This window comes from Martinezella sp. CNPSo 3959 (genome assembly GCF_057784355.1).
Genome location: NZ_JBXSOV010000003.1, coordinates 284,588 through 369,535 on the forward strand (window position 1 = coordinate 284,588; position 84,948 = coordinate 369,535).

Annotated in this window: 67 protein-coding genes and 11 pseudogenes (1 of these 78 running past the window's edge); 29 read left to right on the plus strand and 49 right to left on the minus strand. The window is 58.9% G+C overall.

The window, feature by feature from the left end; translation table 11 throughout:
• The 3 genes and pseudogenes from AC13RE_RS12035 to AC13RE_RS12045 all read right to left on the minus strand — a co-directional run.
• Positions 1 to 461, minus strand: partial view of an ABC transporter ATP-binding protein gene (locus AC13RE_RS12035; RefSeq protein ID WP_488563092.1) — the 5' portion only. Its footprint begins 358 nt before the window's first position; the window shows 461 of its 819 coding nt (coding positions 1-461); the start codon lies at positions 459 to 461; its stop codon lies off the left edge, out of view.
• A 5-nt stretch (positions 462 to 466) separates the two neighbouring features.
• Positions 467 to 1,501, minus strand: coding sequence for an ABC transporter substrate-binding protein (locus AC13RE_RS12040; protein WP_488484638.1), 1,035 nt, complete (start codon positions 1,499 to 1,501; stop codon positions 467 to 469).
• Between the two features lie 272 nt (positions 1,502 to 1,773).
• Positions 1,774 to 1,842: pseudogene (locus tag AC13RE_RS12045) on the minus strand (exonuclease); the annotation flags it as partial.
• On the opposite strand from AC13RE_RS12045, the pseudogene AC13RE_RS12050 reads away from it, so the two are divergent.
• From AC13RE_RS12050 to AC13RE_RS12070, 5 genes and pseudogenes are all read left to right on the plus strand, one after another.
• A pseudogene (locus AC13RE_RS12050) lies at positions 1,829 to 2,199 on the plus strand (GSU2403 family nucleotidyltransferase fold protein); the annotation flags it as partial. The pseudogenes AC13RE_RS12045 and AC13RE_RS12050 sit on opposite strands and share 14 nt — an antisense overlap.
• Positions 2,200 to 2,215: 16 nt before the next feature.
• Positions 2,216 to 3,343, plus strand: a complete 1,128-nt coding sequence (locus tag AC13RE_RS12055; RefSeq protein WP_488563093.1) for a flavin-containing monooxygenase — start codon at positions 2,216 to 2,218, stop codon at positions 3,341 to 3,343.
• A 224-nt stretch (positions 3,344 to 3,567) separates the two neighbouring features.
• Positions 3,568 to 3,894 (plus strand): hypothetical protein, encoded by a 327-nt coding sequence (locus tag AC13RE_RS12060; RefSeq protein WP_488563094.1) that lies wholly within the window; start codon positions 3,568 to 3,570, stop codon positions 3,892 to 3,894.
• A gap of 183 nt (positions 3,895 to 4,077) precedes the next feature.
• Complete coding sequence (locus tag AC13RE_RS12065; RefSeq protein ID WP_488563095.1) at positions 4,078 to 4,290, plus strand: hypothetical protein; 213 nt, start codon at positions 4,078 to 4,080, stop codon at positions 4,288 to 4,290.
• A 781-nt stretch (positions 4,291 to 5,071) separates the two neighbouring features.
• A pseudogene (locus AC13RE_RS12070) lies at positions 5,072 to 5,308 on the plus strand (transposase domain-containing protein); the annotation flags it as partial.
• A gap of 184 nt (positions 5,309 to 5,492) precedes the next feature.
• Here the strand turns inward: AC13RE_RS12070 and AC13RE_RS12075 are convergent.
• From AC13RE_RS12075 to AC13RE_RS12085, 3 genes are all read right to left on the minus strand, one after another.
• On the minus strand, positions 5,493 to 6,269 hold the full coding sequence (locus AC13RE_RS12075; RefSeq protein ID WP_488563096.1) for a molybdopterin-dependent oxidoreductase: 777 nt from the start codon (positions 6,267 to 6,269) through the stop codon (positions 5,493 to 5,495).
• Positions 6,266 to 7,126 (minus strand): cytochrome b/b6 domain-containing protein, encoded by an 861-nt coding sequence (locus AC13RE_RS12080; RefSeq protein ID WP_488563097.1) that lies wholly within the window; start codon positions 7,124 to 7,126, stop codon positions 6,266 to 6,268. Before AC13RE_RS12080 ends, AC13RE_RS12075 begins: the two co-directional genes overlap by 4 nt.
• 128 nt (positions 7,127 to 7,254) lie before the next feature.
• Positions 7,255 to 7,866 (minus strand): hypothetical protein, encoded by a 612-nt coding sequence (locus tag AC13RE_RS12085; RefSeq protein ID WP_488484646.1) that lies wholly within the window; start codon positions 7,864 to 7,866, stop codon positions 7,255 to 7,257.
• Positions 7,867 to 8,126: 260 nt separating this feature from the next.
• On the opposite strand from AC13RE_RS12085, the gene AC13RE_RS12090 reads away from it, so the two are divergent.
• The 3 genes from AC13RE_RS12090 (at position 8,127) to AC13RE_RS12100 (ending at position 10,460) form a co-directional block, all read left to right on the plus strand.
• Positions 8,127 to 8,684, plus strand: a complete 558-nt coding sequence (locus AC13RE_RS12090) for a sigma-70 family RNA polymerase sigma factor (protein ID WP_488484647.1) — start codon at positions 8,127 to 8,129, stop codon at positions 8,682 to 8,684.
• On the plus strand, positions 8,671 to 9,312 hold the full coding sequence (locus tag AC13RE_RS12095) for an NrsF family protein (RefSeq protein ID WP_488563098.1): 642 nt from the start codon (positions 8,671 to 8,673) through the stop codon (positions 9,310 to 9,312). Before AC13RE_RS12090 ends, AC13RE_RS12095 begins: the two co-directional genes overlap by 14 nt.
• Positions 9,313 to 9,479: 167 nt before the next feature.
• A complete protein-coding gene (locus tag AC13RE_RS12100; protein WP_488563099.1) occupies positions 9,480 to 10,460 on the plus strand; it encodes an SDR family oxidoreductase in 981 nt (326 codons plus the stop codon).
• Between the two features lie 337 nt (positions 10,461 to 10,797).
• On the opposite strand, the gene AC13RE_RS12105 is transcribed toward AC13RE_RS12100, so the two are convergent.
• The 18 genes from AC13RE_RS12105 to AC13RE_RS12190 all read right to left on the minus strand — a co-directional run bounded on the left by AC13RE_RS12105 (position 10,798) and on the right by AC13RE_RS12190 (position 29,477).
• Positions 10,798 to 11,421, minus strand: coding sequence for a DUF1684 domain-containing protein (locus AC13RE_RS12105; protein WP_488563100.1), 624 nt, complete (start codon positions 11,419 to 11,421; stop codon positions 10,798 to 10,800).
• 25 nt (positions 11,422 to 11,446) lie between these two features.
• On the minus strand, positions 11,447 to 11,644 hold the full coding sequence (locus AC13RE_RS12110; RefSeq protein ID WP_488563101.1) for a hypothetical protein: 198 nt from the start codon (positions 11,642 to 11,644) through the stop codon (positions 11,447 to 11,449).
• Between the two features lie 198 nt (positions 11,645 to 11,842).
• Positions 11,843 to 12,484: a dihydroxyacetone kinase subunit DhaL gene (dhaL, locus tag AC13RE_RS12115; RefSeq protein ID WP_488563102.1), complete on the minus strand. Its 642-nt coding sequence runs from the start codon at positions 12,482 to 12,484 to the stop codon at positions 11,843 to 11,845.
• A 58-nt stretch (positions 12,485 to 12,542) separates the two neighbouring features.
• Positions 12,543 to 14,642 carry a bifunctional sugar-binding transcriptional regulator/dihydroxyacetone kinase subunit DhaK gene (locus tag AC13RE_RS12120; RefSeq protein WP_488563103.1) on the minus strand — a complete coding sequence of 700 codons (2,100 nt, stop codon included), beginning with the start codon at positions 14,640 to 14,642 and terminating at the stop codon, positions 12,543 to 12,545.
• A gap of 149 nt (positions 14,643 to 14,791) precedes the next feature.
• The gene (gene dhaL / locus AC13RE_RS12125) at positions 14,792 to 15,439 is read right to left on the minus strand and encodes a dihydroxyacetone kinase subunit DhaL (protein WP_488563104.1); all 648 of its coding nucleotides are present in this window, start codon (positions 15,437 to 15,439) and stop codon (positions 14,792 to 14,794) included.
• 12 nt (positions 15,440 to 15,451) lie between these two features.
• Positions 15,452 to 16,444, minus strand: a complete 993-nt coding sequence (locus AC13RE_RS12130; RefSeq protein WP_488563105.1) for a dihydroxyacetone kinase subunit DhaK — start codon at positions 16,442 to 16,444, stop codon at positions 15,452 to 15,454.
• A 32-nt stretch (positions 16,445 to 16,476) separates the two neighbouring features.
• Complete coding sequence (locus AC13RE_RS12135) at positions 16,477 to 17,250, minus strand: SDR family oxidoreductase (protein WP_488563106.1); 774 nt, start codon at positions 17,248 to 17,250, stop codon at positions 16,477 to 16,479.
• Positions 17,251 to 17,310: 60 nt separating this feature from the next.
• The gene (locus tag AC13RE_RS12140; RefSeq protein ID WP_488563107.1) at positions 17,311 to 18,297 is read right to left on the minus strand and encodes a substrate-binding domain-containing protein; all 987 of its coding nucleotides are present in this window, start codon (positions 18,295 to 18,297) and stop codon (positions 17,311 to 17,313) included.
• Positions 18,298 to 18,382: 85 nt separating this feature from the next.
• Positions 18,383 to 19,387 (minus strand): ABC transporter permease subunit, encoded by a 1,005-nt coding sequence (locus tag AC13RE_RS12145; protein ID WP_132721842.1) that lies wholly within the window; start codon positions 19,385 to 19,387, stop codon positions 18,383 to 18,385.
• A 56-nt stretch (positions 19,388 to 19,443) separates the two neighbouring features.
• Entirely contained in the window at positions 19,444 to 20,922 is a 1,479-nt protein-coding gene (locus AC13RE_RS12150; protein ID WP_488563108.1) for a sugar ABC transporter ATP-binding protein, read from the minus strand.
• Between the two features lie 195 nt (positions 20,923 to 21,117).
• Positions 21,118 to 21,300: a hypothetical protein gene (locus AC13RE_RS12155; protein ID WP_488563156.1), complete on the minus strand. Its 183-nt coding sequence runs from the start codon at positions 21,298 to 21,300 to the stop codon at positions 21,118 to 21,120.
• Positions 21,301 to 21,581: 281 nt separating this feature from the next.
• On the minus strand, positions 21,582 to 22,007 hold the full coding sequence (locus AC13RE_RS12160) for a PIN domain-containing protein (protein ID WP_488563109.1): 426 nt from the start codon (positions 22,005 to 22,007) through the stop codon (positions 21,582 to 21,584).
• Entirely contained in the window at positions 22,007 to 22,261 is a 255-nt protein-coding gene (locus AC13RE_RS12165) for a type II toxin-antitoxin system Phd/YefM family antitoxin (protein ID WP_132721836.1), read from the minus strand. Before AC13RE_RS12165 ends, AC13RE_RS12160 begins: the two co-directional genes overlap by 1 nt.
• A 159-nt stretch (positions 22,262 to 22,420) precedes the next feature.
• Complete coding sequence (locus AC13RE_RS12170) at positions 22,421 to 23,158, minus strand: carbohydrate ABC transporter permease (protein WP_488563152.1); 738 nt, start codon at positions 23,156 to 23,158, stop codon at positions 22,421 to 22,423.
• 140 nt (positions 23,159 to 23,298) lie between these two features.
• Complete coding sequence (locus AC13RE_RS12175; protein WP_488563110.1) at positions 23,299 to 24,192, minus strand: carbohydrate ABC transporter permease; 894 nt, start codon at positions 24,190 to 24,192, stop codon at positions 23,299 to 23,301.
• Positions 24,193 to 24,258: 66 nt separating this feature from the next.
• Positions 24,259 to 25,518, minus strand: a complete 1,260-nt coding sequence (locus tag AC13RE_RS12180; protein WP_488563111.1) for an extracellular solute-binding protein — start codon at positions 25,516 to 25,518, stop codon at positions 24,259 to 24,261.
• 73 nt (positions 25,519 to 25,591) lie between these two features.
• Complete coding sequence (locus AC13RE_RS12185; RefSeq protein WP_488563112.1) at positions 25,592 to 26,686, minus strand: ABC transporter ATP-binding protein; 1,095 nt, start codon at positions 26,684 to 26,686, stop codon at positions 25,592 to 25,594.
• Between the two features lie 46 nt (positions 26,687 to 26,732).
• Complete coding sequence (locus tag AC13RE_RS12190; protein ID WP_488563113.1) at positions 26,733 to 29,477, minus strand: glycoside hydrolase family 2 protein; 2,745 nt, start codon at positions 29,475 to 29,477, stop codon at positions 26,733 to 26,735.
• Positions 29,478 to 29,656: 179 nt separating this feature from the next.
• Between AC13RE_RS12190 and AC13RE_RS12195 the strand changes: the two genes are divergently transcribed.
• Complete coding sequence (locus AC13RE_RS12195; protein WP_488563114.1) at positions 29,657 to 30,652, plus strand: LacI family DNA-binding transcriptional regulator; 996 nt, start codon at positions 29,657 to 29,659, stop codon at positions 30,650 to 30,652.
• Positions 30,653 to 31,168: 516 nt separating this feature from the next.
• Here AC13RE_RS12195 and AC13RE_RS12200 read toward each other — a convergent pair.
• From AC13RE_RS12200 to AC13RE_RS12210, 3 genes and pseudogenes are all read right to left on the minus strand, one after another.
• Positions 31,169 to 31,480, minus strand: a pseudogene (locus tag AC13RE_RS12200) (nucleotidyl transferase AbiEii/AbiGii toxin family protein); the annotation flags it as partial.
• Positions 31,470 to 32,057: a DUF6088 family protein gene (locus tag AC13RE_RS12205; RefSeq protein ID WP_488563115.1), complete on the minus strand. Its 588-nt coding sequence runs from the start codon at positions 32,055 to 32,057 to the stop codon at positions 31,470 to 31,472. The pseudogene AC13RE_RS12200 and the gene AC13RE_RS12205, both read right to left, overlap by 11 nt.
• Positions 32,058 to 32,454: 397 nt before the next feature.
• On the minus strand, positions 32,455 to 33,108 hold the full coding sequence (locus AC13RE_RS12210) for an alpha/beta hydrolase family protein (protein WP_488563116.1): 654 nt from the start codon (positions 33,106 to 33,108) through the stop codon (positions 32,455 to 32,457).
• 194 nt (positions 33,109 to 33,302) lie between these two features.
• Here AC13RE_RS12210 and AC13RE_RS12215 point away from each other — a divergent pair, with 194 nt between their 5' ends.
• Positions 33,303 to 33,533: a hypothetical protein gene (locus tag AC13RE_RS12215; RefSeq protein WP_488563117.1), complete on the plus strand. Its 231-nt coding sequence runs from the start codon at positions 33,303 to 33,305 to the stop codon at positions 33,531 to 33,533.
• A gap of 141 nt (positions 33,534 to 33,674) precedes the next feature.
• Positions 33,675 to 34,001: a hypothetical protein gene (locus tag AC13RE_RS12220; protein WP_488563118.1), complete on the plus strand. Its 327-nt coding sequence runs from the start codon at positions 33,675 to 33,677 to the stop codon at positions 33,999 to 34,001.
• Positions 34,002 to 34,078: 77 nt separating this feature from the next.
• Here the strand turns inward: AC13RE_RS12220 and AC13RE_RS12225 are convergent, their stop codons facing one another.
• Entirely contained in the window at positions 34,079 to 34,342 is a 264-nt protein-coding gene (locus tag AC13RE_RS12225; protein ID WP_488563119.1) for a hypothetical protein, read from the minus strand.
• Between the two features lie 264 nt (positions 34,343 to 34,606).
• On the opposite strand from AC13RE_RS12225, the pseudogene ligD reads away from it, so the two are divergent.
• The 3 genes and pseudogenes from ligD to AC13RE_RS12240 all read left to right on the plus strand — a co-directional run.
• Positions 34,607 to 34,897, plus strand: a pseudogene (gene ligD / locus AC13RE_RS12230) (non-homologous end-joining DNA ligase LigD); the annotation flags it as partial.
• A gap of 60 nt (positions 34,898 to 34,957) precedes the next feature.
• Positions 34,958 to 35,872 carry a hypothetical protein gene (locus AC13RE_RS12235; RefSeq protein ID WP_488563120.1) on the plus strand — a complete coding sequence of 305 codons (915 nt, stop codon included), beginning with the start codon at positions 34,958 to 34,960 and terminating at the stop codon, positions 35,870 to 35,872.
• Positions 35,847 to 36,172, plus strand: a pseudogene (locus tag AC13RE_RS12240) (DUF4334 domain-containing protein). Before AC13RE_RS12235 ends, AC13RE_RS12240 begins: the two are co-directional and overlap by 26 nt.
• Positions 36,173 to 36,394: 222 nt before the next feature.
• On the opposite strand, the gene AC13RE_RS12245 reads toward AC13RE_RS12240, so the two are convergent.
• Positions 36,395 to 36,691, minus strand: a complete 297-nt coding sequence (locus AC13RE_RS12245; protein ID WP_488563121.1) for a PRC-barrel domain-containing protein — start codon at positions 36,689 to 36,691, stop codon at positions 36,395 to 36,397.
• A 211-nt stretch (positions 36,692 to 36,902) separates the two neighbouring features.
• Here AC13RE_RS12245 and AC13RE_RS12250 point away from each other — a divergent pair, with 211 nt between their 5' ends.
• Entirely contained in the window at positions 36,903 to 37,454 is a 552-nt protein-coding gene (locus AC13RE_RS12250; protein WP_488563122.1) for a hypothetical protein, read from the plus strand.
• A 177-nt stretch (positions 37,455 to 37,631) separates the two neighbouring features.
• Here the strand turns inward: AC13RE_RS12250 and AC13RE_RS12255 are convergent, their stop codons facing one another.
• From AC13RE_RS12255 to AC13RE_RS12265, 3 genes and pseudogenes are all read right to left on the minus strand, one after another.
• Entirely contained in the window at positions 37,632 to 38,471 is an 840-nt protein-coding gene (locus tag AC13RE_RS12255) for a cyclic nucleotide-binding domain-containing protein (protein WP_488563123.1), read from the minus strand.
• Positions 38,472 to 38,525: 54 nt separating this feature from the next.
• Positions 38,526 to 38,600, minus strand: a pseudogene (locus AC13RE_RS12260) (hypothetical protein); the annotation flags it as partial.
• Positions 38,601 to 39,006: 406 nt separating this feature from the next.
• Positions 39,007 to 39,312, minus strand: a pseudogene (locus tag AC13RE_RS12265) (hypothetical protein); the annotation flags it as partial.
• A 405-nt stretch (positions 39,313 to 39,717) separates the two neighbouring features.
• On the opposite strand from AC13RE_RS12265, the gene AC13RE_RS12270 reads away from it, so the two are divergent.
• From AC13RE_RS12270 to AC13RE_RS12290, 5 genes are all read left to right on the plus strand, one after another.
• On the plus strand, positions 39,718 to 40,401 hold the full coding sequence (locus AC13RE_RS12270) for an invasion associated locus B family protein (protein WP_488563124.1): 684 nt from the start codon (positions 39,718 to 39,720) through the stop codon (positions 40,399 to 40,401).
• A 13-nt stretch (positions 40,402 to 40,414) separates the two neighbouring features.
• Positions 40,415 to 42,145: a ShlB/FhaC/HecB family hemolysin secretion/activation protein gene (locus tag AC13RE_RS12275; protein WP_488563125.1), complete on the plus strand. Its 1,731-nt coding sequence runs from the start codon at positions 40,415 to 40,417 to the stop codon at positions 42,143 to 42,145.
• Position 42,146: 1 nt separating this feature from the next.
• A complete protein-coding gene (locus AC13RE_RS12280; RefSeq protein ID WP_488563126.1) occupies positions 42,147 to 42,749 on the plus strand; it encodes a hypothetical protein in 603 nt (200 codons plus the stop codon).
• Between the two features lie 120 nt (positions 42,750 to 42,869).
• Positions 42,870 to 57,572 carry a hemagglutinin repeat-containing protein gene (locus tag AC13RE_RS12285; protein ID WP_488563127.1) on the plus strand — a complete coding sequence of 4,901 codons (14,703 nt, stop codon included), beginning with the start codon at positions 42,870 to 42,872 and terminating at the stop codon, positions 57,570 to 57,572.
• Positions 57,572 to 57,772 carry a DUF4926 domain-containing protein gene (locus tag AC13RE_RS12290; RefSeq protein ID WP_488563128.1) on the plus strand — a complete coding sequence of 67 codons (201 nt, stop codon included), beginning with the start codon at positions 57,572 to 57,574 and terminating at the stop codon, positions 57,770 to 57,772. Before AC13RE_RS12285 ends, AC13RE_RS12290 begins: the two co-directional genes overlap by 1 nt.
• A 431-nt stretch (positions 57,773 to 58,203) precedes the next feature.
• Here AC13RE_RS12290 and AC13RE_RS12295 read toward each other — a convergent pair.
• From AC13RE_RS12295 to AC13RE_RS12305, 3 genes and pseudogenes are all read right to left on the minus strand, one after another.
• A pseudogene (locus AC13RE_RS12295) lies at positions 58,204 to 58,915 on the minus strand (IS6 family transposase).
• 36 nt (positions 58,916 to 58,951) lie between these two features.
• A complete protein-coding gene (locus AC13RE_RS12300; RefSeq protein WP_488563157.1) occupies positions 58,952 to 59,104 on the minus strand; it encodes a hypothetical protein in 153 nt (50 codons plus the stop codon).
• Positions 59,105 to 59,142: 38 nt separating this feature from the next.
• Complete coding sequence (locus tag AC13RE_RS12305) at positions 59,143 to 60,306, minus strand: M20 aminoacylase family protein (protein WP_488563129.1); 1,164 nt, start codon at positions 60,304 to 60,306, stop codon at positions 59,143 to 59,145.
• A gap of 625 nt (positions 60,307 to 60,931) precedes the next feature.
• Between AC13RE_RS12305 and AC13RE_RS12310 the strand changes: the two genes are divergently transcribed.
• The 3 genes from AC13RE_RS12310 (at position 60,932) to AC13RE_RS12320 (ending at position 64,635) form a co-directional block, all read left to right on the plus strand.
• Complete coding sequence (locus AC13RE_RS12310) at positions 60,932 to 62,638, plus strand: peptide ABC transporter substrate-binding protein (protein ID WP_488563130.1); 1,707 nt, start codon at positions 60,932 to 60,934, stop codon at positions 62,636 to 62,638.
• A 70-nt stretch (positions 62,639 to 62,708) separates the two neighbouring features.
• Positions 62,709 to 63,719: an ABC transporter permease gene (locus AC13RE_RS12315; protein ID WP_488563131.1), complete on the plus strand. Its 1,011-nt coding sequence runs from the start codon at positions 62,709 to 62,711 to the stop codon at positions 63,717 to 63,719.
• Positions 63,712 to 64,635 carry an ABC transporter permease gene (locus tag AC13RE_RS12320; RefSeq protein ID WP_488563132.1) on the plus strand — a complete coding sequence of 308 codons (924 nt, stop codon included), beginning with the start codon at positions 63,712 to 63,714 and terminating at the stop codon, positions 64,633 to 64,635. Before AC13RE_RS12315 ends, AC13RE_RS12320 begins: the two co-directional genes overlap by 8 nt.
• Positions 64,636 to 65,019: 384 nt before the next feature.
• Here AC13RE_RS12320 and AC13RE_RS12325 read toward each other — a convergent pair whose 3' ends face one another.
• The 9 genes from AC13RE_RS12325 to AC13RE_RS12365 all read right to left on the minus strand — a co-directional run bounded on the left by AC13RE_RS12325 (position 65,020) and on the right by AC13RE_RS12365 (position 74,810).
• The gene (locus tag AC13RE_RS12325) at positions 65,020 to 65,301 is read right to left on the minus strand and encodes a hypothetical protein (protein WP_132720955.1); all 282 of its coding nucleotides are present in this window, start codon (positions 65,299 to 65,301) and stop codon (positions 65,020 to 65,022) included.
• 67 nt (positions 65,302 to 65,368) lie between these two features.
• Positions 65,369 to 65,749, minus strand: a complete 381-nt coding sequence (locus AC13RE_RS12330; RefSeq protein WP_132720956.1) for a DUF3597 domain-containing protein — start codon at positions 65,747 to 65,749, stop codon at positions 65,369 to 65,371.
• Between the two features lie 153 nt (positions 65,750 to 65,902).
• On the minus strand, positions 65,903 to 66,166 hold the full coding sequence (locus AC13RE_RS12335; RefSeq protein ID WP_132720957.1) for a GlsB/YeaQ/YmgE family stress response membrane protein: 264 nt from the start codon (positions 66,164 to 66,166) through the stop codon (positions 65,903 to 65,905).
• Between the two features lie 478 nt (positions 66,167 to 66,644).
• Positions 66,645 to 68,597: a beta-galactosidase gene (locus AC13RE_RS12340; RefSeq protein WP_488563133.1), complete on the minus strand. Its 1,953-nt coding sequence runs from the start codon at positions 68,595 to 68,597 to the stop codon at positions 66,645 to 66,647.
• A complete protein-coding gene (locus tag AC13RE_RS12345) occupies positions 68,597 to 69,688 on the minus strand; it encodes a sn-glycerol-3-phosphate ABC transporter ATP-binding protein UgpC (protein ID WP_132720959.1) in 1,092 nt (363 codons plus the stop codon). The genes AC13RE_RS12340 and AC13RE_RS12345 overlap by 1 nt, the downstream gene beginning before the upstream one ends.
• Before the next feature lie 5 nt (positions 69,689 to 69,693).
• Positions 69,694 to 71,784 (minus strand): alpha-galactosidase, encoded by a 2,091-nt coding sequence (locus tag AC13RE_RS12350; RefSeq protein ID WP_488563134.1) that lies wholly within the window; start codon positions 71,782 to 71,784, stop codon positions 69,694 to 69,696.
• Complete coding sequence (locus tag AC13RE_RS12355; RefSeq protein ID WP_132720961.1) at positions 71,781 to 72,632, minus strand: carbohydrate ABC transporter permease; 852 nt, start codon at positions 72,630 to 72,632, stop codon at positions 71,781 to 71,783. The genes AC13RE_RS12350 and AC13RE_RS12355 overlap by 4 nt, the downstream gene beginning before the upstream one ends.
• Complete coding sequence (locus AC13RE_RS12360) at positions 72,632 to 73,450, minus strand: carbohydrate ABC transporter permease (protein WP_488563153.1); 819 nt, start codon at positions 73,448 to 73,450, stop codon at positions 72,632 to 72,634. The genes AC13RE_RS12355 and AC13RE_RS12360 overlap by 1 nt, the downstream gene beginning before the upstream one ends.
• A gap of 169 nt (positions 73,451 to 73,619) precedes the next feature.
• Complete coding sequence (locus tag AC13RE_RS12365) at positions 73,620 to 74,810, minus strand: ABC transporter substrate-binding protein (protein WP_488563154.1); 1,191 nt, start codon at positions 74,808 to 74,810, stop codon at positions 73,620 to 73,622.
• A 201-nt stretch (positions 74,811 to 75,011) separates the two neighbouring features.
• On the opposite strand from AC13RE_RS12365, the gene AC13RE_RS12370 reads away from it, so the two are divergent.
• Both AC13RE_RS12370 and AC13RE_RS12375 read left to right on the plus strand, forming a co-directional pair.
• The gene (locus tag AC13RE_RS12370) at positions 75,012 to 75,917 is read left to right on the plus strand and encodes a helix-turn-helix domain-containing protein (RefSeq protein WP_132720964.1); all 906 of its coding nucleotides are present in this window, start codon (positions 75,012 to 75,014) and stop codon (positions 75,915 to 75,917) included.
• 181 nt (positions 75,918 to 76,098) lie between these two features.
• Positions 76,099 to 76,249 (plus strand): annotated as a pseudogene (locus AC13RE_RS12375) (IS6 family transposase); the annotation flags it as partial.
• Between the two features lie 504 nt (positions 76,250 to 76,753).
• Here AC13RE_RS12375 and AC13RE_RS12380 read toward each other — a convergent pair.
• The 4 genes and pseudogenes from AC13RE_RS12380 to AC13RE_RS12395 all read right to left on the minus strand — a co-directional run bounded on the left by AC13RE_RS12380 (position 76,754) and on the right by AC13RE_RS12395 (position 80,286).
• A pseudogene (locus AC13RE_RS12380) lies at positions 76,754 to 77,402 on the minus strand (IS6 family transposase).
• A 178-nt stretch (positions 77,403 to 77,580) separates the two neighbouring features.
• Positions 77,581 to 78,585, minus strand: a complete 1,005-nt coding sequence (locus AC13RE_RS12385) for an ABC transporter substrate-binding protein (protein ID WP_488482202.1) — start codon at positions 78,583 to 78,585, stop codon at positions 77,581 to 77,583.
• A gap of 41 nt (positions 78,586 to 78,626) precedes the next feature.
• The gene (locus AC13RE_RS12390) at positions 78,627 to 79,493 is read right to left on the minus strand and encodes an ABC transporter permease (protein ID WP_132720966.1); all 867 of its coding nucleotides are present in this window, start codon (positions 79,491 to 79,493) and stop codon (positions 78,627 to 78,629) included.
• A gap of 13 nt (positions 79,494 to 79,506) precedes the next feature.
• Complete coding sequence (locus tag AC13RE_RS12395) at positions 79,507 to 80,286, minus strand: ABC transporter ATP-binding protein (protein WP_488563135.1); 780 nt, start codon at positions 80,284 to 80,286, stop codon at positions 79,507 to 79,509.
• Positions 80,287 to 80,385: 99 nt separating this feature from the next.
• On the opposite strand from AC13RE_RS12395, the gene AC13RE_RS12400 reads away from it, so the two are divergent.
• Positions 80,386 to 81,051 (plus strand): response regulator transcription factor, encoded by a 666-nt coding sequence (locus AC13RE_RS12400; protein WP_132720968.1) that lies wholly within the window; start codon positions 80,386 to 80,388, stop codon positions 81,049 to 81,051.
• Positions 81,044 to 82,408, plus strand: a complete 1,365-nt coding sequence (locus AC13RE_RS12405) for a sensor histidine kinase (RefSeq protein ID WP_488563136.1) — start codon at positions 81,044 to 81,046, stop codon at positions 82,406 to 82,408. Before AC13RE_RS12400 ends, AC13RE_RS12405 begins: the two co-directional genes overlap by 8 nt.
• 190 nt (positions 82,409 to 82,598) lie before the next feature.
• Here the strand turns inward: AC13RE_RS12405 and AC13RE_RS12410 are convergent, their stop codons facing one another.
• A complete protein-coding gene (locus tag AC13RE_RS12410) occupies positions 82,599 to 83,267 on the minus strand; it encodes a GntR family transcriptional regulator (RefSeq protein ID WP_132720970.1) in 669 nt (222 codons plus the stop codon).
• A 110-nt stretch (positions 83,268 to 83,377) separates the two neighbouring features.
• Here AC13RE_RS12410 and AC13RE_RS12415 point away from each other — a divergent pair, with 110 nt between their 5' ends.
• Together AC13RE_RS12415 and AC13RE_RS12420 are read left to right on the plus strand one after the other, a co-directional pair.
• On the plus strand, positions 83,378 to 84,025 hold the full coding sequence (locus AC13RE_RS12415) for a GntR family transcriptional regulator (RefSeq protein WP_488482206.1): 648 nt from the start codon (positions 83,378 to 83,380) through the stop codon (positions 84,023 to 84,025).
• Between the two features lie 106 nt (positions 84,026 to 84,131).
• Positions 84,132 to 84,948: ABC transporter substrate-binding protein (locus AC13RE_RS12420; RefSeq protein WP_488563137.1), on the plus strand; the 817-nt coding region annotated here is incomplete at its 3' end.

Here is an 84,948-nt window from a genome sequence, read left to right on the forward strand (position 1 = left end):
TCGTGCGGCAGGGCATTTTCGCGACCCTTGAGGCCGACGAGGGCGAGCAGCTCCATGGGATCGGCGTAGGAGCTCTTGTCGTGCCTGCCGACTTCCAGCGGCAGGCGGACATTGTCGATGACGCTCCGCCACGGTAAAAGCGTCGCTTCCTGGAAAACGAAGGCAAAATCGCGACCCTGACGTGCCTCTCGTGGTGGCCGGCCGAACACCGAAACCGAACCGTCGCTGATGTCAACGAGATCGGCAATACAGCGCAGCAAGGTCGACTTGCCGCAGCCGGATGGCCCGAGCATGGTGACGAACGACCCCTCCGGAATATCGACGGACACCTTGGAAAGTGCGGTGAACTCGTTGCCCTTGTCGCCGAAGCGAATGTCGAGATCGCGAATGGAAACCGCAAGCCTTGTCGTTTCGGCTGCTGGTAGCGGATGTGGCTGCTTGATGGTGGCGGCGCTCATCATGACATTCACCCGATCTGCTTGCGGATATCGGTCGTCGCGTCGAGGATCGCCATGGTGGCGACGTCGTCGACGGTCGGTATGGCGCCGGCAAACTGCTTGAGATCGGCATAGGCCTTGATCTGGGCCGCCCAATTGTCCTTGTTCATGGCGCCCCAGCCGGTCTGCTTGGTGCTGTCGCCGAAGGAGAAATCGATGACCGGGTGGACGGCCTCGAGCTCGCTGGCCTTGTCGAGGTTGGGATAGGCATCGACCAGCATGTCGACCGCTTCTTCCGGATGGTCGCGCACATAACCCCAGCCCTTGGCGGCGGCCGTGGTGAAGCGCACCAGCACGTCGGAATGTTTGTCGAGCTGTTCATCGGTCGTATAATAGACGTTGGCGTAGAGCTGCAGACCGGCATCCCACAACATCATGTCGACGCGGTCGTCTCCGAGCACCTTCAACGCATTCGTGTTCGTCACCCAACCGGTGACGGCATCGGCCTGCCCGGTCATCAGTTGGTTCATGTCGGAGCCCATGTTGACCATCTTCACCTTGTCCTCCGGAATGCCGTTCTGGGCGAGGAGGGCGCGCAGCAGGATGAAGGCTGTCGGCTGGGTGGCAATCGTCTTGCCGATCATGTCCTTCGGTTCGCGGATCGGCGCCTTCTTCAGCGAGAAATAGGTAAAGGGGTGCTTGCGATAACCAGCCAGAAACGCCTTGACCGGCATGCCGGCCGAGCGCGCGAGCATGACCGACGGGCTGGAGGAAATCTGCCCGATGGTGGATTGTCCGGCCGCAACGCCGGCAACGCCATCGACATTCGGACCGCCCGGCACAATGGTGAGGTTAATGCCCTGTTCGGTAAAGAAGCCCTTCTTTTGCGCAGCAACTTCGCCGATCAGGCCGTTGGAGGCGAGCCAACCGAGCTGCATGCGGACCTCCGCGACATCGGCCGCTTTGCCAGCCCGGATGCCGATGAAAGTCTGCGTCGCGGCGACGCCCCCGACCAAAGCAGCATTGGACAGGAAACGACGGCGATTCATCATGAATTGAGACATGCTGATAGTTCCCCTGTTGATTGAGCGATCGGACTTTTCGTCTCGTTATCCACCAATGGCAGGAATGATGGGGGAATTCAGTGTTCTAATAAAGAACAATTATGCGCACTATTGATTGCCAAAAAGGCAACGGCACCTAGGTTCGTCGCAGTTGACGCGGGGGGATATCTACCGGTCGTGGGCGCACGGCGGAGATGCCGTATCAATCAGCACTGAACATTGACCCCACCGGATGCGGACGAAAACTTCGACTACCCCGTCAAGCCGATTGGAGGCAACTCATCCTCCAGCCCGATTTTTACCGTGCCGATCTGGGCAATCACCGGATCGGGATCCGCGGCTTCGTCGGCCTTTCAGAATGCCGAGGGTTATAGGGTTGAGTTCCTGACGTCGAACCGTGGTTCAGACGACTATATCGACCAGCCGGCAACGATGCCCGCCTGGGTGGCGCCAGCTCGGATCCACTCCACTCTCTCGACTTCCTCATAAGGGAGCCCGTCAGGACAATGTTGCTCCACCGAAGCGGAGTCCCAGTTGTCGTTCCTGGCCGGCCCGAGTATACGGTCCACAAGCTCATAGTCGCCAGCCGCAAACACACTGATGGACAGGAGGCAGCAAAGCGAGAGAAGAACCTTCGTCAAGCCGCGCTGCTCTTTGAAGTCCTGCAGCAGCCAAGGCGATCTGCTGACTTGGCGCTTACTCGAGGAATTGCACATGACTGACGAGGAGACAGTCATAATTGGTGCAGGCCCGGCCGGATTGGCATGCGCCGCGGCTCTTCGTGCGAGGGGCTGCCGTTCCATCATCCTTGAAGCGACAAGCAAAATTGGCGCGTCGTGGCGGCGGCACTACGATCGTCTTCACCTCCATACCGACAAACGTCACTCAGCGCTTCCGGGAAGACCGATGGCCGCTGGCTTCCCGAGATATCCGTCGCGACTGCAGGTCATCGACTACCTCGAAAGCTATGAGCGGGAAAACAACCTTCGAATTCTCACCGACAAGACTGTCGTGCGCGTAGCCAAAAAGACGGATTGGAGTGTCGAGACCACCGACGGCGATGTATTCGAGGCGAGAGCCGTCGTAATCGCGACCGGTCTCTCGAGGACTCCCCTCAGACCGCATTGGGCCGGTCAGAACAATTTTCCAGGAAATATCATTCACTCTTCCGAATACCGGAATGCTTCTGCCCTCGACGCAGGTCGAATCCTGGTCGTCGGCTTCGGAAACTCGGCAGGAGAGATTGCACTGGAATGTGCCGAAGCGGGTCTTGATGTCGCCATGTCGGTCCGCGGTCCGGTCAATGTCGTACCGAGAGAGATTTTTGGCCTGCCAAGTGCGACGATCGCCATCGCTCAACAACACTTTCCGCACAGAATGGTCGACGCGGTAAACGCGCCTATTCTGCATTTACGCTACCCCGATATCGAGGAACTCGGTCTCAAGCGCTCCCGGCAAGGTCCTCTGACCACGATGATAGAGCAAGGCCGGACTCCCCTGATCGACATCGGTACCATCGCGAAGATCAGGGATGGTCGGATCAAGGTGTACCCTGGTATCGAAATGTCGGACGGTGCGAGCGTGTTCTTCGTCAATGATCGATCCGCTGACTTCGATGCGATTGTGCTGGCGACCGGCTATAGGCCATCTCTCGAAACATTTCTGCCGGATTTGGCGGACCGGTTTTCGAATGCCGGGAAGCCGGCAAGGGACGAACTTCAGCCGGGAAATGACGGTCTATACTTCTGCGGCTTCAATCCAGCCACCACCGGCCTGCTTCGCCAGATTGGCATCGAGGCATTGCAAATCGCAAGGTCGATCGCGACAACGGTCCACGTGTAAGGTGTTTCATCTGGGTGGAGTTAAAGTGGCGCAAACTAATAAGTTGTCGCCGCTCCGCGGTCCCGGCCGGGACACCCCAAAAACTCCATTTAAATGCTTGGCAATGCCCTTTTGATCGCTTCCCAAAAATGACGACAGCACCGGTTAGGATGTGAAGAGGTTTTGGAAGATACCCGGCCATTAGGCGAGTAGGGCGGAACATTATTCCGCTTTGCCAGTTGATCATGAGGGCAATTAAGGAGGATACGCAAATGCGAAAGATAATTGTTGCCTGTGCGGCCATCGTCATCGGTGCTGGTTTGCCTGCGGCTGCGGTTGCAGAAGAGGTCATCGTCGATGGGCCTTCATATGATCAAGGCTATCGTCATCATCGCCATCACCATCCATATGTTGCGTTAACCGACCGGGGCATTGCCATTGGATCAGATCGCGATCGTGATCGTGACCGTTACGATCGCTATAATGATCGCGGCGGATGCATGACAAGGACCGTCACTCGCACCGATGAAAACGGTGATCAGATCACGAAAACCATCCGGCGCTGCGATTAGCAGCGCCGATACGCTCTCTCCCCACTCGCATCTATCCTTATCCCGTCCGCGAGTGAGACGGTCGTTGATTAGACTTCCGACTGAACCTCTTAGTTGCACAATGGGCTGGCGAAATTCTTTCGCCGCGATCCAGACGGCAATCAAACCATTTGAAACAGTCCCTCAACTTGATGGGAGAGTACTGTGCCAAAGACTGCAAGAATTCCTGACGTTGCCCCGCATGACGATCACGTCGTGACCGCGAAAGAAGCGCTCGAGGTTTCCTTTCTTAAACTGGAGCAGGAGGTGGAGGTTCGCCTGGTCGCCGCGGCTCTGCGTGCGGGTTGGTCAGCGGATGAGGCGTTGGATGCCATCGATCAGCTCCGGACCGAAGGCGGTGGACGGCGGGCGAATTGAGGTGCGTGCCTGCAGGGCTCGCTTCCAGCGGCAGTCAGGATCCCCAGGTCTTGCCTCCGGATGCCTTTCAATAATTTTTTCCCGCGCTAGGGATAGCCATGAATGTTGATCTGCGCCCGAAGAAGCCTGGAAAGAGGCAATCGAACCACATCCATCGATTTCAGGAGATGGGCCGCGTGAGGTCAGGTATTGCAGCTTTCGGAGCAACGCCGCCGGTTCGATGGAGAAGCGGCGGGCGATAAGTTGAATATCCGCGGCGCTGATCAGCGTCTTCTCAAGGCGAAGCAATTTGGATCTGAAGAAGAGCTGCTACGGGCTGCTCGCAGCGTCACGTCCGAGCAGAGACTTCTACGCCCTAGAGTTCTGCTCCTGAAACTCTTCAATCTCCGTCCAAATGCGCTCGCGGTCCGTTATGGCTATTTCCGCCGCCTGCGGCGGTCGTCGGCGCCAGTCGGCCAAGCAGTGGCTGCTGCAGGGCGGAGCCGAGCGACCACGTCAGGCCGGCCGCGCAGAGGATCAGTGCGGTCCAGACAGCATAGCCTTGTTCAACGGAAGAAGCCTCTGAAGACAGGGCTGGCGGCACGATGACGAAACCCAGCCCGATGATGGCCGAAACAATCCCAGGATCAGCGCCCGCGATGGCAGTGTCCTGTTCATGATGCTCGCCGCAACCGTTCCGTTTCCAACGCTCAACGTCAACAAGAAGCACAGCTATAGGATTCGAGGAATGGCCGCTGCCCGATACGAGTATCTTATAACAGCGGGATTCTTGTATCAGAAGGATGGGCCTCTGCCTTTCCCCACCGAAGGCTGCATCGAGATCGACAACAATACTGTTGAGAGAACCATCCGGCCAATAGCGCGGAACTGCAAGAATGCTCTGTTCACCGGACTTGATGCCGGCGTAGAGAACTGGGCGACTATCGCGTCGCTCATCGAAACCTGTAAGCTCAATGCTATCGATCTGTTTTCGTATTTGAGTAGCACGCTGACCGCCATCATCAACGGGCACAAATAGAGCGGGATTGAAGAGCTTCTACTATGGAATTAATGGCGACGGACTAACGACTGAAGTCGGCAGTCGGCCCAAAGCGGACGATGGCCCTGATGTAGTGCAGAAATCTTGCGTGCGTGAGGTACGCCTATGCCACCGATATCGTTTACGGTCGACGCGGCCAATTATTGACGTCTGGCACGACATCTCAGATGCCGGCATACCATTCGTAGCCACGATCTTCCCAGAACCCGCCGTTACCACCCCAGAGATCATTGAACCGGTCACGGATTTCGATGCGCATGACGTATTTGGCGTGTTTGTAGCCAAGATGACGCTCGACGCGCAGGCGCAAGGGAGCGCCGTGTTCGACTTCCAGATCCTTGCCGTTGAGCGAATAGGCGAGGATTGTCTGCGGATGAAAGGCGTCGATCAGGTCAATACTCTCATAATAGCGGCCGCTGCCATCGAGCGTCTGTTCCAGTTCATCTGCACAATAGAAGACGGCGTAGCGAGCGCCTGGCTTCAAACCGGCAGTCTGCAGGATCAACCCGAGAGGAACGCCCTGCCATTTACCGATGGCGCTCCAGCCTTCGACGCAGTCGTGGCGGGTGATCTGGGTGCGAGAAGGCAGCTTCTTCAGATCAGCCAATGAAAATTCCATCGGCCTATTGACCATGCCGTCGATCTTGAGCCGCCAGTCGGCAAATTGGGTTTCGACCATCCGAACATATTCGGCGCTGTTTGGCTGAATTGATCCATTCGGATGAAAGCTCGGCGAAATGTCCGCGTCGGTATATTCTCGAGCAAGCGTCTGCGGCGAAACGATAAGCCGCTGTGTGCCCATGGTCAGCCGCTCCGCCAGCGCAAGCACCTGCTGCACATGTTGGTTCTGAGAAATGTCATCGCATCCGGTCAGGCCCACGGCGCCCAGACTGGCGGCCGAGCCGATGAGAAAACGGCGGCGGGTAAAGATGGAGCTCATCGGTCGGTCTCCTGGTTGATGATAGTGTAGCGGCCGGTCACCATCGAACGTATGTTGTTCCAAAGGCCGGAGAGAATGACCATCGCGATATGCACGACGACGAAGGCCACCAGGCTCCAGGCGGTGATGAAATGAATGGAGCGGGCCGATTGGCGACCACCGAAAACATCGAGCAGGAAGGGGTAACCGGCATCTATCGCGGGTGACATGGTCAATCCCGAACCGATCATCAGCGGTAGCAGGATGAAGATAACGACAAGATAGGTCAGCTTCTGCAACGCATTGTAGTGCCGCGCCTTTTCGCCCTTCGGGAAGCGTAACCGGGCATGATCTTTGATTTCATGCCAGATGTTTCCGGGTGCGATATCTCGAGCCGTCGGCGCGAGATTGCGGCGGAAATGACCGCCGATCAGGCCGTAGGCCATGTAAACGAGCCCATTGATGACAAACAGCCAAGCGAAGAAGAAATGCCAACGCCGGCCGGCCGCAAGATCCTGGTAGCTGGGTATCGTCGCCCAGGCCGGGAATGCGCGCGGCATCATTTCACCGTTGGCCGTGGAAGCACCGAATATGCCGGTGGTCGTCATCGAGAGACGGCCGATGCGCACTATTCCGGTGATATTATCGCCATCCTGATTGCTGGCGATTTCGAACCACGATGGATCTTCAACCGCTCCGTAATTTCCCCAATGCAATTGTGGATCGGCATTGAAGATCTGCATGCCACTCATCAGCAGCAAGGTCAGACACAGCACATTGATCCAGTGCGTTATCCGCGTAAGAGCCGAATGACGGCGAACGAAGATCTTGGCCGGGGGAGATGGCGGCGCGGTGCCGATCTGCTCGATGCTTGCCATAAATAATTCTCCTGACGTGCCGCCGGAGGGCGGTGTCCGAAATCATATGCTGCGACGCTATCGCCGCTCATTGAGCTGCCCGGATGCGATCGGCAACCGGGCAGTCCCGTGATGTCGGCATGGATGCGTCACATTGGCGGGATGACGCCATTTATGCCGACCACGACACGGTCGGATTCAACCGTGTTGTCTCCAGCGGTCGTGCCGTTGATAATGACCCCTGCGCCGGGTTTGATGTCGTCCTTCGTCGCGTTGCCAAAGGTGACGACCGGCGTGCCCGGCGGGATCGAGATCTTCTTCTCGCCGCCCTTGTAGGTGAGCGACAGGGTGGGGCCGTTGACCGAGGTGACGGCACTGGCAACAGTCGCATTCGTCATCGAGCTCTTCGGCTTCAGATCCCAGCCGTAGTCACCCTCGCCGGTGCCTTTCATCGCGGCCGGGAAGATCAGTACCTCGAGCGCCCCGTTGATGCCGCTGTCGGTCGGAACGGACGCAATGCCGACGAAATCGCCAGGCTTGATGTCTTTCACGGAGGCGTTGACGATGCCGTTGACGGCCCAGCCGGATTTCAGCTTGATCGTCACGTCCTTGCCTTCGCGCGATTTGACCATCAGCGTATCGCCGCTGAGGCTTTCCACGACGCCGCGAACGCGTGCCTTGTCGGCAGCCTGTGCGGATAGTGTGGTCACGGCTCCCAGCGCCAGCACCATACCCATGATCTTCAACTTCGTGAGCGACATACTGCTCTCCATATCTTGCATCTTTTCGATATGATGCCCATCCGGCTATCTGGAGCAGGTAGGGCGATCGCTTTGGAAACGGGGCAAGGTGCTTATCGCATCCTGTCGGCAACAGCAGATTGTCCCTCAATTCCGCTCCCTCATTCGGAGCCCGTGCGAATGCGTTACAGCGATCACGCCGTTGTGATCACAAGCCAGGCGACAAAAAATCGGGTTCAGGATGTAACAAGTAGCGCTCGTCAACGAATGACTGTCGGTGGATGACGAAATCGGTGTCGGAACAGGTCCTGAAAGGCTTGATGCTTCTATCGCTTGACGGCGATGAAGCTGCATACAGACGCTTGCTCGTTATTTTGCGAGATCTGCTTTTGACCTTTTATCGGCGGAGGCTTGGGTCTAATGCCGACCGCGACGCTGAGGATCTGGTCCAGGAGGTGCTTTTGGCGGTGCATAGCCGGCGCATTACCTATGATCGGGAACGGCCGTTTACCGCGTGGTTTTTCCAAATCGCGAAATACAAGTTGATTGATCATTTCAGGGCAAATGGCAGCAAAAGGGGCGTCGAAATAGCATTGGGAGACGAGATCGCGGCTGAATTTCGAGAGGAGGCGCTGTTTGCTCACCTCGACATTGACCGTCTTCTCGATCAATTGCCTGCCAAACAGAGGGAGCTTGTGCGGCAGGTAAAGATTGCCGGAAAGAGCACCGCTGAAGCCGCGATCGAGAGCGGGCAGTCTGAAGCAATGGTTCGTGTCAGCATTCATCGCGGGATGCGCGCGATTGGACGCAAGCTGGGTTTTGCCAATGACGAAAAATGATGAATTCATCGAGGCTCTAGTAAGCGATCTCACCCCGGTTCGCCGTCATGCGCTGCGAATGCGGCTTGCGCTTACAATTACTGTCGGCGTGATCGGCGCGGCTGTTGCGCTGCTGATATCGCTCAGCTTTCGCCCGCATCTGCACCACGTGACGGCGGCGGCATTTTGGGTGAAGTTTTTATATACTGCTGTGTTGATGAGCGCGACGATCGTGGCCCTTGACCGGGTTGCGCGCCCAGGCGGGGCGATCAGTAGTATGGTTCGGGTTCTGGTCGTGGCATTCAGCATCGTCGTGCTTTTGGCCGTCGCTCAACTCACGCTGTCGCCGGTTTCATCCTATCCGGGTTTGATCATCGGATATTCGGCGTCCTTTTGCCCGTTCCTGATCGTGGCTTTCGGCATTCCTGCTTTCTGTGCCAACATGTGGTTTCTCAGGCGGGCAGCCCCCACGCGCCCGGCACTTGCCGGTTTCGTTGCAGGCGCTTGCGCGGGGGGCGTCGGCGGCTGGGTATATTCCTGGGCTTGTGTCGAAAACGGTATCCCATTCATCGCGATATGGTACACGCTTGGCATCTTGCTGAGCGGGCTGGTCGGAAGCCTGGTCGGCAAATTCAGTCTGCGTTGGTAGCTTCGTTTTTGACCTGCCGAGGCGCAGGCATGCAGCCGATCTGAAGCCTTTCCCGTTTTTTTGATGGTGGTCGTCATCGTGAGGATGATCGGCGGGAGACGATCGGGCATTTTCGCGGTATGACTGGTAATCATTGATCCTACCAATCACACACCGAGGTCCTTCACATGGCTTTGAACGTGCTTTTCATTGGCGGTACCGGCCAAATCTCATACCCCTGCGTCGAGCGTGCTGTTGGCGAGGGACATCGCGTCAGTGTCTACAATCGCGGCCTGAGGGGAGACCCGTTGCCTGCGGGTGTGACTTCGATCACCGGCGAACTCGGATCGGCTGCCTATGCCGATCTCGCCAGGGCCAACTATGACGTCATATGCCAGTTCATCGCGTTCACGCCGGATCAGATTGCACGAGACATCGAGGTGTTTGCTGGCAACTGCGGCCAGTACATCTTCATCTCTTCGGCTTCGGTCTACGAGAAGCCGGCACGCCACTATATCATCACCGAAAAAACGCCGGCCATCAATCCTTACTGGCCCTACAGCCAGGCAAAGATCGCCTGCGAGGAGCTGCTGATGGCATCAAAGGGGCTGGCCTGGACGATCGTCCGTCCCAGTCACACCGTGCGCACCGGCCTGCCGATCATGATAGGTGACAGCGACATAATGGCGAGGCGCATGCTGGATGGCGAGCCCACGATCGTCGCGGGTGATGGCCACACGCCGTGGACACTGACGCGCTCGGTCGATTTCGCAGTGCCTTTCGTCGCGCTTTTCGGCAAGCAGACAGCCCTGACTGAAATCTTCCACATCACCTCCGATCGCGCCCATACATGGGATGACATTCAGAAGGTGATCGCCAGATTGCTGGGTGTCGAGGCGAAAATCGTCCACGTGCCAACGGATACGCTCATCAAGTATAATCCGGATTGGGTGGGGCCCCTGGTCGGCGACAAGGCCTGGACCGCGATCTTCGACAATTCGAAGGTCAAGCGCGTTGCCAGTGACTTCACCTGCGCCGAGAACCTGGACGAAATCCTGGCCGAACCGATCATGCATTTGAAGCATCGCCTCTCCAAAAATCGTCCCCCAAGGGGTGAGCTCGATGCTCTGATCGATAGGATTTGCGCAGCGCAAAACGCTTTGGGATAGGACAGGTATCTCTGACGAGCCCGCCCGCAATCGAATTACCTATACCGGATTTTATCATGCAATTGCATGGCATTGGCTATGAAGGGCGTTTCCGAAATCCCCCGCGCCTCCTGCCGCCGATGCGTCGCATCGCGCTTTGTCCAACGCGACCGTCGCATGATCTGGACAGTCCGCTCGCGCGCTGCCGCCTTTGCGGCACGACAACAGAGGCCTCGACCGAGGCCATCTGCCAGTCCGGCAACACTATCCACGGCGACCCTCGCCTTAACTATCCAGGGCAGGCCAGGTCTCCCGTTGATACGATCCCCGCCGGCCTTAGCGCTGCAACACTGAAGAATCACACTTTCGAGATCGGATGGCGTTCTCCGGCTCTGACCGCACCCTTCAATCGATTTCCCGATGGCGCCAATGGGCAGACATATCGTGAAGAATACGCGCATGAAGGAAAGTAGGAGAAGTTGAAATCAAGGACCAACGTACCGTCTGCGCCGACAACTCCCAGATCCGCTCCTTTGATAGTGTCGAGAAGATATCGCCCGCCGCCATATGTTTCGGTCCCGGACGTCGCGTCAACAAAGGGCAGGAACACACCACCGCCGTACCCCTCGATCCAGTAAAGCGTCAGTTCGCCACCCAATTTGGTCTCAAGACCCGCGGTACGGGCGAACGAATGCATCGATAGGTCGCCATCCGCTCCAGTTGCAACGGTCATCTGTTCCGACGTGACCGGCTCAAGCCGTACGGTTAAGCGCAACGAAGGATCATAGGGAAATGTTGTCGGGCCTTCGAACACCTGCCGCTCTGCTGCCTCGATCGGTGACTGAGGATGATCGCGAAACAGGGATGCGCGCGTGTCACACCAGAGGTGCCAGGCAGCAGCGACGTCCGAGCTGGAGCGTATCATGTAATAAAGGTCGGCGATCCTGCGCCGCCATTCCCAAAGTTGTTCGTCTTCTGTCATGTAATATCCTCACTTTTCGTAAACTTTACGAACCACGATTCTTGAGGTCCAATAACAAAGTCGGCAAGAGCTCGGAGACGGTCGGATGGATGGGCAAGGCCCAGCGAAACGTGTCGATCGTCTGGCAGGCATGCATCATATCGAGGACACCGTGGATGGCTTCGCCCCCACCGGCGCCGAGGATTGCTGCGCCCAAAATCTGCCGAGTGTCAGCGGAACCCATTCCTTTCGAGAATCTCACATCAACAGCCTCGTCTCAAATTAAGTGCCGTGCTATCTTATTGAAAATGTTCAAGTGAGAGCCTCGCGGTTAACTCCAAGACGACACCTTCTTGGCTTCCCGCCGAACGACGTAGCAGGCATTCGCGGTCGACCTCGAAAGATCGACCACCGACATCGCGTCGGTGATCCGCGACATACGTCAATGGACAAATGCCTGCATCATTGCCTTCAGGATCAGCACGGCCGAGGCCGCGCCCGGGTCCATGTGCCCGAGCGATCGTTCGCCGAGCTTTGCGGCGCGTCCGCGCGTGGCGACCATCGAGCGGGTTGCATAGGCGCCTGCCTCCCCCGCAGCCACGGCATCGGCCCATATGTCTGAAATGCTTCGGCCCTGCTGTTGGGCTGTAGCGGCGGCTTCCGCTGCAGGGATCCAGACATCGAGCATGGTCTTGTCGCCGCGTTGCCCGCGGCCGCGCTTTCGTATGCCGCTCGCTATAGCGTCGATCATGGCGACCTGCCCGGTTGCGTCAAGGCAAGGCTCGGCCTCCAGCGCGGCGGCAACGCTTTGGAAGGCGGTTGCATAGAGCGGTCCAGTCGATGCTCCGACCGCATCGAGAAAGGCGGATGCGGCCAATCTCATGACCTCTGCAGCGGAGAGATTGTCGAGGTCCGCCCTTCCGAGTTCGTTGACCACAGCCGCGAAGCCCAGCGACATTGTGATCCCATGATCGGCATCGCCGATCGCGCCATCGAGTTCTGTCAGGTGGTCCCGTTCTCCGGCAATGGCGGAGGATATCCGATTGAACATCAAATGGAGCGTCCGCGCCGCGTTTCCCCGCATATGGTCTCCTCCCATTTCCCCACCTCAATCCTGCGATCTCAGCCGCTCGATCTTATCCTTAAGTGATTGTCAGAACGGACGTCTCGCAAGGGTGGTGCAAGAGTTCGGTCAATTCGCTATCCAGCGCCAGGATCGAGATGGATGCGCCAACCATGTCCAGCGAGGTGCAATAGTGGCCAACCCAGTTCGCCTCGATCACGATGCCCTTGGCGCTCAATCTCTGCTCGACACGCCGGAAAAGAATGTAGAGTTCCATCAGCGGTGTGGCTCCGAACGAATTCACGAGGACGGCGACGCGGCCGCCTTCGCCGACCTTCATCTCCAGGAAGATGCGGTCCATCACCCGGTCCACGATGTCGTCGGCCATCATCATCCGTTCCCGGATGACGCCGGGTTCGCCGTGAATGCCCATGCCGAACTCGATATCGTCGGGGCCGATTTCGAAGTTGGGGCGCCGCGTCTGCGGCATTGAGCCCGGCTCGAGCGCCACACCCACGGTATAAGTCCGCTCGTTCGCCTTGCGGGCGGCTGCTTCACACTGGTCCAGCGACAGCCCCCGATCGCAGGCCGCGCCGGCGATCTTGAAGACGAAGAAGTTGCCTGCGACGCCGCGCCGTCCGTCGCGATCCTCGGGCGGCGACGAGGCGATATCGTCGGTGGTGAGGATCGTGCGCACGGGTATGCCCTGCTCCTCCGCCATTTCCGCCGCCATCTCGAAATTCATGACGTCGCCGGCATAATTGCCATAGATGAAGAGCACGCCGGCCCCGCTGGAGGCGGCCTGCGCACATTTCAGGATCGGTGCGGGCGGTGGCGAGGAGAAGACATTGCCGATCGCAACCGCATCGACGAGCCCCTTGCCCACATAGCCGAGGAAGCAGGGTTCATGACCGCTGCCGCCGCCGACGACCAGACCCACCTTGCCCGGCCTCGGCCCGACCTTGGCCCTCAGCGCGCGGTTCGTTCGATCGATCGGCGCCAGATATTTCCGATGCGCCCGAACGACGCCGTCGAGCATCTCTTCCACCGCATGGTCGGGGTCGTTCAAGAATTTCTTGATATAGGTGCGGGCGGCGCTGCGCGGTTGGGCCACATTGCCCTCGTCCCGAAGCCGCTGCGGTGCCCGCTGGTTGACCTCGATGACGCCATCGGCGTTCAAGATACCGCGCCCGGTCGCCGCGTCCGTGATCAGCACGCTGACATAGCCGCCGCGAAGGGCGGCAAGGATCGCCGGCACCTTGTCGAAGCCGCCAGCCGCGGCGATCCGCACATCGACATTCTTCAGCATCTCCAACGAAATGCCGATGGTCCGGTCTTCGAGCGGGCCGACGATCGGACGGCCCTGCCCATCGATGAAGCGGCCGGAGATGACGCCGACAGCGCCCTTCGCCAGATATTCCTGCAGGGTGACGGATTCGAAGAAGCCGCTGGTGTGAATGGTCGAATTCGGGCGCAGGGAGGCAATGCCGAAGATCGCCTTGTTCGCGCCGACGAGCTGCTGAAACTGATCGCTGATCAGGGGCTCTTGTAGCAAGGCATCGCGCACAGCGCTCGTCGAGACGATGGCCGGCGCGGATATGCCGATCAGCCTGCCGTTGACGGCCTCTGCGACCGCGGCGGCGCACAGTTCCGGCGTATAGGCGAAAGTCGCCCGCGTTCCGCCGGTAGCCTGAACGACGGTGACGTCCTGCAGGTCGCGGACGGAAGCGCGTTCGCCGATCGCAAGCACGGTCCGCCCCCAGGATACCGCGATCGTGTCGCCCGACTTGATCAGCCGCTGCAGTGCCTGCGCGCCTGCGACGCCGATCCGGTCGATGAGTGGGCGCGCCGTGTCGTCGCTCGGTACGACAAGACAGTCGTCCAGGCCGAAATGGCGCTTGAGTTCCTGCGCGACGGTCAGGGAGGCGAGGCGGGCGGGCTCGATGGCGATGTTGACGATGCCGCGCGCTCTGGCATCGGCTAGATAGGTATTCACTGTGGCGCGCGAGATGCCCATTACATCGGCGATATCGCCTTGGGTCATGTCCTCTTCATAATAGAGCCAGCAAGCCCAGACATAGGGGTCATCGCCATAACGAAGTGGCATGCGGTCAGGCGTCGGCGCCGCCTCCGTCTTTGCTGCCCCGCTCTTGCGAGCCTGTTGTGACTTTGTCGCCATGCGTCTGAACCGAACTCCCGCTCAAAGGATCGCGAAGATGCAGTCAATGCCGCTGCATTGCAACGCCATTTTCGGTCGCGGTCCGGTGCGATCCGCTTTCCCTCCGGCGGATCGTATCATCCCGAGGATCGTTCGACAGGCGTCAGGCCTCAGCTTTCCTGGAGCCGGGCGGTGACGCCGAGCGCGAGTTCCTTGAGGATCAGCGCGCAGGAGGTTGCTCCGGCGTCGAGAATGCCGAGTGAACGCTCGCCGAGACGGCTGGCACGCCCGATCTTCGCCACGAGATTGATGGTGGAGTCACGACCTTTTTCCGCTGCCTCGATCAGCGCGGCCAATGCATAGGAAAAGGACTTTCCGGCGCCGTTGGCGGCATCGAAGGCTTCAATCGCCGGAACCAGCGTGTCGAGCAGCGTTTTGTCGCCGACCTTGGCGGAGCCGATCGACTGGATGCCTTCGAGGCCGGCATGCAACATCTGGCTGAAGCTAGCCGCGTTGATATCGGTCTTGCCTTCTAGCCTTTCGGCGAATTCGGTGAACATGACGCCGTAGAGTGGACCCATCGAGCCGCCGATTTCGGTCATCAGCAGCGTGCCGAGCGTGTCGAGTGCCTCGCTGAGCGAAGCGTCCTTGCCCGTCAGCCGCTCCACGGCCATGCCGAAGCCCTTGGCCATGTTGACGCCGTGGTCGCCGTCGCCGATCTTGCCGTCGATCTCGCTCAGATAGGCGCGGTTTTCGATGATGCGGTCTGCGATCGAAAGGACGATGGCGCCTGCGGAAGAATTCTTGAATGTCTGCATGGCCATCAATCCTCAGAGCAACATGGTGCAGGACGCTTCGAGATCGAGAAGCGGCTTGAGCTCGTCATCGAGAGCGAGAACGGTCAGCGTCGCGCCGACCATTTCCAGCGAGGTGAAGTAGTTGCCGATATAGGTCTTGTGGATCTTGAGACCGCGGCCGGTGATCTCGGATTCGATGGTGTCGTTCAGGATATAGAGTTCGTTGAGCGGTGTGGCGCCGAGACCGGAAACGAGGACGGCGACCTCCGTGCCGGCGGGCAGATCATGATCGTCGAGCACGATCCGGCACATGTCCTTGGCGACCTCTTCGGCCGTCTTCAGTGGCTCGACGCGAACGCCCGGCTCACCGTGGTGGCCGATGCCGACCTCCATCGTGCCCGGTTCGATCTGGAAGTTCGGATGACCGACGGCCGGAAGCGTGCATGGCCCGAGGCCGACACCGATCGAGCGGCAATTGTCGATCGCCTTCTGCGCCACGGTCTGCACCTCCTGCAGCGTGCCGCCGAGTGTCGCCCTCGCGCTGCCGATCTTCCACATGAAGATTTCACCCGCGACACCGCGGCGCTTTTCGCGCTCGCTTGCCGGCGCCGAGCAGACATCGTCATTGGCAACGACGGTCAGAACCTCGATGCCTTCCTTGGCGGCAAGCTTGGTCGCCATTTTGACGTTCATGTTGTCGCCGGCATAATTGCCATAGAGGCAGACGACGCCCGCGCCGCCATTGGCTTCCTTCATGGCGTCGAAGAAGCTTTTCGCGGTCGGCGAGGAGAAGAGTTCGCCGACGGCGACGGCATCCAGCATGTTCTTCCCCGTATAACCGATGAAGGCAGGCTCGTGGCCGGAGCCGCCGCCGGTGACGATACCGACCTTGCCGCTGACGGGCGCATGCTTGGCAACGATGACGCGCGGGTTTTGGGCAAGGCGTACGATATCCGAATGGGCCTTGACGAAGCCTTTGACTGTATCCTCGACGACGAGATCGGGATTGTTGACGAACCGCTGCATGAGGTCTCCTGGAAATGGCCGAGCGTTTGAGCTCAGAGAATGGTGTAGCCGCCGTCGATCAGCAGATCGGCGCCGTTGATCATGTTCGCGCCGGCCGAAGCGAGGAAAACGGCGGCGGCGGCGATTTCTTCCGGATAGGCGAAACGGCCGGTGGGAATGCGCTTCTTGGCGGCTTCGCCCTTCTCTCCGGCCCAGGCCTTCTTGCCGAGCTCCGTCAGCACGACGGTCGGTGAAATAGTGTTGACGCAGATACCGTGCTTGCCCCACTCGGCGGCAAAGGTCTTCGACATGCCGATGACGCCGAATTTGGAGGCGCAATAGGCGACATGCTCCTCGATGGCGACCGTACCGGCCTGCGAGGCCAGATTGATGATCTTGCCGCCCTTGCCGGCGGCGATCATGGTGCGGCCCACCGCCTGGGTGACGAGGAAGCTGCCCTTGAGATTGATATTGATCGTCTTGTCCCAGTAGTCGAGCGCCAGATCCTCAGCCGGGGCGAGGAAGACGACGCCGGCGCTGTTGACTGCGATATCGATGCCGCCGAAGGCTGCGACGACGTCAGCGACCGCCTGAGTAACCGATGTCGGCTGCGACACATCGCAGACGAAAGACTTGGCGCCATTGCCGAGCGCTTTAGCCTTGGATTCGGCGATCTCAGCATTGATGTCGAGCACGGCAACCGTGGCGCCCTTTGCGGTCAGCGCATCGCTGATGGCCGAGCCGATGCCGGAGGCGGCGCCCGTTACCAGCGCGATCTTGCCGGTGAGCGGAAAGTTGAGGTCGATCGTGGGAGCGGTATCGGTCATGGTTCAAGCCCTAATGTTCGAGGTCGGGGCGGCGATCCGCCGCCCCTCATTTTCATCGTCTTACTTGCGGGATTCCAGCAGCTTATCGGCATTGTCCTTGGTGACGGGGGTCCACGGAACGAGATAGGTCTTGTCGGTACCTTCGCCCCACTTCATGTCCGGATACTGCTTCCATATCTGCGACTGCGGCTGGTAGTCCTTGTCGACGGCCTTGATGGCGATATCGAACGCGCCCTGGGCCTGCGCGTTGGCATCCTGCAGGATCGACGCCATCTCGCCGCGCTTGACGGCATTGATCGCATCGGTCACGCCGTCAACGCCGGCGATGGCGAAGTCGCTGACCTTCAGGTTGGCGGCCTTGATCGCTTCGATTGCGCCGAGCGCCATTTCGTCGTTCTGGCCGATGACGCCGTTGATCTGGCCCGGGTGGGCCGTCAGCCAGTTTTCCATCAACGTCTGGGCTTCGGCGCGCGACCAGTTCGCCGTCTGCATTTCAAGCACCTTCACATCCGGGCAAGCCTTGAGTGCCTTCTGGTTGCCTTCTAGGCGCTGAATCTGGCCGGATTGGCCGATTGGGCCTTCGAGGATGACGACGTTGCCCTTGCAGCCCATCTTGTCGAGGACCGACTTGGCTTCCAGTTCGCCGGCTTCGACGTCGTTGGAGCCGACATAGGACGTCAGCAGGTCGGAGTTGACACGAGCGTTCGAGCCGACAACCGGAATGCCGGCATCATGCGCGGCCTGGACAGCAGCGGCGCCGGCCTCGACATCCATCGGGACAAAGATGATGGCGTCAAACTTCTGGGTGATCATGGTGTTGAACTGTTCCTGCTGGACGAGCGCGTCGTAGCGGCCGTCGAAGACAGTCAGGTCCACCATGCCGCTCTTGACGGCCGGATGCTGCTTCAGCGCGGCCGACCAGATCTGCATGAATTCGGCATTCAGGCCATAGGTAGTGGCGCCGATTTTCAGCTTCTTGTCCGCTGCAAGCGCGGGGGAAGCTGCGATGACGGCGGTCGCTAGAAGCCCAAGCAATAATTTCTTCATTTCGTTCTCCTCCATAGGAATGTTCGGCCGTCGCATCGACGCGCCGTAGGCGCTCGGATCATGATTGCAATCCGAATTGGTTGGGTCACTGCCCCTGATTTCGCTTCTGATCCAGCATGACGGCGCCGACGATGAGCGCGCCCTTGATGACCTGCTGGTAGTAGGATTCGATGCCCATGAGATCGAGGCCGTTGTTCATGACGCCGATGATCAGCGCTCCGATCAGAGTGCCGGTCACCCGGCCAACGCCGCCCGAAAGGCTCGTGCCGCCGATGACGACCGCGGCGATCGCATCAAGCTCGTAGGCAATGCCGGCCTGCGGCAGCGCGGAGCCGGTGCGGGCCGAGAGCATCATGCCCGCAAGACCGGCGAGAACGCCCGAGATGCAATAGACGAGGAAGCGGATACGGGTGACGTCGATGCCCGAGGTCTTGGCCGCATGCGGGTTTCCACCGACGGCGTAGATATAGCGACCGAAGCGTGTTCGGTTCAAAATCCACCAGGAAATGATGAAGACGATGGCGAGCAGAACGACCGGCATCGGCACACCGCCGATATTGCCCGTTCCAAGCCAGCGAAATGCGGGCGTCAGGGCGGGAACCGGCTTGCCGCCGCCATAAATCAGCGTCAGGCCGCGAGCAGCCGAGAGCATGCCGAGCGTCGCGACGAAGGCGGGGACGGCGAAGCGCGATACGATGAAGCCGACGACGGCGCCGCAGGCAAGACCGACCAGGAGACCTACGATGATGCCCAGGCCGGCCGGATAGGGAGCGCCGTGGAAACCAGCGGTCGCCGAGGTCGTCACCAGGCTGGCGCTGACGATGCCGGCCAGCGCCACGACGGAGCCGACCGAAAGATCGATGCCGCGCGTCAGGATGACGAAGGTCATGCCGATCGCCAGCACGCCGTTGATCGAGGTCTGTAGAAGCACGTTCGAAATATTGCCTGCCGTCAGGAAGTATTCGTTGGAAAACGACAGGATGACAGACAGGATCAGGAACGCGAAAAAGATGCCGTATTCCTGAACAAGCAGCCTGCGGCGATCCGAATTGAGAAAGCCGGTCGCCGGCTTATTTTCTGTAAGGGACACTGTTCTGAACCTCTTCCCAGGCGATCGATGATGTTTTGGGGGCGCAGTCGGCTTTGTCAGGTCGACAGGTGCACGAGCACCTGTGCATCGGTGTCGGCGCGGGCGTGGATACCGGCGGATTTACCGTTGCGCATGACGAGAATGCGGTCGGACATGCCGAGCACTTCGTCGATTTCCGACGAAATCATTGCGACCGTACCGCCCGCGGCGGCGAACTCGCACATGACACGATAGATCTCCCGCTTGGCGCCGACATCGACGCCGCGCGTCGGCTCATCCAGCAGCAGGATCTTCGGATTTCGCAGGAACCACTTTCCGAGAACAACCTTCTGCTGGTTCCCACCCGACAGGCCCGAGACGAGCATGGTGTCCTGCGCGGCCTTTATGGCGAAGCGCGACGTCATCTCCTGGCTCGCGGCCTTTTCGTGGCGGCGGCGCATGACAAAGTTCGGGCTGAGCTCCGGGAGGCTTGCAAGCGCGATGTTTCCGCGCACGCTGTCGCTAAGATTGAGGCCGGTCACCTTCCGGTCTTCGGTTACGAACGCGATGCCGTGCTTCATCGCGTCGGCCGGCTTGGAGATGGTGATCGGCTCGCCGTGCAGCTTGATCTCGCCCTTCTCGATCTTGTCGAGGCCGAAGATGCAGTTGAAGATTTCGGTACGGCCCGAGCCCATCAGCCCGTAGATGCCGAAAATCTCACCCTGCTTGACCTCGAAGGAGATGTCCTCGACCTTGCCGGGCGCCGTCAGATTGGTCACTTCGAGGCCGACGATGTCGGTCGGAACATTGGTTTTGACATATTCCTCGCCGAGCTCGCGGCCGACGATCATCTTGATCAGGCTCGGGCGATCGACGTCGGCCAGATTGCCGCTGCCGATATAGCTGCCATCACGGAAGACGGTGTAGGAATCGGCGATCTGGAAGATTTCTGACAGGCGATGCGAGACGTAGACGACGCCCTTGCCGGTCGCCTTCAGCCGCTCGATCGTCTTGAAGAGCTGCTGCGCTTCTTTCTCGCCGATCGCCGATGTCGGCTCGTCCATGAAGATAACTTCAGCGTCATGGCTGAGCGCCTTGGCGATCTCGACGAGCTGCATCTGCGCCACGGAGAGATGCATCATGTATTGATTGGCGCGGATCTTGAATTCCAACTGATCCAGCAGGCGCTGAGCATTCTGGTTCATCGTCTTGAAGTCGATGCCGCCGAACCGCGTCGACGGCTCGCGTCCAAGGTAGATGTTCTCGGCGACCGTCATATGCGGGATCGGGCTCAGTTCCTGCTCGATGATCGCGATTCCCGATGCCAACGCATCGGCGGGGCTCGAGAAATCGACCTCCCGCCCGCGCCGGCGGATGGATCCCGCGTCGCGCTTGTGGATGCCCATCAAGATTTTCAGGAACGTGGACTTTCCGGCGCCGTTGCCGCCGCAGAGCGCGTGCACCGAACCGGCGCGAAGCCGAAAGCAGCCTTCTCGGAGCGCGGCCACGCCGCCAAAGGACTTCTTCAGCCCTTGCACCTCAAGCAACTCATCCATTTGCAATCCTCCCGCAACCGGCCCGCCGTTTCTCCAGCCGACGAACCGATCATGCCGAGCCTCATCTGAGCTCGTTTTTTTACAGTTGTCAGATAATGTCCGACAAATGTCAAGTCTATGACTGCAGTCTGCTGTTGCCGGGCACACGGCGAGTGTTTTGGTGCGGCACAGAAAGTTGCAAGTCTAGAAAGGAAACTATTTTTGGTTGTGGAAAAGGAATGCCCCGCGCGACAGCGGTGCGTACGACCGCCTCCACAATTTATTACTGAGGTCGAGAAGTTCGGCAGCCTGGACAACGCTCAGGCGTTCGTCATGGATCTTCTGGATGACTTCGAGGCGATGCAACTCTTTCGGCGACGTGGTGATCAAACCAAACATGACGACTCCGACCGCTCATGGTCTCGACCAGGCTGAAGGTCGTCATCCTTGCTCCCAAGGTTGGCATTGACCGGAACATCGAGAGGCGAGACTGTTGCATTTCTATCCGGCCATCACCGTCGCAGCCATATTCAGCTTTGACAGCATGTAGTCGCAAAGTTGAAGTGTCCTGATGGCGGTTCCTCCGCTTGGCGATCGCTCGCTGCAGCTCGCCCCAGCCGCAGTCTTGCCGTTGCGGCTGGAAAACCGGTCGAGATGCAGTCAGATGATGCAGACGATTTCTATGCCGGCATATCCCAAGGATTCACGAGCGCGATACCCATGCCCTCGAAATTCTTGATATTGCGCGTGACCAGCGTCATCCGACGGGTGAAGGCTGTCGCCGCAATATAGGCGTCATTGATCGGCTTGGGATTTGGCACGTGCCATTTCGCCGCCTGAGCAGCCGCCGCCTCGTCCAGAGGCAGGATGCGGCCGGAAAACGCCGTGAGAACGGCATGTTCTAGCCAGTTGCGCAGCACCTTTCCGGCGGCGGCATCGTTATGCTCCATCAACCGAACGCCAATCTCCAGTTCGTGCAGGACAACGGAGGAAATGAAGGTCTCGGCCGGATCGACGGTTTCGTTCCAGACCATGACGTTGGGATCAGCCTTGCCGCTCGCGACCTTGCGCAGCTCGGACACGACATTAGTATCGAGCAACAGCATCAGGCCAGATCAACCGGCTGGGCACGTTCCGTGCGCTGCGGGAGCGGCAAGTCAACGTCTTCCGCCCCCGGCGCTGCCAACATGTCGCCAAGCGTTCGCATTTTGCCTGTAAGCCGCTTGTACTCATCGAACGACAAAAGGACATGCGCAGGCCGGCCCCTGTCCGTGATAATGACAGGCCCGTCCTTGGTGGCGCGCTTTGCGCGCCCAAGGTCCTGATTAAGTTCTCGTCCTGAAAGCGTGGTGACGGTCATGGCGCACCTCCGAGGATTGTGGTTACGTAACCACGTTTAACCCGCATAGACCGGAATTGCAAGATGCAGCGGCTCGCCGGGTAGCGTTCGTACGCGGACTTGGACCGTCGATGGCGCCAGCGCGACGTGAAACGAGCACGGCGCGATCCGGAGAAGAGACTATCCCTTTATTCCGGCTGAAAGCATGATGGCGCGCGTGATTTGCTTCTGGAAGACAAGGTAGAGAATGGCGACAGGAAGACCGGCGAGGACCGCGGCGGCCATGTCCTTGGCGAAACGTACGCCGAAAACATCCTTAACCTGAGTAATCCCGACGGGAATGGTGATCGTGCTGTCCGACGTCGCGACCAGGAATGGCCACAGGAAATTGTTCCAAGCCGCGATGAAGGTGGTTATGCCGAGCGCGGTAATAACGCCCCAGTTCATCGGCACATAGATTTTCCAGAGCGTTCTCAAGTGCCCGGCATTGTCGAGCATCGCCGCCTCGCGGAACTCCTTCGGAATCTGGTCGAAGAATTGCTTGAGGATGATGATGACCGATGGCACCACGAGCTGCGGCAGCACGATGCCGCCCCAGCTGTTGATGAGCCCGAACGTGTTCATCAGCACGAAATGGTTGATGACGAGCGCCTCCGCCGGCACCATTACCGAGGCAATCAGCGCCCCATAGATCACGCGGCGGCCGGGAAACTGGATTTGGCTGAGCGCATAGGCGCAGCCGACGCTCATTGCAAGCACCAGCGCCGCGATAATCGCGGAGGTGCCGACAGAATTTATATACCATTGCACTATGCTCGATCGCTCGATCACATAGCGATACGGCTCAAGCGTCGGTGCCTTCGGGAAAAGCCCGGGCGAGCGGCTTACCACCTCGGTGTCCGATTTGATCGACGTCATGACCGCCCAGTAGAGCGGAAAGAACCAGATGAGAGCGCCGAACGCCGTAAGGGCGGTCAACGCCCGCCCGCTCCAGCCTCGGGAGGCGACATGGCTCTTTGCCACGGTCAATTCCGTTTGCGCGCCTGTGGTGAGAAGGCTCATTTTTTGCCTCGCGCCCGCAGGAACTGATATTGGAGGACCGACGCTATGAGAATGATGATGAACAGGATGGTCGCCACGGCCGCACCCTCGCCACCTTTGTTCTGCTTGAAGGCCAGATCGTAGATGACGGTCATGACCACCGTTTGCGCATCCGCCGGTGTATGGGCGAAATAGCCGAGGAGATAGGGCTGCGCGAAAATCTTGAACTGCGCAATCAGCTGCAGCGTCAACACCAGGGCCGTGACCGGCCAGATCAGCGGCCAGGTTATTCTCGAAAACACCCGCCAGCGGTTGGCATTGTCGAGCGCCGCTGCCTCGTACACGTCAGGTGAGATGCTGCGCAGCGCCGCAAGGAACAGCAGAATGTTGAAGCCAATGGTCCACCAGATCGTGACCACTGCAACTGACGGCATGAAATAGGTTGGCGAACGCAACACCGGAAGTGGCCGCCCGTCGGTAAACAGCCCAATGACAATCTGGATGACGCCGTATTGCATGTTTGCGATCCAGGTCCAGATCTGCGTCACCACCGACACAGGCAGGATCGACGGCAGGAAAAAGCAGGCGAGAACCAGCATCTGTATGCGCCCGCTCAGGCGATTGATGCCCATGGCGATGAACAGCGCGAGAAACGTGCCGGGGACCACGGTCAGGAGGATGAAATAGAGCGTATTCAGAAGCGCCTTCTGAAATTGGGGGGAGGAGAGCTGGCGCGCATAATTGTCGAGACCAACCCATTCGCCGGGTCCGATCAGCGGCGCATTGGTCAAGCTCATCGCAACCATCCGCCATGTCGGGTAGGCGAAGATCACCAGAAAGGCGATAACCGCCGGTGCGACCAGCAGTGCTGCAATCACGTTATCCTGCTTGCTGTCGTTGACTGCGGCCATCCGTCACCTCGCTCGCTAATGCAGCCCCGGGGACAGAGAGGAGCCCCGGAGCTGTTGAAGAAAACGTCACTGAGAGTTCATGTGATCGCGAAACTTCTCGAGCGTTTCCTTCACATCGCCTTCGCCGTTCAGCGGCCCCGACGCCATGTTCTGCCAATCGTCGTCGAATTTCGATGCCGCACCCGTAAGCGGCGTCTTCGGCATGTAGAAGGCGTTGAGCGCCATGGAGGCATAGTTCGCCTGCGGCTTCAGCGCCTTGTAGGCGGCCGAAGTGCTAACCGGCAGATAGGCCGGGATATGACCAGCGGCCGCCCATTCTAGCGAGTTTACATTCATCCAGCGGATGACTTCGAGAACTGCGGCGCGTTTTTCCGAGGTCATGGTCTTGCCGACATTGTTGGGGATCACGAAGGAATGAGAGTCAGACCAGTTGGCGGGCTTGCCCATCCAGGCCGGAATGTTGACCATGCCGTAATCGAAACCGTTGCCCTTGGCGACTTCCGTTTCCATGGTCGGCAGTTCCCAATTGCCGTTGAGGAAGAAGGCGGATTGTCCGGCAAGAAAAGTGGGGGTAATGGTCTCGGTGTCGATATAGGGTTGCGCCCAGCCTTGCTTCACCCAGTCGGCAACTTCGTTGTAAGCTTTTTCCATCTTGTCGAAATTGTCGCCCTGCAGGAACTTGCCGTCGGTGGTCAGTTGGCCACCCTCCTGGCCGAACAGGGTATAGATATCGCGCAGATCGCCGTTAGACGAGGAGATGACGACGCCGTTCTTGCCTGCGTCCTTCGCTTTGGCCAGAACCGCACGCCAGCCTTCCAGCGTGTCGATGCCGGTCGGCTTGCCGTCGTTGCTCAGCACACCCAACTCCTTCAGTATAGTCTTGTTGTAGTAGAGCACTTCTCCGTGCACATCGAAGGGGACGGCATAGCGGACGTTATCGACCGTCGAGGCGGCGATTGCATTCTGCGGATAGTCGCCGTCCTTCAGCCCGACGGCATTGAGTTCCTTCGGATCGATCGGCGAGATAGTCTTGGCCGCGACCGCGCCTGCCAGGCGTGACAGGTGGTAGGTCGCGATGTCCGGCCCCTGGCCGACGGCGGCGGATGTCTGCAGCTTGGTGTAGTAGGGGATACCCCATTCGAGCGTCGTGCCCGTGATCTGGATCTTGTCCTTATGCTCATTGTTGAAGCGCTGGATCAGCGCCTTCATTCGCACGCCATCACCTCCGGACAGAAAGTCCCACCAGACGACATTTTCGACTGCGAATGCCGGAAAGGCTGCCATCAGGGCTAACGCCGCGATCGATGTTCTCAACAGGTTGCGCATTTTCACTCCTCCAGGTGATCGGTTTCCTCCCGGGCCGCCCGCAACGAGGTGGCCTTCATGCAGTGCTCCGCCGCTAGTGAGCCGCGTGATATCCCTTGCCTCTTTCATCGAAGAACATCGCCTGCGACCCATCGGCATCAAAAGCGATTTCGTCGCCCCCGCGCGCCCTCGTGATTGGCGCGTCGACGCCTATGATCTGAGTCCCATCGGCAAGCCTGGCGTGAACGAGTGAGCGGTCTCCCATCCGCTCGACATTGACAACCATGCCTCTGACCGTGCCCTGCGCTGAGACATTCAAATTCTCAGGTCGCAGTCCGAGCGCAAGACCGTCTTGCGGCAAGCTGTCGAAGGCCACTGCGGTTTCAAGTTTTACTCCGTCGGTGATCGTGGCAATCGTGTCCTTGGAGCCGCGTTCGATATGCCCGACAGGCAGAAAATTCATTGCCGGCGAGCCGACGAATTGCGCGACATAACGGCTGCTCGGCCGAGCGTAGATATCCATGGGCGTGCCGACCTGCTCGATCTTGCCTTTGTTCAGAAGGACGATCCGCGTAGCCAGCGTCATCGCCTCGACCTGATCATGCGTGACGAACACCATCGTTGCACCAAGGCGTTCGTGAAGCTGCGACAGCTCAAGGCGCGTCCGCGTCCGCAGCCCTGCATCGAGATTCGACAAGGGCTCGTCGAACAGGAAGACTTTCGGCTCGCGTACGATCGCCCGACCGATCGCAACACGCTGGCGCTGGCCGCCGGAGAGCTCTGCCGGTTTGCGCTCCAGAAGATGATCCATCTCCAACATTCTGGCTGCGGTAGAGATTCGCGCCGCGATCTCAGCCTTCGGCGTGCCGACATTAACGAGGCCAAAGGCCAGATTTTCACGCACGCTCATATGGGGATAGAGGGCATAGGACTGGAAAACCATGGACACGTCGCGCTGGCCGGGCGCCAGCTGATCTACCCGGCGACCGCCGATCCAGATCTCACCACCGGAGACCGTTTCCAGCCCGGCGATCATCCGAAGCAGCGTCGATTTGCCCGAGCCTGACGCGCCAAGAAAGACGACGAATTCGCCACTCTCTATGCCGAGCGAGATATGGTCGAGCACGTCAACGGCTCCAAAGCTTTTGGAGACACCACGGATACTGACGCCTGAATCTGTCCTTACCACTCAAACTCCTCCCGGTCACGCGCGGCTGTTCAGGTCTTGCAACCGTCTAGGCGGCAGCCGTTTCGATAATGCAGTCAAGCAATGTTGCCGCAACTGGATCGAGTCCCGCGGGCTCGCGCATCAGGCCGAAGGTCGTCGCCACGATATGGCCGGCACCGAGCTGCCGCTCGGCGATGGTCGCACACGGCTTATGGACCCAACCGACCATCGTGCCGGCATGGACCAATCCATCGAAATGAATGGGACGAAAGCCGGTAATGACGCGATTTGGATTGACGCCGACAAACGAAAGATCGGTCAGAGGGCCGCCCGGTAGACGCTCGAACGCTCCGGAGCGCTTCACCCAGCTGAAGCCGGTAACCCAGTTGCCTTTCCAGATCGTGCCGTTACGCTCCGTGACGCGCATCTGCGGCATTGGTTGGCCACGATCGCCGCCGGTAGGATAATTCCAGTTCGGCTGGTCGCTGCGCAAATTACCGAAGGGCAGGGGCGCCGTATCGGCCAACGACACATAGCGAGCGCCGTGCTCCAGAGCATCGATATCGGCCTGGCCGAGCGAGGACGCGACACAAACGACGGCTTTCTCAGCGCTGACCACGTCATAGCCGAGTGCTGTCAGGTAGCGCGCGATGTCCGGTTCTACCGAGGAGACGGCAAGTGCGGGTTTGCGGCGTGCCGCATAGACACTCACATCGAGGCTATTACGGGCAGTTTCGCGGCCGCCCGCAGTCAGCGTGAACCGAACGGTCACCCGTTTGCCGGCCATTTCCTCGGTAAATGTCAGGGCAAGCGCCGAGATCTGAGATACCGAGGTCGCCTCCAGCGGCTGGACTGCAATTTTGCCGCCTAAGGAGCCATCGATGCTCCAGGTCAATTCGGCCGACGTCGGTATCGCCTGGCCGCCGGTTGAAATTTCGAACTCGACGTTGGCTGTATCACCGGCCCAGACCGCATAGCGCTGCATGCGCGGTACAATGACCACATCGCAATTTATCTCATGGAAGCGGTTGTGATAGGCGCGCGTGTTGCGCTCCATATCCATGAGGCCATTGGCTTCCCAATGCAGGTCCGTCAGCTCTGTGATGACGTAACCCTGGATGGAGGCATGACGGCGCATTTCTTCGATTTCGAATTTAAGCGCGTTGAATTGATGCCACTGCGCATCTTCGATGAAAGAGTTGAAGGACGGAAAGACCTTATCGAACTGATAGGTCCGAAAGCGCTGCTGGACGCCGTGCGGGTAAGTTGCGCCCTCGCTGTCCCACTCCAGGCCATTGATGAACCAGAAAGGCTCCTTGCCGTCCTGCAGCAGTTTCTCGGGGTGGGGGAGGCCCCAGACGCCGAACTCCGAAACGACAAGCGGTTCGTCGCCGCGTCGTTTCGCATCGCCGTTCGGTGAATAGGACCAGTCGGGACGCTTGGCGAAGCCCGAAACCCACTCGGCCCATTCACGCGCCATTTCCGGCACCGAGGCATAATAATGAAAGTCGTCGATATCGGAGACGACATGAAAATTGGGAATGCAGGCTGAGTTGTCCACGACCAGTCGGGCAGGATCCTTCGCCTTCAGCCAATGGTAGGCTTTGTCGAGCCATGCGCGCTGATCTGCGCTCTCGACAAGCCGGGTTCCCCAGTCTTCGTTGATGATGGTCCATATGACGATGGACGGATGATTGCCGTCGCGTCGAAGAATCCCTTCCATCGTGTCGAGCAGACGCTTGGCCGATTTCTCCGTAAAGGTCTGAATGTTGGGGATTTCTGTCCAAACGAGCAGGCCGAAGCGATCCGCCACATCATAGTAGCGAGGATCCGGCACCTTGATATGGCAGCGCAGGAGGTTGAGGCCAAGCTCCTTCGATTTGCGCGCCTGATCCTCGAGGAATTCCAGCGACGGCGTCGTATAGATGCCCGCGGGATAATAATCCTGATCTAGCGCACCTCTCATGTAGAACGGCTGTCCGTTCAGGAAGAACTTTCCTTCCTTGGCCTCAAAGGTGCGGAAGCCGAAAGTCTGTTCCACCGCGTCTGTGATGACGCTGTCCTCGGTCAACTCCAAGACGGCACGATAGAGAGCGGGGTCGTCGAGAGACCAGGCCTCGACTGTATCGACCTTTAAGGCAGTCGACGCTGCTTCCGCGTTCTCAAGCGCGAGCTCTTTCGATGCCGCGACCGCACCATTCCGATCAATAATCCTGACACTCAAGGTGCCGCTGAAGGCAGCAGCCAGTTCGACATCGACGGCAACCGCACCGGTGGCTAGATCGGCGTGAATGGCTTGATGCGCAATATGCGCCTCGTTGCGGCATTCGAGCCAAACCGATTGCCAGATGCCACCGAGCATGCCGTACCAGCTCTGCTTGCCATGCGGAATTTCGTCGAACGGAAAATCCGGGAATGCCTGGGCATCGGCACTGGGCAGCGTCACCTTCACATCAAGCCGCAGCTCGCCGGCTAGCAGATCGGCGGGTATGGCGAATTCGAACGGAAGATAGCCGCCTTCGTGAGAGCCGAGGTGGTGGCCGTTCACGGACACTTCGGCAAAATAATTCACTGCCCCGAAATGCACGATCACCTGACGATGAAGCCACTCCTGCGGGACGCTGAGCTTGCGCGAATAAACCGCCATGCCCGCGGCATTGCGCATATCCGGAAAATGCGCCTGCCAGGGGGCCGGCACCGCAATGGTCGTCGGCTGCTGTCCGTCCAGCTGGAAATCCCAGGCTCCGTCGAGAGACAGGCGTGCGCGGGACCCGGATTGAGTGTCGGCGAAACGGCGGGAGGCGATAGTCATGGGCCGCAAGCTTTTCAGTTGGAATTAGTCACAAAATAAGTTACAAACAAGTTTCGTAACTTAAAAATATAACTTCCGCAAGACGCGCCGCTTCACATTTTCCATCAGATTTTCTAACGTGCGTGGCAGTTGACCGAGAAAGAATCCGCTTGAACGATAAGACAAAGAAACGCCCGACAATGTCCGACATCGCCTCCAAAGTCGGTGTTTCGCATGCGACGGTTTCGCTGGTGTTGAATGAGGCGCCGGGCAAACGGGTGTCGGAAAGTGTGCGCTCGCGTGTGTTGGCGGTGGCCGAAGAGCTTGGTTATCAGAAGACCGAGCCTGCCAATAATCCGATCGGCGGGATCATCGTTCTCCTGATCGACGATCTCACGGCGTCGCAACATGCCGCACCCTTGATAGAAGGCGTTCGCGTTGCGGCGGAAGAGCAGGGCCTGGCAGCCCTCACCGTCGTCACCGGCGGGCAGGTGGAGTTTGCAGAATCCATCCTTGATTATCTCGGCCGGCGCCAGATCGTCGGGGTGGTCTATGCGACGCTTATCACCCAGCTGGTGCCGGTGCTGCCCTCGAAGCTCGGTAACTATCCGACCGTGCTTTTGAACTGCCATCAGCAGCGGGCGGAGTTTTCCTCCATCATTCCGGGCGATTATTCTGGCGGGTTTTCCGCAACTGAGGCGTTGATCAAGGCTGGGCATCGGCGTATTGCCATGATCGACGCAGGCAGGCAGCGATTGGAAGCGGCGCGGGATCGTTTGAGTGGTTACCGGCAGGCCCTGACCACCTACGATATCGCCGTCGATCCGGAGTTGGTGCTTTCTGAAGCCTGGTCGCTCGATCTCGGGCGCGACAAGATGCTGCAACTGCTCGACCTGCCATCGCCGCCGACGGCGGTCTTCTGCTTTTCAGACCGGGTGGCGATGGGCGCCTATGATGCGATTAGGATGCGTGGTCTGAAAATTCCTGACGACATTTCCGTCGTCGGTTTCGATGATGAAAGCTTCGCTCGAAAAATTCTGCCGCCCCTTACCACACTAAAATTGCCGCACGAGGACATGGGCCGATGGGCGGTAGCGGAGCTTCTCGAAAAAGTGGCAAAACCCAAGAAGCCGCCGGTGCGGCTGAAGATGGAATGTCAGTTGATCCGGCGTGGTTCAATTGCTCCACCACGTTAAGAGGCGTGTGGACAGATCGCAATCTGCTGGCCGCAAGGTCTGTCATCGTCGTCTCGCGGTGGGAGCCGCGATTGAAGCCCGAGCTTCCGCCCAGTGCCTCGTTTGCTTAATCCATCAGATGCGGGAAATCCGCACTTCACTCAGGGCAGAGGTCCAGATAATTCATTGAGAGGTCAATAGGCACCAAGGGGGACGCCGTCCATTAGCTCTATTTAATGTTATAAATGTCAAAGCTGATTAGAGACGCGACGTTGCCAGCCAGTTAGAAACGCGACACTGGCACTGATGATCAGCCCCCGATCCGACCGGCAGTCCGGGTTGCAAGGAGGAGCGGGGGCGGGTGAGAGATCGCCCCTTCGGCTTTAGCTTTAAGACCATGCATACCATCGCTTATTCCGCTGCCTCCATCCGAGCCAGGGCCTTCTGCCTTCTCGCAATGACTTCCGGATCGTTCATGAAATCCGTATCGCGCTCGATGCCTTTGATGCCGTCAATCGTGATCGTCTCGGCTAACCAGTCATAGAAGGCTTTGCGACCTTCGCGATGTGCGGGCTTGGCATGATTCGGGCCTGTCTTGACGCCCATCGCCTCGGGAGGCTCGATGCGGATATCGATGTCCTCGGAGAATCGGTTGATGATGCGGTAGCCCTTTGAGAGTGAGGTGCCGCCCTTCAGCTGGAAGGCCATGCCCAACTGCTGCAGGCCGTACAGGCAGTGCATGATCCAGTAGTCTTTCTCGACAAGCACTGGCTGCACCTTCATCTTCTCGGCGACGATGCGCAGCAGTGCCCCAAAATCCTTGTGGTTATGCAGGAAATCAGTTGGCATGCGCGTCCGCTACGAGGCCGTTGAAGAATTTGCGAGTGCGCACCATGCCGTATTCCTTGGCGGCACGGGTGAGGGCGCGGCGATCACCTTGTAGGGCACGTTCTTTTACGCGGGCCAGTACCTGTTCACGGTCTTCGGCCAGATGGTCGAGATTGTTGACCAGGTCGACCAGCAGGAACTCTTTGGTCAGAGTTTTGGGGAAGGCCGGCTTCTTACGAAACTCGAATTCCCGACCGCCCAGCGTGAAGTGGCCATGGCGCTTATGGTTGTAGACGACGGTCTTGTTATAAAGTTGCGTCGCTCCGACACCCAGGCTGTTATAGGCGTTAGGCGAGGTGACGAGATAACGGTCATCCTTCAGAAAGGCTTCGACGAGAGCAGCATCTTCCGCCGGCGCCTTGCCGAACGCGGTCTGCTTCGGCCGATGATAGACGCCGGTCGATAGTTTGGTCAGGTACCCCTCCGCCAGCAGCTGCTGCAGGTGTCGGTCGACCGACGACGACCATTGGGCGAGGTCCTCTCGACGGTAGACCTTGCCGGACCGCAGATGCTTTTTCAGTTCCTGTAACTTCGTCATGGGATAGCTCCTGCACTCATTATAGCGACATATAGGCGTACATGCAATTTTTTCCAAATTTCATGCAAAATGATGCGTGTCTTGGAGGCCTAAAGAGCTGATATAATGAAGTTATCTAGCACATTCTTTCCGAGGATATCGCCTACTGGGATGATGTAAATTCGGAGACAGCCTCACCTTCTGCAAGGTCATGGACGGCGGCGACTACATGCCGTGCCGTGTCAAGCTCATGTATTGGCCCGCATGGAGTAAAAGAAGCTCGAAGGCAAACTCTGATTTGCTAGTTTTCCTGGGGTGTTTTTGGTTCATATCCCTTCACATCATGCGCTTTTGGCTGAGCCCACAGCTTAACGAAAAGACTTCAGCCCGCCGGCCTCGAGGATTAACAGTGCACGCTTCACTGCGGCTCCCGCTTTCCCAATGCCGCCGCCCATGTTGTGACGTGATCGGCGACGGTGGTAAAATGATCGGCAATCGTGAGACCGGAGACGGCCTTTCTCGGCCGAAAGTCGTGATCTCCATCCTCTAGCCAGAGAATTTCGATCATTTTAGAAAGCTTGTAGCTAGAGACCTCCTCTCGTGACCCGAACAAATCGCGCGTGCCCTGGCAGATGAGGGTAGGTATCTTAATTTCCGCGAGATGGTCGGTCCGCAAACTGTCCGGTTTTCCGATGGGGTGGAACGGGTAACCCAGGCAGAGTAGTCCAGAGATCTTTCCCATGCTGTGGAGATCATCCGCGATCATGCTGGCAACGCGACCGCCCATGGACTTCCCAGCGATCACGAGTGTTCCTTGCGGACTGAGTTTGTCGATCACGGCTTCATATTCCTGCTTCAGGAGTTCGGCGCGTGGGGGCGGCGAGCGCTGTCCGGTGGAGCGCCGCGCTGACATGTAATCGAACTCGAACCGGACGACCCGCAGGCCCTGATCGGCAAATGCGGATGACATGTTTTCCATCCACGTCGTGTCCATTGCACCGCCCGCACCATGAGCGAGAACGATCGTGATCTTGGCGTCTTCAGGGCCGGTGACGAGAAAGTCGTGTGGCATTCGGGTTCTCTTGGTTCGAGGCACCACTGTCATAGCAATGCGGAAGCCGCTGCAGATGAGCCGGTCGCGATCTACACACCGACAGCAACAACGATCATCCGTAGCCCGTGGCATCGATTTGTCGTCGATGCGATTACATGCCGGGCCTAAACTGTCTGCTACGCCGACACGAGCTAAGAAAGGGATGAATCAACATGGATGATCCAATTCGGAAGGTAATACAGGCCGGGATTATCGGCGTCTGTTTCTCTGACCCGGCAACTGGCGCGAAGTTGAGCCGTTTGGAGCTTCGGCAAGGCGTCGACACGCGCAGAGCATTCGAAATCGGTGACGGTACGCTCATATACAATCGAGAACACGTGAAGGCTCTGACGTTTGCTGGCGTGAAAGATGCATTGCTGGCTATTGCCGAAAATACGCCTTAACCAAAGTCGGTCAGATCATATCGGCGCATCCTGAAGGTGAACTAGAGTTCGGCATATTGTCGAAGCTGCTCGCTGGCATTCGCCCCCAAATCGAGGATATCATGGCTGCCAAGCATTTCGCCGAGCAAGGGAAGAGCCATTATGGGCGGTATCAATATTCATTGTCCACCGTTCGTCGGACGCGACAAATCCGGGACGCCGTTTGAGGCCGTGTTGGCTGAGATTTCGGAAGGGGCCGGACCTGAAGTCGAGAGTATTGTTCGAGCAATTAATGAGGCGCTTGAGATAGCGAGCGATCACATTCTCATTGCGCCAGCCGATGCGGCCAAGCTTTTAGATCCCTTGCGAGTTTGGATAGAACGCATGCCAAACGACCCTCGACCGCTCTTCAGCGAATGCGCAGAGGACCTGTTGAAAGCCTGTCGCGCAGCCGCCTCGAATGGTGGGTCAGTCGCGCTGGTGTGGTGATGCGTTGTTCTGCGCGGCACGCTCAATCGCGGTGCCCCTTCGGTAGTCCTCCCGAAAGCACTTTTTGTGCTCTGCGCCTACGACGCTTCACCTGCGGAACGCACCGAGACCTTTGCCAACTCCACAGCATCCCGAGAGAGCCACTGGTGGGCCGAAATTGCAGCCTGAAGCTCCGGAAGCGTGCGGTTGCCTTCCCTGAACAAAGTGACAACGGTGGCGGCCGCGATTTCGTACTCGGGGGCGGCACGGTCGATACCAGTTGAAGTTCGCCACTCTTCGAGTGCCTGGCTGATAATGTCGAGTTCAACGGAGCCGAACGTCGCATTCACAAAGTCTCTCATTGTCTCTCCCAAAAACAAGCGGCAGGGAGATGGGAGCCGTCGTGGCCAATGTCAAAGGGATAGCGACAGCAGAACGGCTGTAATCAAATATTTACCATGACTTGCGAGCTTTGCTACGCCACGCCGTTGAATACCCGGCAATCGGGCAGGAGTTGGTTTTGCGTCACCTGCCCAGCAGGCCTGATTGTTTTCAAAGCCCGGACGCCTGCTGCTGGCGTCGGCGCGTCTCTAACCAGCTTTGACAAGTGCAATCAGTGGTTACCTATGGCGCGCGACAATCCCGATCACTACCTCATCAAGATGACCAAGAGCCTTCGGGGTGGCCGGATCTTCCTCGATTATCTCCGCAACGATCGCATGGCGATCGCCGTCGCACCGCTTTCACCGAGGGCTCGTCCTGGCGCCACCGTCTCGATGCTGATCACCTGGACGCAGGTAAAGGCCGATCTCGACCCGAAGCGGTTTACGATCCGGACGGTGCCGGCACTGCTTGCCAAGAGCTCGTCCTGGCAGGATTATTGTGACGGCGAGCGGCCGCTTGAGCAGGCGATTTAGCGCCTCAGGAAATCAAAGCGTGCGGCGTGACCTCGCGAAGCCATCTTCAGGCGATGTCATATGGACGAAGCAACAAAAGACAGGGCCGAACCACGCCCGCGCGAAGGGGCAACCACCGACTTGCCGCATGATCGGATAACGGTGGAACGCTTTCGCCAGGCGTTCCCGCGCGCGCGGTGGAACGACAGGCTCAATGCCTGGTTCGTGCCCGGCCGCACCGCCCAAAAGCGTATCGGCCGCTGGTTCGCAGAGATCGAGGCCGAGGCAGACAGGTTCGCCGACGAGAAGGGCAGGGATGCTTATACCTTTGAGCCAATTGAAAGCCCGTATCTGGAGGCGGCGTCCGCGGCTTTCCAGATTACGACACCTTACTCACGGGCCGTTATTGACGAAATCCGCGAGATTCCGCATGCCCGCTGGGATGCCGACCGCCGCCTCTGGACGGTACCATACCGCTCGTTTGCAGACCTGCGACAGCGTTGGCCGTTCATAGAGGCAGCCGCCCAGCGCAGCGAGCCGGCCGCACGGCGCGCAAGGCGTGAGGCGATCAAAGGGACGGAGGAAGAAGAGGCGTCCAAGGGCAGGATGCGGGAGCGCCGGCGCACGCGATATCCGGTTCTCGCCGACGATCCGCCGCCCTTCGATCGCGCGATCGGCACGCATATCGGGGTCGTTTTCTTTACCAGGACAGAGGGTGAACTCGCGGATCCCGCAGCAGTCACCGCCTTCTACTTTGCTGCGGCGGATGGCGAGGATTATGTCTGGGCATCGTGGCGGCGCGGCACGCTGGAAAAACTAGTGGCGACGTGGCCGGCGCGTGCGCCTCCGGAGCAAAGCGAGCGCGATCGCGGCTGGTGGATACCGACGCTGGAAGAGCTGCGCATCGCCCGGCGCGAGGCGAGATCCAGGCGGCGGGCCAAAGAGCGCAAGGAAAAGGACAAGCCTTCCAGTGAAAGACCAGCGGACAGCGTTTGAGGAATTCCGCCACTTGCCGCCGATCGCGCCCCGCGAACTCGTCGGCTTATGGGAAGGGCGCGGCATATGGCGGCAAGCCTGTTTTCTTATCTTCTGCGCCGGCTTCGCGCGAACGAGCCGGTCGCAACCCTGAAAACCCTGCCGTTTGACGGTGTCGAAAGCGCCGCTATGGTCTATGACCGTCAACCGATCGTCGATTATTTTCGCCGGCTCGATGAGCTGAGGCTCGTGGGCGCGATGACGATCAGGGGCGACCAGCGGATCTATTTCTTCGAGCTTCAGCGCGTCGACGAGCCTTGAAAACCGCATCACCTGTCGTCCACCACTGGTCTTGATGATCTCCTTCGCGCGCAGCCTGTTTGCCGCGCGCGGTCGTCTCAGTGGAACAAGGCGCTCCACACATGGTTGAGCGCCCCGTCAATCTAGTCGGTTGGTCTGTTACTCATGTCGAACACTGCGGCATTGTCCTGCACCTCCGGTAACGAAGGGGGCCGCTGCGCACGAAAGCTCCCCCTGTAGTGTTTAATCGCGATGCTCGGGCATTGCCTTCAGCTGGTCCTTTGTCCACGAAGTCACACCATGGATCTCGCCGCTTTCGTCGCGCATGAAATCGAGATCGGTCACTCGAACGGATACCGGCTTTGCACCGATACCAAGGAATCCGCCAACATCGATCACGACGCTGCTGCCGGTGCCCGCTCCATGCACGTGATCAACCGTGCCAACCTTGGAGTCATCGGCATCATAGATCGACGCGCCTTCCAGATTGGCTTGAGTGAGTTCTTCTTCGGTCAGTCGTATATGGTTGCTGTGATCCATGAGTTATTCCTCCTTTAGTTTCGGATGTAATGTCGATTAGCGAAGTAGTCGGCCTTGCGTTCCTGTGTCCCGTGTACCTGCATTGATCACGTGGCTTGATCTTTCTTTTCCGTTCATCAAAAGAACGAACGGCGATGCGAATGCTTTGTTCCGGGGTCACAACTTTAGAGATCGATCCTTATGGCCGGCGTCTTCCAGCGTGTCGGCCGGAATGAAACAGCAAGAGAAATTGGCGGATCATGAAGCCGACGCCGCCGTTATTGAGCCAGTGACCCCGAGCCAGCTCGTTCGTTTGATCGAGCTTATCCACGACGGGGACGATGCGGGTCTGATCGACAGCTCTAACGAACCGTCCCAGTGCCTTTTGCTGCCGGTCCCGATACCGTGGAGCGTAATGTCCTTGAGCATCAGCGGTGTGGCAGGCGTTGGGGGCCGGGAAGGCAGCCACCCTTCACCTTCATCAACCTTGAACGCCTTTTCGCTCGGCGAGCAAGACATCACCACCAATCTGCTGACAAGAGCTGGCTTCAGCGTGATTACTTTCTGTGACGCAAGCGACCCGGTCTATTATGGCAGGGACACGACCGCCGCGCTGGAATGGATCTGCGGCTTCGCCAACGTGAAGCAGGCCTTGGTCGAGAAAAGCATTCCCGATCGCTCGCGGGCGCTCAAATCGCTGAGCGAGGTCGTCGTTCAACACGACAGCGGCGAGGGAATCTGGTTCGGAGCTCGCGCGTGGCTGGTATCGGCGCGAAAGCCGTGACGGCGCCAATTGTCGGATGAGCTCGCCAACGGCAACCGTTCAAGCCCGAACACGTCAAAATCAGGTCGAAGCTTTGCCCGCCTGGCTTGGCGAGTTGCAACAGGCGGGCGCGATCCACAGCTCGGATATCGCGCTGCCCGGTTGGTATTTAGCCACGCTGAGAGAGCAAATTCTAACTTAAATCTGAAACAGATGCCTGATCCGGTTTGCCAGAGATTCCGCGTGATTGTCGTTCGACGCATGCCCTGCACTAATTCTTGCCTGCTCGTTTTCTAGTCTGCGAGACAGCAGCACGCCTAATTCCGCGGCGAGTGCGGGCCTGTCCCGCATGACGTTCGCAAGGCACTCGTGCCCGATCTCATAAACCACCGCAAAGGTAAGCGCCGTTATCGTCCCGACTTGGTCGGATCCCGTCAGGACACCCGCTTCGGCGAAGCAATCGCCCGGTGCCAAGCGCCCGAGTTCGGTGTCGTTTCCGTTGTCGCGTCTCGAAACCAGAAGCACTCCGCTGCGGATCGCGATCAGAGAAGAAAGCTTTGCGCCCTGTTCCGCTATCACCGATCCCTTGGCATATGTCTTGCGCACCATGCTGTGCGATAGCGCCTCCTTTTCGTCTTCGGTAAGCGTTGAGAACAAAGGAATGGAATTGAGCAACCGCCACGCAGATGTGGGGTGCTGTCCGATGGGCGCTTCAGCGACGCGATCCGGCGATACAACAGCCTGTCCGTCGGCCCCCGCGAAAGGCAAGGAGGCGGCGCGACAATGACGGTAGGCAAGATCGTAGATCTCGTTCTTCGCCCCTGTGGCCAGAGAGCGATCCGCCACCCGGAATGATAAGTCGACGGAGATCGCTCCGCTTTCCGGTCCCGAGATCGCGACCGATGGGGCAGGGAATTTCAGTATCGAATTGCTGCTGAGTAGTACCGTTCGCATGATCTCTTCCACCGCCGCTGGCGACTTCGTGGCCGCGACTCTGAGTGACAAAGAGATGCCATGCGTTTCGTCGGGGGTACTCATGTTGGTCAGCCGCGTCTTTGCAAGCGCGCTGTTGGGAATGACGATGAGGTCGTTCGTGCCCTTGAGAAGATGGGTCGCTCGCCAATTTGTCTCGACAACACGACCCTCGACGCCATCACCGATCTCGATCCAGTCTCCGACGGAATAAGGTCGTCAAAGATTCAGCGCAATCCCGGAGAAGACGTCGTTCACACATTGAAAAACCTCCTTTATATCGCGGGTCAACAACATGTTTCCGTTGACCACTCCCTTGGTGGCGGCAACTGAGAGGTACTTGGGGCGGAAATAGGCCACCTTCGCACCCAAGTTGGCGGGCCATCTCGTTTATCGGAACTTTCGCCGCCACCAAGTGATGCGGGCATCGGTGAGGGTGATCTGCGTATAGCATCGAGACATGCCAAAATTTCCAACATAAGCCATTGAAATTATTTGAATATCTCACTTGAGAATAGGTCGAAGATATTTAGCCGGATAAAAATTAGATAAGCAAAATGATGACACTCAGCCACTTAGTGCCCAGCGCTTGGTTCACCGCTCACAAGCTCATAACTCGGTACAGAATGACCCGTCCGGTCGGCATGATTTGCGAAAGGAAATCAAAGTCCCGCACATTACCGGTTAGCACGCTCGCGCCTAGCTGCCGCGCTTGCAGAAAAACAAGGGCGTCATTGACGAAACGCCTCTCATGCCCTTTCCCTTTAGGAAGGTTGCTCAACCGAAACAGCAGCCCCGCCAGCACACCTGCCTGTCCCCACATGGCTGTCTCCGGAGCATGAAGACGGTGCTCAGGGACGTCGTCTACAGTCTCGGCGATCGTTTCGAGAACCGCTTTCGTGGTGGCACCTAATATTCTACCGGGATGTGCTGATCAAAAAAGGCCCTACCACGCCAAAACGCAAAAACAGAGAGTACCGGCTCGTTCATTCTCTGCGTATCGCAATCGCCACCAGATCGTAGCGACAATCGAGAGATTTCAATCCTGAATAGTTTTTCTTCCCCAAGAAACGTTGATGCTTCAAAGAAATAACCGCTTTTGTTGCACAACCGCCACTCTGCTCCGGAAACGTGCGCGAATTGGTGCGCTGCGCCCGCTACTTTATGATGCATAGATTAGAATTCTGCTATGTAGCGCCTTAGCCGATGACCGGCTGCACCGCGTACCACGTGCTGTTTCATCAATTTATGAGTCGATCGAAGGACAAGGCCTTTGTCCTGCTGGATCGCTGTTGCTTTCAGGAAGGTTTGCATGACGTTTTCGGCGCTGGCAAAGACATATGCCATCAAGTCCTTGGCATCCGTAATCATCGCCTCATCGGCACTCTATGCATTGCCGGGTTTTGCACAGGAGCAGCCTGCGCCAGCCGCAAATGCACCTGCCAATGCAGGCGCCGTGCAAAGTCCAGCTCCAGCGGCAAATGCCCAACAGCAACCCGCTCCGCAGGCTCGGGTGCAGAAGTTTGACGACTGGTACTATCGCTGCGTCGACGGCAAGGCGGCGGACGGTTCGGCGGCGACGAACTGCGAAGTCGCGCAGATTGCGACGGTCAAGCAGGGCGATCAGGATGTGAACGTCTTGACGCTGGCGGTTGCCAAGGTGGCGGCTCCTACCGCAACGGACAAGAAGGTGGCCAAGCAGCCTGCCAGTGAACTGGTGCTGACGACGCTCGTACCGCTTAATATGTACATTCCCGCCGGGCTTAGCATCGATGTGGCAGACAAACCTGTCGTCCAGTTGGCCTACCGCAACTGCAATCAGGCCGGCTGCTGGGCACAGCAGAAGCTGGACGCCAAGATGGTGTCGGCTCTTTCCAAGGCGGCGGATGGCACCGGCCATGTGCAGATGATGAATGGCCAGAAGGTCAACATCAAGTTCTCGCTGAAGGGATTGTCGGCGGCGCTCGATGCGCTGCAGAAGGCCGCTTCGAACTGACCGGGGCGGATCTATGACGTCAATCTCGCGCGCGGCGACCGCGATAGGCGGGCTTTTGGCAGCGGCTCTGGCGGCTTCGGCCGCGGCCGCGCAGACGCCGAACGACGATTTCGCGCGCCGGCAGGCACAGGAAGCCGAGCAGCAGCGGCTGCAGAGCTTGGGCCAGATGACGCCGAAGCCTTCTCCGGCCGAAGTTCAGCAGCCTGCGGCTGCTGGCGGCGGCAAGTCCGGCCCGTGCTTTGCCATCACCCATATCGAGGTCGAGGGCGTCAGGCAGTTTTCGGCTGCTTCCATCGACAAGGTTACCTCTGCTTATGAGAACCGTTGCGTCGGTGTCGGCGAGATTAACGCTCTCCTGCGCGACCTGACGCATCTCTACCTCGACAAGGGGTTTGTCAGCTCCCGCGTCTATGTGCCGGCGCAGGATATCGCCAAGACCAAGGTGCTGCGCCTCGTTGCCGTCGAAGGCACGCTTGCCGACATCTACATCAACGGCAAACCGGCGCCTGGCTCCGGCGTGATCGCCACGGCCTTTCCCGGTACGAAGGGTAAGATCACCAATCTGCGCGATATCGAGCAGGGCCTCGATCAGATCAATCGCCTGACCTCCAACAATGCCAAGACGGCGATGCTGCCCGGCAAGACGGACGGCACTTCCATCCTCAATATCGAGAACAAGCCCAGCCACCCCTGGCATCTGTCATTCGGCAATAGCAATCTTGGCCAGGAGCAGACCGGTTATTCCAAAAGCTCGGCCTCCATCGGCTACGACAATATTTTCGGCATCAACGATCAGTGGAATTTCGGCTACGAGCATACCGGCCCGGATTATCCCTGGCGCAATGACGGCCACGGCAAGAGCAATAGCTATTCCGGCAATGTCAGCGTACCCTATGGCTATTGGACCTTTTCCGCCAATGGCTCCTGGTATGAGTACAACAGCTCGGTTCCGGGCAATTTCGGGCCGCTCGATACGTCGGGCGACAGCAAGCAGGTCGGTGTCGGCGCCGATCGCGTGATCTTTCGCGACAAGGATTCGATCACGACCTTCAACAGCGGCCTGACCTACAAGGAAACCAACAATTTCCTGCTCGGCAACAGGATCGAGGTCGGCAGTCGCAAATACACGGTCGGCGATCTCGGTATCTCGCATTCGCGCCGCATGCTGGGCGGCCTCTGGGTGTTCGATCTCTCCTATAGTCAGGGGCTCAACCTCTTTGACGCTGTCGCTCCCGGCGATGCCGGCGCAGGTAACGCCGATCCCCGCTTTTCGAAGTTCACGAGCACGATCACTCTGACGCGGCCCTTCGAAGTGGCGGATCAGCATTTCGAGATCAATTCGATCGTCACCGGGCAATATTCCCCCGACAATCTGTTCGGGGCCGAGCAGATCTCGGCTGGGGGCTATTCCTCGGTGCGCGGCACCCGCGAGACCATGCTCTTCGGCAATAACGGCTTCTTTGTCCGCAACGATCTTGTCTGGCGGACGCAGCCCTTTGCCGACAATGCCCAGCTTGCGAAGATCCTTGGAGAATTCAGGCCCTATGTCGGTCTCGACTACGGGCGGATCGCCCGCCAGGCCCGCTACCAGATTGCAGGCGGCGACATGCTCGGCTGGACGGTCGGCGCCAAGCTCGCCGGCGGCAATGTCAATTTCGATATGGGTTATTCCGATATTCTCGGCGGCACGGTCGATCGCCGTGACTCCGGGCTCTTGTTTGTCAGTACGTCAGTGAGGTGGTGAAATGGGTGAGCAGATGAAGGAAAGTAGCAAAAAATTGCATCGCGGCGTGACCAGAGCTCTGCTTGCCGCCGCGCTTGTGGGTTCGACCGTCGTGGCCGGATGCACCACACAAGATCCACGCCTCACCGCAGCACTTAGCACAGCCAGTATAGCTGATGTCCGCATAGAATCGGCGCCCGATCTGAGGATGGGATCACCTCTATTGAACGGTGACACGCGGGAATCTCAGGTAGCACTTGTGTCGCGTGTCCTGCAGCAAAGACTTGCAAAAGATCTGAAGGGCTATCCAGGGGGTAATATTCCCGCGCGGTTGATTGTTACCCTTCACGATCTGGATGTGGCGTCGGCTCCTGGCAGAATTATCGCAGGTAACAATAGCTTTATCGATGGAACCGTCCGCCTCGAGGACATGCGCACAGGAAAACTGATCGCGCAGGCTCAGGAGATCCGCGCCAACGACATGACGGTCCGCGGGGACGGGTTAGCGCTTATTCCCGCGATGGTCATCAATGCGGCCGTCACCCCCAATCAGACCGCAGTCGCGACCCAACTGGCCGAAACGTTCATGAAGCAGGTAAAGACGTGGCTAACGCCACGAAAGTAGTCGATCGAAAATCCGAAGCGGGCAGAAAGCGTTTAACGGGGCAGGGCGATGACCGGGGCGTCAGCACGAGTTTCAAATCGCGAAAATGGCAAGGTAAGTGTCAGGGGCCTGGGCAGCGCCATGCGTCAATTGTCTGCGACACTTCTGAGCGCCCTGCTTGTCTTCCAACCTATGTTGGCCAACGCGCAATCCGTTTCCGCGGCAGGATCGGTGCCCACAGTCAATCAGCCGGGCGTAGGGGCTGCCCCGAACGGCGTGCCGCTGATCGATATCGTCACGCCGAACGCCACCGGCCTCTCGCACAACAAGTACGACAACTTCAACGTCGGCACCCAGGGCCTGATCCTCAACAACTTCAAAGGTGAAGTCGGCACGTCGAACTTGGGCGGCGCGACACCCGGCAACCCGAACCTCAACGGCTCCGGCCCCGCTTCCGTCATTCTCAACGAAGTTACATCAGGCAATCGCTCGGCCCTGAATGGCCCGACTGAAGTGTTTGGCGGCAGAGCTGACGTCATCATCGCGAATCCGAATGGGATCACATGCGCCGGCTGCGGCTTCATCAACACGCCAAGAGCGACGCTGACGACCGGCGTGCCGAATATCGGCTCCGACGGCAGCTTGACAGGATTCACCGTCAATGGCGGTGATGTCACCTTCGAAGGGGCAGGCGGCAATTTCGCGGCTGCGCCGGGCGCTGTCGATCTGTTCGACGTCGTCTCCCGCCAGATCCATGTCAACGCGCCGATCTACGGCAAGACCGTGCGCCTGACTGGTGGTGCCAGCCAATACAACTATGCCACCGGCGAGGCGACGGCGCTGACCGCCACCTCGGGCACGCCGGAATATGCGATCGACGGCACGGCGCTCGGCGCCATGCAGGCCGACCGCATCAAGGTCGTCGTCACGGAAAAGGGTGCCGGCGTCAGGATGAGCGGCGATATGGCCGCCAATGCCGGCGAACTGTCACTGTCGGCCGACGGCAAGATCTCGATCGGCAATGCGTCCGCACGCGATGGCGTGACCATTACCTCGAAACAGAAGGTCGCAGCCGCCAAGGTCACATCGAGGCAGAAGGTTGCGATCCGTGCCGACCAGGGCATTACCCTGCAATCGGTTGCAGCGGATAGCGATATCGTGCTTGCAAACGGCGCCGGCCTGCTCAGTGTATCGGGTGACGTCAACAGCGGCGCGACCGTGCAGATGAGTTCGGGTGGCGGGATTGCTGCCGGCAGCGTCGCCGCTGGGAATGGTGCAGCAACGCTTTCCGCAACCTCCGGCGATATCGCGATTGCCGGTGGTGCCAGTAGCACGGGTGACCTTACTCTGACCGCGACGGCCGGCTCAATCTCGGCCGCTTCGCTGCAGAGCTACAACAATCTCGCTCTTACCGCAGGTAATAGTCTTGCCGTTTCCGGCAACGTCCTGGCGCAGGGCAATGTCAGCGCCACTGCCCGGTCAATCTCCACCGGCATGGTTGTTTCCGGCATCAATATTGCCGCCACCAGTGCCGATCCTGGCGGTAATGTCATTCTTGGCTCGGCAGGCAACTTAAGCCTGACAGCAACCGGCGGCAATATCGCTACTGGCAATCTGCAGTCGGCTGGAAGCCTCAACACCAGTGCGACCGGCAATATCACGGCGGGGAATATTCAATCAGCCGGCAATCTTACCGCGATCGCAACCTCGCTCACGGCCGCTAACGTTACCTCGCATGGCGGGCTCACCGTTAACGCTGCGATGAACGCGAGCGGTCAGATTCTTGGAGCGGGCGACATCCGGATCTCCGGGGCTGGCATTCAGGCGACCGCTATCGCGTCCGGCGTCGACTTTGCCTCAACCAACGCCGCTGGTGGCAACATCGTCCTAGGTTCGGCCGGCGCACTCGATCTGACAGCTGCCGCCGGCACCATCACGGTCGGCACGTTACTGTCGGCCGGCGATCTGACCGCCCAGGCTTCCTTGCTGCAGTCTAACAACCTCACCAGTCACGGCAACGTCCGTATTGACGGCGGCATGCGCGTCACCAACCAATTGCTCGGAGCCAGAGATATCACCATCAATGGCAACGCCAATGGTGTCAGCGCCGGTCTGCTTGCGTCTGGGGTCAATTTTGCCGCGACCAAGGCCGCCGGCGGCAATATCGTGCTGGCGGGTAGCGGTGATCTGACGATCAATAACAGTGCTGGCGTCATCCAGGCAGGAACCGTGCTGGCAGCCGGAGCGATCAACGCCACCGGTCAGACCATCACTGCCGATGCGATTACCGGCGGCAAGAGCGTCACGCTTTCGGGCGCTACGAGTGCGACGGCCGGAAGCGGCGGGGTGAAGATTACCGGCCAGGTGCTCGGCGGCGGCAATGTCGGCATCGCCGGTTCCAGCATCTCGGCTGATGCCATCGTCTCCGGTGTCGACATCGCCGCCACCAATACGGCGGGTGGGCGCATCACCCTTGGCCCGACGGCCACGGGAACTGGCAATCTGTCGTTGACGACCGCAGGCGCGATCAGCGCCGGAACGCTGTTGTCTGCAGGCGATCTCATCGCGAACGGCGCATCGATATCCGCAGGCAATATCTCGGCGCATCGCGACATGACGCTTGGCGGCGTGATCAGCGTCAGTGGCCAAATCCTGGGTGCCGGTAACGTGCTGATCTCAGGTCAAAGTTTGTCGGTTCAGACGCTTGTCTCCGGCATCGACTTCGATGCCACCAATGCCGCCGGCGGCAATATCACGCTCGGCCCAATTGGTGATCTAAAGGTATCGGTCAATGGCGCCGTCACGGCGCCCACGATCCAAGCCGCGGGCGTAATTGATGTCAGCGGCGCGTCCGTCACAGCAGATTCGATCACCGGCCACGAGAACATCACCCTTGCCGGTGCCACCACTGTCCATAATCAGCTTCTTGGGGGAAGCAGCGTCAGCATCTCCGGACCAAGCATAAAGGCAGGCAGCATCGTTTCCGGTGTCGACTTTGCCAGGACGGCGGGCGCTAATGGCAACATCGTACTCGCCAGCAGCGGCGACCTGACGCTTGCGGCGGCAAACGCACTCAACGTCGGCTCGCTCCTGTCGGCCGGCGGTCTCGGTGTGACCGCTTCGAGCCTCACCGCGAACAGCGTGAGCGCCCATGGCGATATGATGCTCGGTGGCGCAATCAACGTAACGCAGCAGATTCTTGGATCCGGGAATGTGCTGATCAGCGGCCAAAGCTTGTCGACGCAGACCGTGGTGGCTGGCATCGACTTTGGCGCTACCAACACCGCCGGTGGCAATATCGTGCTTGGCCAGGCCGGCGATCTAAAGGTCACGGTCAATGGCGCCGTTACGGCACCAACCATGCAGGCCGCGGGCGTGATCGATGTTAGTGGCACCTCCATTGCTGCCGATGGGATCACGGGCCACAAGAACATCACCCTTTCCGGCGCGACCGCCGTCAACAACCAAGTCCTTGGCGGTAGCAAAGTCGCCATCTCCGGGCCGACCATCAAGGCTGGCGCGATTATCTCTGGCGTCGATTTTGCCGCTACCGCCGCCGCCAATGGGCATATCGTTCAGACCGCAAGCGGTGATCTGACCCTTGGCTCAAGCGGCGCAATCGACGCCGGAACATTACTATCGGCGAGCGATCTCATTGCGAACGGCGCAACGATAAGGGCTGGCAATATTTCCGCCCATCACGACATGACGCTTGGCGGCGTGATCAGCGTCAGTGGCCAGATCCTGGGCGCCGGTAACGTATCGATCAACGGCCCGAGTCTGTCCGCCCAGAGTCTCGTTGCTGGCCTGGATTTCGATGCCACCAATGCAGCCGGCGGCAATATCGTTTTCGGTCAAACCGGCGATCTGAAGGTCGCAGCAAGCGGCTTTGTGACAGTGCCGACGGTTCAAGCTGCTGGCATCATCGATATTCACGCAGCAACGGTCACCAGCGACGCGATTACCGGTCATAAGGACATCACCGTTTCGGCCGTGAGCGGTCCCGTTAACGTGACCAACCAGGTGCTGGGCGGCGGCAGCATCAGTCTCGCGGGTTCTGCCATCAAGGCCAGCGGCATTGTCTCCGGCGTCGATTTCACAAGGACGGCTGCCGCCAATGGACATATCGTCCAAACGGCGAGCGGCGATATCTCATTGACGTCGCCGGGCGCCATCAGTGCTGGCACACTGCTCTCAGCTGGCAATCTGAACACCTCCGGTTCGACGGTCGCCGCTGACGGCATCACGGCGCATGGCGACGTGATGCTCGGCGGCGCGATCAGCGTGACAGATCAGATCCTGGGTTCCGGCAACGTATCGATCACCGGGCAGAGCCTTTCCGCCCAAACCATCGTGGCTGGTATCGACCTCGATGCGACCAACAGGGCAGGAGGCAATATTGTCCTTGGCCAGTCTGGCAATCTCGCGATTTCGGTCGGCGGTACTGTGGTGGCGCCGACCATGCAAGCCGCCGGCAGCATCAATGCCAGCGGGGCGATCATCAATGCCAACGCCGTCACCGGCCATGGCAACATCACTTTGTCCGGCTCAACCACCGTCACCAGTCAAGTCCTTGGCGGTGGTAACATCGCCATCTCTGGTCCAGGCATCAAGGTCGGCACAGTGGTTTCCGGTGTCGATTTCGCCAGAACTGCAGCCGCCAACGGCAATATCGTTCAGACGGCAAGCGGCGACTTGACGCTTGCGTCGACCGGCTCGATCGATGCCGGCACATTGCTGTCGGCCGGTGCATTCTCGGCCAAAGGCATTACCGTAACCGCCGATGCAGTCACGGCGCACGGTGATATCACGCTTAAGGGCACCGGTACGGCGACCACGAGCGCCGGTGTGAACATTGCTGGCCAGATCCTTGGCTCCGGCAATGTGCTGATCTCGGGCCAGAGTCTGTCGGCACAGACCATCATTGCAGGTATCGATTTCGATGCGACCAATAGGGTAGGTGGTAACATCGCCCTCGGTCAAAGCGGCGATTTGACTGTGAATGTTAACGGGGCCGTTACGGCTCCGACCATACAGGCTGCGGGCAGCATCGACATCAGTGGTGCATCCGTCACTGCAGCTTCAATCACCGGACATAAGGATGTCATTCTTTCGGGAACGGCCGTCGGCGGTGTGAACGTTACCAATCAGGTGCTTGGCGGCGGTAACGTCGGCATCTCTGGCTCGAGCGTCCGAGCTGGGACGGTCGTTTCGGGTGTCGACTTCGCTGCTACTTCAGCCAACGGCGGAAACATCGTCCAAACGACGAGTGGCGACATTTTCTTGACGTCTTCGGGCGACCTCAGCGGTGGAACGTTGCTATCGGCCGGCAATCTCAATGCGTCCGGCTCGACCATCGGCGCTGATAGCGTAACGGCGCATGGCGCTGTGACGCTCAATGGTGCGATCAGCGTCACAAACCAGATCCTCGGATCCGGCAGCGTTTCGATCACGGGCCAAAGCCTGTCCGCCCAAACGATCGTTTCCGGCATCGATTTCGACGCCACTAATGCCGCCAGCGGCAATATCGTCCTTAGCCAGGCTGGTGATTTGACCGTCTCGGTAAATGGCGCCGTTGCCACGTCGACCATACAGGCAGCGGGCGCCATCGACCTCAGCGGCACGTTCGTCGCCGCAGCTTCGATCACTGGCCACAAGGACGTAACGCTGTCCGGAACGGCCGCCGGAGGCGTGAGCGTTGTCAATCAGCTGCTCGGTGGGGGTAAAGTGGGCATCTCCGGCTCAAGCATCCAAACTGGGGCTATCGTCTCGGGCGTCGATTTCGCAGCGACGGCTGCCGCCAATGGGAACATCGTCCAGACGACAAGCGGCAACCTGACGCTCGCTTCGACCGGTTCTATCAAGACCGGCACACTGCTCTCGGCCGGCAGTTTTTCGGCCAGCGGTGCGACCGTGACTGCGGATGCTGTTACAGCGCATGGCGATATCACGCTTAATGGCGTCACCAGCATCGCCGGCCAGGTTCTCGGCGCTGGCAACGTGCTGATCACGGGTCAGAGTCTGTCCGCCCAATCTGTCGTCGCGGGTATCGACTTCGACGCGACCAGCAGGGCAGGCGGCAATATCGTCCTCGGTCGAGCCGGGGATCTTACCGCCCGGCTCAATGGCGGATTGTCTGCATCGACAATGCAGGCCGGCGGTGCCATCAACGTCAACGCCGCTACTGTGGCGGCCGATACCGTCACCGGCCACAAGGATATCGCGCTTGCCGGTACGACGACCGTCAACGGACAAGTCCTTGCCGGTGGAAGCATCAGCCTCTCAGGTCCGAGCATCGCAGCCGGGGCAATCGTCTCCGGTGTCGATTTCGACGGAACGGCTGCCGCCAACGGCAACATCGTTCAGACTTCGAGTGGTGATGTGTCGCTGGCTTCGAGCGGTAATCTCACGATCGGCACGCTGTTGTCCGCGGGCAATTTGACTGCGCAAGCGAGCGATCTGAGCGCGAGCAGCATCATAAGCCACGGCGCAACCGATCTGGCGGCCAGCGGTCGCCTCGACGTCAGTGGCCAGGTCCTATCGGCCGGCAATCTCTCGATCGATGGCGCCAGCCTCAACGCCGGACTTCTGGTCTCCGGCGTGGATTTTGCGGCGACCGTAGCCAACGGCGGCAACATCGTGCTTGGAGAGGCCGGTAAGACGGACCTCACCGCATCCGGCAATGCCACGGCCGGCACGATCTTGTCGGCGGGCGATATCACGGCAAAGACGGCCAACCTCCAGGCGGGTAGCGTCACAAGCCACGGCAATGTCGGCATCATCGGTAACGTCGATGTCAGCAACCAAATCCTGGCCGCGGGCGACCTCACCATGAATGGTGGCAGCATCAGCGCGCCAACCCTGATCTCGGGCATCGACTTTGCCGCCACCAATGCCGCCGGCGGCAACATCGTACTGGCATCGTCTGGCAGCACCAGCCTGACGGCCGCCGGCAATATCACGGCTGGCACGATCCTTTCTGCCGGTGGCTTCATGGCGAATGCGGCTGATGTCATTGCCGACAGCATCACAGCTCATGGCAACGCTGGCATTGTCGGGAATGTCGATATCAGCAACCAGATCATTGCTGCCGGCAATCTCACGGTTAGCGGCGGTCACATCAACGCGCCGACGCTGATCTCCGGCATCGACTTTGCTGCGACCAATGCCCGCGGCGGCGGTATAGTGCTCGGAACTGCCGGCGATATGAATCTGACCGCGTCTGCGGGCATCACCGCGCAGACCATGCTGTCTGCCGGCGCTATCAATGCCAGTGGGTCTGCGATCGTGGCCAATACCATGACCGGGCATGGCGACATTACCCTTGCTGGCAGCAACAGCGTCAATGTCTCGGGCCAGCTCCTCAGCGCCGGCGACGTCTTGCTCTCCGGTTCGACTGTCCAACTCGGTCAGGCAGTTACCGGCGTCGATTTCGCTGCCACTGCGCGATCGTCAAACGGCGCCATCGCTCTCGGATCAAGGGGCGATCTGACTATTAACGCCGCAAGTGCGTCAGCTAGCATGCTGATCGTCGCAGGCAACCTCAATGTGGCGGCGAGTGCCTTTACGGGCGGCAACATCACGGGCCACGGCGCGGTGGCGATCGGTTCGGCCACCAGCCCTGGCGCGGTCAGGATCAACGGCCAGCTCCTGGGCGCTAGCAACGTCTCGGTGACTGGATCTGCCGTCAGCGGCAACGTCATCGCGGCCGGGGTCGATTTTGCGGCGATGGACCAATCGGGAGCCGGCAATGTCATCCTCGGCCAGGGCGGCAATCTCACGCTCGCGAGCACAGCTGGCGATATCTCTTTCAACAGCCTGCTTGCTGCCGGGGCGATTACGGCCAACGCGGCGAACAATATCAGCGCCAATGCCGTCGCCCATGGCGATCTGTCGTTCACAGCGGGCAACGCCATCACGCTCAACGGCCAATCGCTTGCAAGCCGCAACGCCAATCTGTCCGCCAGATCGATGACGATCGATACACTGGTCTCAGGCGTCGATTTCGCCGCCACCAATGCTGCGGCCGGCGGCAGTCTGATGCTGCGTCGCGCCGGTGCGATGACGCTCGCCGCCTCAAGCGGCAGCATCAGCGCCAATTCTCTGCTCTCGGGCGGCAATCTTGCCGCTACGGCGACGCAGAACATCGGTTACAACAGCCTGCAGAGCTTAGGCGACGCTGCGCTTACAAGCCCTGGCGCCATTGCTTATACCAGCACCACCCGCGTTGGAGGCAGCCTGACACTCAATACCGGAGCGCTGGATCTCTCCGGCAGTAGGGGCAGCCGCATTGCCGCCGGTGGCTCGCTAATCGTCAACGCTTCATCCGCCAATCTCTCGGGAAGCAATCTCGTCTTCGGCGGACTGACCCTCAATCTCTCCGGCGGTGCCGATCTTTCCAATGCACAGGTCAGCACCGTCGCCAATGCCGGCGGTTCCGGTGACATCACCATTTCCGCCGCAGGCCTTGCCACCACTGCCAACACATCGCTGCTTGCGGCGCATGACCTGACGCTCAACCTGCCGTCGCTCGGCAACACCGGTCAGCTTGCCGCCGGCAACAATCTGACCTTCAACGTCGCTGGCGACTTCTACAACAGCCCGTCCGGCCTCGTATTTGCGGGCAATAGTGCCAACCTCTTTGTCGGCGGCACGCTCACCAATGACCAGGGCGCTATCCTGTCCGGCAACGGCCTTGCCATAGCAGGGGTCGGTGGCGGTCAACGTAACGGCGCCGTGGTCAACTCTGCCGGTCTCATTCAGTCCGGCGGTTCCATGTCGATTCTGACCAATGGTCTGAGCAACGTCACGACCTCGGCGCCGGCAATCCAGCGCAATGTGCAGATTTCCAATGCCATTCTCAGCGCCTATGACGTGATCACCAGGACTTACCGCTGCGCGACCCGCTGCAACGGCTCGGGCGATCATGACCCTCCGACATATACATGGGTACAAGCAGTCGATCATCTGGTCAGCCAGATCGTTTCGCAGGATCAGTTGATCAGCGGCGCCGGCGCCTCTGCACAGATCCGCGCTGGTGGAGATCTGACCATCAATGCGATCAATCTCTGGAATGGCTACAGCTCGATCAAGTCCGATGGCAACATGCTGCTTACCGTTGCGGGCACGCTCACCAACGACGGCGCGACGCTGAACCGTGTCACCCAGACGATCTGCGACAGCAGTACTCCATGCCAATATTACCCAGACGTCGTCTCCTCCGACCCGACGCAAGGCGGGCTGGATTGCAGCGGCCCCAATCGGCCATGCATCGGCAGCAGTGACCCTGCACTCGCCTATTCGCCGAATCCCAATGGCACGCGCGATCCGTCACGCGATCTGAACCCCGGCACCACGGTCGGCGTGCAGGTAATCGGCGCTATTTCCGGTGTGATCCAGGCGCGCGGCGCCCTTGCCATCAATGGCGGCGGTGCCGTCAACAACGTCGCCTCCAATGGTTCCATCGCCGGTCAGGTTGCGATCGACGCTCCGGCGACTGCGAACAATCCGCTCGGCGCCCTCAACAGCATGACCGCCGGCGGGGCCTTGTTCAACGTCAGTGCGGCGCTTTCGAACGTCGCAGCCAACGGCGGCGCCAACGCGGGCAGCGGTCCGGCGCTTACTGGGAGCGGTCCGACGATCGGTTCGGGACCGACGATCGGCGGTGGCAATCTGCGAGCCAGCGGCGGCACTTCGATCAACAACGGCACTTTGACGGCAAATAGCGACGTCGCGGTGAGCAACCGTCGCGTGACCGCCACCGACGGTCCTTTGGTCAGCGGCGGCAACATGGCCGTGGCCAACGGTGTTGCGGTCAGCAGCACTGCCGTGACAACGACGGCTGGTACATCGATAGGCAATACTGGCGTGACCGCAGCGGCAGGACCCGCAATCAGCGGCAACACCCTGACGGCTGCTGGCGCTTCGGTCAGTCCGAACAGCCTCATGGGCAAGCTCACCGCCGCGATCGGCAATAGCGGTAATCTCACTCAGATCCTGCAGACAAACGGCACGCAGCTCGCAGCTCTCGCCAAGCCGCAGTCCGGCGGGGTCGGCGGCACGGTTCCAGGCCAGGTCTTCCTCTTCGAGACGCGGGCGGCCTTCCTTGACGTCTCCAAGTTCTACGGTTCGGCCTATTTCATAGACCGGATCGGATATACGCCCGAGACCAAGGTTCCCTTCCTCGGCGATGCCTACTTCGACAATCAGCTCATCGACGAGCAGATGCGGCAACTGGTCGGCAATGGTCTTGGCGCGGGATCCTTCGTTCCCGGCGATAACGCCACCGACCAGATGAAAGCATTGCTCGACAACGGCGTTGCCTATGCCGAGGCGAAGGGGCTTGGCCTCGGCCAGGCGTTGACGCCACAGCAGGCCGCGTCGCTGACGCAGTCTATGGTGATCTACCAGACCGAGATCGTCGATGGAGCGCCGGTGCTGGTGCCGGTCGTCTATCTCTCGGCCGCCGATCGCGCCAAAACCACGTCCGCGGCCATAATCGCCGGCAATACGGTCAGCATCGATGCCAGCTCAGTCGACAATTCCGGCGCGATTGCCGCAGCCGACGGCATGACCATCAATGCGGGCAGCATCAAGGCCAATGGCGGCGCCTTCCTCGCCGGCGGCAATATGAATCTCAATTCCGAAAACGGCATCACTCTTGCCGCCCAGACCATGAATATCGGCGGGCAGACCGTGGTTGCCGCCAATGGCGGCATCACGGCCGGCGGCAACCTGAAGATGGATGCCGGCGCGGGCAGCCTGACACTGAGCGGCACCAAGGTTGCCGCCAGTGGCAGCGCCCAACTTTCCGGCCAGACCGTCACGCTCGGCGCCGTCAAGCAGGACAATGGCGGCGTCCAGACACTGGTCGGCACCACCGTAACCACTGGTGGCAATCTCAGCATTGCCGGCACCAACGGCGTCAACATCATCGCCAGCTCCGCCAAGGTCGGTGGCGATCTTTCCGTTCTCTCCTCCAGCGGTTCGGTCAGCATCATTTCCGCCGGCGTCGACAATACCGTTCTCGGCAAGGACCGCCTGAACCTTTCGCAGGGCGGCACCATCACGACCACGACCAGTCAGATCCAGCAGGGCTCGTCGCTCATCGCCGGCGGCGCCATGCTGGTATCGGGCAACCAAGGCGTACTGATCGGCGGCTCGTCGCTCACGGCCGGTGGCAATCTCGGCATCGTCTCGACGAATGGCAATATCGCGATCACGGCCTCGCAGGATCAGACGACCAGCCAATCGAAGACAATCGCCGGTGCTGCCAACGGCTATAAGGGCGGCCAATCGTCCTCGACCGCGGTTACGAGCAACGGTTCGTCGATCATCTCGCAGAATGGCAACGTCACCGTCCAGGCTGATAAGGGCAACATCAGCGTCATTGGCTCCGATGTCAATGCCAAGGGCGGCACCGCCAACCTCGCCGCCAAGGGTGACATCACCATTGGTGAAGCGACTGACAGTGCATCCTCTTCCAGCAAGTCCGGCTCGAAGAAGGCAAGCGAAGCGACGACCACCGCGAACGGTTCGTCGATCTTAGGCCAGACCGGCATCGGCATCGCCTCCAGCGGTGGCAACGTTACGATCTCGGCCTCCGACGTCACGGCTGGTGATGCGACCCATACCGCGAACGCCAATGTCCAGGCGGCCAACAACGTCGTCATTGCCTCCGGTAAGGACACGAAGGAAACGACCTCCGACAGCAAGTCCAGTGGGTTCCTCTCGTCGTCGAAGACCCATACCCATACCTACGACGAGAATACGGTCGGTTCCTCGATTTCCGCATCCGGCAATATCACCGTCAACGCCGGTGGCGAGGCTGTCGTATCGGGTTCGGAAATGGCAGCGGGCAATGATCTCAGCCTCTCCGGTTCCACCGTCACCGTCATGGGGGCTCAGGAGGAACACGAGAGCGATAAGCAGACCAAGAAGTCGGGCATCGGCGTCGGTTCCGGCGGTGGGTTTATCTCGATCTATGGCAGCCATGACAAGACGATCAGCGAAAGTTCGAGCGACAATATCGGCTCGACGCTGTCTGCCGCCAATGGCAATATTACGCTCAATGCCACTAAGGGCGACCTTAATATAATCGGTTCGTCGATCTCGGCGACAAACGGTGATGTCACGGGTAAGGCAACCGGCGATATCAACATCCTGCCGGGCCATGAGAGCGACGACACCTCGAAGAGCGACAAGCGATCCGGCTTCGGTATCCAGGTCTCGACTAACGGCGGCGGCGCCTCGATCGGCATCGGTGTCGGGCGCTTTACCGATCAAGTCAACCAGAGTGCCGATACCAATGCGGTATCCACCATCAAGGCGGGCGGAGACATCACGCTTAAGGCCGGCGACACCTTCAACGATCAGGCGGGACAGATTGCCGCTGGCGGTGGCGTCACCATCGTCGGGAAAAACGGTGTCAATATCCTCTCCGGCAATGACATCACCAACTTCGATGAGGTCGCGACGAGCTTCTTTGCTGGCGTCAGCGTCGGGGTTTCCTCAAGCTTCGTCGGCGCCAGCCAGAGCATCGAGAACCTTGCTTCCAAGCTTGGCAAGGTCACGGACGGCTATTCGGCTGCCAACGTCGCCTTTGCCGGGATGAAGGCCTATCAGGCGCTTTCTGGTCTCACAGATAGCGTCGGCGCCGGCAATCTCGCCTCCATCTCGCTGACGGCCGGCTTTACCTACTCGAAGAACGAGACTTCGGTTTCGACCTCGACACCGGTGTTGCCGACGATTTCAGGCAACTCGGTCGATATCTCCACGAATGGAGACTTCACCAGCCGTGGCCTGCAGATCTCTGCAGCCTCCAATCCCGATCATGCTGACAATCCCATGAATGGGAGCGTGCTGATCTCGGCTAACAACATCGACATGGCCGGTGCCCAGGCGACGTCCAACGCTTCTTCGCGCAGCCAGTCGGCCGGCGCCAGCATCGGTGTGTCGGTTGGCGTCGGCATGGGCGGGGCGACAGGCATCACGCCGACGGCCAGCGTCTCGGCCGCACAGTCGAAATCGGCGAGCTCGTCGACCACGCAGGTGACCTCGGGCGTCAGCGCCACGGACAATATCACCTTCATCTCCAAGGGCGACACGACGCTCAACAATACCGTCTTCTCCGCCGATACGATTAAAGGAGACGTCGGGGGCAATCTCAATATCGTCTCGACGCCGAACACCGGCAGCCAGTCGAACAGCTCGTCCTCGCTCGGCTTCTCGTTTACCGGCCCGACGATCGGCAATACTCCCGGACAAGATCTGTTGACATCAGACAATATCGGCACGGCGCTTGGCGGTCTGACGCTGGGTGGCGTGCAGCCGGGCTTCGGCTCCGGCAAGGGCTCGACCAACTGGATCGACACGCCCGCGGGTCTTTATTCTACCGGCGACCAGAACATCACAGTCGGCGGCAATACCAATCTCGCCGCATCCGGCCTGATTTCGAGCGATGGCCAGGTCAATCTCGATACCGGCACGCTGACTTGGTCCGACTTTGTCGGTACGCAGAAATACCAGGGCTATGAGGTCAATGCCGACATCGACCTCTATTCCGGCGCGGACGCCAACGGAAAGACGACCAACAATTCGAGTGCCAGCGGCAAATACCAGCTCGATGATGTCGAGCAGTCCGTCAAGGCGACGATCAGCGCCAGCGGTGGTGCCGGCAACGTTATCATCCGCAATTCTGACCAGCAGGCCTCGCTCGAGCAGGGCGGACAGACAAGACCGGTCGATCAGATCAACACCGATCCGTCCCTGCAGAACGTCATCACCAAGGACAAGCATATCGATCTCGAGCCTTATGTCTCGGTGCAGAGCCTGCAGGCGGCCTTCGACGCTGGCAAGACGGTCCTGCAGGCGATCGGCGACGCATTCGATAAGATGGTCGCGGATCGACAGATGTCGTCGGGCGACGGCCAGACGGCGCGCACCGTCCTGTTAAACCTGAAGGACCCGCAGCTTCGGGCCGCACTGATCAGCTGTGCACAGCAGGCCAACGGTAGCGCGTGCTCCGGAGTCGACCCTGCATATGGTGCTGTCTCGCCCGACCTTGCACGCACACTCATCGGCATCGTCACCGTGACGAGCTCAGAGGATAAAATCACTGTCCGGGAAACCGGGCAGGCGGTCGAAGGTGAAGGCGAAATTCCTGAATCCTGGGAAGAGTTCGAGAAAGAAATTGAAGCTGAAAACGGCCCTGTCCTACGTACACGGATCACGTCTCCCAGTCAGGTGACCTTACCCCAGAGTCTCTCCTGGCTAAATGAGAGCGGCGGCATTGCGGTCAGCGGCTCGGGCAATCTATTCCGCAGTGTCGGCACTACAGAAGACGGCAGCGAGCCCGTCTACGAGGAACTCGGCCCGAGCGGTGAAACCACAGGCAAATACGTGACGCTCGATAGCGGCGGAAATCCAATGAATGTGGGCGGAAATAGCGGTGTCGCCTTCTTCCGGCCGCCGAGTACGGCAACTTCGCCTGCAGTTGTCCAAGCGAGTGCAGTTGTAGATCCGCGGAAATTTTCGGACTACATTTTCAAACCGGAAGCTGACCATGGAAAGGATGTGGTGTTCACGTCTTTAGGCTACAGTGCCGATGACACTGCCGAACTAACTCAGATTTGGCAGGCCCAAGCTGCAGCGAAGTATGCAGATGGTGAGTACACGATGGGCAAAGCGGATCAATACGGGCAACGTATCGACATTGAGATTGCTCTGCCAGGAAAAGGCATAGCAAGCGGGCAGATCAGCTATCTTCGATCTGGCTGGATGATCCAGCCAGATGGATCACTAAAGTTGAATACGCCATTTACGGGCTTCACGAGGGGTCGCTGATGAAAATCTCTATCTACAACCGCGTACGCTACCTAGGACCACTTAATACAAAAGAAGAAATTAAGGCTGGAGACATCGGCTATGTTATTGAGGACTATGGTGACGGCAACTTTGAGGTTGAGTTCTCGTATCCAAACGGAGTGACCAGGGCACAGGTCGTGATTTCAGCCAGCGATTTGGAGTCGGTAGAGAAGTCGTGATCTGTTTATCAGGAACTTGGCCCCGGTGATGAAACCACAGGCAAATATGTGACTGTTCAGTTTCACAACGCTTTAACCCGGATTTGCATTGAGATTTACGGTGACAGTGCACTCAATAAGATTTCACATCACGTTACCCAAAAGCGGGAACGGGCGCACAAATTTCTTTTGCATTCAGACCAAGCTCATCATTGAGGAAATAAGCGCACTATTACCGTAGTTGGCGAGGCCAACCTGGATGTTTCGGTCGGCGTTGGTCTTGGCGATGCGACCGGCATCACCCCGACGGCCAGTGTTTCGGCGGGACAAGCGAAATTGTCGAGTTCGTCCACGAAGCAGGTGATCTCCACCGTCAGTGCCACCAACAACATCACCTGGTGGCGTCGCCTTTAATGGAAGCCAGGATCTGAAGGGTGGTGGTGTCGGCTTTTTCAGGCGTCAATCGACAATGCGATTTCACGCCAGGCGGTGACGGCTCGGGTGCGGAGTTGGCGATGATCGGTGGCGGTGAGATGTTTCCGTTGAAGCTGAAAGAGGTCGGCGACCTGGCCATGAACCGAGACGAAACGCTGACATTGTCGCGCTGACTTAAAGTGCATCATTCGCCGCTCTCGGCACCGTAGTGGCAGATGAGAATTTTCGGCACGGTTGTTCAATCCCTTGTGCGAGCGATGCTCTACGCCCGGCATCAACTCGGCCTTTGCGGCCGAATACGAACGCAGCTTGTCAGTCACCAGCACCCGTGGGATGGTACCTTGGCCCTTGAGCAGCTTGCGTATCAGACGCAGCGCTGCTGCCTTGTTCCTTCTGCTTTGCAGCAGGGCATCGAGGACGTAATCGTTTGCATCGACGGCGCGCCACAGCCAGTATTTCTCCCTTGATCGTCACCACCATCTCATCGAGCTGCCACTTGTTGGCAAAGTGGCCTCGTGAGCGGAGCCGGAGCTGATGAGCGAACTTCAAGCCGAATCTTGCCGCCCATTCCGCGACGGTCTGAAACGTGACGGCAATGCCGCGCTCCGCCAACAGATCTTCGACGTCGCGCAGGCTCAGCGGGAACCGATAATACAGCCATACCGCATGGGCAATGATCTCAGCAGGAAACCGGTGGCGTCTGAAGCGGGCATGCGGGGCTTCAGTCATGACAGCCCGAATATCAAGTCGATTCAAACCAGCCGGTTAAGGCGACGCCCACCCCGGCATGACATCGAAGGAAATGTCCTTCACGACCTTGCGCCACTCGCCATCGACGAGAAATGACGTGGTCAGATTGGAGACTGAGAGCACAGGTTTTGCGTCAGGATTCGTTTGCCGCGCGGCTGTGGTCGTCATGAAGTACCTTTCATAGTCTTGCAGCTGTCGAATAATCGTTAGGCGGCAAGGGCTTTTTCGGCCATCGTCACCCAATAGCTGATGCCATAGGGCAGCACGTCGTCGTTGAAATCGTAAGCCGGATGATGAAGGCCGGCGGTGTCGCCATTGCCGATGAAGATGAAGGCACCGGGGCGAGATTCCAGCATGTAGGAAAAGTCTTCCGCCCCCATACGCGGCGCCGTGTTGGCCTCGACGGCGGAGGCGCCCGCAACCGCGCCTGCGACGCCGATCGCGAATTCGGTTTCGTTGTCGTGATTGACGGTGACCGGGTAACCGCGATGGTAGTTGACATCAGCCGTTGCGCCATGCGCCATGGCGGTCGCCTGCGCCACTTCCCTGATGCGCCTTTCGGCGAAATCCCGCGTCTCGGGCAGAAGCGTACGCACCGTTCCCGTGAGGGTGACGAAACTCGGAATGACATTGTGCGCCGTGCCACCATGCGTCGTGGTTACCGAGACGACCAGTGATTTCAGTGGGTCCACTCCACGCGAGACGATCGACTGCAAGGCAATCACCACATGGGCGGATGCCAGCACAGGATCGATCGAGAGATGCGGCGCGGCGGCATGGCTGCCATTACCGTTGATGGTGATCTCGAAACTGTCGGCAGCGGCCATTACCGATCCCTTGCGGATCGCAAAATTGCCGACCGGCATGCCGGGCGAATTGTGCATGCCGTAGACTTGCTCAATGCCGAACTTGTCCATCATACCGTCGTCGAGCATTGCGAGCGCGCCCGCTCCGCCTTCTTCGGCCGGCTGGAAGATCACCGCGACAGAACCTTTGAAGTTGCGGGTCTCCGCCAGATATTGCGCGGCGCCGAGAAGCATGGCGCTGTGACCGTCATGGCCGCAGGAATGCGCCTTGCCAGGCACCTTGGACGTCCACGGCTTGCCGCTGGTTTCGGTGATCGGCAATGCATCCATGTCTGCACGAAAGCCAATCGTCGGGCCGTCGCCATGCCTGCCCTTGATGATGCCGACCACGCCGGTCCTGCCGATGCCGGTCTCGACGATGTCGCAGCCGAAAGCTTTCAATTTCTCCGCGACGAAGCTCGATGTCTCGTAAACATCGTAGAGCAGCTCCGGTGTTTCATGCAAATGGCGCCGCCATCCGGCAACTTCTTCCTGCATCTCGGCGGCACGATTCAATATCGGCATTTTCTCATCCTCTTTTCTCCGGATCCCATAGATATGACGATATATTGCGTTGCGGCAATCCGATTTTGCAAGCTTGAGTTTTCGCTCTTGAACGAAAAATAGGCTTGTGTTTAGATAGCTCAAAATTTGAGCATCGCCTTTGACGCGAGTGCCGATAAACGGGAACAATAATAGCGGGCGGCGGCCGGAGAGAATTCCTGCACGCATGATTGGTTAAGTTCTCATCGAAAAAGAACTGAGCAATTTTAGGAGGTTATTATTCTGTCGGTTTGCGAAGACCCGCTAGTGGTCGCAGATGGCTTGCGCCCGAATCTGTTGGAGCGGCCAAGGGATGTAAAGCCCTGTAAGCTCGCCAAGCCGATCGCCAAAGTCGCCTTCCGGCACTGCCGGCGGCCTCTGCCACTGAAAGACTTTCCGCTCCATTCCAGTATGAAAAGTGAAATCGGCGAGCGGCGCGACGTCGGCCTGTGGCGGGCCGAAACAAGGTTCTCGACTGCATGGATTCGTGTCCCGGCAAGCCGCCTTTCGCTGGATAAGTACTCTCGGAACTAAGCCTTTGCGACGCGGCATATGGAATATGCCGCGTCGATAGCTCAACGCACAAAAATCACATGGGGAAATGAAGATGAAGAGACGCAATATCCTTCTTGCCAGCGCGGTTGCGGTTTTCGCCATGGCAGGCTCCGCCGCCCATGCGGAACGCGGCAGCGACGGAGAGCTGAAGATCCTGTTCTGGCAGGCGGTTTCGACGCTTAACCCGTATCTGTCAGGCGGCACAAAGGAGGTCTATAGCTCCTCGATGGTCATCGAGCCGCTGGCGCGTTACGATGAAACCGGAAAGCTCGTGCCGACACTGGTGACGGAAATTCCGACGCTGGAAAATGGTGGCATCTCCAAGGATATGCAGAGCATGACCTGGAAGCTGAAGCCGGATGTCAAATGGTCCGACGGCACCGATTTCACCGCCGATGACGTGGTCTTCACCTGGAAATATTGCACCGCGCCGGATGGCGGCTGCGCCCAGAAGGCGCAATATGAAGGCGTCAAGTCGGTCGAGGCCCTGGACCCGCATACCGTCAAGCTGACCTTTACGGAGCCGAAATATTACCCCTATAGCGCCTTCGTCGGCGGCCAGTCGCCCGTGATCCAGAAGGCCCAGTTCAAGGATTGCCTTGGTGCTGCCGCTCCCGGATGCACCTCGGCCAATTTCGGCCCGATCGGCACCGGCCCCTTCGTCGTCAAGGAATTCAAGCCGAACGATGTGATCACCTTCGTCGCCAACAAGAATTATCGCGATCCGGCCAAGCCCGCCTTCGCCACCGTGACGCTCAAGGGTGGCGGCGACGCAGTGTCTGCAGCCCGCGCGGTGCTCGAAACCGGCGAATATGACTATGCCTGGAACATGCAGGTCGAGCCGGAAATTCTGGCAACCATGGTGGCTGCCGGCAAGGGCGAGCTCGTGACGGCCTTCGGATCGCAGGTCGAACGTATCAACATCAACCACTATGCCGTCGACCCGTCGCTCGGCGAAAAACGCTCGACCAAGCAGGCCGGCCCGCATCCGTCCTTGTCGGACCCGGCTGTTCGCCGCGCATTGTCGATGGCGATCGACCGCGATGTCATCAACGAGGCGGGATATGGTGCAGCCGGCAAGCCGACCTGCAACATCGTGCCCGGTCCCGAGGTCTATGCCTCGACGGCGAACGATTGGTGCCTGAAGCCGGATGTCGATGGCGCCAACAAGCTTCTCGACGAGGCCGGCTGGGTCAAGGGCTCGGATGGCATCCGCGCCAAGAACGGCGTGAAGCTCTCCTTCCTCTACCAGACCTCGACCAACTCCGTGCGTCAGGCGACGCAGGCGCTCGTGAAGGACATGTGGGCGCAGATCGGCGTGCAGGCGGAGCTGCGCAACATCAGCGCCTCAGTGTTTTTCGGCGGCGATCCGGCAAGCCCGGACACCTTCCAGAAGTTCTATGCCGACGTCGAAATGTACACCAACAATTTCGACGGCACCGACCCGGAAAAATACCTGGCGGAATGGCTGTGCAACAAGATCCCCGCTCCCGAAAACGGTTGGCAGGGGCAGAACATGCCGCGTTACTGCAATCCGGAATACGACAAGCTCGTCGCGGAATTGTCGAAGACGGCCGATCTCGCCAAACGGGCGGAAATCGCCAAGAAAGCCAATGACATGCTGACGGAGGAGGGGGCCCATATCCCGCTTATCTACCGTGGTCAGGTCTCGGCGCGCGCCGTGACCCTCGAAGGCGTCAGGATAAACGGCTGGGATTCCGAACTCTGGAACGTCGCCGACTGGTCTCGCAAGAAGTAGGTTACGAAAGACGCCGGCCCACCCAGAGGGGCCGGCGTCTTCTATCGCCTGAAGTTCTGGAGACTTTCCGATGTTTCATTTCACCCTGCGGCGGCTGTTTTTCGCCGTGCCGACATTGCTGGTGATCAGCTTTGTCATTTTTGCTCTTCTCGACCTTGCGCCCAATAATCCGACTGGCGATCTGCCGTTGACGATCCCGCCGGAGGTCCGCGAACAGATCCGCGCAGCACTTGGTCTCGATCAGCCTTTCCTGATCCGTTATCTCAGATGGCTGCATCAATTCTTCATCAACGAACCGCTGAATATCCTCGAACAGATCACCGGCTGGCAGTTCGGTGATGGTCACAGACTGCGGGTGCTCTCATGGGCAACACGCAGCCCGGTGGTCGATCTTGTCGTCCAGCGTATGCCGCAAACGCTGTGGGTGGTGGGCCTTTCCTACCTGTTCGGCGTGTTGCTGGCGATCCCGATCGGCGTTCTCTCGGCCTACAAGCAATATTCGATCTTCGACCAGATCGGCACATTCATTTCGATGGTCGGTTATTCCGTACCTACATTCTTCACCGGCGTACTGCTGATCGTCGTCTTCAGCTCCACTCTGCACTGGTTTCCATCGGTCTACGACACCAACCTGCGCGTGACGGACTGGTCCAGCCTCATGGCACAGATCAAGCAGATGTTCCTGCCGGTCATGGTGCTGACGCTCTACAACGTTTCGCATATCAGCCGCTTCGTGCGCGCCTCCATGCTCGACAACCTGCATCAGGATTATGTCCGCACCGCGCGTGCCAAGGGCGTCAAGGAAAAGACCGTGCTTCTAGTCCACGTGCTGCGCAACAGCCTGATCCCGGTCGTAACCGTCATCGCGCTCGGGGTGCCGACGATTTTTTCCGGCGCCATCATCACCGAGCAGGTCTTTCGGGTGAACGGCCTTGGCCAGCTTTTGATTGTCGCCGTGCAGGGCGGGGATATCCCCATGGTTCAGACCCTGACCTTCATCTTCGCCGTGTTGATCGTTCTCTTCAATCTGATTGCCGACGTGCTTTACGGCATTCTTGACCCGAGGATCCGCTATGACTGACGTAACAGCAATCCCGACGACGGCTTTGACCGCGCCACCACGCTCGATCATGGCCGCCACATGGCGGCAATTCCGGGCTCATAAAGGTGGCTTTGCGGGCCTGATCGTTTTCATATTCATCCTGCTGGTCGTCTATGTCGGTCCGTTCATCCACAGCGTCGATCCGAATAAGATCGACATTCGCGCCAAAAACCAAGGACTTTCCCTCCTTCACCCCTTCGGCACAGACAATCTTGGCCATGACATGCTGGCGCAGGTGATGGCAGGTGGACGCATCTCGCTGGCGGTCGGCATCACCGCGATGCTGTTGGCGCTTCTCCTCGGGACATTGGTCGGCGTGACATCGGGCTATTTTCGACGTCTCGATGGACCTCTGATGCGGCTGACGGATCTGTTTCTGGCGCTCCCGCTTCTGCCTCTGCTGTTGGTCATCATCATGCTGTTCCGCGACACGCTCCGTGCCTATTTCGGCCCGGAAACTGGAATTTTCATCCTGATCGTCTTTGTCATCGGCGTCACGAGCTGGATGCATACCGCTCGCATTGTGCGTGGCGATGTGCTGGCGGTGAAACGGCTGGATTTCGTCATGGCGGCCAAAAGCAGCGGCATGCGAGAATACCGGATCATCCTGAAGCACATTCTGCCGAATGTCATGAGCTCGATCATGGTGTCGGCGACGCTTGGCATTGCTTCTGCGATTATCACCGAATCCGCGCTGAGCTTTCTGGGTCTCGGCTTCCCGTCGGACTTTCCGACATGGGGGCGTCTACTTTTCGATGGCGCAAGCTTCCTGCAGCTCACGCCGTCCCGCGTGCTGTGGCCGGGCCTCGCCATCTCACTGACAGTGCTGAGCGTCAACTATCTCGGCGATGCGGTGCGCGATGCGCTCGATCCGCGTATGTTAAAGAGTAGGTGATAGTGAGATCTCAATGTACATTATTGGAGTGCAAATTATTTTGCCGCGCTGATTGTCTCGGCGGTGGTGGGCAGCGGGCCAAGTTAGTGACCTCTCATATTGGAGGCTCCCTTAAATGAAGGACCTGAGAAATGATCAACCGTAATGCTATTTGGTTCTGCGTCGATGCTGTCAAACCGCGTTTCATTGAGTCGAGTGACAGTGACGTGCCCCCGTCAAATTAGGCCATTCAGACTTGGAATTTTCCACACCATTTAATCACCCGCTGCGTGATCGCAACGGGTGACAGCAGGCCAAAGCTTATGATCTGCACAAGACGGATGCGCCAACAGCACGATCAGCGCCCAACGGAAGACTGGGTTTGGCTAATAATCAGGCGGAAGCCTACGGCTTGCCACCCCCCAGCCAACTGGCGGCAAGGTTGGCGAGCCCATCTTCACCGCCTAGGTGCGAGACAACTTGCTGGAGCACGTCTTCCGACAGGCCGCTATTGGCGGCGGCGGTTTGAATCGTGTCACCCGGCTGTGGATGTGCCTGCGCCAGCGCGTTGAGCGCTGTTTGCGCCAATTCGGGCGGCAGACCAACCTTGGAAGCGAGGCCCGCAACGAGCGTATTGGCTTCGCCGCTGCCCAGAAACTGGCCAAGAAGACCGTCGAGAATTCCCATGTTATGCTCCTTCCTCGTTGATCGGCGGAGGACTTTGCCGCAGTAGCGAAGTCCTCCGCCGAGGGGGTTAATGCCGAAGGCTGTCCGGGATCTTACCGCCATTCTCGGCGAGCTTGTCGACCACGGCCTTGTGGAGGGCGATATTCTCCGCAGCCGAGCCATCCTCGGCAACATGGACGTTCAGTTCGTTGGCGAGCTCCTTGCGTGCGTTGAGGCTCGAATCCATGTCCAGCAGCTTGAGCAGATCGACGATCGAGGTCTGGTAGTTGCCGCCGCCGCCCTTGGTCGCCGCCATCTGGGCCAGCACAGCGCCGACATCGACCGAAGCAGGAGCTGCTGCCGGCGCGGCCGCACCAGCCTGCGCGACTTCCGTGGTTGCGTCAGGCACAGCTGCCTGCGCGGCGGGATGACCGAAAATCTTGTCTTTGATGGTGCTGAAAATGCCCATAATGTCTCCGATATTGTAACCAAAAACCAATTCGACTGCGCGACTGTAATTCTCCGCAAATCAACCGGCCACGTTGTACTTTCGGGCGAAAGACGCCCTCAGTCCAATTTCATATGCTGTTATTCGTGACAGCCGCATGACCCCGAGCAGGCATCATCGCACCGCTCCGCGCCTGATAAGATTGTATATTGCCAGCAATACGATGGCCCCAACGAGTGCGACGACAAGCGTCTTAGGATCGAACGGGTTCTCCGTGAGATGCCCCTGATCCGAGAACCTACCCAATAGGAATCGTCCCACAATCGAACCGAGGCAGCCGACCAGCACATTCCAGACGATGCCGCCCCCGCCCCGCATGATCATGCCGGCGACCCAGCCGATGAATCCGCCCATGATGAGCGCGATGATGAAATGCATACGTCTCTCCTTGCCAGACACCTTGAGCGGCTGCTGTCACGGCGAGCGCTTAGCCCGCACTTCAACAACATTCCCCGTCATATTTGCACGTCCCGTTGGTAAACAAAGCATTCCGACATGCAAGTGACATTAGTCATCTTTTTCAAATCAGGCACCCCTCGTCCGGCTGCTCGATCTTGAGCCAATCACTGAATCTTGGCGGCTGAGCGGTCAACCAGCCGCGAGCTGAAGGAACATTGGCCGGCTGTCCGGACGAACTTGACGGGCTCCCTGAAATGGAAGAGCCTTTATGCTCCACCGTTCATTGACGTTCGCGCAATGGCGCAGTGGAAACCCATCCCCCGCGCAACTGCGTAAACTCGCCCACAAGCGTCTCCTCGGGGATTACGCGGACAACGTGACATCGCCCGCATCGATAATGCCGTTCCGGCAGATTTCCGCCACCCACTACGGCTAGGTTTCTGCTCCAGCTCCCTTTCTAGGAACCAGTGGAAGAAGCTTTCCATGCTGAGAGGGAAAATGGGGGGATTTCTCTTCCACCCAACACAAAGTCCTGTTGCTCGGGAACGAGCCAGGCGTCGGGGCCGTAGTTGAACGCGAACGTCAGGTTGCCAGCGCGGCGATAGCGTATGGCATCAGGCAGCATACCGGCTTTAATGTCGGTTTTGTTGGCAAGATGCACCATCAGCTCGGTAAGCGGTAGACCTTCAATCCAGCAGGCGAGATAATGGTATCGTCCGTTAGATATCAACGCGGGGCCTCCATCTTCGAACACCGCTTCGACGACGGCATCCGCCGTCGCCTCAAGATACTCACGCCATCTTGTCGATTGGCCGATGAACGCGCCGACAACAGAGACGCTCAGCCCCGGACGCAATGAAGCAACCTGCGTGATCCTAACGGCGGTGAGTTCGGCGATCGGCCCAGGCGGAAGATTGGCCGGAATGCGGAAACTGCGATCCCGCGATCCGGTCCGCGGACCGAACAGCACAATCCCATCAGCCTCCTCGAATGCAGCCAGCGCCACATCCGATACATGCATCAAGCAGGGAACGAGAACAAGCTTGTAACCTTTCAGCGAATGACCGGGCCGGACGAAATCGACATCGAGCCCGAGCTTTCTGATCGCCTCGTACCAGCGGAATGCCAGCTCTTCATAGCGGAAGTCCTTGCCCTGCGGCTGAATGACGGCGGACCAGTAGCTTTCATAGTCGTAGACGATTGCGACGGGCGCCTGAACGGCGTCCGGCAACGGACCTAATGCATCGATCTCGCGTCCGACGATTTCGGCCTCCTTGCCGCCCGGCGAAAGTTCGTCGAGACCCGGCAGGTTCAGGCCGGCATGCATCTGCTCCTGGGCGAACGGTGCCTGGCGCCAGCGGAAATAGCTGACGACCTCGGCTCCATGAGCAAGACCTTCCCAGCTCCACAAGCGCACCATCCCCGGCTTGGGTACCGGGTTCCACGGCGCCCAGTTCACCGGCCCCGGCTGCTGCTCCATGATCCAAAACCGGCCATTGCCGACGCCTCGATAGAGATCGTGATGAAAGCCGGCGATATCTGGGTGGGATGTCTCCGCCCAGCGCGTCCTCTCTTCCTCGCTAAAGGGAAACTTCTCCACGAAGCCGATCGGATAGGAATCCCACGACGCAAGGTCCAGGTTCTCTGCGACCTTCCAATGATCGAAATCGTTGACGAAACCCATGAAATTATGAGTGATCCAACGGTTCGGGGAGTACTTCCGGATGATGTCGCACTGCATGCGATCGTAAGCCGCGATCTGATCGGAATGGAAGCGCCAGAAGTCGAGCCGCGCAGCGGGGTTTGTCTCCGTCACGGTCAGGTTGGGCAGGACGACGTCCTCGAAGCTCTGGACTTCCATCGACCAGAAGACGCTTCCCCAGGCTTCGTTCAATTGCTGCGCCGACTGATAACGGAGGCGAAGCCAGCGGCGAAACGCTTTCAGATCTTCGGCACCCCAGGACAGGCTCGTATCGTGGCATCCGTATTCGTTGTCGGTCTGCCAGCCGACAACAGCCGGATGCGAGCCATAGCGCTTCGCGACGGTGTCGACTATACGTTCCGACTCCTTCCACCAGACCTCCGACGAGAACGTATAGTGACGGCGCGAGCCGAAGCCCCGCACCCTACCCTGCTCGTCCACCGGAGCGATTTCTGGATATTCGTCCATCAGCCACTTCGGCGGCGTGGCGGTCGGCGTGCCGAGTACGACTTTCAGGCCGGCGGACGCCAGCGTGTCGATCGCCCGGTCGAGCCAGCCGAAATCGAAAGAGCCGCGCGTCGGCTCAAGGCGCGACCACGCAAATTCACCGATGCGCACGTAGGAGATACCAAGCTCCCGCATGCGACGCGCGTCTTTTTCCCACCAGCTTTCAGGCCAGTGTTCCGGATAATAGCAAACGCCAAGCATTATTTTGTCAGATCTCCGTTAAGGATGGCATTGCCAGCATCGTCGAAAAGATGGCAGGCAGCCGCAGGAATATGGATGGAAAAATCGTCGCCGTGCTTGGCCTGCGCCAGGCCATCCGCCTTCACTGCAATCTCGGTGCCGTCGGCAAGTTCGATGTAGAACATCGTTTCCGAGCCCAGATATTCCGCAAGACGCACCTTGCCCTGGAGCGTTGCATCACCGCCTTCGCTTCGATCGAGGTGCTCGGGGCGGATGCCGAGAGTAACCGATTGACCTTCCTTCGCCGAACCGCCCCGGAGCATGATCGACTGGCCACCGGGAAGATCGACCTTCACGCCACCGCCGGCCGGCGAGGCCTTGGTCTTCAGGAAATTCATCTTCGGCGAACCGATGAAGCCAGCGACGAAGATGTTCTTTGGCTGATGGTAAAGTTCCAGCGGCGACCCGACCTGCTCGACCAGTCCGCCCTGCAGTACAACGATCTTGTCGGCCATGGTCATGGCCTCGACCTGATCGTGGGTGACGTAGATCATCGTCGTGCGGATATCCCGATGCAGCTTGCTGATCTCCGTGCGCATCTGCACCCGGAGCGAGGCATCGAGGTTGGAGAGCGGCTCGTCGAAGAGAAACACCTGCGGATTACGGACGATGGCGCGGCCAATGGCAACGCGCTGGCGCTGGCCGCCCGAAAGCTGGGACGGTTTGCGATCGAGCATGGACTTCAACTGCAGCATCTCGGCGGCGGCATCAGTGCGGCGGGCAACCTCATCCTTGGAATGGCCGGTCATTCGCAGGCCGAAACCGATGTTTTCAGCGACCGTCATGTGCGGGTACAAAGCGTAGCTCTGGAACACCATGGCGACGCCGCGCTCGGCGGGGCCGACGCTGGTCATGTCATCGCCGCCGATCTTTAATTCCCCGGAGGAAATATCCTCGAGCCCTGCAATCATGCGCAGAAGCGTGGACTTGCCGCAGCCGGACGGACCGACGAAGACGCAGAACTCACCGTCTTCGATCGCCAGATCGACTCCCTTGATGACGCTGGCAGCGCCAAACTGCTTGGTCACGCGATTAAGGGTTACATTCCCCATGAGACTTAGTCTCCCGTCACTGGTTCGAATTCAAGAAGAAGCCCGCTCTCAGGTCGAAGCATCGGCAGCGGCAGGCCGACATGCCGGAGCGTATCGAGGCTGAACGTCAGTTCACCATTCAGAAGCCGCTGTTGGCCTTCCGATATCCGGATGAACTCGGGCTCGGCGGGATGGATCGCTTTCACGCGCCACTTGCCGGTACCGTCGCCACCGACCGGCAGGCGGATCGGTGCCGGCTGCTCGCCGACCATTTGCGGCCCTTGAGCGACGAAAGCGACGATACGGCTCTCGTCCGCGGCACCCCAGACGTAACGTCCATCAAGCGGCTGCAGGCGGAACTGCTTGCCCGGCGCATGCAGGAGCGGGCGCAGATTCTTGTGAAGTGCAATCCAGCCCTTAAGCTCCCGCTTCTCCTCCGCATCGAGGGTCAGCGGGTTGAGTTCCACCCCTAGATGATAGGCGAGCGCAACGAGTGCCCGGAAGGAAAGGGTCAGCCTGCGGCCGGTCTGATGGTTTGGCGAAGCAGCAATGTGCGCGCCGAGAAGTTCCGGCGGAACGAACTGCGAGGCTCCATGCTGTATTTCGAGCCGCTCAAAGGCATCGGTGCAATCGGAGGTCCAGACGCGATGCGTGTGCCGCAGAACGCCATAATCGATGCGTCCGCCGCCCGATGCGCAGCTCTCGATCTCGACTGCCGGAAACGCCTGGCGGATCCTGTCCATCAGGGCATAGACGGCGCGCGTCTGTTGCGCCGTCCGCGCGCGGCCATCCGCGCCGCCGGCATGGGTCAGGTCGCGATTCATGTCCCATTTGATGTAAGAGATCGCATGCTGCGAGAGTACGGCTTCCATGCATGCGAAGAGATAGTCGCTGACCTCCGGCCGCGTCAGATCCAGCACCAACTGGTTTCTCGACAGAAGCAGCGGACGCCCTTCGACCTGCAGAGCCCAATCGGGATGCGCGCGAAACAGTTCGGACTCGGGATTCACGTTTTCGGGCTCGAACCAGAGACCGAATTCCATGCCAAGCGAAGTTACATGGTTGACGAGCGGCTTCAGTCCGTCAGGATACTTCCGCTCGTCGATGAACCAGTCGCCGAGACTGGTGGTATCGTCGTCGCGCTTGCCGAACCAGCCGTCGTCGAGGACGAAGCGCTCAATGCCGAGGGCCGCTGCCGCATCCGCCTGAGACTTCAGGGAGTCCATGCGGTGATCGAAATAATTGCCTTCCCAGGTGTTCAGCGTCACCGGCCGAGGCTTCATCTCGCCGCCCGGCCACGCAACCACGCTCTCACGCACGAAGGCATGGAACACTTCGCTATCAGGGCCGGCAAAAGCCGTCGGGCTAGTGTAGGTTTCACCGGCTGCCAGGCGTATTTCGCCCGGCTCGAACAACTCGCCGAGATGGACCAGCCTACGCCCGTCATCAAGCATATCGATCGCCATCAGGTGATTGCCGCTCCAGCCGAGATGGAAGCCCATCCTCTCGCCACCGCATTCAAGGAAAGCGAAGGGGAAGCGGTCATGCGAGGTGCGCCCCCGCCGGCTTTCCTGCATCCAGAGTCCGTCAGCAATTGTCGTGCGGCGTGTCTGGAATTCCCGGCCCCACATGCCCGTAAAGGTGGTCAACTCGGCCACGCCGGCGGGCATCAGGAAGCTCGCCGCCATGCATCGATCGAGGGTGTAATAGTCAGAACCAAGGTTGGTCAGCAATGTCGAAACCGACAGCACCCCGGTGCGGTTGCCCACGAGGCGTATCTGGAAGCCGATTTCCGCGGCGGGATCCTCGGCCTTCAGGACGACGCCAAGGTCGTTTTCCTCGACCTGCCAGTTTCCGAATTCCAGGATGAATGAGCGCCCGTCGCGGTGCCCTGAGATCGCCGGCCAGCCGAAGAAGCCGAGCCCGCCGACAGGCAGCAGAACATTTGACGGCACGGCGATATCCATGCCGTTGACACGGCTCGAACGCGGAACGTCAGGCCAGAATTCCGGCGCAAGCGCCCTGCGACCGAAGCCGAGGATCTCCGGCATGCCAGTCACAGGCAGGCCGAGCGCCATCGACACCGCGCCTGCTTTGATAATAACAGTCTTGCTCATCCCTTGGTCGCTCCGAGAGTGAGGCCCGCAATAAAGTGCCTCTGCATGAAGAAGAACATCAGAACCGGCGGCATCGCCGCAACGATGGACCCCGCCGACACCAGATGCCACGCCGCAACCCACTGCCCGTTGAGGGAATTAAGGCCGGCGGTAACAGGCATGGCGCTCTGTCCTTGAACCAGCACGGTCGCCCAGAAATAGTCGTTCCAGACGAAGGTGAAGATCAGCACCGACAGCGCCGCGATTGCCGGGCGCATCAACGGCAACACGATATGGACGAAGATCCGCCATTCGGAGACGCCCTCGACGCGCGCCGACTCGATCAGCGCGAAGGGCAGGCCCTTGATGAAATTGCGCATGAATAAGGTGCAGAAGCCCGTCTGGAACGCGACGTGGAACAGCACCAGCCCGGTCACCGTATCGTAGAGGCCCATCTTCAGCGTCATGTCGCGTACCGGAACCATCAGGATCTGAAACGGAATGAAATTGCCGGCAACGAAGATGAAGAACAGCGCCAGGCTTCCCTTGAAGCGATAGACGGCGAGCGCGAAACCGCAAAGGCAGGACAGCCCAACCGCGCCGATCACCGTCGGGATCGTAATCTTGAACGAGTTCAGGATGTAGTGGCCGATCGGCGAATCCCGGAAGACGGCGGTGTAGTTTTCCACGCCGGCAAAGCCCGAGGGAATGCCGAAATAGTTGCCGGCCGCCAAATCTCCGGAGGGCCGGATTGAGGTGACCGCGACACCGATCAGCGGCAGCAGCCAGATGATCAGCGCGATCGGCAGAATAATTTGGTAGGCGGTGGATGCCCATGGACCGGATTTCTGGACAGGGGTTGGAAACATCAGGAATTCCTTTCCTGTCTCAGCATGCGGATGAGAAAAAAGGTGATGAAGATCATCATGATCAGGAAGAGCACGACGGCTATGGCGGCGCCATATCCCATGCGGAACCCGTATTCCGAGAGAGCTTCCTCATACATGTAATAGGAGAGAACGCGGCTCGATCCGTAAGGGCCGCCGGCTGTCATGACGGATACGAGGTCGAAGGAGCGAAGCGCGCCGATGACCGTCACCACCACCGCGATGAAGGTGGCCGGTCGAAGCTGTGGCAGGACGATGTTCCAGAACAAATGCCAGCCTTTGGCGCCGTCCATACGCCCGGCCTCGATCTGTTCCGGGTTGATGTTATTAAGACCCGTCAAATAGAGGATCATGCAATAGGCGATCTGCGGCCAGAGGCCGGCCGCGATGATGCCGTAGGTCACGAGGTGCTCATCCGCCAGCACGGCGACCTGCGTCCCGGTCAAAGCTTGGGTCAGGACCGAGAACAAGCCGAAATTCGGCGCATAGAACCAGCTGAAGATCAGGCCGACAACGACCTGGCTGATCACGAAGGGGAAAAAGAACAGCGATTTGTAGATGCGGATACCGGCAATTGTCTGGTTCAGGAACAGGGCCGCAGCGAGCCCCGCCGGAACTGCCAGCAGATAGAGGACGAGCCATATGATGTTGTTTTTCAGCGACATGTAGAAGGCGTCGTCGGAGAAAAGCTCGACGTAATTCCCAAGGCCGATCCAGGTTTTGGGCCCCAGACCATCCCAGTCGTGAAAGCTGATCCATACGGACTGGAAGACCGGGAGGATCACATAGACCAGGAACATCAGGGCACCCGGCGCAAGAAATAGCCAGGGTGCGAAGGTCCGCTGATTGCGTTTCCAGAACCCCGGTAGAGCGGTGCTGCTCGTTCCCACTGTCTGCTCCTATGCAAATGCGAGTAAGAACGCTGCCAGACGTCTTCAACGTCCGGCAGCGGGTCATCGTTGGAATGGGCTACTTGTAGGCGCGGGCGCGCACCTTATCGAGACGTGCCAGGATCGCGTCGATCTTGTCGGGCTTCACCATGAACTCCTGGAAGCCTTCCATGCCAGCCTTCGCCATGTCGGGCGGAGCATCGCGGTCGTAGAACTGCGAGAGAGCTTGGGCCTTCGACAGCATCTCGAAGCCAGCCTTCAGGAATTTGTCATCCGGCTTGGTCGACAGGTTGTTGACCGGCAATTGGCCGAGTGTCGCGTTCATTTTCGTCTGCACTTCCGGAGAGGCCAGGTAGGCAAGGAACTTCTTCGCGTCTTCCTTGTTCTTCGCGCCTGACGGAATATGGAACGTGTCTGTCGGAGCCTCTTCGGCGGCAGTCAGGTCCTTTGTGATTTCCGGAAACGGCAGGAAACCGATCTGGTCTTCCTTCAGCCCGCCATCCTTCATCGGGGCAACGGCGAAATTGCCCATAAGATACATGGCCGCCTTCCCCTGAACGAACTGCGGCATGGCGTCCTGCCAGTCGAGCGCTGCATGGTTCTCGAGGAAATAGCCTGGTTTCACGAGCTCGGCCCACTTGGCGAACACGGCTTTGACCTTCGGATCGGTATAGGCAACCTTCCCGGACGTCAGATCCATGTGGAATTGATAGCCGTTGACGCGCAGATCCAGATAATCGAACCAACCAGCGGTCGGCCAGAGTGCCTTGCTACCGATCGTAAACGGGGTGATGCCGGCGCTTTTCAGCTTGGCGCAGGCGGCGACCAGCTCGTCCCAGGTCTTTGGCGGCGTAATGCCCTTATCCTTAAAGATATCGGCGCGGTAATAGATGCCCCACTGATAGTAGGTATAGGGGACGCCCCACTTCTTGCCGTCGATCGTCATCGATGCCGCTGCGGACTTCAGCTGGTCGCTCAACCCGTTTGCAGCCCAGACGTCGCTGACATCTTCGAAGAGGCCCGCCTTGACGAAAGGCTCCATGCGATTACCGGCGTACCAGGCGACGACATCGGGCGGCGTTGCCGTGAGAAAATTGCGGATCGCAGACTTATAGCCTTCATGATCGAAATTGTTCCACCTGACCTTGATGTCGGGGTTCTTCGTCTGGAAGTCGGCAATCAGCTGCTCCATTGCCTTCTTCGGCACAGGATCCGACTGGTCGGAATTGAGAACAATTTCGCCGGCGCATGCCGCCGATGTCACCAGCATGTAGCTTAATGCGAGCGAGCCGATATTTTTCAAAAGGGTCACGTATTCCTCCACTGACCTGTTACGGCGCGGACGCCGGCCACCACATCGCCCCCAATGCGCGGCGGTTGATATTCATCATCCAAATTCGTAGACCTCTACCGCGATATTAAAGATCGCTTCCGGTTTTCTAAGATCGCGACCGTGGTGGAGACCCTTGCAATGCTGATCGAAGACGAGTCAGTTCCTGTTCACGACGGCCCGACGCGCCATCCGCTCGTCGTCTTCGGCGATCATCGCTTCTGTGCGGGCGAACGCTTGGATGTGCGCCGCATGAGCGGTCCGCACATGCATAGCCAGGTGGAGCTGAACTTTGTCCTCGAAGGGCGGATCACTTATTGGTTCGATGGACGTAGGCTGCAGATCTCCGAAGGGCAGCTCTGCCTCTTTTGGGGAATGATCCCGCACCAGGTCGTTGATGTTACCGAGCAGACGACGTTCGTTTGCCTCTATGTTCCAATGTCGGTGCTCGTCAATTTGCACAGCATGGGAGCCTTTCGAGACGCTGTATTTCGTGGTGGTCTGATAGAGGCAATTAGCGTCAGGGCACATGATCGCGACGTTTTCCTGAGATGGCGCGAAGAGTTGTTGTCCGGGGATGCTGAACTGGAACAGATCGTCCGCGACGAGCTCGTAGCGCGCATCCGGCGGATTGCCCGCGAGGGCTGGCGAGACCTGCGGGAACAAGGTTCCGCAATCGAAGCGTCACGCAATCAGGATCCCGACCGCCTGCCAAGGGTGGAAAAGATGATTCGTTTCATTGCGGAGCATGCGCTTGGCCAGATATCGGCGATCGATGTCGGATCGGCCGCGGGACTGCATCCGAACTACGCAATGTCTATCTTTAAGAAGACCGTGGGCCTGACCGTCAGTCAGGCCATAACGCGTCATCGGCTTGACACGGCTCAATCGCTGTTGATCTCCAGCGACCTTCCGGTAGCCGCCGTCGCATTCGAAGCGGGGTTTGGTTCACTGTCGCGCTTCTATGAAGCTTTTGAGGAGCGCTTCTCGACAACGCCCGCGAAATATCGCGGCCGCTTCGGTGCTGTCGTCGCGGCATCTACCTAGTATCCGCTTCTCCACTCATCCCAATCCGTCGTCTCTAGAGCTTCGGGGCGGACAAGAAAGGATTTGGTTGCGGGGACCTGAACCCACAGTGACTTGTACACTTCAAGCCAAAACATGAAAGAAGGATAGCCGGCGTTGTCACGTTGTCGGTGGGTTAACGGTTGGCGGATAATTAAGCTCGATGAGCGGGCCTACGATCAGTTACAAGAACCACCGCTTTCCGCCACACATCAGCGCCCATGCGGTGTGTTTGTATTTCCGGTTTCCGTTAAGCCTGCGGTTGGTGGAAGAGCTGCTATTGGAGCGCGGCATTGTCGTATCTAACGAAACGATCCGGCGATGGGGCCGTAAATTCGAGGCGGCTTATGCCAAGCGGTTGCGCAGAAAGAAGTCGTCGCGGAAAGATATATGGCATCTGGACGAGGTGGCGGATCCATCGTCATGGCTCCGGCTACGAAATTACCCTCAAGTCTCAACAATCAGCGTAATGACAGCTATCCGATTGCCCAACGAATCTTCAAGTTCAACAGACGTGCGCGGCGGTGCGTTCACGTTGAAGGCAAACGTGGCAAGCGCCATGGCAACGGTCCGGCAGGCCGTTAATTGATCGGCTTCGTCAATATGGCTCTTTGCCAAAACGCGCTTGAATTGATCCCGTACCTGAAAATTGTATCGCACCATTGGTCACCAGAGTTGCGTCGCGTCTCCGCAGATATATCGCATGCTATGTTGTATTCAATGGCTGTGGCCGCTTATTAAATCAGGCAACACACCGCGATGCGGTATCGTAAAGTTAACGACCGCGGTGCAATGGTGGGCCTAGTCGCCTTCACGGTTCATACCCGAGCGATTTGCGGCCACAGGCTCCTCGCTGCCGCACGCAGTTCGCGAAAAGGGCTTGAGGTTATGTCGGAGCGGGGAGTGTTGAACACGTTGGCAATCGGGTCATGGATGGAAACGAAGCGTTGCAGATGTCGTTTCGACTTGAAGCGCTTCATGATCCGTTCTCGTCGCCGGGTTGGCTGATGGGAATTCTCCGCCCGATTGTTCAGCCCCTTATGAGAGCGATGTTCAACACCGGGCATGATCTCGCGCTTTGCGACATCGTAGGATCGAAGCTTGTCGGTGACCATCACACGTGGCGCGTGGCCGTGACCCTTTAACAGTTTGCACATCGAACGCTTGGCCGTCTGGGCATTCGGCGACTTTGCACCAGCACTTCAAGAACGAAGCCATCCTGATCAACGGCGCGCCAGAGCCAGTGCTTCTTCCCGTCGATCGAAACGGCCACTTCGTCGAGATGCCATATATCGTTGGCGCTCGGCGATTTCCGCCGGAAACGGCCGGCATAATCCGGACCGAACTTCTTCGCCCAACACCGGATCGTCTCATAGGAGACGACAATACCGCGCTCCAATAGCAGCTCTTCCACCAGCCGCAGGCTCAACGGAAATCGGATGTAAAGCCAGATGCGTGCGCGATCATAGACAGTGGGTAGCGATGACGCTTGTAACTGACTCGGGCCTGGAGCAGGGCTGCCAACTACCAGCCAACAGCTTCCTCTCCAGTTAACCTGACATCCCCATCGAGTGTATTGCCATCGCGGTGGAAAAGTTTGCGAGGGCCAGGACATCGGAATGTCTCGACCCTCGCTGGGAGGAGCTCAGCTGCCGCTGCGATCCGCAAGCTGCGGAACGAACATATCGCTCCACTTGGCTGGAACGGTCTTGATCAGGCCGGCGCGGTGCATGAAGTCGGCAAAATTCATGATCCCGTTCGGGGTCGTATCGAACTTTGCGTCCTTGTCCTCGATCATCTCCTGCGCATCCGCGGGTTCGACCTTGACCTTCGAACTCTTGGAGAAGATTTCCGCCGCCGTCTTCTTGTCCTTGGCAATCAGGTCGTTGGCCTCATCGAGAGCATCGATAAAGGCCTGCGTCATCTTGGGGTTGGCGTCGACGAACTTCTTCGGCGCGAAGGTGACGTCGAGCGTGATGTTGCCGAGATAATCAGTCGAGCTCAGCACCCGGTGAATGTTAGGCGACTTTGCTTCGACATACTGGAAGGGAGGGGACGTGAAATGTGCGTCGATTTCGGTTTTCCCGCCAACAAGAGCCGCCAGCGCTTCGGGGTGAGGAAGGCTAACGGTGAGAGGATCGAGTTTCGCGTAATTCTCTTCACCGAACTCCTTGGCGACGATCATCTGCAGCACGACGGCGGCAAGCGATGTCTTGATGCCGGGAAGTGCAATCTTGTCGGCGCTCGTAAAGTCCTTGAGTGACTTGATCTCAGGTTTGTTGGTATTGAGCCACAGCGAAGTGGAGCTCAGGCCCGAAACGCCGACGACTTCGACGTTGGGGATGCCCTTTGCCTTGGACCATAGGGTCACGAAGCCCGGGGCACCCGTTCCGGCAAAATCCAGGGTGCCGGCCATCATGGCATCGTTGATGACGTTGCCGCCATCGAGCGAGAGCCAGGAAACCTTGACGTCGCCAAGACCGGCTTCCTTGGCATGCTTCTCGAGAAGCTTCTGGTTCTCCATGACGATCAAGGGCAGATAGAGAATGCCGAAGCCCTTGGAAATCCTGACTTCGTTGACCTCTGCATGCGCGGCAGTGGCGAGCAGGCCGGCTGCAATCAGACCCAGGAATGCTTGTTTCAGTTTCATGTCTTTCTCCTCCTTATAAACATGAATTCTTCGTTTGACGGCTAGTGTTGCATGCCCCATCGACGAACCGTCTTGCGCTCAATGGCTGCAAAAATAACGTTCTCGACGAAAAGGCCGATCAGAATGACGGTGAACAGGCCGGCAAACACATTTGCCGTTTCAAGCTGATTGCGGTTCTCGTAGATGAACCAACCTAGTCCGCCTGAACCGGACGACACGCCAAAAACCAGTTCCGCCGCGATCAGGGTTCGCCAAGCGAACGCCCAGCCCACCTTCAGGCCAGTCAGAATGGCGGGAAAGGCCGCAGGAATAAGGATGAGCCGGACCAGCTTGAGGCGCTTGAGGTGGTAGTTCTGGCCGACCATCTTGAGTGTCGGAGAGACGGAGCGGAAGCCGGCATGGGTGTTCAATGCGATCGCCCACAGTACCGAGTGAACCAGAACGAAGATGACGCTGCCCGAACCAAGGCCGAACCAGATAAGAGCCAGAGGCAGAAGCGCAATCGCCGGAAGCGGATTGAACATCGAGGTCAACGTCTCGAGTAGGTCCGCGCCCAGCCGTGAGCCGATCGCCAGCGTGGTCAGCAGCGACGCGAGAACGATGCCAATGCCATAGCCGATAACCAGCGTTTTAAGCGATACGAGCATACGATCGGGAATGACGCCGTTGACGATATTGGCGATAAAGGCGTCAACCGTCTGCCCGAACGTCGGGAAAAGGAGAGGATTGGCAAGCCAACGGCCATAGATCTCCCATATCGCGGCCAGAACCAGGAGGATGAAGGCTTTCCGAAGGAAACCCAGTCGATAGGCGCGTTCGAACGCACTGACAGACTTGGCGACAATGGGGGCGTTACCGGAATCCACGTCGTTTATGACTTCCGGTCTGAAGGTGAAAAGGTCGGTCATTTTGGTCACCCCGTCAGTGTGATGCGAACAGCATGTCGTTGATGCGGATCTCAAGCTCCGCCTGTTTGGCAGTTCCGAGTTGATCCGGCGTAATGCTGTTCAGCTCGGCCTTGACCTCGCCGGGATGGGGCGACAGCAGCAGAATGCGTGTGCCGACGCGGATCGCCTCTTCAATCGAGTGGGTGACGAAAAGAACCGTGAATTTGGTATCATCCCACAGGCGCAGCAGCTCGTCCTGCATCTTGCGGCGGGTCAGGGCGTCGAGAGCGGCGAAAGGCTCGTCCATGAGAAGGACGTCGGGCTCCATCGCCATTCCGCGTGCAATTGCCACGCGCTGCTTCATGCCGCCCGACAGCATATGCGGGTAATTGTTCATGAACTTGGTCAGTCCCACCTTTTCGATGTAGGACTCCGCGCGGTCACGCGCTTCCGCGCCTGAAAGGCGACCAGATGCAGTGAGTGCGAACGTGACGTTTTCGATAACGGTCTTCCACGGAAGCAGCTGATCGAATTCCTGAAAAACCATCATGCGGTCCGGACCGGGTTCGGTGACCGCACGGTCCTTGACGGTGATTTTCCCTTCCGTCACCGGAAGATAGCCCCCGATCGCCTTCAGTAGGGTTGATTTTCCGCAACCCGACGGTCCAAGGAGAATGAAGCGGTCGGAATTATGTACATCGAAGCTCACACGGCGGGTTGCTGTGATCAACGCTTCAGGCGTCTTGTATTGTATGGTGACGCCTTCAACGCGCAACAAAGGTGCCGGCATCACGCCAGTGGATAGCATGTCCATCGATCCTCCCGAAATATAGTCTGCAACTCCTCTAGTGCGATTTGGACGTTAGCAAGCTATTCTGACTCTTGTCTGACTCAAGCGAGGAGGCGTGAAAGCGTGCGAGTTTTAATCGTGGAGGATACCGAGGACATTGCTAGGGCGATATCCATCCGCCTGGAGAATGCCGGCCATGCCGTCGATCTGGAAGCGAATGGAGCCAATGCCATCGACCTTCTCAACGTCCAGACCTACGATTTGGTTATCCTCGACCTGACCCTACCTGGCTGCGATGGGTTGGAGGTCCTGCGCAACATCCGTTCTCGCCGCGTAAAAACGCCTGTCTTGGTGCTGACCGCACGTTCCGAAGTCAACGAGAAGATCAGCGCTTTGGATCTCGGTGCTGATGACTATCTGACCAAGCCGTTCGATTACGGCGAGCTTGAAGCAAGAGCGCGAGCCCTGTTGAGGCGCAGCGACGGCCTGACGGATAACCGCATTTCTTTCGGTGCCCTCGTAGTGGACCGCAAGGCTCGCGTGGCATCAGTCGGCGGTCAGCCCCTCAGCCTCACACGCAGGGAGTTGACCGTTCTCGAAATACTCGTTTCAAGACCGGAGAGAATTTTCTCCAAGGAGGAGCTGATCGATCAGCTTTTCAATTTCGATCAGGATCCAAGCTCCAACGCCGTCGAGCAGTTCGTCGCAAGAATAAGGCGGAAGCTCAGTGGCTCTTCGGTGGAGATCCGAACGCTGCGGGGCCTCGGATATCAAATTGTTCATGCGTGAATTCGGTCGATCGATCAGGGTCAGAATACTTGGGCTTGTTGCCGGTGTTCTCGCCGGCGGAGCCTTCATTCTGGGCTGCACAGCCTATTACGCTGCCGGTACCGCAGCGCAGGAGGCCTATGACAGGCTCCTTGGAAACGGTGCGGTCCAATTTGCAGAAAACGTCTTTGTACAAGGCGGTGTCGTGACGTTGGACCCCCCGGCCTCGGCCATCTCAGGTCTTGCAGCCTACGATCTTGTCTTCTACCGCATCGTCGATCCACGCGGCATCATCGTTGCCGGCAGTGAGGATCTTTCCCCCACAGCGCCGCCTCGGGAGACGCAGAAGGAGTTGGTTTTCGAGGATGGCGTCTACGCGGATCAGCCCGTGCGCATGGCCACTATTTCGAAGAAAATCGAAAATGCCGCTGTAACCGGCTGGGCGGAGATCACGGTGGCACAGACGATACACGCCCGCACTGCTCTCGCCCGCAGACTGACATACGAAGCGCTGGGTGTGATCGCCGTGATGTTCCTGCTGGCCGTATCGGCGACCGCTCTCTCGCTGCGATTTGCCCTGAAGCCGCTTATCCAGATCGAGCAGGAGATACAATCCCGAGACCCTGACGATCTATCCCCAATCCATGCCGAGCCCCCGGTTGAAATACGCAATCTCGTGCAGGCCATTGATGAATTCATGCGCAGATTATCTGAGCGAATGGCGATGTTCCAGCGGTTCGTCGGGGATGCAGCACACCAGATGCGCACGCCGCTTGCGGCCCTCGACGCTCAGGTCGAGATGCTTTCACATGCCAAATCCGATACCGCAGTCAACGACGCGATATCGCGCATAAAAGAAAGAAACAGCGAACTGGGGCGGCTCACCGGACAATTGCTCGATCACGCCATGATCCTGCACCGCATCGATTCAAGCAGACTGGACCCAGTCGATATCAACGAGCTAGTCCGGCTGGTCATGTCGAAAGCGATACCTCTTTCCATCTCGAGGGACGTCGATATCAGCTTCAAGCCCGCAACACCTCCCCTCGTGCTCCCCGTCGATCCGATAAGCCTTCGCGAGGCAATTTCCAACCTCATCAGCAACGCGTTGGCGCATGGAGCGACCTCCAGGCTGGAAGTCGAGGTCGAAGCTCTTCCGGCAGGCGCAAGCGTCGTTATCCGCGACGATGGAGACGGCTTTGAAACAGACCCGCAATCGCTGCTTGCGCCGTTTGAGAAAGGTTCGAGGTCACGCGGCTCAGGATTGGGTTTGACGATCGCCTACGAAGTCGCCAGATCGCACAACGGCACATTACTCTTTCACAGGGAAAACAACGTCACCGTCGTTCAATTAACGCTGCCGTCACAGACGGGGTAAGCGAAATCCAAGGTTCGAATGCGGGAAATGTGCGTCACAGATTGCCGCCTAACCTTAAGAAAATCGCTCTTGAAGGGAGCGGGGACCAACGACCCTGCTATTGCGAAGCTGCTTTAGAAGCGTAACTATCTGATCTATCGAGTTTCTTGTATAGGAACTGCGCGTTCATATCCCATCAAGAGCATATTAATCATTCCAATTGCTCTCGAGCGAAATTGATCAAGCTTTCAACATGGCCGGCAACGGCAAGGCGCGTTTGCTCAACATCGCCTCGCTCCAACGCTTCGATTATGAGCAGATGTTCCGTCGAGTCGGGCTTCAGTCGGTCCTTCAGCCGATCGATCTCAAACAGCCGCGTGGTCGCGCGTAGTTCCCGCAAGACTTTCGCCATCACCGCGTTGGCGCAATGGTCGATAATGAGATTGTGCAGATTATCATCCGATACCCAGTGAGCATCAGTGTGGTAGGCCGTGGCGTCGAGTAGGTCGTTGATTTCACGCCTGACGACGATCAGTTGCCGGCGCGGGATGTTGGGGATCGCCAAAACGGCTGCTTCAGGCTCGATCAAAAGTCTCAGGCGCAGGCTTTGGAGATATTCGCCGATATCGACATGGCGAACAATATAGTTGCGGCCATCTCCCTTGCGGACCAAGCCTTCGCCCTCCAGTCGCTGCAGGGCTTCGCGCAAAGGGGTTCGGGAAATGCCCAAGGCCTCGGCAAGCCTCGCCTCGACGATGATCTGGCCACCTTTGAGCCGACGATGGCGTATCATGTCCGACACCGCCTTGTATGCGAGCGAGGCGAGATTGTGCTGTCCGCTGGCCGAAGTGGCATCCTGTAAGACTGAAATGTCGCTCACCTTTCCCTCGCTCTGCGCATAACCGACACCGCTGGCAGCGAACGGCTTTCCTTGGCGCGTTTGGTGTTACATATGATAGCCGAACTCATAAAGAAGCAAAAAGGGGATACATGGACGACCGGATGGACGACGCGGCTGAGGAAAGCCTGGCTGAGGAAACCTATCGGCTGCTTCTGGCAGAAATTCTCTCGGCTCGGCTTGCGGGCGGATCGGTGGTGCAGCAAAGGCGGTTGGCAGGTCGATATGCGGTATCCCGCTCGCCGATGCGCCATGCGCTCGGACGCCTCGAAGGCGAGGGGCTGCTTGTCCGCAACGACAAGGGCGTACTGTGCGTGCGTGTCATTACCTTGAAGGATTATCTCGACAGTCTTGCGATGCGGATGCTGCTGGAACCGAGCGCGGCGGCAGCAGCAGCGGGGCGCATGCCGGCGGCGACACTGCATTCGCTGAAGGCGATGCTCGATGCGATCGAAGCGGATGCCGAGCCGGATCCGGAACTTGTCTGGCAATTCGACGATGCCTTGCACATGTCGATCGCCAATGCGGGCGGCAATGGTTTCATGGCCGCCACGATCGGGGAAATGCGCCGCTATACCACGATCTTCGAACGGCAGATGGCCGTCGTCCGGGCAAAACCCGGTGTTGCCGAACATCGCGGCATTCTTGCTGCATTGGCGGGCAGCGATCCTGAGGCGGCGCGTCAGGCGATGACCCGTCATCTCGAGGCGGTACGTCAAGGCGTTCTCACAAATTTCTGACGGCAATTGAGTCGTCTCTTGCATCGACGGGAAAGTGTTGTATAAAACTGGGATCCCAGATGAATGCAAGTGTCTGGGCATAACAAAAATAGCTCCAGAGGTCAGCATGTTTCGATTTTCAATGTCACGCGGCCTGCTCGCCGCTTCGCTTCTATCCCTGACGGCATCAGCCGCTCTTGCGCAGTCCTGCACGCCGAAGGTCGCGGCAGGTGATCTGATTACTCCCGGCAAGCTCGTCATGTCGACGAACCCGACGCTGCCGCCCCTGCAATTTGTCGATTCCAGCGGCGACTTGAAGGGCATGCGCATCGAACTTGGCACCGAGGTTGCCAAACGCCTCTGCCTTGAGCCGGAATATATTCGCATCGAGTTCTCGGCCATGGTACCGGGCCTGCAATCCGGGCGCTGGGACATGATTGACACCGGTATCTTCTTCACCGAGGAACGCGCAAAGATCATGCAGATGATCCCCTACGAGGATCAGGCGATCAGCGTGTCCGTCGCGCCGGGTTACGACAAGAAGATCACTGGCAAGGACGATCTGGCCGGCATGACGATCGGCGTCGAAATCGGCGGCTTCGAGGAAACCAAGACGCGGCTGCTCGACAAGGAGTTGCGCGATGCGGGCAAACAGGGCCTGACGATCCAGACCTTCGACAATTTCGCCCTCGCTTATCAGGCACTCCGCGCCGGTCAGGTTCAAGGGGTCGTATCGATCGATGCCGTCGCAAAGGACTACGATGCGCGTGGTGACTTCAAGCGCGCCCTGAGCGGTCTCTATCCTGCCCCTGTCGCTCTTGCTTTCAAGAGCTCCAAGCTTGCCGATGCCGTTTCCGCGACGCTGAAGGAGATGAAGGCCGATGGTTCGCTGAAGACATTGTTCGACAAATATGGCTTGCCCATGGTGGCGGGTGACTATTCCG

Excerpts from the sequence above, each read along its gene's own strand:
- AC13RE_RS12040 (WP_488484638.1), bottom strand. The coding sequence starts at position 1,501 with ATGTCTCAATTCATGATGAATCGCCGTCGTTTCCTGTCCAATGCTGCT.
- AC13RE_RS12055 (WP_488563093.1), top strand. The coding sequence starts at position 2,216 with ATGACTGACGAGGAGACAGTCATAATTGGTGCAGGCCCGGCCGGATTG.
- AC13RE_RS12060 (WP_488563094.1), top strand. The coding sequence starts at position 3,568 with ATGAGGGCAATTAAGGAGGATACGCAAATGCGAAAGATAATTGTTGCC.
- AC13RE_RS12075 (WP_488563096.1), bottom strand. The coding sequence starts at position 6,269 with ATGAGCTCCATCTTTACCCGCCGCCGTTTTCTCATCGGCTCGGCCGCC.
- AC13RE_RS12080 (WP_488563097.1), bottom strand. The coding sequence starts at position 7,126 with ATGGCAAGCATCGAGCAGATCGGCACCGCGCCGCCATCTCCCCCGGCC.
- AC13RE_RS12085 (WP_488484646.1), bottom strand. The coding sequence starts at position 7,866 with ATGTCGCTCACGAAGTTGAAGATCATGGGTATGGTGCTGGCGCTGGGA.
- AC13RE_RS12090 (WP_488484647.1), top strand. The coding sequence starts at position 8,127 with ATGACGAAATCGGTGTCGGAACAGGTCCTGAAAGGCTTGATGCTTCTA.
- AC13RE_RS12095 (WP_488563098.1), top strand. The coding sequence starts at position 8,671 with ATGACGAAAAATGATGAATTCATCGAGGCTCTAGTAAGCGATCTCACC.
- AC13RE_RS12100 (WP_488563099.1), top strand. The coding sequence starts at position 9,480 with ATGGCTTTGAACGTGCTTTTCATTGGCGGTACCGGCCAAATCTCATAC.
- AC13RE_RS12105 (WP_488563100.1), bottom strand. The coding sequence starts at position 11,421 with ATGACAGAAGACGAACAACTTTGGGAATGGCGGCGCAGGATCGCCGAC.
- AC13RE_RS12110 (WP_488563101.1), bottom strand. The coding sequence starts at position 11,644 with ATGGGTTCCGCTGACACTCGGCAGATTTTGGGCGCAGCAATCCTCGGC.
- dhaL (WP_488563102.1), bottom strand. The coding sequence starts at position 12,484 with ATGCGGGGAAACGCGGCGCGGACGCTCCATTTGATGTTCAATCGGATA.
- AC13RE_RS12120 (WP_488563103.1), bottom strand. The coding sequence starts at position 14,642 with ATGGCGACAAAGTCACAACAGGCTCGCAAGAGCGGGGCAGCAAAGACG.
- dhaL (WP_488563104.1), bottom strand. The coding sequence starts at position 15,439 with ATGCAGACATTCAAGAATTCTTCCGCAGGCGCCATCGTCCTTTCGATC.
- AC13RE_RS12130 (WP_488563105.1), bottom strand. The coding sequence starts at position 16,444 with ATGCAGCGGTTCGTCAACAATCCCGATCTCGTCGTCGAGGATACAGTC.
- AC13RE_RS12135 (WP_488563106.1), bottom strand. The coding sequence starts at position 17,250 with ATGACCGATACCGCTCCCACGATCGACCTCAACTTTCCGCTCACCGGC.
- AC13RE_RS12140 (WP_488563107.1), bottom strand. The coding sequence starts at position 18,297 with ATGAAGAAATTATTGCTTGGGCTTCTAGCGACCGCCGTCATCGCAGCT.
- AC13RE_RS12150 (WP_488563108.1), bottom strand. The coding sequence starts at position 20,922 with ATGGATGAGTTGCTTGAGGTGCAAGGGCTGAAGAAGTCCTTTGGCGGC.
- AC13RE_RS12155 (WP_488563156.1), bottom strand. The coding sequence starts at position 21,300 with ATGTTTGGTTTGATCACCACGTCGCCGAAAGAGTTGCATCGCCTCGAA.
- AC13RE_RS12160 (WP_488563109.1), bottom strand. The coding sequence starts at position 22,007 with ATGCTGTTGCTCGATACTAATGTCGTGTCCGAGCTGCGCAAGGTCGCG.
- AC13RE_RS12165 (WP_132721836.1), bottom strand. The coding sequence starts at position 22,261 with ATGACCGTCACCACGCTTTCAGGACGAGAACTTAATCAGGACCTTGGG.
- AC13RE_RS12170 (WP_488563152.1), bottom strand. The coding sequence starts at position 23,158 with ATGACGTCGATCAAATCGGACACCGAGGTGGTAAGCCGCTCGCCCGGG.
- AC13RE_RS12175 (WP_488563110.1), bottom strand. The coding sequence starts at position 24,192 with ATGGCCGCAGTCAACGACAGCAAGCAGGATAACGTGATTGCAGCACTG.
- AC13RE_RS12180 (WP_488563111.1), bottom strand. The coding sequence starts at position 25,518 with ATGCGCAACCTGTTGAGAACATCGATCGCGGCGTTAGCCCTGATGGCA.
- AC13RE_RS12190 (WP_488563113.1), bottom strand. The coding sequence starts at position 29,477 with ATGACTATCGCCTCCCGCCGTTTCGCCGACACTCAATCCGGGTCCCGC.
- AC13RE_RS12195 (WP_488563114.1), top strand. The coding sequence starts at position 29,657 with ATGTCCGACATCGCCTCCAAAGTCGGTGTTTCGCATGCGACGGTTTCG.
- AC13RE_RS12205 (WP_488563115.1), bottom strand. The coding sequence starts at position 32,057 with ATGACGAAGTTACAGGAACTGAAAAAGCATCTGCGGTCCGGCAAGGTC.
- AC13RE_RS12210 (WP_488563116.1), bottom strand. The coding sequence starts at position 33,108 with ATGCCACACGACTTTCTCGTCACCGGCCCTGAAGACGCCAAGATCACG.
- AC13RE_RS12215 (WP_488563117.1), top strand. The coding sequence starts at position 33,303 with ATGGATGATCCAATTCGGAAGGTAATACAGGCCGGGATTATCGGCGTC.
- AC13RE_RS12220 (WP_488563118.1), top strand. The coding sequence starts at position 33,675 with ATGGGCGGTATCAATATTCATTGTCCACCGTTCGTCGGACGCGACAAA.
- AC13RE_RS12225 (WP_488563119.1), bottom strand. The coding sequence starts at position 34,342 with ATGAGAGACTTTGTGAATGCGACGTTCGGCTCCGTTGAACTCGACATT.
- AC13RE_RS12235 (WP_488563120.1), top strand. The coding sequence starts at position 34,958 with ATGGACGAAGCAACAAAAGACAGGGCCGAACCACGCCCGCGCGAAGGG.
- AC13RE_RS12245 (WP_488563121.1), bottom strand. The coding sequence starts at position 36,691 with ATGGATCACAGCAACCATATACGACTGACCGAAGAAGAACTCACTCAA.
- AC13RE_RS12250 (WP_488563122.1), top strand. The coding sequence starts at position 36,903 with ATGAAACAGCAAGAGAAATTGGCGGATCATGAAGCCGACGCCGCCGTT.
- AC13RE_RS12255 (WP_488563123.1), bottom strand. The coding sequence starts at position 38,471 with ATGAGTACCCCCGACGAAACGCATGGCATCTCTTTGTCACTCAGAGTC.
- AC13RE_RS12270 (WP_488563124.1), top strand. The coding sequence starts at position 39,718 with ATGACGTTTTCGGCGCTGGCAAAGACATATGCCATCAAGTCCTTGGCA.
- AC13RE_RS12275 (WP_488563125.1), top strand. The coding sequence starts at position 40,415 with ATGACGTCAATCTCGCGCGCGGCGACCGCGATAGGCGGGCTTTTGGCA.
- AC13RE_RS12280 (WP_488563126.1), top strand. The coding sequence starts at position 42,147 with ATGGGTGAGCAGATGAAGGAAAGTAGCAAAAAATTGCATCGCGGCGTG.
- AC13RE_RS12285 (WP_488563127.1), top strand. The coding sequence starts at position 42,870 with ATGCGTCAATTGTCTGCGACACTTCTGAGCGCCCTGCTTGTCTTCCAA.
- AC13RE_RS12290 (WP_488563128.1), top strand. The coding sequence starts at position 57,572 with ATGAAAATCTCTATCTACAACCGCGTACGCTACCTAGGACCACTTAAT.
- AC13RE_RS12300 (WP_488563157.1), bottom strand. The coding sequence starts at position 59,104 with ATGACGACCACAGCCGCGCGGCAAACGAATCCTGACGCAAAACCTGTG.
- AC13RE_RS12305 (WP_488563129.1), bottom strand. The coding sequence starts at position 60,306 with ATGCCGATATTGAATCGTGCCGCCGAGATGCAGGAAGAAGTTGCCGGA.
- AC13RE_RS12310 (WP_488563130.1), top strand. The coding sequence starts at position 60,932 with ATGAAGAGACGCAATATCCTTCTTGCCAGCGCGGTTGCGGTTTTCGCC.
- AC13RE_RS12315 (WP_488563131.1), top strand. The coding sequence starts at position 62,709 with ATGTTTCATTTCACCCTGCGGCGGCTGTTTTTCGCCGTGCCGACATTG.
- AC13RE_RS12320 (WP_488563132.1), top strand. The coding sequence starts at position 63,712 with ATGACTGACGTAACAGCAATCCCGACGACGGCTTTGACCGCGCCACCA.
- AC13RE_RS12325 (WP_132720955.1), bottom strand. The coding sequence starts at position 65,301 with ATGGGAATTCTCGACGGTCTTCTTGGCCAGTTTCTGGGCAGCGGCGAA.
- AC13RE_RS12330 (WP_132720956.1), bottom strand. The coding sequence starts at position 65,749 with ATGGGCATTTTCAGCACCATCAAAGACAAGATTTTCGGTCATCCCGCC.
- AC13RE_RS12335 (WP_132720957.1), bottom strand. The coding sequence starts at position 66,166 with ATGCATTTCATCATCGCGCTCATCATGGGCGGATTCATCGGCTGGGTC.
- AC13RE_RS12340 (WP_488563133.1), bottom strand. The coding sequence starts at position 68,597 with ATGCTTGGCGTTTGCTATTATCCGGAACACTGGCCTGAAAGCTGGTGG.
- AC13RE_RS12345 (WP_132720959.1), bottom strand. The coding sequence starts at position 69,688 with ATGGGGAATGTAACCCTTAATCGCGTGACCAAGCAGTTTGGCGCTGCC.
- AC13RE_RS12350 (WP_488563134.1), bottom strand. The coding sequence starts at position 71,784 with ATGAGCAAGACTGTTATTATCAAAGCAGGCGCGGTGTCGATGGCGCTC.
- AC13RE_RS12355 (WP_132720961.1), bottom strand. The coding sequence starts at position 72,632 with ATGTTTCCAACCCCTGTCCAGAAATCCGGTCCATGGGCATCCACCGCC.
- AC13RE_RS12360 (WP_488563153.1), bottom strand. The coding sequence starts at position 73,450 with ATGTTCCTGGTCTATGTGATCCTCCCGGTCTTCCAGTCCGTATGGATC.
- AC13RE_RS12365 (WP_488563154.1), bottom strand. The coding sequence starts at position 74,810 with ATGCTGGTGACATCGGCGGCATGCGCCGGCGAAATTGTTCTCAATTCC.
- AC13RE_RS12370 (WP_132720964.1), top strand. The coding sequence starts at position 75,012 with ATGCTGATCGAAGACGAGTCAGTTCCTGTTCACGACGGCCCGACGCGC.
- AC13RE_RS12385 (WP_488482202.1), bottom strand. The coding sequence starts at position 78,585 with ATGAAACTGAAACAAGCATTCCTGGGTCTGATTGCAGCCGGCCTGCTC.
- AC13RE_RS12390 (WP_132720966.1), bottom strand. The coding sequence starts at position 79,493 with ATGACCGACCTTTTCACCTTCAGACCGGAAGTCATAAACGACGTGGAT.
- AC13RE_RS12395 (WP_488563135.1), bottom strand. The coding sequence starts at position 80,286 with ATGGACATGCTATCCACTGGCGTGATGCCGGCACCTTTGTTGCGCGTT.
- AC13RE_RS12405 (WP_488563136.1), top strand. The coding sequence starts at position 81,044 with ATGCGTGAATTCGGTCGATCGATCAGGGTCAGAATACTTGGGCTTGTT.
- AC13RE_RS12415 (WP_488482206.1), top strand. The coding sequence starts at position 83,378 with ATGGACGACCGGATGGACGACGCGGCTGAGGAAAGCCTGGCTGAGGAA.